Raw genomic sequence first — 115,343 nt, forward strand, 5'->3', positions numbered from 1 at the left:
AGATTGGAACTACACGCCCCCAGCAAAAATAAGCAAGCAACAAGCATTAGTAATGACTTCAATTACTTTCCCCCCTTCTTAAACTCTTCTGCCCGTTAGTTTAAGTACCTTTTTTCACAATATTTATAACTCATTTTACCATATATTCCAAACGCCTTCACAAGGTCCATTAAAGCGTTGTAGAGTCTCATAATTATGATGGGAGTGAAAACATCCTGTTTGGGAAAGTGATTCACTGGCTGTGAAGAGGCCCAGGGGTTCGAGCCCCTAGGCGTCATTCTTAACCAAACAAAAGAACACTCTTGCTAATTCAACTATAGAATAAGCAAGAGTGTTCTTCATAAAGACGACTTCAGTGGGAAGCCTCCATCCTCCACTGATGGTTAGTCGCACTTATCGGTCCTTTACGGGCAGTTAATCTCCCACCTACCTTCCTCGTACTTGAACCGGGAGTCTCACTGCCCGTTTAGGTTGGATAGACTTCTTAATATTGGAGCCCTAATACGTAATTACTTTTATCCCTTTAATAATATTCCAAATAAAGTAGTATACATCAATAAGGAAGCATATGACTACGGCGATGATGGTTGCAATATAAAATGCCCCAGTTGGTTCTGATAACCCTAATCCTAAGGCAGCAAGAACAAGAATAGCAATAAGTGATGCAATCGCTGGAATTATATGTGTCCAAAGTGCTTTTTTCGCATGTAGTTTAGTTGTTTCATTTCCGAGAATCCAAACAATGATTGGAAACAAGATGGGTGCAAAAAAGATACTCCAATAACACAATGCTGATAATAATTTATTTTCTTCTATCATAATCACCTGATTTCTTAATTAATAGATAAGCAATTTGAACTTTGGCAACCAAAAATATGGTCGGAAATATCACCAATAAATCTATTGCGTTTAGACCTAAACTAGGCGATAGCTTTTAAAAATGTACCCAAGACACTAAAAAGACTCTCACTCGGCAAAGTAAGAATCCCAAAATCCTAAGGCGAGAGATTTCCTTCGCCTAACCATATTCTGCCTTTAGAATAACCGATTTATTCTAAGGGGTCAAGGAGTGAGTTTACTGTGTGGGGTTTATGTTCTCTAATAAAAGTTGGGTTTAAAACATCATAAGCGATAAATAAACCAAAAGTAACTACACTTCCATAATCATACTTTTTTCGGTGGATGTGAACTAGGGAATTATATTGTGGAATGGTGGGGTTCCCTATTTCGTTAATAAATTTCATATACACATTAAGGAAATGAATTTTTAATCCACGGGATAATAGGAATAACCAAGAAAATAAACCCCTTTATTAAGGGTCTATTATTTCAAATATCTTCTCTATTTTCTTTAAAACTTGATTTTACCCTATCATTGTTATATAATAATATTGCTTTGCAAATTTCATCTATTTAAAGTTTTAAAATGGGGCTGTAGTTCAGCGGGAGAATACTTGTCTGGCAGACAAGGGGTCACGGGTTCAAATCCCGTCAGCTCCACTACCTAAAAACACTCTTACTTATTCTATTACAGAATGGAAGAGTGTTTTTTAACTTTAAAAAGCGTTGTAGAGCCTCATTTTATTAATTGTTTTTGTTTTTTAAAGGTAGTTAGAGATAGGAACTCCGTTATCTGTATTTCTTCTGTCTTTAAGAATCCGTTTTTCAAATAGAAGGCTACTGCCGGTGCATTTTGGGTTCCAGTTGATACTACTATTGCTTCAAATTTTTCCAATTCGACCTCGATAAAATTTAATAACTTCTCAGCAATTCCCTTCCTGAAATGTTTAGGATGCACCATTAATCGGTGTATATCGATTATCCTACCGTCTGTTTTTATAGAAATAACTCCGCATAACTCTTTATTTAAGTAATAACCAAAGAAAGTCTCCCCACATTGTTGTAACGACTGCACGGTGTCCTTTAAAGGCGGTATATCATAAAAGTCAATTATTTTTGCCTCCACGTTGTATGAAGGTATTTGAATGTTTAATACTTCTTTTGAAACCTCAGGATTGGTTATATCTATCTTTTTAATCAAGGCTATTCCCCATTTACTGAAATTTTTTTAGCAATTTTTATTATCAGCAGTTTATACTACAATCCGACCCTTTTCTCGAAAAGGTTTGTTCTGCAATCACTCCCAATTCTTGAAAATCATTCTTAGGGAATAGACATTACAATGGATATTTATATTCTTCAACATTTAATTTGAAACCACCCTGTTTCATTTAGAAAGTCTCTTCTGGATAAACTTTGGCCAGAAATCAATTGGCGGTAAGCAGTAATAGTACCATCGTGTGAAACTATATAAATCTTATCCTTTTTTAACAACTTCAAATTTGCAATAAATTTTACCGCAATTTTATTGAATTCACAATCGGGCATAGTATTTATACCATCAGACCACAAATCAGGTGGAACATTCATATCAATTTCAAAATTCGGATAACCTTTTTTGATTGTTTCTAAATCAATTATTGTATCACAAGGCAAGGTTTTTCCGTTGGGCGGATAGGAAATATTCGTGGGGATACTAATGGACTTACAATCTTACGACAATCAATATTCCAAGCCCAAATTAGTGCAGTTTCCAGCGTTCTTCTAATAGGACTAATAAATATAATATCCTCATCCGTTAAGGGGAACTTTTTCCTTAACACCTTCGCTTGATTTATTCCTTTTGCTGTTAATGCAGGATTTTTTATGTGTAAACTGTTTGGTATATCTAGTGTATGTTCTCCTTGACCATGACGAATAAATATCAACTCCACTTAATCACCACTTATATAACATTTTTTAAACACCCTACTTCTATTAATTCCCTCTTAGTGATCAATATCCTTCTCATTACCTTATGTGTTGAAAAGCTTCCTCTATTAGATGAACCGATTGTTGAACAAAAAGCTTTTTGAATTAATCTTTAGTCTATTTTAACATATTTAAATGAAGTTAAAATCCACAAGGGACAGGAATATCCAGAAATTAAGATCCTTTAATTAAGTCCATTATTATCAAAATCTAATCTTTCATGTTTTTGAGAAGGGGCGAGAATTTCGTAGTTAGAACAATCAATATCTAAAAGTATTGTGAGATCTCCATTCATCATTCCCCCTTCTCATTTTTATAAATAAACCGATTTATTCTTAATTTCTTAGTTGTGTTCTTGGATCTACATCATGACCGACTTTAGGAAATCAGCTTTTTAAAATCTTCTTTTACTAGACACAAGTTACTATTTACTCTAAATTGCCAACTAACCCCTTTTCATTTTAAAGTCTGATGTCTTTTCTTTACAAAAATATAACAATCTCAATCCTATGTTTAGTATAGACTTGAACGGGAATGCATCCTGTAAGCAAGAAAATATTGCTGATGGGAAATGAATTTCCCTACTTTACGGCAGTTACTGCACGTAAAAATACTACCAAGGAGGTATTTAAAGTGGCACGTAAAGAAAATCAGAACAATAAGAAGATGACGGTTGAGGAAGCTGGTCGTAAAGGCGGAGAAGCTACTTCAAGAAATCATGACAAAGAGTTTTATCAAGAGATCGGTCAAAAAGGTGGAGAAACCACTGCCGAGACTCATGATAAAGAGTTTTACCAAGAGATTGGCCAAAAAGGTGGAGAAGCCACTGCAAGAAATCATGACGAGGATTTCTATGAAGAAATTGGTCACAAGGGTGGAGAGGCAAGAGCAAATCAGTCCACTAACAATTCCAATAAAATGAGTCAAGAAGAAGCTGGACGTAAAGGCGGAAGAGCTAGGGCAAATAAACGAAACGATAATTAAATAATTGCTTTGTTGATATACAAAGGCGGCCACTATTGGCCGTCTTTTTCTTGAGTAATTTTAGTAAGAAATCAAATTTCTATGGATATAGGGGAACTTCTTTAAACAGATGAATATACATGTAATGTAGAAAACAGGGATTAGATATTGCCTTCTTTATCCTCAGGGTTCAGGGCTTTCCACCTTACTAAGCCAGACAAGAGGGCAATTCTTTTTCCCGTTCCCCTCATCAAAACGTACGTGAAATTTTCTCTCATACGGCCTTTCCGACGTTCTTTTTACTTTGGCTTTACGGACTTCCATTGGCACAAAGATATAATGTTTTCCTAAGTTCTCGAGCTTTTGCTTTACTGGCTTCGTTATCCATTTTCTTGGCATTCACTGACTCCTACCTCCTCCCAAACTTATGAACGAAGCGGTGTATTGGCTTTTGCCGTCCTTCCCTAAACAACCTTGTGTTACGTTTTTAAACAAAGTATGGCTTAATACAAATGTAAGCATATTTTTTCATTTTTCAACATTTCCCGGGAAATATTTCTCTCCCTATGACTCTCTTCGCGGAATATTAATTGTTTCTTTATCTATATCTTGTGAATGAGTTCTTTTTCTATGTTTATGTTCGACACTGAACAGCCGATTGCTCGAGATGGTGTATTATTAAACACAAAAGATTCAACCGTCTCTTCACCGGTTTCCATATCCTTTATCGTAATTTGATTCTTAGCAACCTCTTTTTCGCCAACAATAATCACTTTTTTCACATTTTCCTTGTTCGTTTTATCAAGTGCTTTCCCCAATTTTTTGTCCACCAATTCAAGTTCCACTTTATGCCCTTTCTCCCTTAAAGATTTTGCAACAAGCAGCGATTCTTTCGGTGTTTTCAAAGGAATAATATAATAGTTTACATCCCAAGGCGGGATTTATTTGAACTAGGCGAAAATGTCGGATCCGAACAAAACTCAAATATTGAAGCGGATAGACCTGTAATAGTTATCTCGAACAACTTAATTAACTCCACTGCAAGCAATATAATAGTCGCTCCTTGTCAAAAACACTAAAATACAAGGTTTATTCATTGAATAATAATCGTGATTCATTTCATTCAAAAAGGAGCCCTCATATTGGCTCCTTTTATTTTTTTGCATATATTTCTCTTATATGAATAGACTAACAATACTTCGCCCGTCATGTCGCGGGCAAACCACCCCGCAGGGAATCTCCTCGGGGGTTCTTTATATATGAAAGTTTATTGCTGGTGAACCATATGAAAAAACCAGCTTAACTGTCTACAACAGCCAATCTGGTTTCTTCATTTCACTATTTAATTTTCCTTCTAATCAACCCGTATTAACTAACCCCGCCGCAACACCATTAATCGTCAATAACACATCCGTCTTCAATTCTTCAGAAGGATTTTCCGTCGCTCTTAATCTCCGGATGGAATCGACCTGCAAAATGTTTAACGGGTCAACATATGGATTACGGAGATGGACGGATTCTCGAATATTTGGTGAGTGGCATAGGAGCACTTCATTGCCAGTAATTTGCAATAATGCCGCTCTTGTTCGTTTATACTCATCCTTAATATTGTTAAATATCCGTTTGGCTACTTCTGGATCTTCCACTAATTCCAAGTACTCTCTCGCACTTCCCATATCTGCCGTCAATAAAGCCATTTGCAAGTTGTTGACCGTTGCATGGAAGAAAGCCCAATCGTTATACATCGTCTGCAGGATCTCCAAGTTACTTTCATCCTGGTCTATGAATGTTTGTAAGCCTGTACCTGCTGCATACCAAGCCGGGAGTAAGTGTCTCGACTGTGTCCAGGCGAAGACCCATGGGATTGCACGCAAGTCCTCGAAATGCTGACTGTTCTTTCTGCTCATTGGGCGGGAGCCGATATTTAATGCATCAAGTTCCGCTAGTGGTGTCGCTTCGTTGAAATAGGTTAGGAAATCGGGATCACCGAAAACAAGGGATTGATATTTTTCCAATGATTTTTCTGAAATGACTTCCATTGCTGTTTCCCATTCTTCTTTACGAAGTTCCATCTGGTCAGGTGCGCTCGCAACTTTGGCGCTCGCTTCAAATAAAGCGGAAGCTGCTTGCTCCAAGTTTCGGTAGGCGATATCTTCCAGTAAATATCTCGAGGATAGTACTTCACCTTGCTCCGTAATTTTCACACCATCTCCAAGTGTTTCCACTGGCTGTGAGAGAATACTCGTATGGAGTGAACCACCCCCGCGACCTAATGAGCCGCCACGTCCATGGAAATACTTCAAATGAATATTATAATTTCTTGCCATCCGGTGAATATCTTTCTGTGCTTTAAACAGTTCCCAATTCGCGCTTAGCGTTCCACCGTCTTTGCTTCCATCGGAATAGCCCAGCATAATTTCTTGATGATTGTGACGTGCTTCCAGTTGTTTTTTGTAAACGTCTGCCTCAAATAAGGTCTGCATGATCTCCGGACCTGCTTTCAAATCATCAATTGTTTCAAGTAGTGGTGCGACGTCCAAATCACTTTCTACTGTTCCGTCCTGATTGATCCGGTACAGTCCAACTTCTTTAGCAAGTACAAGGACTTCCAGTAAGTCACTTGGAGATTCTGTCATACTAATTAAATAAACTTCAATCGCACGTTTGCCAAATTCTTCATGTGCCTGCTTAATCATTTTGAATACGCGTAACATATCCTGTGTCGCTTTGGAATATCTATCGTCTGTAAGCAGTAATGGTCTTGGGTCTTCCAATATTTTATACAAGAATGCTTGTTTCTCGGTTTCCGTAAGATTGGAATAATCGTCAGCGAGTTTGACTACTTTTAAAATCTCTGCAATTGCTGATTCATGTTCCCCGCTGTGATTCCGGATATCCAGTGTCGCCAAATGGAAACCAAACATCTCTACTTGGCGGATAAGCTTGCGAATCGCTTTTAGTTTTCTATTTTCTGGTAAATGTTTTTCTACACTTCTTTTGATTTCCTTCAGGTCACTAGCTAATTCCTCTGCACGGGTATAGCCTAAGACTGATTTCCCTTTTTCTCTGATACGTTTTAAAATAACAGCAAATTTACGTCGATAGACTTCGGATTTCACTCGCCATTTTTCATCTTTTTCTAAGTATTCTTTCTCCTCAGCTTCTACCTTTTCGATGAATTCTTGTTCGATAACTAAGCGTTCGGTAGATTGACTGAACCTTCTCATTAAATTCGTAATGGAAGCTTCATATTTCTTTAAAATAAGCTGCTGTTGCATTTCAAGTGTCGTCCAAGTGATTTCTGGCGTTACATTCGGATTCCCGTCCCTATCACCACCGATCCAGGAACCGAAACGGATAAAGTTTGGCACTTGCCACTCCTTCTCTGCTACCTGATCCCGGAGCTGTAATTCCAATTCCCAGAAAACGTCAGGTAGTGTATCGAAGAGGACCTGATTAAAGTAATAGAGACCATTCTTCACTTCATCCAACACTTCCGGCTTCCTATGTCTTAATTCATCGGTATGCCATAATGCCATTACTTCGTTGAACAGACTGTCCTCAATTGCTTTCCTCTCCCACTCGGTGATAAGCGGGTTATCTATTTTACGAAGGTTTTCTGATATCCGTTTTTGACTTTCAAGGACCGTTCGCTTTGTCGCCTCGGTTGGGTGAGCCGTCATAATTAGTTCAATCGATAAGTCATTGAGAACGCCCTGTATCTCTTCTTCATTCAAATTATATTCCTTTACTTTAGTGACCGCTTTCTCGAGTGAGAAGGCTTGACTTGTCCCTTCCTCAAGTAGATATTGGCGTCTGCGCCTAATCCGGTGATTCTGCTCCGCTACGTTCACGAGATGGAAATAAACAGAAAATGCCCGAATTACTTGTTGCCTCATTGGTGGTTGTAAGTTGCTGATTTCTTGTTTCAATTCCGCATACAAATCTTTATCGAATTTTTTTCGAATACTTTTCGTCATTTTTCGAATCGTTTCGACTTTATCAAATAACGCTTTACCACCATGGAGGACTAATATTTCGCCTAGTATATTTCCAAGCATATTCACATCATTTTGCAATGGAGTGTTATGAGCTGTTGTTTCTATCATTTTTGTCCCCTCCTTAGTTGTATTCTTTCTATCATACCACTTATCTTAAAAATTAATAAAGTCTAACATCGATTTTCAGTGTAAATAATAGATTCACTTTTGATAGCAAAAAGCCGAATGATACGGTGCATTCGGCTTTTTTGCTTTTAATATATCCATATTTTTCTTACTTGGCGAATGATTTATCAAGCATATAGCCAACCAATGCTTCTCATATCGCTGGCTTGTTCGAGAATTGGCTGTTATATAGGTCTGCATAAAACCCCTTTTTCTCCAATAATTCAACATGTGTGCCTTGCTCCATAATATTTCCTTTATCCATTACCAATATAAGGTCAGCATTTTTGAGCGCTTTCATTACCATAAGCTATATTTTCCTTAATCGTTCCATTAAATAGCCACGTATTCTGAAGAACGATACCTAATATTTTTTCAGTTCAGAACGTGACATAGCTTGTATATTGATTCCATCAACCTTAATCGAACCACTATTTAATTCATAAAATCTCATTAATAAATTGATCAAGGCTGTTTTTCCAGCACCGGTTTATTTCCCTTCAGTATACACAGCCATCGCATCCCGCATAAACATTGCCAAGCCTTCCCCAAACTGGTCAATGTTTTTCGTGAATCGCTCATCTGCGACATACATCTCACCAAGTCCTTTAAAATTATTTTTATTTCATTCGCCCATTCTTGGGTAATTCAATCTCCTTCTAGACGTTTTCACCATATAGTGAATGGAAGAGTATGTTTAGGAGGTTGAACGAATGAATCATAATCCGTATGATCCGTATCAATACCCACATGATGAGTACGAAGAGTATGATGAGGAAAGACTATTCCCGAGTAATTTACCAATTGTCGGTGGCGGACAGCAATCTCCTCCACCGTTTGGACCAGGGTTTCCAAGTGGACAGTTGGGACCTGGCTCTGGTGGCAGCTGGTCACCAGGGGGACCTGGTGGGCCTAACTTCGGAGGAGGCTGGCCGGGTGGATCTGGAGGACCCGGTGGGCCTAGTTTCGGAGGAGGCTGGTCGCCGGGTGGACCTGGAGGACCCGGTGGGCCTGGTTTCGGAGGAGGCTGGCCGCCGGGTGGACCTGGAGGACCCGGAGGACCGGGCGGATTTCCAGGGCAAGGGCAGCAGCAAGTAGGACCACCTTCCGCTCCACCACCGAATTTCACCCCACAGCAAAGTCAGGTGCAAACCTTTGCTGTTGATCCGGGCGCTATTCGCGGCTGTTTATTCCGCTTCACTTATATTTGGTTAAGAAGAGATCAATTCTGGTTCTACCCGACCTTTGTCGGAAGAAATTCAATCGCAGGTTTCCGCTGGCGAGGGAACCGTTGGGTGTATTTCGGAATCGACCTTAATCAAATTCAATCCTTCCAATGCTTTTAATAGGAGCGGGACATTCAAGCACTATTCTTGGATGTCCTGTTTTTTTAATGATATAAGTTGGACAGACCATTAAGTCCGATGTTGTTTCCGTAATGGTGAGTTGTTAGATTGGGCTATCGGACAAATAGGAAGGGAAATCTATGAGACTCGTCCAATAGAACTCTAGACCTGAACTCAAATGTAAATTTATATTAACAATTCATCAACAAATTCTTACCAATTTCTCATCTTCCTCACAGCGCGCTTTTACCTCTGGCGGATAATATTACATTGCAAGGAGGAGAAAGGACATGGCAATTGAAATTTTTAGGAGAAGAGAACAGAAATATTTAATTACAACGAAACAATATGAAGAACTTGTTGACAGGATTTCTCCCTACATGCGGCCGGATAAGTTCGGTAACAATGGCAAGTACACGGTGACGAGCCTCTATTTCGAAAGTAACGACTGGAAAATTTATTATGAAACGAAGAACAAATTAAAGTATCGGCAAAAGCTGAGACTACGTGTGTATGATGATGCGGCTTTGGATAGTACGGCTTTTTTCGAAGTGAAACAGAAACATAAGAAGGTTGTGAATAAACGACGGATGCGTCTTCCTTTATCTGAAGCCTACCGTTACATTTATTTCCCGAATCGGAGTTTGGAAGAATTCGAGACTTCCAATCTGCAAGTATTACGAGAAATCGACTACTTTAGAAACTTATATCATTTAGAACCGGAAATGGTCGTCAGTTATGACCGGCATGCATTGCATCATAAAGAAGATGCAGACTTAAGAATGACATTCGACTTTAATTTACGCTGCAGGGATGATGATCTACAGTTGGCAAACGGTTCTTATGGGGACTTATTCATTGATGAAGATCTCGTTGTTCTTGAAGTGAAAGTGAATGATAGTGTCCCATTATGGCTTGCACGTATTTTGCAGGAGCTCGATTGCGAACAGCGAAGTGCTTCGAAGTTTTGCACAAGTATGGAATTATTGCATGGTATCGCATCACCCGCAGGAACGGCGCGTGAAACGGTTCATATAGGAGGAATGTAAGATGGATATGATCAATCAATTTTTTACAGTAGATGGTGGGGAAACGACATTGGTGCTCAGTTTAGCCGCAATGGCACTTACAACGATTTTAAGTATTATTATTACGCTTGTTTATCAAATTACCTTTTCAGGTGAGCGTTATTCTCAGAATTTCGTGCACACAATCATTATCATGAGTGTTGTCGTATCTGTTATTATGAACGTGGTGAGCGGGAATGCCGGAGTTGCCTTTGGTTTATTCGCAGTCTTCTCCCTAATCCGCTTCCGTAGTGCTGTAACAGATGCAAAAGATATTGCTTATATATTTTTCGGGCTTTCGGTTGGGATGACTAGTGGATTATATCAATTCCAGTTAGCCATCATCTTGACATTTTTCGCAAGTATTTTATTTTATATCCTCCATAAAGTCAATTATGGGAAAGGCAAGGACACCCAGATTCTTAAAGTGACCGTACCGGAGAATTTGAACCATGAGAACCTGCTTGATGACGTATTCGAAGAGTTCACACTCTCAAGTCACCTGCGCCAGGTGGAAACGACAAACCTTGGAACGATGATTATGTACACATACGCAATCCGGACGAAGAATGATACGAACGATAAAGTACTGCTCGACCGGATTCGGGAAAAGAACGCGAACCTGAAAGTATCTTTATCGTACTTGCAATCTGGAAATTAATTAAAGAGACCAAAGGCGGAAGCGCCCGTTCAGCAACGTACAAACTGGAGCACTCCGGAATGAGATAAAGGAAACACAACGAACGCAGTGAGTTGATGTTGACTTATCGACTGGAGGAGTGTGAAGTTTGATAGTTGCTGGGCGCTGAAGCCGGACGTGGCTAGCCTAGGATACCTATATTATTACAGCATTTTTATATTATAGTTTCCTATGCCACAAAAAAGCTGCCCAGCTCAAAATGGCAGCTTTTTTCTTATGCTTCTTCTTTTAAAATCTCGTCCACGGTATTTTCTACTTCGGTCCGGGTCATCTTCTCGTGTCCGTCATCCATTGCTTTTAGCGTCTTCTTCGCAAGGGCAAGCGGAATTCGGCAGAAGAGGACAATATTCTTCGTCTCAAGGTCTTCCATATATTCATCCGCCTTGGCCAAGTTATCTCGAGCATAATCGAACATATCAGCACGCGTCCAACCATCCGGGATGAAACGGACACCACGTTCCGCATCTTCGTCCTGATTTCTTAACATGTTCACCGCTTGCAGACCGCGGCCATATCCGATTGCGAGGTCATAATCGGTTTCCGTACCGTCATACCACTTCCAAATATCGGATAGCATAACACCAACGATCCCAGCTACAAAGTACGTATATTCATCAAGTTCTTCCTTTGTCGTTACAATGAAGTCTTTTTCGACCCATTTCGCCATTCCGTCCGCCATAATGCTTGTTGCTTCCATCACTTTCCTAGTAATTTCCGCTGGGCAGACGTCGATCCAATCAGCGAGGCGCTGAGTTACTTCCGGTAATTCTTCGTAAGGCTTGATTAGCGTTTCATATGCTTCACGGTCAAAACCTTTTTCGGACCGCAACAGTTCAGCTGTCTTCCGCAGTAAATGTGTTTTCGTTTCTTTCTGCATTGTTTCATGATCTTCAATCTCATCAATCGCACGCATGCATAAATAAGCTGCGCCAACTGTTTTTCGTAGCTTCGATTTTAATAATTTAATTGGTATATAAAAAGTTCTACTTGTCAGCTTTAACATGTGCATTGCTTCTTTTTGTAATTTCACTTCTGTGCTCAACACGTTGTCCTCCCTTTAAAACTTGAGGTAATTCAATTATAACAAACTTCACGCGCTTTTTCCTCCTTATGCTCGACTCTTGTGAAATTAACGGTTAACCCGTAGAATAATAAAGTGAAACTTCATTCAGTGGGGCTTCCCTCCCCACTGAATGTTAGTTGAACAGAATCAGGAATTTACGGACTGTTTATCCCCACCTTAACATTTTGGTTTTCCCTCTTGTTTAGAGGTGGGGGGTATAACAGACTGTTAATACATGTACTAATAATAGAAAGGTCGTTACATCATGAATAAACGTGTCTATTTTTTAATGACGGTATCCTTTGTCGTCGGAATGGTGGAGCTCATTATCGGGGGAATTCTCGATCTGATTGCGGAAGATTTGAATGTGAGTCTCGGATCTGCGGGAATGCTGATTACAATCTTCTCTCTTACATTCGCTATTGCTGCTCCGATTCTGCTCGTTCTCACTGCGAAAGTCGAGCGAAAACGACTCGCATTGATTTCCTTAACCGTCTTCTTATTCGGGAATATACTTGCACTAATTAGTCCGTCTTATAGTATTCTCTTTATCGGAAGAATTATTTCTGCCGTGAGCAGTTCAATCTTAATCATCCTCTGTGTTGTGCTCGCAGCGAACATTGTCGAACCTAAATACCGCGGACGTGCGATTGGGATTGTAAGTATGGGTGTTAGTGCTTCGCTTGTGTTAGGTGTACCAATTGGGCTAAGTCTTGGCAACCTATTCGGGTGGCGTGCTCCTTTTCTCATGATTGTTATTCTCACTGTCATTAGTATGGTTGGAGTCTATTTCTTCATGGAGCGCGTTGCTCCACGTCCAGTCAGTACAATTAAAGAACAATTCCTTTCACTGAAAGACCAGAAAGTTTTCTTCGCCCATTTAACCATCTTTCTCATGCTCACGGGACATGCAGTGTTATATGCCTATTTGACACCATTTGTACAAGTAACGATGGGGCTTGAGGAAAATAGCATTAGCATCGTGTATCTCCTGTTCGGGCTTGCTGCGGTAAGTGGAGGAGCTTTCGGTGGAACATTGGGAGATAAATTTGGTAATACGCGAGTAATCTTGCTCTTCATTACGATTTATGCTGCCATGCTATTCGCCATCTCCCATACAACATCAATCATGCCATTATTTATTGTCGTGCTTGCCTTGTGGGGATTAATGAGTTGGTCAGTCACACCCCCGATGCAAAGTTATTTAATCGATTCTGCTCCGGAAACAGCGGATATGCAAATCAGCATCAGCAACTCCGCTCTCCACTTCGGTATTGCCTTTGGTTCCTTCATCGGCGGAATTTCAATTGACCGAGTAGGAGTAGAAATCAATCCATACATCGGTGGCCTATTTGTTGTCGTTGCTTTTCTCACGATGCTTCTTTCTAACAGACAAAAGGAGAAAAATAAAGAATTGGTAACGAATTGATGCTGTTTTTTAATCTCTATTTATCTTATACTGAAGGTAAGTTATTTCATTAAACTAAAACGAACAACTGTCTACGGGGAAAAGAGGTAAAAGATGAAGCAAACAAGCAGATTTATTACATTTCTCGGCGGTAAAAATTTATTCTTTCTCTTTGCTTTATTATCGCTGATTGGGCTCACCATTTTTATTTTTGAGCGGATTTCTTTTGTGTTCTATCCAGTGCTCGTTATCGTTTCGACCATAACGCCGCCACTGATATTGGCATTCATTGCCTTTTATCTATTAAATCCGATTGTGAATTTACTCGAGCGGTTCCGAATTAAACGGATTTGGGGAATCATTATTCTGATACTTGCGATTGCCGGTATTTTAACAGGTGTTGTGCTGCTTACAGCTCCACTGATCGAAACGCAAATTAACGATTTAATCCGGAACTTCCCTAATTATCTATCCCAACTCGGGGAAACCATTACGAATTGGGTGCAAAGCTCTTTTCTCGCACCTTATTATGAGGAAGGATATAACTGGGTGGCTAATAATTTAAGTGATCTGCCGGGTATCGTTGGCGGATACCTGATTAACGCCTTTGAAAGTGTGCAGACGTTCGCTTCTGCGGTAACAAATATTGTCGTCACGATTGTGACATTTCCTATTATTCTTTTCTTCTTGTTAAAGGATGGAGGACGATTTAAAAATTATTTCTTGACCTTGCTGCCACCAGCTTTCAGAAAAGATGTGAGCCGGATTCTTCATAATATGGATACACAGGTCGGTTCTTATATCCAAGGTCAGATTATCGTTGCGACTTGCATCGGAATTCTTTTATATATCGGTTACTTAATTATTGGTATGCCTTACGCGTTGACACTCGCAATCATTGCTGCAGTGACGTCTGTTGTACCATATCTCGGGCCGACTATCGCGATTCTTCCGGCAATCATTATTTCGATTGTCGACTCCCCGTTTATGCTGCTGAAGCTTGCGATTGTTTGGGCGGCTGTGCAGTTCTTAGAAGGGAACTTTATTTCCCCGAATGTGATGGGGCGCACGATGCAGATCCACCCGCTTACGATTATCATCGTCTTGCTTGTATCCGGAAATCTCTTCGGCATTGTTGGTGTTATCCTAGGGATCCCAGGATATGCAATTTTGAAAGTTCTTGTCCAATATCTATTTGATAAATTTAAACAACGATATAATAAGTTCTTTGGTGAAGTGCACGGAACGTATCCGATTAACGAGGATGAAATAAAAAACAGTTAGGAGTTGTTCCAGATGGATAGGAATGCGGACGTCATTTATTTCAGCTCGCTAAAATCGAACGGAGAGCGTATGATTTTAGCTGCTACGGAGAAAGGGTTGTGCTGGGCCGGTGGATTCAATGAAACAGAAGAAGATATGAAGACTTGGCTACTAAAGCAGAACCCAAATCAATCATTTGAGCGGAATGAAAAGAAGCTACAATATTATAAGCGCGCATTCGAAAACTACTTTTCAGGGGAGAAAAAAATGCTTGATGTTCCTCTTGATCTTAAGGGCACCGCGTTCCAGCTTGCCGTTTGGGAAGCTTTACAGCACATTCCTTATGGGGAGACGAGAACCTATTCTGAGATTGCAGAGGCAATTGGAAATCCGAAAAGCATTCGAGCTGTCGGAACAGCAATTGGAAGAAATCCTGTCCTCATTGCTGTACCCTGCCACCGTGTCATCCAGAAGAACGGCACCCTTGGAGGCTTCCGCGCCGGCCTCACCCTGAAGAAATCCCTCCTCCAACTCGAAGGAGCGTAAGCCTAGCGGGACAGGGGGTCAGAGCAATTGTCCCGGGGACAATCGCTCTGACCCCCTGTCCCGCTCATTTTTTCCTTTTCCGAAATAAGAAAACTACTCCTAGTCCAAGCAGTAGACCTAAGAAGCCGAATAGTTCGACTTTGTTAAAGATGATTCCAACGAACACTCCAAGAAACAGTAGGATAAAAAATAAACTTCCAATTATTTCATAACGCAATTGCACTTCCTCCCTCTTGTAACGGGCTACTATAAGATATTAAGATAAAACATAATTGTTATTCATCCCCTCCAAAAAGTAAGCGCTTTAAATAAAAAACTCTTTGCTTCCGTATTGATATCCTGCACTTTTCATGGTTAAATTGATTAAATATAGAAAATTATACTGCATTCTACTGCAGTGATGAGGTGATGAAATGGAGAACAAAGTATCAGTTGGTTTATTAGGTCTCGGTGTCGTTGGATCAGGGGTTGTTCAAATTATTAACGAACACCAGGAAAAGTTAAAGCATCAGCTTGGTGTAACTGTTGAAGTAAAGCGTATCCTCGTCCGCAACCTGGAAAAGGCGAGAGAAGTAGATGTCGACCCCTCCCTCCTTACCGTTAATCCGGATGATGTATTAAATGATTCAGAGATAGATGTTGTCATTGAAGTCATGGGTGGAATCGATACGGCGAAAGATTATATCCTCCAAGCATTTGCTGCGAAAAAGCACGTCATTTCAGCGAACAAAGACTTAGTCGCCCTACATGGCCCAGAACTGCATGCCGAAGCAGAGAAAAATAAATGTGACTTTTTCTATGAAGCGAGCGTTGCTGGCGGTATTCCGATTCTTCGAGGAATTACAGATGGATTATCATCTGACCGGATTGAACGTGTCATGGGAATTGTCAATGGAACGACAAATTACATATTAACAAAAATGGCGGAAGAAGGAGCCACATATGAAGCTGCTTTAAAACAAGCGCAAGAGCTTGGGTTTGCAGAAGCCGATCCGACTGCGGATGTGGAAGGACTTGACGCCGCTCGTAAAATGGCTATCCTTGCCCGTCTTGCATTTTCAGTACCGGTTGACCTGGGTGATGTAAAAGTATCAGGTATTTCCAACATTACAGCAGAAGATATCCAGAACGGAAATGAACTTGGATATACGATGAAGCTGATTGGTTATGCGGATTTTAAAAACGGCGAACTTGAAACCCATGTACTGCCGACGTTCTTATCTAATGAACACCCACTTGCATCGGTGAAGAATGAATACAATGCCGTTTATGTACACGGAAAAGCGGTTGGAGAAACAATGTTTTACGGACCTGGTGCCGGAAGCCTCCCTACTGCAACAGCTATCGTGAGTGACCTTGTAGCTGTCGTAAAAAATATCCGTCTTGGTGTTACAGGAGAACAGGTTGTGAACAGTTATTACAAGAAAGCTCTGAAAGACGAGAGTGAGCGCTTCTCCCAATATTACTTACGTGTAAATGTAGAAGATGAGACAGGCGTATTCTCCAAACTGTCTAATCTCTTCCATGAACATGAAATTAGCTTGAAGCGCATTATTCAACGTCCAAATGATGAGAAGAAAACTGCTGAAATCATTGTCATTTCACACCAGACATCTGAAGAAAACTTTACGAACTTACTAGAGAAAATCCAGAAATTAGACGTATTAAAAGAAATCTCAAGTTACTACCGCGTTGAAGGAGATGGAAACGAATGACTTGGCAAGGACTGATTCAACATTATGAGAATTACTTACCGGTAACAGAAAACACACCTAAACTTACACTAAATGAAGGAAACACACCACTCCTCCATTTCCCTTCCTTATCGGAAGAACTTGGTATCGAGCTTTACGGGAAAATCGAAGGCGCAAACCCAACCGGTTCGTTTAAAGACCGGGGAATGGTTATGGCAATTGCGAAAGCGAAAGAAGAAGGAAGCAAATCAGTTATCTGTGCATCTACCGGGAATACTTCTGCGGCAGCTGCAGCCTATGCAGCTCGGGCTGGGATGCGCGCGATCATTGTCATTCCTAAAGGCAAAGTCGCCCTAGGGAAATTGGCCCAAGCGGTCATTTACGGTGCGGAAATTATTGAAATCGATGGCAACTTTGACGAGGCATTGCAGATGGTACGTGAGATTAGTGAAACATCTCCAGTAACCCTTGTAAACTCGGTAAACCCTTACCGGATCGAAGGACAGAAAACAGCTGCTTTTGAAATTTGCGATTGGCTCGGATCCGCACCAGATATTTTAGCTATCCCAGTAGGTAATGCCGGTAACATCAGTGCATACTGGAAAGGCTTCAAAGAATATCATGAAGAAAAACAAACTGGATTACCGCAAATTTACGGATTTGAAGCGGAGGGAGCGGCAGCGATTACGAAAAATGAACCAATCGCTCATCCAGAAACTGTTGCGACTGCAATTCGCATCGGGAACCCGGCAAGCTGGGACCTCGCAACAGCTGCCCGCGATGAATCAAAAGGAATCATCACTTCTGTCCGAGACGAGGAAATTTTATACGCATTCAAGCATCTTCCTAAAACGGAAGGCGTATTTGCCGAGCCAGGATCCAATGCATCGATTGCCGGCGTCATCCAGCAGTGTAAAGCGGGTAATATCCCACAAGGAAGTAAAGTCGTTGCCGTTCTAACTGGAAATGGATTGAAGGATCCGCAGACCGTTCAGGACAATCAGGAAATCGAACCGGTCTCCCTTCCGAATGACACTGCAGCAATCAAACAATATATTGAAGAGTTGACGAGCCATGAGTAGTTTCATGATACGGGTTCCAGCAAGCTCCGCGAACATCGGACCCGGTTTCGACTCCATCGGTTTAGCAGTTGATTTATACTTAACATTGGAAGTGACAGAACAGGCAGATTGGGAATTCATTTCTCCGTCTGCTGGTGACGTCCCTTTTGAAGAGAATTTCATTTATCTAATTGCAAAACAAACCGCCGAAAAACATGGGAAAAGCTTACGCCCCGCTCGTGTAGAAGAAACGACGAGCATCCCGCTTGCCCGTGGCTTAGGAAGCAGCGCGGCAGCGATTGTAGCAGGAATTGAGCTTGCCAACCAGCTCGGCGGGCTCGACTTAACCGCTGAGGAAAAATTAACGGATGCAACAGAAATGGAAGGGCATCCGGATAATGTTGCGCCTGCCCTCCTCGGCGGGCTCATTATTTCCACGTATATCGACGGAGTAGTGGACTGGTTGAAAATCGACCAACTTCACGTTGAATTTATTGCGCTTATCCCGGAAGTCGAATTGAAAACGAAAGCGGCAAGAGACGTGCTACCGGAACAGTTTTCAATTGCCGATGCTGCCCTTGGGAGCGGCATCGGCAATGTGACCGTTGCAGCGCTCGTAAGTGGAGATTATGAACTTGCTGGGAAAATGATGGAAAAAGACATTTTCCATGAACCCCACCGCAAGCCGCTCATCCCAAATTATGATTTGATCCAACGTACAGCGAAGGAGCACGGGGCATTCGGAACGGTCATCAGTGGTGCCGGACCGACGATGATGTCCTTTGTACCAAGTGACCGCAGGGATAAGATCATCACTGCATTAGAAGAGGTATTGCCTGATTATCGCTTGGAAAGTTTAAAAATGGATATTGGTGGATTAAAAGTAGACCAAAAATAAGGGTGTAAGCGAATAACTATATTCGCTCGCACCCTTATTTCTATAACTACTAATAGCTCATCAAGGCAGTCAACAATGCCTTTTGCGCGTGAAGACGGTTCTCAGCCTGCTGGAATACAGCAGATTGCTTCCCTTCCAGCACACTTGCTGTCACTTCTTCCTCGCGATGCGCGGGCAGACAATGAAGAAACGTAACATCTGATTTAGCCTTTGCCAACAATTCGTCATTCACTTGGTAGTTTGCAAAAATTGCTTTTCTTTCCTCTTGCTCCGCTTCCTGGCCCATACTTGCCCAAACATCTGTATAAATAAAATCTGCATCTTTTACGGCTTTAATCGGATCTGTCATGATTGAAATTTTTCCACCAGTATCCGAAGCGATTTCTTCTGCTTGTTTTACGACTTCTGCATCTGGGAAATAACCTTCAGGTGCTGCGACAACCATATTTATTCCCATCTTCGCAGCTCCAATCAGAAGTGAATTCGCCATATTATTTCCGTCTCCAATATATACAAGCTTCTGACCTTTCAGCGTCCCTTTGATTTCTAACATCGTTTGCAAATCTGCCAGCACTTGGCATGGATGATGCAAATCCGTTAATCCATTGATAACCGGAATAGATGCATATTCAGCAAGCTCCTCCACATCTTCATGGGAGTAAGTTCGAATCATGATTCCGTCCAAATAGCCGGATAACACGCGCGCCGTATCTGCAATTGTCTCTCCACGGCCAAGCTGGATGTCTTTTGAATTTAGAAAGATCGCCTGCCCGCCAAGCTGAATCATACCCGCTTCAAAAGAGACACGCGTTCTCGTCGATGATTTTTCAAAGATCATGCCGAGTACTTTCCCTTTTAACGGTTCAAAGGCAAACCCCTTCTTACGCTGATCTTTTATATAAGAAGCAAGCTCCAATAAATGATGAATTTGCTCTGGTGTATAATCCTCAAGGCTAAGTAAGTCTCTTCCAAAAAATTCTTCGTTATCAATCTGCAAATCTTTCGCTAACGAAATCATGATGATACTCCTCCCAGAAATTTAAGTTATGTATTATTATGCACAATTATTCATAAATATGCAATAGTTTTTTATAAAAAAATTTAAACCTTATGGTAAAATAGGCAACTTTTAGACATAAACATCAATAAAATGCTTTACATCACAAAACAAAGGGGGAAATAACACAATTGAGCACCCTCAGAAAATAAGCGGGCAGCTGATTTGTTTAATTCAGCGTATTCCTAATGATATCGAAAGTTCACTGCCCAATCTTACAGGAATCCCGCTTGAACGGACGGTGCGAGCGCCTCTATTCAGACAAACAAAACAGAAAATGAATCTTTCAAGCGATTAGAGCACCCCTATTAAGACGAACAATACAGATTACGAATCTTTCAAGCGATTAGAGTGCCTCTATTCAGGCGAACAATACAGATTACGAATCTTTCAGGAGATAAGAACACCTCTATGCATCCGAAACGAAATTGGTTTTAAACGTAAACAAGATAACAACCATTTCCTCCTAACTAATTTACGCACTTTTCGTCATTCTCCCCCTGTTTAATGAACCCTAAAAAAGGCAATAGTCTTTATGAAGGGAAGCGATTGAATGAAACATTATGATTATATTATTATCGGATTTGGAAAAGGCGGGAAAACGCTCGCAGCAGATCTTGCCGCTCGAGGTAAAACCGTTGCGATGATAGAGAAGTCCAATGAAATGTATGGCGGGACATGCATTAACATCGCCTGTATCCCAACAAAATTACTCATCCACCACGCAGAGAAGGATAGCCAATTAAAAAATGATAAAAATGAATATTACCGGAGCGCGATTGAGGATAAAAATAAAACAATCGCCGCCTTACGGGAAAAGAACTACAAAACCCTAGCAGATCAAGATACGGTCATGGTTTATACGGCGGAAGCAAGCTTTGTCGGAACGAACCAGGTCCATCTCGAAGCTAAAGAAGAAACACTGGACCTTACTGCGGATTATTTCATTATCAATACCGGTTCGGAGCCAGTCATTCCTCCAATCGATGGATTAAAAGAAGCAGATCATGTTTATACATCAACAGAACTGCAACAAGTAGCCGAGCTTCCGGAAAAATTAATCATTGTCGGTGGCGTGTATATCGGGCTTGAATTTGCTGTTATGTATGCGAATTTCGGGTCGGAAATCATTGTAATTGATAGCGCGACAGACTTCATGGAAAACGACGACAGAGATATTGCAGAAGAAGTACTAAAAGTCATGCAGGATAAAGGTATTTCCGTTGTCCATGGAAGTAAAGCGACGTCGGTTTCCAATCGTAAATCTGGTGGAACAGAAGTAACCTATGAAAATGATAAGGGGAAAGAATTCACAGAGACAGCCTCCGCTCTCCTGCTTGCGACTGGTAGGAAGCCTTATACAGAAGGACTTGAGCTTGCTAAAGCAGGTGTAGAAGTTGATGATAACGGTGCAATCATTGTCGATGACTATTTACGGACTTCTAACAGACAAATTTGGGCACTCGGTGATGTGAATGGCGGTCCGCAATTCACGTATATCTCACTTGATGATTACCGGATTGTCCGGGATCAAGTTTTAACTGGTGGCTCTTACTCTTTAGCGAAACGTAAAAATGTGCCGTATAGTGTGTTTATCGAACCCGTTCTTTCCCATGTCGGACTGAATGAAAAAATGGCGCAGGAACAAAATATAAATTATGTCGTCGCAACCATGCCGGCAGCGAATATTCCACGTACGAAAATCAATAAACAGCCGAACGGTTTGCTAAATGCATTAGTTGATCCTGAAACAAATAGGATTCTCGGATGTACATTATTCTCGGCGGAATCGAGCGAGATGATCAATACCGTTCGGGTAGCAATGGAAGCGGATCTGCCGTATACCTTTTTACGAGATAATATTTTCACCCACCCGACGATGAGTGAAGGGTTGAATGATTTGTTTAAGAAGTTTGATGGGAAATTGGCTTAAAATAATGTTTGTCTAAATTTTGGACACATCAAAATGGAATTGTGTAATCCGAAAGAGAAAGAACCCACCCTTTGCATTAATACAGAGGGTTCTTTCTCTTTAGAGTATTATTTTGAATGTCAACGCTTCATCAATATTTAAGTCATTTATTTTTAACAAAAGAACACTCCTTTACAAAAAAGAAAAACTTTATAGACAATAGGACTAATAAAGTGAAACTTCATTCAGTGGGGGTATTACAGACCATTAATACATGATAAAAATAGAAATTTTCTGATATTTTTAAAGAGTCTCGTGTAAGGAAGGAGTATGAGGAGCTTAATGAGTATAATGAAAGTAATTTTAAAGGTTCTAGCTGCTTTTTTAGCACCTTTTATATTATGTTTCCTTTTTTACTATATAATATAATTGCTGATATTATAGTTAGTAATTCTTTAAATACATATTTTACGCTTACCGGACAAATTCTCGGTGTTTTTCTTATTTGCATTTACGCCTTGCCTATCTATCTTCTCATTGGGGTTCCTATATCTTTAATCATTGAACGAGTTAATAAAGGTGTACGGTGGATAAATTATTCCTTAGGTGGAATGGCTGGAGGACTATTCTTATACTTTATGAATAGCAATCTACAAGACTTGGATGGTACGTTTTTTCTGATGGCGGCTGCAGGTTTATCTTACTATTTTTCATTAGTATTTTTAGAAAAATTAGTCCAAATACTTCGGAATAAGGAAGATTGATTACCTATATCTTTACTGACAAGCCCCATAATAGAAACATCATCCACACATACAAGAAACGGAGAAAGTCAGATGAATGAAATCATAGTTTATATCGTAGTTCTCTTCTTTATTATCGGGGCTATTGATAAAATAATCGGCAACCGCTTTGGATTCGGTGAGCGCTTTATGGAGGGCTTGATGGCGATGGGTTCCCTTGCCGTTGTAATGATTGGGATTATTTCCTTGGCACCAGTCATAGCAAAGGTTTTGTTGCCCATCGTCTCACCCGTCTACGGCTTAATTGGGGCAGACCCGGCAACCTTCGCGAATACGATTCTTGCCATCGATATGGGAGGCTATGCTTTAGCTGAAACGATGGCACGAACTCCTGAAGCTGGATTCTTCGCTTGGGTTTTCCTCGAAACAACAATTGGAGTAACCGTTGTATTCAGCCTACCGGTTGCGCTCGGGATAATCCAAAAAGAAGACCGTGAATTTCTAGCACAAGGAATACTTATTGGTTTGGTGACAATCCCTTTCAGCACATTTATTGGCGGAATCACAGCTGGCTTCAGTTTAGAGATGCTCATTAGAAATTTGATTCCAACCTTCATCATATCGCTCTTCATCGTGATCGGTCTCTGGAAAATTCCTATTCTTATAGTAAGAGGTTTCTCCATTTTCGGGAAGTTCATTGAGTTTCTTGCTATGGGTGGACTCGTTGCAATTGTGATCGAAACATTAACTGGCTTCGTAATGATTCCAGGACTTGCGCCGCTTGAAGAAGGGATTCAAATTGTCGGGACGATTGCTATTTTCCTTGCTGGAGCTTTTCCAATGGTGCTCTTCATTTCGAAAGCATGTAAAAAGCCGCTTGAAAAACTTGGATCAGCACTTGACATCAATACCACGGCAACAGCAGGACTAATCGCCACGATTGCCCATATTATTCCGATGCTTGTTCTAGTAAAGGATATGGATCCACGTGGGAAAGTTATTAATATTGCCTTTAGCGTAAGTGCATCCTTTGTGCTTGGGAGCCATCTCGGCTTTGTCGCAGGGATTGAACCGGAACTTGTTCTTCCGATGATTATTAGTAAACTATTAGGTGGGACTAGCGCAGTTATACTCGCTATATTCATATTGAATAAGCAGAAAAAAGCCGGCTAATAGTAGCCGACTTTTTCTTAATTTAACCAGTGGACATCCGTATCCGGATGAACGTTTAATTCGATATCTGCTGGAATTGTAATATAAAACATTCTCTCATCATCGAATACATCATAATAAATCCAAGAATGATCCTCTTCTTCAAATTGGTTAAATGGAAATCCTTTCTCCATACTATTGAAACGATAAAGTTTATACCCAAGTACTTCAAGCGTTAGCTCCCCATTATGATTGTAGACCGTGACTTCACCTTCATCATAGACTGGTTCCACATCAATCTCAGGCGTTACCTCATAATAATCAACATGAATGGCCTCCTGATCCTCCACCCTTTTTATGATGACCGGAAATTGGTAATCTGGACTGGCATATAATGAAAAACTTTCCAATGAAAAACTTTCCTCTGTAGCCGTGGGAAATTCCCATTCCTCTTTCTTATATTGCTCAAATTCCTCCAGTTGCACTCCTTGATCCAATATTTCATGGACAAGGTAAATCCGATTTGTCATCTCCGCTGGCAGCTCTTCCTCATCCACAAATTCCTCTGTTGGGATAAATGTATATGCAATAACGGAAGCAATTAATAGAATGAAATACCCGCCAAGTAGCCAGTAACCGAATCTACTTATCTGCAACCTTCTCAACAAGAACGGAAATCCGATTATAACAAGGAGAAGCAGTATCGTGAAAAGTATACTCATTTTCTAACCTCCGTTCTGCTTGATATAGCAATGGAACAAGCAAATAGTATCCCAGCTGTAACAACTATTTTCATAAGGAATACAGCCATACTTGTTTCCCCGTAATAGAAATCTATCGTATTCATCATCCATTCATGGTTGATATAATTTATCGTAATCAATAGCCCAATAACCACAATTGGCAACAGGACGGGAAGCAAACGATGCAGCCTTGTCACCGTACCTAGTAAATAGCCGACCGCACAGAGTAATAGAAAATGGAGAATTACCGTTACTGTCCCAGCGAGCAATTCTCCACCGTTTAAGACGAATCCCGGTGACATAACGAACCGTTCATCTGTAAAATAATAGAGATACACTCGAACCGTAAATGATGCAAGTATTGTTACAATTCCGGCAACGATGCTTGCTCCAACGAGGAAGATCATGTTCGCCAGATGATTACTAAGCGTATTCCCTACAAAAGGAAAGGCGTTCTCCCATTCATTCTTTGTCGTCATGATAATCGCATGAATAAGTGCCCAGAGTGAAGTCAATGTAATAATATTGAGCGTATTATAATTCATGTACTCAATCTCCACGTAGTCCATTGTAGAATATCCCTGTAACGGACTAACGACGGAGAAAAAGATTCCAATAACTTGAACAAGGACAAGTGAGCTAAACATGCCAACATATACTTTCATCTTATAGTTTAATTGTTTTTTCACAGCAGCAGAAAGATCCATCTTATTTAAAGACATCATCTATCCCTCCCTTTTGCTTTGCAGTCAGATAAATACATAAATCATTTGGCGGCACAGGTCCTGTAGTCATCCCATGTTGTTTCGCCTTCCGTATAACGGGACTGTCTGATTTTACAGCGGCATAAGTGGAATAATCGCCTACTCGCGTTTCATAGATTACTGCTTCATCCGCAAGCAATGGCTCCAATATTTCCGCTCTTCCAGTTATTCCTTGCGCGTATTCCTTCAATTCATCCATCGACTCATGCAAGACAACTTGCCCCTCATCGATTAAAATGATTTCCTCCAGCAAGTCCTCCATTTCTTCCAAATGATGGCTCGATAAAAGAATTGTTCTTGGATGTGCCAGATAATCTTTCAACAGGGCCCGATAAAAGTCTTTTCTTACAGATTCGTCCATCCCCGTTGTCGGCTCATCAAACATCGTCAGCTTGCTTCTTGACGCAAGCCCAATAATCATATTGAACGTGCTCTTCTTCCCTTTCGATAAATAACCATGCTTCTCTTTTGGGTGAAAGGAAAAATAGTCAAAGAGACGCTCCGCAAGAACAGCATCCCAGTTCGGATAAAAACGTGCTGCTTCTTTTAAAATATCTTCCAGTGTCAATGTATGGCTGAACTTCATTTGATCATCCACATAAATCGCATTCACGGATACGTTTAAATTTTGAAATGGCCGCTCGGAAAATACTTCGACCTTACCCGAAGTCTCATGCCAATACCCGGCAAGGATCTTCATGAGCGTTGTTTTCCCCGCCCCGTTACGGCCGATTAATCCGGTAATTTTATCGCCTTCCAATGTGAGACTTAGCTGGTTTAACGCGTTTCTTCCAATCATTCTTTTCGTTAGATCCCTGCATTCAATCACCTTCATGTTAATCTCCCTTCACATCTGTAATCGCTTGTTGCAACATTTCGATCAGCTCTCCCTCGCCTACTTGCAATCGCTTTGCTTCAAGAGCACCTTCCGTTAATAATCCCTTCAGCTTTTCATTTTTCCTTTTATCGGTAATAATTGCTTTTGCTTCTGTTGTCACAAACTTTCCAAGTCCCCGCTTCCCGTACAAAATATGTTCATCCGTCAAGACGTTCAAACCCTTGGCCGCTGTTGCCGGATTGATCGTAAACATTTCCGCCAGCTGATATTGGGAGTAGACCTTATCATCGGCCTTGAAATTATCATTCAATATTTCTGTTTCTATCCATTCAGCTATTTGGATATAAATTGGTCTTCCGCCATTTGGATCAATCATCAGGCCTGCACCTCCTCTGATATAGTGCATTACTCATGTAATGTACTATATAATATTTTTGTATAGAATGCAACTAAATTTTGGTATGCTAGGAGGAGATGACTCAAGGAGTGTGAAGGATGAATATTTATGTTGACGCGGATGCGTGCCCAGTGAAGGAAATTATTATCGATGAAGCGGTGCGGAGGGATTTGAATGTTTTTCTCGTAACGAGCATTTCTCATTTTTCCTTGCAAGAAAACCCGCCAGGTGTCGAGACAATTTATGTTGATAACGCCAGAGACGCGGCAGATTACCGGATTATGAAGCTTGCCAAAAAGGGGGATCTTGTCATTACGCAAGATTACGGCCTCGCCTCCCTCGCTCTTCCGAAGGGCTGTCTTGTCATGCATCATAAAGGTTTTATGTATACGAATAAGAATATCGATGAGCTGCTGCAAACGCGTTACCTGAGTGCTCAAGCGAGGAAGGCCGGACAGCGTACGAAAGGCCCGAAAGCCTTCTCAAACGAAGACAGAGAGAATTTCCGAGAGCGATTTATCCGTGTTTTGGAAAAATAAAGAGGCTGGGACATAACTATTCTAATATGAATTAAATCCGAACAAAACTGCTAACTAGCTCCGGGAATATACGGAGACTCCAGCAGGAGGAAAGGCATCGGTGAGACCCCGCAGGGCGGCAGTCCGAGGAGGCTCACCAGCCGCCTGCGGAAAGCGTAGTATATTCCCGGAGCGGTTGTTGATGCTCTTTCTTATCATTTGTTCGGATTTATAACCATACTAAGAAGTTATGTCCCAGCCTCTTTAGTCTAATTATTTAGTAAAAGAATATCACCTTAGTTTTAATTGTTCCAGACCTCACCATCGATATCATTATCCCAAAAATCTAAGCTGCTTTCACTAGCCTTTGTTAAATCATCAGATACTCTCTTTTCTTGCTTAGCTGCTAAATATTCAGCGAAGTCTAAAATTTCATCCACTTCCTGATCAGGTATTTTCTCTATGATTTTAAGTAAACGTTCTCTGGCTGTATTCATGCTAAAGGTCACCTCTTCCATGAATCATTTATTATTGCGTTGAAGCCAATTCCTCAAGGAACCACACACTACAACTATCCTACTTTTAGTTTTGTTCAACTTTTAAGCTATTCATTTTGCCTTACGATACATTTCCGCAAAATCATAAACTGCTCTGCGCTCCTGATATTCATAAATTGCTGCTTGCATGTCCGCCTCATCAAAATCCGGGAAATAAATATCCGTAAAATAAAGCTCGGCATGGGCAGCTTGCCATAAAAGGAAATTACTTAGCCGTTGCTCGCCACCCGTCCGGATAACTAAATCAAGCGCCGGCAATCCACCAGTATAAAGATAGTTTTCAATTGTTTCTTCATCCAGCTCTATATTTTTTTCCTGCATGTCACGAATCACGTGCTGCACAGCCTGCACAATCTCGCCCCTTCCACCGTAATTAAAGGCGAAGTTAACGATCAGCCCTGTATTATTCTTTGTCCGATCAATCGACTGTTGCAATGTTTTCCGCGTTGCTTTTGGCAGCTCATCCATATTTCCTGATATGGTGATTTTCACATTACGTCGCATAAATTCAGGAAGTTTCGATTTAAAAAAACGAATCGGCAGCCGCATCAGATAATTGACTTCTTCCTTGGCCCGCGCCCAGTTCTCTGAAGAAAAGGCGTATAAAGTCAACGCTTCGACACCAAGAGCAATACTTGCATCAATCGCTTTTTCCATCGCTTGAACTCCAGCATAGTGCCCCTCACTTCTCGTGAGTCCCCGGGATTTTCCCCATCTTCCATTACCATCCATTATGATCCCGACATGTTTCGGTATATCGACCACGACGATCCACCTCCATTAAGTTTAGAGCTCAAGCTCTTCCAGTAATTCTTTCGCTTCATTCCTCGCAAAGTTAAATGCTTGCCAGGATTCATATTCTCCATTTTCAAACTGTATCTTTTTATTTATTAATAAACTCTTTAGTTCTGGGATTTCCGGTTCCTGTTCATACAACTGAACAAGTCCTTTCACTCCCTCAGCACCTAGGGTATAGAAATAATGAATATCAATTTTCCCTGTTGCCTTATAGCGTTCCATATTGTTTTCCACGATCGTTTCTTCCAAGTTGACCGCATTTAACATGGCATAAAAAAGAAATGCACAAATCAGATAAAAATGTAAAATGGGCAGATTCTCTAACCAAACACGAATGAGTGTATAAGCAAAAATCACGAGTAAAAATGCCATAAAATAATGGGCGAGCAACCGGTCAATTGTAAAACCGTACGCCGTTTCATAAAGCGTTAGCCGCTGCCAGGCAGATATAAGCAAGATGCCACTAGCGACAATCAGAGCAGAATATAAGGTTTGCAAGATTCGTTTTTGCTTGCCGCCCTCCTCTTTCACCCGTTTCATGAATACGAGTAAAATCGTCCAGTTAATCAGTGTTACGAGAATTAACTCAAAGAAACCTCTTCTTGCATAATCGGCATACGTAAACCCATCAAGCAGCCCTTCATGAAAGAAATATTGAAACTGTACAGCGATAAACAGCATATATACCACATTTAATATAAGTAGAATCGTTGCCGCAACAATCCCCGGCCAATTTCTCTTATTTGGTGTCTCACAAATTTCTATCTCGCGCTTCGTCTTCTTCCCAATGACTTGAAAAATACAGAAGAAGAAAAGCGCTGCAATGACCGTAAAGGCGAGACGGAACCCAATTTCAACAAAATTCACGTCGATTCGGAAAACGAATAGATTTTCGATTTGCTCTTGGAAGACCGCATCCGCAGCCATTAAGAGTGGCACAACAATGACTAGGATTGGGACAGCGAGCAAGATTCCTATAAGAATCTGTCTTAATGTCCTGTTTTTCACCCGCCTTCTACTACGGGCAACGATTCTTCCGATATAACGTAAATAGTTCGTCAAATAAAGGAGGGCATCTGCAAGCTTTCCAGTTACGAGTCTGATAAAGGATAACTTACCCCAGTTCAATTTCGCCGGGCTAGTAATTAAGACGATATGGAAGAATACAACAGCTGGGATAACGAATAGGTTCAATACGTAAAATATCGTACTGTCAAAGAACAGGAAACTTCCTGCAAGCAACCAGATTCCCGCTATAAGTAACAAGCCGATTCGCCGGTGTTCAAAGGTAAAACCAAACCGCACAAATAACACGGTATAAAAGACCGCGATGAAGATAAGATAGGATATTCCAATCTTCCCGTATAAAAAGCTGACATTAGCCAGGAATCCGAGCAACAGACAAGCTGCTACAAATAGCCATTCTCTTTGTTTTGTCCGCATGGTAAACGCTCCTGTATACATAGAATTCCTATGTATATAGATAAACTATGTACATAGGTAAAAATCATTCATACTCTTTCGGACTGAACGAATGTATCCAGTCCGACTAAACAGACGCTTTTCTTCCCCAGTGGTAACCGATTAAACTAATCGGATATAATGCCACGGTACAAAGGATACTGAGCACGATAAAAGATTGATCGAGTAGTGGATCGAACCATTCATAAGGAATCAGTCGAAAAACAATCAAATACATAAGCAACAGATTCGGAATAATCCCGATGAGAAACGTCCGGGTAAGCACCTTTTTTCCACGTGCTCCTAAGGCTTTGCCGATTTCATAGCCAAGTAAACCCCAGAAAAATAAATAGACTAAAATAATAATTGTCGTCGATTCGGTTAAACTTTCCCAAAGGACCCCAAGCCACTTCCAGCCGAGGACATTGTAACCAATCGTAAAAAGCACACCACCAACAAATATTGCGATATTAAGGAAAACGAATAGCCGCTGCATTTTCTTCGGCGTAACGGACTTTTCTTCTTTCCAAAGTTCTGCCAGTTCTTCCGGAGAACCCAGCCGGGTAACAAGCAGGTTATAAATGTCCGCATTATTTTCTGTTATTTCCGCCAGCATCTCTTCTACATGCATGCGATATTCTGCAATAATTTCTGCACGGTTCGGATCTTCTTCCAATGCTTTTTCAAGCTCATGGAGAAACCGTTGTGCCTCCACGTTCATATCTCATTTCTTCCAATAAGATTATTCATAACCTGAACATACTGCTTCCATTCGGAAGTCCGTTCAGCTAGAATTTCTTTTCCTTCTTCGGTAATCCGGTAATATTTGCGGGCCGGCCCTTTTTCTTGTTGCTTCCAGTAATGTTCAACATAATCTTGTTTTTCCATTTTATGAAGCGCAGGGTAAAGCGTCCCTTCCTTCATTTGCAGTTGATCATCACTTCTTTTTGCCATTTCCTTCACGAGTTCATAGCCATACATATCCCGTTCATTCAGCAATTGCAGCACAAGAATGGACGTACTCCCTTTTACGAGTTCACGATTAAACATATTTTTCACCTACCTAGAATAATTAGGTATCTTTACTATAAGGGAAATGGTTTGGGTTGTAAAGATGTTTTTTAAATTCTTTCTTCAAAACTTGACTTATGCTGCATGAGCGCAGTTTTTGTCTGGATTGCTATGTGTGGGCGGGTAAGTGCAATGATGAGAGGATAAAAGTCATTTGTTTTCCTATTCGAGCGGGATCGGTGCAACGATGAGAGAATAAATCTTAGTTGTTTTCCCATTCCAGCAAGATAAGCGCTACGTGCGGAGAATAAAACTCCTTTGTTCTCCCATTCCAGCAAGACGAACACAAGAATCGGAAATAAAGCAACAGGATGGCTCAACCTTTCATTGATTACTATACGAAAAAAGAAAATAAAAACCACGAATTCTTTTAATCACCAGCGCTGCTTTCCAATTTTATAAAAAAATTTTAAAAAAGATGTTATTTTATGTTTTAAGAACTGCAGAACGGGTATAGTAAAGTACAAGGCGAACTACTATTGGAATTCGAGCCGAATGATAACTTGTGTTTCATAGCAAACAACTTATCAAGAAGCGGATTCTAATAGAGAAATGCACAGCCTTGGCGGAAAATTTGCTTTACGACGGAATCATCCCGTCAGCAACAACATGAGATTCCAATTCTCTTGCATGTTTGAAGAAAGTGATTTTTTGTGAAAGTGCAACTGCAACAAATAGCTGTTTGAAGTAAAAACAGCACGAAGTAAATATTAAGAATCGAGACGGGTAAATCAATTCCGTCATCACAGAACAAGGAAACAGAATTTTCCGCGCAACCGGTCACCACGACGGGGAAAGAGCCAGCTTCAAGGGTAGAAGCTGGCTTTTTCTGTGTTTAAAAATTTCCCCTTTCAATCTTCATTAAATATAGTATAATAAAAGTAACATGAATCGAAAGGGTGAGCCAAGAGACAATGAAAAACTAATCCTATTTTTAAAAAGCGAAACGGATGAGATATGTAGTGTTCAAGCAGAAGACCTGCTTCTTTCTCATGCACTTTTGTTTCGAAATAGGATTAGATTGGCTGACCATACTATATTCGGGGACCTTTCATTTTCCCATGCTTTCTAACTCCTATTTCAAACACGATTATAGGGGCTTTTTTATGCCCGAAAATAGGAGTTGTTTTTATGATTATAAAGGAATTAACGGATGTAACTTATGAAATCGGAGGCCGGAAACTCTTTGACATTGAGCATCTACAAATACGTGACAAGGAACGGATTGGACTTGTCGGCAGAAATGGTTCTGGCAAAACGACCTTGCTTGAAATCATTGCAGGAAAAAGGAGCATCCAATCCGGAACTATTTCCGGAAATGGTACTGCCACCCTTCTCCCCCAATTAAAACGAACCAGTACGGTGAAAAGCGGCGGAGAAGTAACCCAGCAGTATATCGACAAAGCCTTAGCCCGCAAAACTGAATTGCTTTTAGCGGACGAACCTACAACCAATCTCGATACAGTTAGAATTGAAAAACTGGAAAAAACGTTCGCACGTCTCCAAGGCGCAATCATTATTGTCTCCCACGACCGTGCATTTCTTGATGCGACATGTGAAACAATCTGGGAGATTGCGGATGGGAAAGTTGAAGTGTACAAAGGGAACTATTCCGACTTTACCGAGCAGAAAGAGCAAAAAATCCAAGAGCAAGAGAAAGCTTATGAAAATTATGTTCAGAAGAGACAGCAACTGGAAGATGCCCTTATGCTCAAGGAGAAAAAAGCAGACCGGGCAACAAAAAAGCCAAAAAATTTAAGTAGTTCAGAAGCGAGATTAAAAGGTGCAAAACCTTATTTCGCCAAAAAGCAGAAAAAGCTGCAACAAGTAGCGAAATCGATTGAAACACGGATTGAAAAATTGGAAAAGGTGGAGAAAGTAAAAGAGCTTCCGCCAATTAAAATGTCAATCCCAAATCAGGAATCGCTGCAAGGTAGAATCATCATTCGGGCTGAACATATCGCACAATCTTTCGGGGAGCGCGTCCTTTGGAATGAGGCGAGTTTTCAGATTAAAGGTGGAGATAAAATAGCGATTATTGGAGAAAATGGAACAGGGAAAACGACTTTAATCAAAAAGTTAATAAACGAAGAATCCGGCATTTCGATTTCCCCGGCGGTAAAACTCGGCTATTTTAGTCAGAATCTGGATGTTTTAGATCCACAAAAATCAATTCTAGAGAACGTCATGGAAACAGCTATCCAAGAAGAATCAACCGTCCGAACCGTGCTCGCGCGACTGCATTTTTTCCGCGATGCTGTCTATAAACGAATGGATGTGCTAAGCGGCGGTGAACGGGTTAAGGTCACACTTGCGAAACTGATGGTGAGTGATTGTAACACCCTTATTTTAGATGAGCCGACGAATTTCCTGGATATTTATGCGATGGAGGAGCTCGAGGCACTGTTGGAAGAATACGAGGGCACGATCGTTTTCGTTTCCCATGACCGAATGTTTACCAGCCGAATTGCCGAACGGATTCTGGCGATCGAGAAAAATGAGATCATCGACTTTCACGGGAGCTATGAACAATTTAAACATCGCAACATGGAAGTTGAAGTTGATACAAAGGAACAAAAGTTACTCGTCATCGAGACAAGAATCTCGGAAGTTTTGAGCAGACTGAGTTTGGAACCGACTGACGAATTAGAAGAGGAATTTCAATCGCTGTTAAAAGAGAAAAGAAAAATACTTGATGAATAGGAACAAGCGCATGTGCATATGAAGAAAACTTAGCACAGCTCACCTATACCGAAGCATCCCCCCTTTTCATATACTGCAAAGGAGAAATGGGGGATGCCGATTGAGAAGGGATGAATGGTTGCTGATCATTGGGCTTGTCGTATTCATTGTGGCAATACCTTTTGTATTGCATTTTTTCCTTGATCAAAAGATTCCCATTCCAGGGATACCGAGTGACCCGTCCGAGGATGAGGAAGAAACGAATGGAAATGGGGATAATAAGGACGAGGAAAAACAGTATTATTGGGGAGTAGATTCGGCGAGTTATACGGACGAGGAGTTATTTCAATGTGTCGCAGATCAAGTTGGAAAGCCGGAAGTCTGGGGACGATACCTCGGCGACCGGGATGGTGTGTCTGTTGGACTTGACGCTGCAGAAATTGACTTTTTGCATGAAAATAATATTCAGATCCTCGTTATTTATAATCATGTAAATGATGCCCGCGGGTATGGGCAAGGAGTAACGCATGCAAATCAGGCGATACAGTTTGCAGTGAATGTCGGGGTGCCTGAAGGAGTAGCCATCTTTGGTGATATTGAACCGGACTATCCGGTCGATCACGCCTTTATCGAAGGATGGTACGATACGTTGACTGCATCGGATTATGCACCTGGAATTTACGGGGTATTTAATGAGGACAGTGACTTAATGCTTGCATTTGAAGCGCTGGATGCGGATATCCAGAAAGGTACAATTGTTTGGACTGCCTACCCGCAACAGGAAATTACGACACCAGAAAATGCTCCCGAGTTTAATCCAGAAGGGCCAGAAGCTGCACCGGTACTCGGATGGCAATACGCGATTGAAGCAGAAGCGTGCGCAATTGATACGAATTTATTTTCTGAAGAGATATTGGAGTATTTGTGGTGAGGCGGTGGGTGATGTGGTGTATGGCATGCAGATGACTGATGGATCTGGAACGCTTTGTCCGTGCACTTTCGTGTGTCATATCGGCGGACTAGGGCTTTGATAAGATGTATCAGCTCTCTTCTTATCAAGTATGGATCTCGTCAAGGTACTGAAGCGCCCGCCCCGTTCCCTATTCAGCCAACTGGATGGCACTGATAATGCTTATCCGTGCCATCTCCAACGAATTTCCAGCATTCCAAGTCACCGACAAACAAATTCCCGCTCCCAACTGGGACAGTTGCTCTGACCCCCTGTCCCAATTCTTTCAGCAAAATAGGGTAAACTGATACATAGTTACTCCGGTTTTATTACCGGATTAGAAAAGAGGTACGTAGATATGAATACAGAATACGCCATTGAATTGGAGAATGTCTCTTACTCTGACGGTCCGCTAAAAATTATTAAAAATGTCAGCGGATCGTTCCGGAAAGGTAAAATCACTTCCCTTGTCGGCCCGTCCGGCGCTGGGAAAACAACCCTTTTCCGACTTTGCAATGGACTAATCTCGCCAACTCACGGCACGATTTCCATTTACTCAAAAAATATCCAAGAATATGAGCCGACAAAGCTAAGGAGAAATGTTGGACTAGCCTTGCAAAATGCGACCATGCTTCAAGGCACCGTTTATAAAAATTTACAACTCCCTCGGACGCTTGCCGGGGAAACGTTGACCGAAGATGAAGCTGCCGATTTACTTACTAAGGTAAGCTTGGATAAAGATTTGCTGAAGCGAAATGTCGGTGATCTTTCCGGTGGACAAAGGCAAAAAGTGTCCATCGCAAGAACCCTTGTGAACCAGCCGGAAATTTTATTATTGGATGAAATCACGTCATCGCTTGACCGGGTCTCCACCAATGATATTGAAAACTTGATTGAAAAAATCAACAAAGAAAACGGTGTGACGATTATCTGGATTACCCATAATTTAAACCAAGCCACTCAAATCGGGGATTATACGTGGGTTATGATGAATGGTGAATTAATCGAATCCGGACCGAGCAGCCTGCTCAAAAATCCGGAGAACGAGAAAGTAAAACAATTTGCAAAGGGGGATTTCATATGAGTTTTCTAACATTATCGCTAGCGCTTGTCTTTGTACTCATCCCTCTTATTCTGACAAAGACATTAAACCTTGGCCTAGGGAAAGACACAATCATTGCAACAATCCGATCGATCATCCAATTACTTGCAGTCGGTTATATTTTAACCTTCGTCTTTGAATCTGAAAATCTAATTTATATTTTCTTGATGGTTGTTCTTATGATCACCGCCGCAACCCATAACGCAAGGAAGAAAGGTGCGTCAATCCAAGGAATCACGTGGAAACTCGTGCTCACCTTCATCATCATCGAAGTGGTCACACAGGGAATCCTGATCGGCTTTAAAATTACACCGGCAGAAGCCCAATACATTATCCCAATCAGTGGCATGCTAATCGGGAATTCGATGGTTCTCTCGATTCTTTTCCTAAATCGTTTCACAGCTGAGATTGAAGCGAGGAAAGAGGAAACGGAACTTATTCTTTCTCTTGGAGGAACACCGAAACAGGCAATCCACCACTCGTTGATTACCTCTATTAAAGCAAGTATGATTCCGACGATTGAAAGCCAGAAGACAATCGGACTCGTCCAGCTCCCCGGCATGATGAGCGGACAAATTATCGCAGGCGCCGATCCCGTGCAAGCTGTCCAATTTCAACTTCTCATCCTCTTCCTATTGCTGACGACAGCGGCCGTTACGAGTATTATTCTCGGCTTCCTGTCCTATCCAACCCTTTTCAATAGTCGAATGCAGCTTGTGAAATGGCCCGATAAAAACAATGACCCTGCCTAATAAGTTGACCAGGCAGGGTTACTTTTTTCTTTATTATTCATTTTCAGCTAAGGCGAATGCTTGACAGAAGATATTTTTCCCTTTATACTTTTAATTAATTAAATATATCTTAATTCAGTATATATGAAAAGGAGTTAATCACGATGAGTGAGAATTTATCTTTGAAATCGTTTGTTGTTTTAATGAAAGCATCGAAGACATTAGAAGAAATGGTGAAAAAGGACATCGCTGCCCATGGTATGAAATTATCCGATTTTTCTATTCTGGAAGCACTATACCATAAAGGCAGACAAACAATCAAGCAAATATCTGAAGCGGTGCTGATTAATACAGGTTCCATCACGTATGTCATCGATAAACTGGAGAAAAATGAATTACTGCGCCGCACGAATTGTAAAGACGACCGTCGCGTTATTTATATTGAGATTACGGATAAAGGTAAAGAAGTAATGAATGAAGTTTTCCCTAAGCATCAGGCGCGGATTGAAGAAATCTTCGAAGGTATCTCGGAAGAACATAAAGAAATCCTGATCGAGACGATTAAAACAGTAGGTAAACGAGCTGGCGACCTTGTTTAATGCCGGTGGAAAATAATGCAGACAGGAGGTGCCGCAACATGCTTTCGATTGATCCAGAAGAGCAAACGGAAAGAGAAAATTATAAGCTGCTAATCGGCTCCATCATTCCACGACCAATCGCATTTATTACAACTAAATCTTCAGACGGTATCATAAACGCAGCACCATTCAGCTATTTCAACATCGCTGCAACCGATCCACCGATGCTCGCTGTTTCGATTCAACGGAAGGACGGCACCCGGAAGGATTCAGCAAGAAATATAATCAATACGAAAGAATTTGTCATTCATATTGTCGATGAGGATAATGTAGCGGAAATCAATAAAACAGCTGCGTCCCTTCCCCCGAATAAAAGTGAAATCGATGTGACCAAACTGAATCTGGCAGGTAGTACCGATGTAGCTGTTCCCGCCGTCGAACAAGCAAAAGTCCGGTTTGAATGTACACTGGAAAAAGCAATCGAACTTGGACGGGATGACATAACTACTGCCGATTTGATCATCGGTAAGGTGGATAGATTCCATATCGCTGAAGATGTGTATGAAGCAGGCAAGATCAATTACGGCAAATTAAAAGCTGTTAGCAGGCTTGCCGGTCACGACTACGCCACGATCGGCAATATATTCAGTATCGAAAGACCGGTATAGAAAGGAAGATTATATAAATGAAACACGTATTCCAAAAAGGCAATGACCCTTCCAGACCAACATTACTTTTACTGCATGGTACCGGAGGAAACGAACAGGACTTGCTTCCCCTTGCAGAAATTATCGATAAAGACGCGAACGTACTGAGTGTTCGTGGCAATGTCCTTGAAAATGGGATGCCAAGATTCTTCAAGCGGCTTGCAGAAGGAGTATTCGATGAGGAGGACTTGATTTTCCGTACGCAAGAGTTAAATGAATTCCTTGATGAAGCGGCAGAGAAATATAAACTCGACCGGAACAATATAACTGCTGTCGGATATTCCAACGGTGCAAATATTGCAGCGAGTCTGATGTTCCATTATCAAGATGCACTGAAAGCAGCCCTTCTCCATCACCCAATGGTGCCAAGAAGAGAGATTGATTTGCCTGACTTGACTGGGAAGCGCGTGTTTATCGCAGCAGGGACGAATGATCTAATTTGCCCAGCGCAGGAATCAGAGGAATTGCACACTCTACTTGCCGATGCTGGAGCAGAAGTTGAACTCCACTGGGAAAACCGTGGTCACCAATTAACGATGACGGAAGTACAAGCAGCTGCCGCCTGGTATAAATAAAAATAAAGTCGCGGGTCTTACGTATTTTCAGCGTAAGACCTGCGACTTTTTGAAATATTTTACTCCAAGATTAAACATGATAAGATTGGGGGAGAAAGGAGTTGTTTTTTTGGACGGACTTATTTTTCTCATCGTAAGCTTTGTAGGTCCATTCATCGCTCTTATCATAATTGCAGTTGCAATCCTACGATCCATTAAAAAGTAAATTATATCTTCATTTAGTGGGTGTTTTTTCCTCCACTGAATGAAGTTTCACTTTATCGTCTTTTTCATTGTTCTTACCAAAAAACGAAAGACCTTATGATAAACATTCTTCCCCGTTTTTCATAAGGTCTTTGCACTCTCTTATTTTTCCTTCAATTGTCTTTGCAAGTTATGCATTTCATCATTCAGCTTTTCCATCATCGTATCCATTGCTTCTCTTCGCGGCTGATCTTCCGGCAAATAAATTGGATCACCGAAAATGAGCTTCGGCTTCTGGAATTTGAGTAAGTCTTTAAAGTTGTTCGGGCCAACGTAAGCTGCTGGTATAATCGGTGCTTTACCATAAGCTGCAATCGTCACGGCACCCCGTTTTAGAGGAACTTCCTCCGTTGTTCTCGTTCCACTCGGGAAAATTCCAATGATTTTCTCTTCCTTTAATAGTTTACGAGGTATCTTAATCGTGCTCGGTCCCGGATTATCCCGGTCGACTGGGAATGCATTCAAAACATTCATCAGCCAGTTTGTGAATTTCGTCTGGAATAATTCCTTTTTTGCCATATAATGAATTTGATTTGGCAATAAAGATACACCAAGCCATAAAATATCAACCCAGCCTGTATGCGTACAAGCGATAATGTATCCGCCTTTATCAGGTAATTTTTCTTTCTGATAGACTTTGATTCTTCCAAAAATATTCAAGATAATTTTTACTACATGTGCTGCAAAATTATACATGGTCTTTCCTCCTACACTCGTGCATCTCTCTTATTTTATCATAAAGCAGGAGGAACGGGTATCCTTTACTTGGAGGAGTTGGCTCTTTGTTTAGACCTTCTCTTTCTTTATTCTAATACTTGATATAACCAATAAAATCACTGTTAATAATAATGTAATCGGAATCCCTTGGCAAAACAACTGTTCCATTATTTTACTGCTCATCAATCATATGTAACCTGCGTTTGAATATCTGCTCTACTTTATTGGATCTGCATTTGCTATGATAGTTTTGTTCCTGATCGGTTCCCTATTATTTTTAAGATCCAAAATAAAAAAGGAGTCCATCTATTCGATGATTAGAGAGGAAGAATGAGAGTGTGATTGAAGTAGAAAGCCGCATGTTACACGTTTTTCCGCAATTGCGGGAACATGCGTCTTTTTCTCTTTTGCTTCATCTTGTTCAAATTGACATCTGAGATTTTCTGAAAATAAACAGGCGTAAACCTGTTTTTGACTCAATTGCTTGTTAAAAAGACCTTCCCTTGAACCTTTTTAGCCTCAACAGCATGTATAGCCGATTTAATATCTAATAAATCATATGTAGAATCTGCAACCATCAGCTGCAATTTCTGCTCACCTAATAATCTGATCACATGATCAAAGGCTCCCCGCCATTCATTTATGGAAACATTTTTATTCCAATTTCGCAAGTGAAATAGATTAGCTTTCACTTTTGCTTTATTTACAATTTCCATCCAGTTCACTTGCATCCCTGATAAAAGGCCGATTGTTAAGAATTTACCATTCGGACGTACACAAAAGGCCAACTCGTTACCAGAAGGGCCTCCAACCGAATCGATAGCTGCAACCGCACCCCTTCCATTTGTTAACTCCATAACGGTTTCAGTTAGAGAAGCGCTTGAAGTGTTTATAACATAAGAGGCACCTAAATCAAGTAAATCTTCCGTATATTTATCATTTCGTGTGACTGCAACTAATTTAAATCCTAGCACCTTCGCTAATTGAGCAAATATCCGACCAATGGAAGACCCGCACGCATTAACCAATAAAGTATCATTGGGCTGTAATTTCAACACCTCTGTACAAATCACCCATGCTGTAATCGGATTGATGTACATCTGCCCTGCTGTGAAATCATCAATGAACTCTGGTATCGGAACTGCAAATTCCGCTGATGTCCTCACATACGCTTGCCACGTCCCTTCCCCGCGCAAGGCTAAGACACGTCTTCCGATAAGTTGGTTGGACACGTTTGAACCTACTTCTTCCACCACACCTACACCTTCATAACCGGGAATAGTTGGTAAGGATATGCGATGGGCGTAAGAACCTCTAATTGGTATAAGATCAGAAGGATTAATAGGGCGTGCTAACATTCGAACAAGAACTTCATTCTCTTTTGGTGGCTTAACTTTCTTATCCTCAACACTTAACACATCCTCGGGACTGCCAAATTCATAGAATCTAACACATGTTGCATTCATTGCATGCCTCCTTGCTGGCAATTAAATTTTTTAATATACGTTGAATTTAAGTTTTGTACATTATTCCTTTTATCCGATTAATCTTTAGCCCAAATAAACAGGCAAGGTCATGAACGATTGACCTTGCCCAATATTTTATCGCTCCATCCCATTTCTAACAAATAATTTCCTACTCCGATAAACCACCATACTTACAATCAATAGCAATATTCCAGAAAATACAAATACCATTCTAATCCCAAATAAATCTGCTAATACCCCCATCATAAGGGAAGCGACGCCAAAAATACCCGTCGAAATCGCACCTAACGAAGTATATACCGTTGCCAATTGTTCTTTAGGTACACTAGTTTGGATAACTGTTTGCTGCGGGATTTCTTTGATCTGTCCAAACAGCCCGATACATAGTGATAGAAACAAGGCAAAGATTGGGATGCTGTTTAAGCTAAACAAAATGGTGACTAGAAAGCTTGCAAAGAAACCGGTGAAGATAAAAGCACCTATTCTCCTTTCAACAAAAGAGGAATATTTGATGCAATATACACTGCCTAAGATTAAGCCTAAAAAGAAACTACCATTAATGAATCCCCACCATTGTTCACCTACTTGTAAGGCATCACTGACAAATATAAAAAGTATAGCAGCAATCCAGACCGTTCCAGCAATGGTAGCGAAAAAGTCAATCCAAGCAATCTTCCTCAAAACAGGTGTGTAAAATAGAGTTTTCCATCCTGCTTTTATTTGCGCGACTTTTCCTTTGTGCTCTGGTTTACGATGGCTAACGTTTTCTAGCAAACATAATAAAAAACTTGATAAAATAAATAATCCACCAACGACCCAAATAAGCTGATATGCACTTAGAAACACTAAAAATAAACTTCCTGCAAACCACATTACCGTTTGAATAAATTGATAAACCGTTTCAGCAAGCCCATTCGCCTGAATTAAACGATCCGGTTTGACATAATGCGGGATCAACGTCTGCATTATTGGATTAGCACATCCGTCCAGGAAAGCAATCATCGCGATAATCAAAAAAATAATATAGTAGTTAGATGCTGTTAGACCAATCAACATAAATCCTAATACGACGAGAAATATTGTTTTACCAATTTGTGAGCCTGCCAATAACCATTTTAAATTTACCTTTCCAATCAAAATAGGAGTCAGTATACTGGAAACAAACATGGACGAAGTAATTGTAAACGGAACAAAAGAAGCAGCCGTTGCCGAATCTGTTAAAACAAAAATTGTACTAATAATACTCACCATATATAACACATCGCCTATATTAGCGAGTGATTGTCCCGACAGTAGTAATGCAAAGTTTCTATTCAATTTTTATCTTTTCCCCCAGTCGTTCAACTAAAATTTGCGTTAGCGTTATTAAGGGGAAATCAAATCGGATGGTCCATCTAACATTTTCTCCTTTTGACTAAGATAAAATGAAACTTCATTCAGGGGGAGTTTCTTCCCGCTCCCGACTGAATGTTAGTTGAACAGAATCAGGAATTTACGGACTGTTAATACGTGATAAATCCGGGGGAAAGAGGACTTATCTTATATTTTAACCTTTACAAATATTTCTGTTAATTAATCTTACGTTAAAAGCGTATGATCAGCTACTCGCTTTCCTTTTGTTTAATAACACAATAGCCGGGAGAGCAATAATCGATGCGACAAATAACGAAACACTTACTGCTCCTAGTCCCATCCCTTCCCATCTCCCAATAAGGAAACTGGTGAAAAATAAAATAATGCTAACGAATACGAACGCGATCGGGAAAAGTATTTTTTCCCTAATCCCTTTGGAATGTATGAAAGAAGGATTGCTGCGCTAATAAATAATAGTGTTAAAGCAACTAGACTCCACATTTGTCAGACTCCTTTCAAAGGATATCAAACTATTGACCTTTTAATCATAGCAATTCTGTCATTTTCAAATAAAAAATAACCACCCTAGCAGCCTGATATGCTAATTTTAGGAGGTCATTTTTTAACCCTAATTAGTGAGTCGGCCCTTGAAGGGCTATTGCACTAAACCGTTTGGTGTTCGAGCACCAGACGGTTTGATTATTTTATTACTCTCTATATTTATTATACCCGGTTTTTGGATAAAAAGAAACAATCTTAATTATTAGTTTGTGTCACTATTTAATCTGGAGCGCTTAGGAAACTAACGAAAAAACTTTCTGGTCTTTTTCAAGATTCTCCAATTCAATTCTTTAGCACTTTTCCTGTTATCGTTGATCCGGTCTTCTACGATGCAACGGTATAAAGAACGATCAATTAACTGCATGTGTGATTTCCCCTTTCGTTTTCTTGTTAACTCCATCATAAAGGAGAAATCATTCGTTGAAATCGGCTCGGAGGGTGATTTTTAAACTGGAAAAAACCCTACAATCGTTGTAGGGTTTCTCCGTCTTTGGGTGGAGATTATTCGGTTGCCCGGTCCCTTCCTTGAGACTTTTCTTCCTCCGACTCAACCATCAGCCGTCTGGTCGGCACAGCAATTTCAATACCTTCTTCTTCAAGAATGTCTAGTATTTTAAAGTTAATATCTTCACGAACCGCTAAGTGCTCCGCCCAAACTGTCGTCTTCGTAAAGAAGTAAAGAAAAATTTCTATACCGTCTTCCTGATACTGTTCAAAATAGACCATAATCGTTTCCGGATGGACTTCATCATGCTCCCTGATCAGTGTATTAATTTTTTCCAAGACGCTTTTGATTTTTTCCTTCGGTGTATCGTAAACAAGGCGAATGGAAAAATTAATCCGACGTTTACCCATTTTACTCCAGTTCGTAATGTTCTCGTTCGCAAGTGTATTATTTGGGACGATAACAAGAGCGTCCTCAAACGTACGGATCTTCGTGCTTCTAAAGCTAATATCTTCTACTGTTCCCTCAACCGATGGCGTTAAAATCCAGTCGCCAAGTGTGAATGGTTTTTCCGAGATGATGACAATCCCGCCAAGAATATTCGCAAGGGCATCCTTCGCCGCAAGTGAAATCGCAAGTCCCCCGAGGCCAAGCCCGGCAATGAACCCCTCGATACTGTACCCGAACTCTTTTAGAATAATCGTTCCACTTACCCCAATAATGATGACTTGTAAAGTTCGCGACAACAATGGGATAAGAATATCATCTATCCTTACATTTGTTCGCTGATTAATTTTATAAAATATATTCGACGAGGAAGACGACAAATTCAACAATCCCCAAGTCATTAGCACGATAAGCGCTACTTTCATGAGACTAATAAACCAATCCTGACCATGGTTAAAATAAGGATATATGCGTAAAGCTACGTAAAGTCCTACAAGTGTAAATAACCATTCGACCGGCTTTTGAAAGGATTGGAAAACATTCGATAGAAAATTAACTTTCGTTTTATTGATCAAGCGCATGATGATGCGGAAAACATATTTCGTAAATAATTTGCGGAACAGCAAGAATAAGAGAAAGACTCCTACTGCGATTCCGAGAGCTTTCAAGTGTGTATAAGATATGAGAAATTCCCAATTTTCCAAAGTGAACATTGTCAAACCTCCAACTTATCTGGCTGCAATTCTTTGATGATGTACGTCATTTTACAGTTGATTTTTCTATTTGTAAACCGTTAACTAGTGGGCATTATGAACGATTTGTAGAACCTTTTTCATCTCATTTGCAGTCACCTGACCAGGTGCGGAAGCGTGTTTTACCGCCGCAAAAGTAAGCACAGATCCGAAAATCTCTCCGCTCATTCGGGTCACGATGCCGAGACTCCCCATTGCAATCATAATCATCTTTCGGTTTGGATACGATTTTTTCAATTGCAGGTTCGCCTGGAGGACAGTGAGGACGTCTTCCTCTTTGACCGGCATGACAGCGATTTTCGGTATATCTCCACCAAGATCAAGCATTTTTTCTACCCGGCTCATAATTTCCGATGTTTCGGGTGTCTGTGAGAAATCGTGATTTGAAATAATCGTTAGAACTTGTTGCTCCTTCGCAATGGCAACAAGTTCTTTAACGGTATCTTCCCCACGGAATAATTCAATATCAATTAGCTGGACAGCTCCCGACTGGGCAACTTGTTTATTCAGTTCAATGTAATGCCTGACAGAAATATTCTTTTCTCCGCCCTCTTCTGCTGTCCGAAAGCTAAAGATAAGTGGCATACACCTGAGTTCTTGTCTTAGTTTAGCTAATGCCTCAAGCACCTTTTCCGTATCTAGCGCATGTTCAAAGAAATCGACCCGCCACTCAGCAAGATCTGCTTCCGAATTCCGCACTAACCCACATTCATCCAGTAATTCTTTTAAAGTTGTTCCCGTTAAAGGCGCACAAACTTTCGGCATCCCTTCACCTAATGTAAGATCACCAAGTTTATATCCCTGACTCATCTGCCACCAGTCCCTTTTTTTGTTTATTACTATCATTCTAATTTATCCTGACTGAAGTGACAAATGTTTGGGACATTGGTGTAATTTGTTTTAAAATAGTTACAAAAAAATAAGTGAGGAGATTCATAAAATTACCAACCAGTGGAAACACCTCTATGAAAAAATCATTCTCTCCTTATATTCCCTAACTCTCAAAAAACATGCCTGATTTTCAAAAGTTGAACCATTCCTCCATGAAATTCGCTCCTTACCTGATGTCCGTAAAATCAATTGAAAGGCCACCTGGTATTTCTATAATTGTTTCATATAATTCACCCGAGTAATTCATCACTCGTCTGTTCACTGACAACGTTTTAAGAATCCTAAATGGGTACTTCCATAAAACCCATTTCCCTCATTTGTTGCGTTTTCTGTTCTAACTGATAGGATCCCTCCCGGAGCGATATATTGTATATTTCTTTTCTTCGTTCATTCCTATATACTAGTACTAGAATGTATACGAGGGGGTAAAAGGATGCCGATACCTGAAAATCATTCCATATCGGTTCGTTTAACTGCGAAAGACCATGCTTACAATCAAATACAACAATGGATTATTGATGGTACCCTCCTGCCCGGGGAGAAAATAAATGATACAGAGCTCGCACAAGCCCTCGGTGTCAGCCGGACGCCAATTAGAGAAGCCTTGCAAATTCTCGAAACGGAAGGGTTTGTCAGGATGTTTCCCGGTAAAGCTACCCAAGTTACTGAAATTCATCGGGAATCCATTCATGAGCTGCTTCCCCCACTTGCATCTTTACAGGTTCTCGCAACAAAGCTTGTAAGTGAAGAGATTGAAGATAATATAATTACGGAACTGGAAGACATTAATCAACGTTTCCAAGCGGCGATCGAAACGGAGAACTATTATTCTGCGCTCAAAATTGATGAATTGTTCCACCAAGTAATTGTCGATGCAGCTGACAATACATATATCAAGCAGCTTGTCCGCTCCTTGCAGGCGCATGTAAGAAGACATTTCTTCCATAATGGGATCGTTCTTACCGAAGCTTCAATTTCTGACCACCGGAACATTATCCATTACCTTAAGAGGAAAAAACCGGAAGAGGCTGCAGATATAATGGAGAAAAATTGGCTGAGGACATTGGATATTCTAATAGATTAATAAAAAAACTGAACCCCCGTATAAATGTTTCATACGGGGGTTTGTTTATTTTTATCACGCATTAACGGTCTGTAATACCCCCCTCTCTAAACATAAGGGAAGCCCAGCATGAGAAGGTGGGGGATATACAGTCCGTAAGTAAATCCCTGATTCTGTTCAACTATCATTCAGTGGGGAGGTAAGGAACCCCCCTGAATGAAGTTTTCACTTTATCAGGTTATTAATTTGTCTCTGTCGCTGCAGGGCTGCCTGTAAACTTTGCGATAATTCCTGTAACGAAGATAACAATTAGTGCGGGAGCTAACCAGCCGAGTCCTTGATTATAAAGCGGTAAAAAGGACTCATAGAAATCGAGTACTGGTACCATAAATGCGAAATCAGCAATTTCAAGTGTATCCGTAAAAGTTTTTAAACCATCGAAAATACTGATTAAGAAAGTTACTCCGATTGTTGCCACGTATACAATACGGGCGTGATTAAATAGTGGTGATAAGAATGTTAAAATGATCAATACAATCGCTAATGGGTATAAGAACATCAACACCGGAACCGAAAAGGATATGATATTCGTTAAGCCAAAGTTCGCAACAATGAAGGTAATCGTTGAGAAAAAGACAACTAAAACTTTATAACTGATTTTCGGGAATAAAGTATTGAAATACTCCGCATTTGCAGTCACTAAGCCAATTGCCGTCGTTAAACAAGCAAGAATAATCATGACTGCGAGTAACAAGGAACCGACATTTCCAAAGTAATGGGACGCCGCACCACTTAATACCGGTCCTCCATTGTCAAATAAGCCTAATGAGCCAACCGAACCCGCACCTAAGATTGCAATTCCGATATAAATGGCTCCAAGTAGCGTGATCGCAATGAATCCAGATTTTGTAGCTGCAGATAATATTTGGCCTTTATCTTTAATGCCCAATGCTTTAATCGCATTAATTACAATAATAGCAAATACTAGTGACGCAAGGGCATCCATTGTATTATAACCTTCCAAAAATCCTGTAACAAATGCTCCCTCAATATATCCTTCCTCAGCCTCGCCAATTGCGCCCATTGGATTAAAGATTGCTACAATTAATAGTATCGCCAGCAATAGAACTAGAGCTGGAGCTAGAATTTTACCAACGTTATCTACTATTTTCGCTGGGTAAAGCGAGAATATTAAAGTAATTGCAAAGAAAATTAATGTAAAAATAAGAAGTCCAGTTTGTTCGGAACCATTCGGAACGAACGGCATAATTCCCACTTCATAAGCAACTGTACCTGTTCTCGGCGCTGCAAAGAATGGCCCAATCGTTAAATAAAGTAGTGCTGTAAAAAATACTCCATAAACTGGGTGTACCCTGCTCGATAGTTCTTGCAAGTTGGCACTTCCTGAAAAGGCAATTGCCACGACCCCTAAGAGCGGTAAACCAACTCCGGTAATCAAAAATCCGATAACGGCCGACCATAAATTCTCTCCTGCATACTGTCCTAGCTGAGCTGGGAAAATTAAGTTCCCTGCTCCAAAGAATAATGCAAATAACATAAAACCTATTGCGACATATGCGGATACTGATATTTTATCTCTCATCTTTCTTCCTCCTAGATGTTCTTTAATTAATTCTTTAGTTAGTCCTTTTGATAGAATTATCAAACAATTTAATAGAGTTCGAGCTATATGCAATATATCGGCTGGAATCTACTATACTATCTTTTAATACAAAAAACAATAGCTCATCTACAAATTTTTCGACTTTTTCCGCTAAAAGGAAAATCTGGACAAGCGAGGATGTCTGGGGGTTATCTTGTCTGCGAACCTAGAAAGGCGATATGGAAGTTATGAGAGGACTAGTTAAAGCCTGAGGGAAGCGGAAGTAGAGACGTTCGTCGAATTAGCGGCCTTATTACCGATCGAAGCATGTGGAATTGTAGTTGTTTGGCCGATTAGAGAATCTCTATTATCAAACGAAGCTCATCAAGTTGAAGAATTTGAGTGATTAAAGGTGCGATAAACGACTGTAGCACACACGAGACCCCGCTAAGAGAAACCAAAAAGAAAGAGAGCAGAACATAACCTGATATTTTACAGTTATGTTCCACTCTTCTAAACTGGGACAGTGCCTCTGACCCCGATGTCCCGATTCTAAACCGGGACAGTGTCTCTGACCCCAATGTCCCGATCCTAACCCGGGACAGCGTCTCTGACCCCGATGTCCCACTCAGGTTGGGTTTATTTTCCAGATGTCGTTTACATATTCTTGGATGGTGCGGTCGCTGGAGAATTTGCCGGAATGGGCGATGTTGATGAGGCTCATACGCTGCCATTTCATTTTATCCCTGTAGACACTTTCCGCGTATTCATGGGCTTCAATATATGGCTCGAAATCTTTCAAGACGAAATAGGGATCATTATGATAAAGAATATTGTAATAGATATCTTTAAATTCAATATCATGGGTACCAAATTCTCCATTATTCAACTGATCAAGAATACGTCTTACTCGATCATCCTTGTTATAAATATCACGGGCATGGTACCCGCCGTGCTGATAATAATCCAGCACTTCCTCTGCCTGCAGCCCGAAGATAAACATATTCTCTTCACCGACCAAATCGTGGATCTCCACATTTGCTCCATCCATCGTTCCCATCGTCAGCGCCCCGTTCATCATGAATTTCATGTTCCCTGTCCCGGAAGCTTCTTTGCTCGCTGTTGAAATCTGTTCACTTATTTCTGCGGCCGGTATGATTTTCTCCGCCAAGCTTACATTATAATTCTCTAGGAAGATCACTTTCAGCTTGCCCTTAGTATCTTTATCATAATTGACAATCGATGCGACTGTATTGATGAGCTTAATGACTTCCTTTGCCAAATGATAGCTAGGCGCAGCTTTGGCCCCGAAAATGAACGTCCGCGGTGTCATATCAAGATTCGGATTTTCCTTCAACTCATTGTAAAGATAAATAATATGGAACACATTGAGCAGCTGCCGTTTATATTCATGTAGTCGTTTAATTTGCACATCAAAGATCGACTGGTCTTCAACAGTTATCCCCATTTGCTGGTAGATAAAGTTGGCAAGTGCAAGCTTGTTTTCATTTTTCACTTTCGCAAATTGTTCAAGTACATCCTTGTCATGTTGGAATCGGAGTAAGCTGATCAATTGTTTCGGCCGTTTGACCCATTGATCGCCAATCATGTCTTGGATGAGGGAGGTGAGTTTCGGGTTCACCTGCATGAGCCAGCGCCTATGGGTAATTCCATTCGTCTTATTATTGAAGCGCTCTGGATAAAGCTCGTGGAATTCTATCATTTCCTTTTTCTTCAAAATTTCTGTATGGAGATTGGCGACCCCGTTCACACTAAAGCTTGCGACGATTGCGAGCCGTGCCATATGTACCTGTTCATCTGCAATAATTGCAAGCTCGGGAATTTTATCCCGCTTATCTTCATGGTCAAACCATATCCCCTGGCAAAAGCGTTCATTCATTTCATCGATGATCATATAAATCCTCGGAAGTAACTTCTGCATCATTGCTATTGGCCATGTTTCTAATGCTTCACTTAATGTTGTATGATTCGTGTAGGCAAATACACGTGTCGTAATTTCCCATGCTTCATTCCAGCCAAGATCCTCCTCATCCATTAAAATACGCATCAACTCTGGGATACTTAAGCTTGGGTGGGTGTCGTTAATCTGAATGACTATCTTTTCCGGAATATGTTTTAAGGAAAGCCGGTAATTTTTCTTAAACTGCTTGATCATATTTTGCACGCTCGCTGAAACTAGAAAGTATTGCTGCTTTAGCCGCAGCTCCTTTCCTTCATAACTGGAATCATCAGGGTAAAGGAAGCCGGAGAGCTGTTCAATCGAATGCTCGAAATCAAGGTGATGATAAAATTCTTCTTGATTCCCGGAATTGTCCGGTGCCCCGGATACAGGTTCAGCACTCCAGAGCCGGAGCGTGTTCACCGTCTCATTCTCATATCCGATAACCGGAACATCATAAGGCACAGCCAAAACTTTATCTGTATGTTCATGATTGATTTCGAGTGAACCGTTACGCCTCTGATGCATTCGGACAATCCCCTGAAACTGGACAACACATGCTTCTTCCTCTCTCCGCACTTCCCATGGATAAGGTTTTTTCAGCCAATAGTCTGGGAGCTCGACCTGGTTTCCGTGGATAATGCGTTGCTCGAACAATCCGTAACGATACCTGATTCCGTAACCATGCCCTGGATAATTTAAAGAAGCGAGGGAATCAAGGAAACAAGCAGCTAGCCGGCCAAGACCGCCATTCCCAAGCGCAGCGTCTTGTTCCACTGCAAAGACGTCTTCTGCTTGGAACCCAAGTTCCTGAAGCGCCTGATTTGCTTCCTTGAGCATACCGAGGTTCAGTAAATTACTTTCGATCAGTCTTCCAATTAAAAATTCCAGAGAAAGGTAATAAACTTGTCTCGCTTGTTCCGATTTATAACGTTCATTTGTTTTATCCCAAAGCGGCTTCACTTGTTCATTGACGACAGCTGCTAAGGCGTAAAACACTTCTTCCTCCGTCGCTTCTTTTACATCAAGACGATATGTCGTGTTTATATACGTTGTAATGCGTGCTTTCAGGTCTTCTGCAGTTAACCGCTTCAAATTAAATCGCTCCCTGTTCATCAAACTCATTTTTCGGTGATACTATTTCCTTATAAAGCTCTTTATACTGTTTCGCTGACTCCTTCCAAGTATAAGCACCTTTATTTACATTTTTAATAAGCTGCTTCCATTTTTCTGTATCGCGATAGATTTCGAGGGAGTAATCGAGCACATGAAGCAGTTCATGGGCATTATAATTGGTAAAACTGAAGCCATTCCCTTCCCCTGTTTCCTTGTTAAAGGCGGTCACTGTATCTTTCAAGCCGCCCGTTTCTCTTACAATTGGAACAGTGCGGTATTGGAGTGCAATCAACTGGGATAACCCGCAAGGCTCAAACTTCGAAGGCATCAGTAAAAAGTCGGCACTCGCATAAATTCTCCGAGCGAGCTGTTCACTGAACGTAAGCAATGTTTTCACCTTATCTGGATATGCCCCTTCAAGATACGTAAAATAATCCTCAAACTCCTGCTCCCCGGTACCAAGAACAAGGAATTGAATATCTTCTTGTAAAAAGTCATCTATGATCCGCTGAACGAGGTGAAGCCCCTTTTGTTCCACAAGCCTTGTCACCATCACATAAAGCGGCCGATCCGGGTGATAAGTGAAGCCAATTTCTTCTTGAAGCAACTCGCGGTTTCCACGTTTTTTACTACGAGCTGTCCGGTAATTGATTGGCAGATGCGGGTCTGTCAGTGGATGATATTCCGTCGTATCAATCCCGTTCAATATGCCGATGACATCTGCGTCCCGTTCGCGGATCATTTGATGCAGCCCTTCACCGTAGTACGGTTCTTTTATTTCTTCCGCATAGGTTGGGCTTACCGTTGTAATTTTATCCGCATGAAACAGAGCTGCCTTCAAGCTATTAATCATCCCGTCCCATTCCATCCCCGCTAAATGTCCGCGGTCCATTTGAAAGAAATCTTCGTAAACATCTGTTGGCATCAGCCCTTGATATTTCAAATTGTGGATGGTGAAAACTGTTTTTAAATTCGGCAACGGCTGCATGACTTTCGCTAACAGGACGGCAAGACCTGCTTGCCAGTCATGGGCGTGCAGAACGTCTGGTGTGAAATCAATCAGGGGAAGCGCTGTAATCACCGCATGACTGAAAAAGACAAATCGCTCTCCGTCATCATAATAACCGTAAATACCTTTTCGACTAAAATAATAGTCGTTCGAAATAAAATAATAGACACAGTTTTCATGGGTTAACGTATAAAGCGCCGCCTGCTGTTTTCTCCAGCCGACATGAACGTCATATGTCGTAAGGTATTCCATTTTCTCCTGCCATTCCTCGCCGATCTCATCATAATAAGGCAACATCACCCGTACTTCCAGCTCCTCATGAGCTTGAAGAGCCTGTGGCAAAGAACCAATTACGTCCGCCAGCCCCCCAGTCTTAACAAACGGCACACCCTCTGAAGCAACAAATAAAACCCTCTCCATTTGCACTTACCTCCTATCATTGGGACATTGGGGTCAGAGCATTTGTCCCACCACCGGGACAAATGCTCTGACCCCAATGTCCCGCTAAACGATTTGTCTTTTTGCTACGACGTATGGTTTGTCGCTTGTGCCAATGATGCGCTGGCCTTTTTTCACATGGACGTCTTTATCTAAGATTACATTTTCGAGGTAGACATCTTCTTCAATTTTACAGCGTTGCATGATGATGGAATTTTTGATTGTAGAATGGTCACTTACTTCCACCCCTCGGAAAAGGATACTGTTTTCCACCTGACCATTCACGATACAGCCATTTGCGATAATCGAATGATTAACGAGTGCCTGAGCTTGGTATTTCACAGGCGGGTTGCTTGATGCTTTCGTCCGGATGAACGGTTTCGCAAATAAATTAATGAAATTCTCTTCCGTCAATAGTTTCATATTTTCCCGGTAAAAGCTTTCAATCGTATTTATAAACGCATGATATCCATCATATTTATACGCCCGGACGTCCAATTCATGGAGCTGGTCTTTGATTCCATCGGCAAAAAGATTCTCCTTATGGTAAGCGATGCAATAATTGACGATCTCCATCAGTAAATCCTTCTTAATGATATAGACACCCGTGAATACATTAGGATTCTGCTCATCATTCGTTATGCCGATTACCCTAGCGTCTTCCCCTTCTTCAATCCGGAAATAAGCTTGATGCTCCGGTCGGATCTCATCAACCGGCGTATAAATTACCGTCACGTCCGCGTCCGTTTCAAGATGCTGGCTGAACGCTTCTTTATAATCCGTATTCGCAATGAACTGACTGCCGCTAACTAGGACATGATTCGCCTTCCCCCGATTAAAATAATCTCGATTATTATGGAAAAAGCTCAAATCACCACGTGAGCGATCACTAGGATCATTCCAGTCCGGCGGTAAAATAAATAACCCGCCATGTCTCCGGTCGAGATCCCAACTTTCCCCCGACCCAAGATGATCGAGCAGGGAGCGATATTTATGCCGAACAAATACTGCCACTTCCTCCATTCCAGAATTGGTCATATTTGATAAAGCAAAATCGATCAGACGGTATCTTCCGGCAAATGGAATTGATGCATTATTGCGGAAGTAGGTGAGTTCATTGAAAACATGATATTCCTGATCAAGATTAATTAGCCCCATCATCCGGTCCATTAGTTCATACCCTCCATTTCACTAAAATGCTCCCTTATATTTTGCTGATTAAGGACTAATGGTTCTGCGTGCTTCGTCGCGTAAACCTGCACCCCGTCCGGAACCTCCGTATTTTCCATGACGATAACCCGTTCCAGGACGACATTTTCTCCGATAGTCACTCCAGGATGCAGGATCGATTGATGGATTGATGCATGCTGTTTTACGAGCACATTTCGGAAAAGGACGGAATTCGATACATCTCCATAGATAAAGCAGCCGGTATTAATGAACGAATTTGTCACCCGACCGGTTCCTCCAATATATTGCGGCGGGAAATTGGCTTCATTTGTATAGATTTGTTTACTCCGGTCTTCTCTTGCTACTGAAAGCGGACTACCGGAATCTTCGTCAAGTAAATCCATCGTTGCTTCCCAGTAACTCTGAATCGTGCCAACGTCTTTCCAGTATTCGGTAAATAAATAAGCGAAAAGCCGTTTATCCTGACCAAGCATTGCCGGGATAATATCTTTGCCAAAATCATGGCTGGAATCCGGATCAGTCGCATCTTCTATTAAAAATTTCCGGAGTGTTTCCCATGTGAATATATAAATTCCCATCGATGCAAGATTACTTTGCGGATTAGCAGGTTTTTCTTCAAATTCATAGATTTCGAGTGTCTCGGTTGTATTTAAAATTCCGAACCGGGAAGCATCCTCCCACGGAACTTCAATGACCGAAATCGTTGCATCGGCATTCGTCGCTTTATGCTGCGCGAGGACAGATTGATAGTTCATTTGATAAATATGATCACCGGAAATAATGAGCACATATTTCGGATCATATTGATCGATGAAATGAATGTTCTGGTAAATTGCATCAGCAGTTCCAGAATACCAATCCCCTCCATGCTTGCCGGTTGCCGGTGAAAGCATCGTCACACCGCCATTCCTCCGGTCCATGTCCCAAGCTTTGCCGTTACCGATATGCTGATTTAAATTGATTGGCGAGTATTGTGTCAATACGCCAAGTGTTTGAATCGAGGAATTTGCACAGTTGCTTAAGGTGAAATCAATAATCCGGTACTTCCCGCCGAATGGAACAGCAGGCTTTGCGTTCTCATTCGTAAGTAAACCGAGGCGTTTCCCCTCTCCTCCTGCTAATAACATTCCAACACATTCTTTCAATTCGCATCCTCCTCGTCTCTTCTCTTAAAAATCATGACAGCAAGTGGTGCAACTTTTATTTTGATATGCTGCTCTAAGCCATGCCATTTCTTGGGAAAACTGAAATGTTCATCATTATATTGACCCGAACCGCCGAAAATCTCTGCGTCCGAATTAAAAATCTCTTCATAAACGCCTGGTTCCGGCACTCCAATTTTATAATCATAATGGACATTCGGTGTGAAATTACAGACGATAACGAGCTCTTCCTTCTTACATTTCGCCCGTCTTCTAAAGGCAATTACGCTTTGATCAATCTGATGCGGGTCAATCCAAGCAAAGCCTTCCGGTTCATGATCAAGCTCATACAATGCCGGCTCACCTTTAAACAGGCAATGTATAGCTTTGATATAATCGAACATTCCTTTATGTAATGGATAATCCAATAGATGCCAATCAAGCTCCTCTTTATCCTTCCATTCTGAATAGAGAGCAAGCTCTGCGCCCATGAACAATAACTTTTTCCCCGGGTGGCTGAACATATAACCAATGAGCAATCGTAATCCGGCGAATTGCTGCCACTGGTCACCAGGCATTTTGGATAATAAAGATTTCTTTCCGTGGACGACTTCATCATGCGATAATGGCAGCAAGAAGTTTTCCGTGAATGTATACATGAAGGAGAATGTAACGAGATTATGATGCCACTTGCGGTAGATTGGATCCATCTCTATATATTCAAGCATGTCGTTCATCCAGCCCATATTCCATTTGAAATTAAAGCCGAGACCACCAAGATAAGTCGGCGCGGTGATGAGCGGATAATCTGTACTGTCTTCCGCCATCATGAGCGCATTCGGCCGGTATTGGAAGACTGTTTTATTCAATTTACGAAGAAAGGCAGTTGCCTCGAGATTCTCTTCTCCCCCGTAAGAATTAAAGATTTTCCCCTCGTGCTCGGGCCGGTCAAAGTTAAGATAAAGCATACTTGCAACCGCATCGACACGGATTCCATCTATATGAAATTCTTCCAACCAATAAATGGCATTCGAAACAAGGAAGCTCTGTACTTCCGGACGTCCGAAATCAAAGGCTAGGGTACCCCAGTTATGTTTCTCCGCTTTTTTCAAATCACGGTATTCATAGAGGGCTTCCCCGTCGAACTGACGTAAACCGAAATCATCTTTACAAAAATGTCCCGGCACCCAGTCCATAATGACACCGATCCCCGCCCTGTGGCAGGTATCAACGAACGCTTTGAATTCTTCCGGGGTGCCGTAACGGGACGTGACCGCATAATAGCCGGTTATCTGATAGCCCCATGATAAATCAAATGGATGCTCTGCCAATGGCAAAAGCTCAATATGGGTAAATCCGAGATTTAATACATATGGAATAAGTGTTTCTGCTAGTTCTGTGTAGGTTAGATGATCACCATTCTCCTTCAATTTCCATGAACCAAGATGCACTTCATAAATGGATATCGGAGAGGTATAAGGATTATAGGTCCGCATCTCTTTCTGCCAGGCAGTATCCTTCCACTCATAGACTTCTAGAGAAGGTGTCAATGAGGCAGTGCGTGGACGGATTTCCGCTTGCCCGGCATAGGGGTCTGCTTTTAGAATCATTTCGTTGTCTGCTGTAGTTATATGGTATTTATAAGCAGTATTAGGAGGTATATCGCTGAAGAAACCTACCCAAATCCCTTCGTCATTCAAGCGCGTCAACTCATGAGTCTGTCCCTTCCATTCATTGAAATCCGCTGCAATAGCGACACGCTTTGCGTGAGGAGCCCAGACAGCAAATCGAAAGCCTTCCGCACCTTCCCATTCAATGAAATGGCAGCCAAGCAATTGATACACTTGATAATTCGTTCCTTGATGAAATAAATAAATTGCATCTTCATTCATGCCATACAACAACATTCACCTCCTTTATTACAACAGAAGATTATCACTAATTCAAGATAAAGGCAAGGAAGATTTTGAATATTTTTTATACATTTTTGTCGAAACCTAGCGAATCGATGAAAAAATATAAAATAATATTCGTTAATTCATAAAACCTCATCCCTTCACCGTTCGCATGATGTCTAATACTATAGTATAAATACGGTTATATGATTGACGAATATCAATATTTTTGGAAAGACAAAATAAATTTAACAAAGCTGTAACAAGTATTTTCACAGTTAACTGTCTATACTAAAAGGCATATATTTGTTTAACTGTTTATCACGTATTAACGGTCTGTAATACCCCATCCTCTAAACATGAGGGAAAACCAATATGTGAAGGGGGTAAACAGTCCGTAAATACCTGATTCTGTTCAACTAACATTCAGTGGAAAGGGAAGGATTCCCCACTGAATGAAGTTTCACTTTATTAAAAGGGTTACGATGCTGCTAAGGCGAGCGATAAAGGAGGCAGGTTCATGAGCAATTATACGGCATGGATGGATGACGTTCATCTCATTACAATTTCAGTTGATGAGCTGGACCCATTAAGAAAGAGGCTTGATACTCCACCGATCATCTATTGGGAGAAAGAACAAACCTATTTTCATACTGAGTTCCATCAAGCACCAAATCCACATACCCTACATTTCTCCCATCAAGAAGCACTTCCAATTGGCGAGGAATTGACCTTATTATGGGGAGAAGCGGAAATCCCTGTCTTTCCTAGAGACATTGTCCGGAAAGAGGCTTTTGATGAAAGATATAGCGCACCCGACACGACATTGGGACCGATTTGTACGGAGGCTGAAGCCACTTTTCAACTATGGACTCCTGTTGCAACTACCGTGGAAGTAAATGTTGACGGTAAGTTGTACCCCATGAACCGGACCGAGAACTTCGTATGGACGCTTACATTAGCCGGCGATTGGCACGGTTCACCTTATCATTTCGAAGCATCCATCCACGGCAAAAGGGTACGTGTAAATGACCCGTATGCAAAAGGCATGACCCCAGACAGTGAAACTTCTGTTTTGATCGACCTTTCCCGTACGATGCAATTGAAAAACACGAAACTTCCTGTTCAGTATCCGACAGACGCAATCATTTATGAACTTCATGTGAGGGATGCAACGATTCACCCGAACAGTGGTGTGAAAAATAAAGGCCGATTTTTAGGACTCACGGAGAAATATACGACAACGGAAAATGGATATTCAACCGGGTTATCCTATCTAAATGAATTGGGTGTGACCCATGTACAGCTTCTCCCTGTTAATGACTATGCCCGCGTTCCTGAAATGGAACCAGAATTAGGATATAACTGGGGATATGACCCGCTTTACTTTCAAGTACCTGAAGGCAGTTATTCCGTTCTTCCCGATCAGACACTTGCCCGAATTAATGAGCTGAAAAAGATGATTCAAGCATTCCATGAAGAAACAATTGGAGTCATTCTTGATGTTGTATTTAATCATGTCTTCGTTAGGGAAGAATCCGATTTCGAAAAATTAGTTCCTGGCTATTACTTCCGTTACGATAACGAAGGAAACCCGAGTAATGGAACCGGTGTCGGGAATGACTTTGCCTCGGAAAGGAAAATGGCAAGGAAATTTATTGTCGATACGATTGATTATTGGCTAACAGAATATAAAGTTGATGGGTTCCGTTTTGATTTAATGGGGAATATCGATATCGAAACAATTCGGCAAATTAAAGAACGCTGTCTGCAAGAAGAGCGAATGATTCTTTTACTCGGAGAAGGCTGGGATTTACCAACCGCACTAGATCGGGAGAAAAAAGCGATTACTGCCCATGCAGCTCAATTAAAAGGGATTGGCTTCTTTAATGATTATTTTCGAGATACTTTGAAAGGAAGGCTATTTGACACCGGGGACAAAGGCTTCATCAATGGATCCGGGCGTTTTCATGAACGACTCGGCGACCTTGTGAAAGCTGTGACGTTAACGGAAGGAATTAGTAACCACGAAATTCAGCAAAGCGTAAATTACGTAGAATGCCATGATAATCATACCCTTTGGGATCGGCTTGCCCTTACAAATAAAGAAGACTTTTCCACACGGAAGAAAATGCATCAACTGGGAACAGCACTCACATTGCTTAGCCAAGGTATTCCCTTCCTTCATGCCGGGCAAGAATTTTTCCGGACGAAATATGGAGTGGAGAATAGTTACCTGTCCGGAGATGCTATCAATGCAATGAATTGGACCCGTCGGGAAACAGAGAATGAAACAGTTGAGTTTGTTAAAAAACTGATTCAGTTGCGGAAAAATCATTCCGTATTTCGTATGCGCAGTCAAGAGGAAATCGCCCAGCGCCTGCACCTGTTAGAGGGACATAATCCATTATTTGGCTTCACCTTACTAGAAGATGGAAAAGATATTACCATCTTCATCAATCCTACTCGTGAAGTAAGGCATATACAGCTTCCAGCACCAGGCAATTGGAAAGTTACGGTTACGAATCACCAAGAGAGACCGGACAAAGTTGTTCAAGGTGACTTGTTCCACGTTTATGAGTATGAAGTTGCTGTACTGGAGAAAGACCGTTTTTAGAGTCAGCTGGTTTTTATTATACTACTGGAAATTGAAAGTATTAGAGAAATGAAAGATTAGAAGGTTTCATATGGTAATCGGCCTCGGAGCAATCGGGGCCGTTAAAAACGTAGAACTAGGGCGAGCGAATACTGAAATGCAGCATCATACCGGTCCGGATACGATTATTCTTTCCCTCCTAACGGTGTTTCCAGTGAAGAAATAATTGAGATAAGACTATTAATAAGATAAATTAATATTTGAGCTATATACTATTTTTCTGTATGATTAAATCTATACTATTTTGACAAAAAGAGGAGGATGTTCATGGATAACCCAATTAGAATAGGCATTTTAGGATACGGTAATTTAGGACGAGGTACAGTAAAAGCTGTTAAACAATCCTCCGACATGGAAATTGTAGCGGTATTCACAAGAAGAGATCCAGCAGATCTAGAGTTGGAGGATGCCTCCATTCCGGCATTACATATTGATGAAATAACCGATTATCAGGATAAGATTGATGTGATGATCCTCTGCGGTGGTTCAGCGACAGACTTGCCAGATCAAGGACCAGCATACGCTCAACTGTTTACGACCGTTGATAGTTATGATACCCATGCTAAGATTCCAGATTACTTTGAAGCTGTTGACGCAGCAGCGAAGGAAGGTGGCAATACTTCCATTATCGCAGTCGGCTGGGATCCGGGTCTATTTTCTATCAACCGGCTTGTAAGCGAATCAATCATACCAAATGGGGAAACGTATACGTTCTGGGGGAAAGGATTAAGTCAGGGACACTCCGACGCTGTCCGCCGCGTAGAAGGAGTTAAGGCTGGTGTCCAGTACACGATTCCGTCGGAAGATGCAATGGACCGCGTTCGCAGTGGAGAGAACCCGACATTGGAAACAGCAGAAAAGCACCGCCGTGTCTGCTATATCGTGCCAGAAACTGGCTATGATGAGGCAAAAATTGAGCATACGATTAAAATGATGCCGAACTATTTCGCGGATTTTGATACAGATGTTCACTTCATTACCGAAGAGCAACTGGCTAAAGAACATGCGAAAGCACCTCATGGCGGCTTCGTGATCCGCTCCGGACAGACTGGAGAAGACAATAACCAGCTAATCGAGTTCTCACTCAGACTGGACAGTAACCCGGAATTCACTTCAAGTGTGCTTGTCGCCTATGCCCGCGCAGCATACCGCTTGAACCAAGCAGGCACGACCGGAGCCAAAACCGTATTCGATATCGCACCAGGACTCCTCTCTCCACGCCCGGCAAGCGATTTAAGAAGAGATTTATTATAATATTGAGAGGCAAAATCCCAAGTCTTTGTTATGACTTGGGATTTTTTGTCACGCATTAACGGTCTGTAATATCCCCACTTCTAAACATAAAAGAAACCCAACATATGAAGATGGGGATAAACAGTCCGTAAATCTCTGATTCTGTTCAACTAACATTTCAGTGGGGGATAAGGAAACCCCCACTGAATGAAGTTTCACTTTATATTCGATAAATTAAGATACGATCGTCGGAATCATTTTTGTAGAAAATATCAATCGTTATTTCCTGAACTAATTCAAAGCTCGTATTCTTTTCCAGATAATAAATATATTCCGCATGCGGATAGTAAATCAGAAGATCGATCGAACGCGGATACTCCTCCACCGACTTTAAAATATTATGGACGACTTTTTGAAAAATCTTGACCGAAAATGGATTGAAAAAATAGAACCGATTATCCTCTGGTGCAATTTGATACTCTTGTGCCGGACAATTTAAAAATTCAATCCTTTTTAAACGATCCGGGTGCTGCATTTGATAGCCTGCTAAATTCTCAATTGCATCTGCCAATAAGTCATCCTCCATTTCCACACCTTTCACCGAAGCACCGGTAAAATGATGAAGATAGAAATTAATCCGCCCTTTCCCGCAACCGAAATCAACAAAACAATCATTCTCCGTTATTGGATAATGCTCAATCAACGTTTCCAATGTTTCATAAGATGTCGCTTCATATGGATTATTATGGTAGGAAACAGGGAGCTTTACAAACCTGTTCTCTCCCGTGCGGATCCCAAGTAATTTATCATACTTATATTGTTTCAACATTATCTTCCCTTTTCTACTTCTGCCGCTGAATCATGATGCTTCTTTTCAAATTCTCGCATTACATCGACCAGTAATTCTACCCCTTCCACCGGCATTGCGTTATAAATGCTCGCCCGCATACCGCCAACGGAACGATGACCTTTCAACGTTTCAAGTCCCGCCGCTTTTGCTTCTTCAATGAATGCAGCATCAAGCTCTTTGGATGGCGTGACAAAAGGAATATTCATCAAGGAGCGGCTTGCCTTGTCTACTGGAGTCGTGAAGAAATCAGACTCGTCCAGAAAATCATAGAGAAGTTGCGCCTTCTTTCGGTTCTTCGCCTCCATCGCTTCAATACCGCCAAGACCTTTTAACCATTCAAATACGAGGGATGCCATGTAAATGCCAAAGGTTGGTGGTGTATTATATAATGAATTGCTTTCGCTATGTGTCTTATAATCAAGCATAATTGGGCAATCCGCCTTCGCTTTACCGATTAGGTCTTCACGGATAATAACAATTGTAAGCCCAGCTGGACCAATATTTTTCTGAGCACCGGCATAGATGATACCGAACTTATTCACGTCAATTGCTTCAGATAAAATATTGGAAGACATATCAGCAACTAACGGAATGTTGCCTGTGTCCGGGATATCCGTAAAAGCGGTCCCTTCAATCGTATTGTTCGTCGTAATATGTATATAATCTAACTCCGGATCAAATTCCACCTCGTCAAGATTAGGGATATAGTTGAACCCGCGGTCTGCACTTGAAGCGATAACTTCCACTTCACCGAATTTCTCCGCTTCTTGGATCGCCTTTTTCGACCAGGAACCAGTATGGACAAAGCCCGCTTTCCCATTTTGCATCAAATTCAGCGGTACCATGGAAAACTGTAGCGTCGCCCCACCTTGGAGGAACAACACTTTGTAATTATCCGGTATATTCATTAATTCACGTAAATCTTGTTCTGCTTTCTCAATCACTTCTGTAAAAAGTTTAGACCGGTGACTAAGTTCCATAACTGACATTCCAGAATCCGCATAGCTTAATAATTCTTTTTGTGCTTTTTCCAAGACTTCTAACGGTAGGATGGAAGGCCCTGCTGAAAAGTTATAAACACGCTTCATTCGTTCTCGCCCCTAACTATTTTCATGTTCAACATTCGGATTTTTCAATATTAACCTTCATTATAATCAATGCCCTTGCATGTTGCAAGCGGGTAAACGAACGTTTTATAGCACAACTGATTTAACGTACGTAAACATTCACCTAATTTCCCAATCCACCGCAGCTCGTCCATTTGCACTCAAAAATTCATTCGTTTCCGAAAATGGTCTACTGCCGAAAAATCCCCGATTTGCTGAAAACGGACTCGGATGCGGCGATTTAATAATATGGTGGCGCTTATTCGTAAGGAATATTTCCTTTTCCTGGGCATGTTTTCCCCATAAAATAAACACGACCGGATCTGTCTTTTCATTGACGAGTTGGATTACTTTGTTCGTAAAATGCTCCCAACCTTTCCCGCGATGGGAAGCTGGCTGTTTTCCCCTTACCGTAAGTACCGTGTTCAACAACAGCACCCCTTCATCAGCCCATTTTTTCAAGTAACCATGGGCTGGGGGTTCGATTTCTAAGTCACTTTGAAGTTCTTTATAGATATTTCGTAAAGAAGGGGGAATCGCTACACCCTTTTGCACAGAGAAACTTAAGCCATGGGCTTGATTCGGTCCATGATACGGATCTTGTCCAATCAGAACAACCCTCGTATTCTCGTAACTTGTGTAATGGAGGGCATTAAAAAAATCGTCCATATCAGGATGAATCTTGTAATTCTTATATTCTTCTTTTAGAAACTCCCGTAATTCCAAGTAGTATTTTTTCTGAAATTCCCCTTCAAGCAAGGGGGCCCAATCATTTTTTAAAATTGTCATCAGCTAACCTCCTGTCAACTCCAATCAAAAAACCTTCGGAGCATCCGCCAGAATACACGCGGGATATATAGAAAAAACTCAACTATGAACATATACCAATCAAGCTGTTCGATACGCTCCTCGGCTTTTCTACTTTTCTTTTTCAATTCTTTCCCACTCATTACATACCCTCCATCTAATTTACCACGTATTAACGGTCTGTAATACCCCCACTTTTGAACGGGGACGGAAAATCCCAGTGAATGAGTTTCACTTTATCGTAACAAATGTCATCAGTACAGCAGTAAGACCGACTAGAATAACCGCTGGGATTATAAATATGCGTCTGAAGCGCAACCAAGCCGCGTCTCGAACAGTTTTCTCGATAGGTACGACACTGAAGAAATGTTCATCGAGCATTTTTTCATACAATCCTCTCAGCCAGGAATTATACGTCAAAAACAATGAGAACGTAATGAAAATCAACCATTTCAACCAGATAATTGGAAGTAACGTAATTGCAAATAAGGTGACGCCGATGATTTGGAAATAGCTTTTAAGATAGACTGTATGTCGCAGGAATCCTTTTAAGAGCATTTCCAGAAGGCCATTTTCCGGATTTGTTTCTTTAAAAATCCTTCTGCTATTTCTAAAGAGTAGAGGCCGTTTCCCGAAACGAATTGGAGGCTTCTCCACCTCTTTCGCCATTCCGAGCATTAACTTCGCATAGCGCATCCGCACCTTGACCTCGTTATTCACCTCTTCAAAAAAGTAGCGTTTTGCCGGAACCATAACGTAATAATTCCAGACGGTGAGAAAAATGACGCTAGCAGCACTTGCTATGAAAAGGATATCGAGCGATAGGTACATGACAAGATTGCTGATGAAAATAAAGAGAACAGCAAGCAAAATCCAACGCTTCACTGGGTGGCGAATGATTTTTTTCACGGTAGATATAAGCAATTGATAAGCTAGGAGAAAAACAAACAGAAAAAAGATTTGACGCACACCAAGCCCAATCAGCTGGATAAGCCACGGTAAGGTAATAACGAGTAATACCACGGCCAGCCCTATCCTCTGCAACACAGAATATGAAAAAGCCGTGGTCCGTAAACCACGATATAACTTGGGCCGGTCAAGTAAAAACAATTGATCTGCTTCTTTCATAAACATACGGAATTGGACAATCGTCAAGAGAAGTAACATCAACCAGATAATCACCGTTCCCGGCAATATTTCCGGCCAATAGGATGCGGTATCCTTCCAGATATCAATATAAAAAAGCACCCCGAATATAAGGAATGGAATAAAAGCATAGAACCAAACTATCCAATCGATGAACATTCCAAGTATCTTCCGCTGATATTTTATATCATCAATTAATCGTAATTTAAATAGTTTCCTACCGGTCATCTGCCTCACGCTCCGTCAATATATGAAAACAATCAAATAAAGACCCTCCCTGCAGTCCGCTCTTACGCTGGATGTATTCCAATGTACCGTCCGCAATCAGCTTTCCGTGTGAGATAAGCAAGAAGCGGTCACAAATCTTCTCCGCTGTATCAAGTACATGCGTCGACATTAAAATGCCGGCACCGCGCTCTTTTTCCTTTGCAATCATATCAAGGAGCTTCCGGACCACTTTCGGATCAAGCCCCATAAACGGTTCATCAATAATATGAATATTCGCTTCCTTTAAAAAAGCGAGCATAATCATTGCCTTCTGCTGCATGCCTTTGGAGTAGCTTTCAGGATAATGATGCACCACATTTTCCAGTTCAAATTCTTTTAGCAATCCTTGCATTTTCCGAGTGAAATCCGCTTCGTCTGCATCAATCGTAGCTAGAAGAAAATGAAAATGTTCCATTAGCGTCAAGCCAGGATAAAAAAAGGGGCGTTCCGGTATGTAAGCATAATTTTCAACTTCGATCTCCCCTTGCACGTAATCAATGACGCCGAGCAAGGATTTAATTGTTGTACTTTTCCCAGCTCCGTTCGGTCCGATTAATCCGACGAGCTCGCCTGGATGAACATTAAATGTAATATTTTTTAAAACTGGTTCATTTTTACTGTAACCCGCTTCTTGGATCTCGCATCGTAACATAAATGAAGCCGCTCCTTTCATTTCTATTAACTAGTACGGCTACTCATCGCTGAAAGTTTCATGCTTTTCACGTATAATTGAGGATATTGCAGTAAAAGAAAGGATGTTGCTCACATGAATGCTTTTGTACTTTTGGCTTTTGCAATTATAAGTGAAGTGTTCGGCAGCTCCTTTTTGAAGCTGACGAATGGCTTTAAAAAGATACTACCAACACTCGGGGTCATAATCGGATACGGAACCGCTTTTTACACTCTTTCTCTCACGCTAACCGAATTACCACTTGGATTGGTTTACGCAATTTGGGCTGGGATGGGAACTGCGCTAACCGCCATAGTTGGAATAGTCGTTTATAAAGAAGTATTTAATATGAAAAAGTTAACAGGAATCCTGCTCATCATTGCCGGAGTTGTCCTATTGAATATTTGAAAGCAGGTATTAGGATTTTGAGCGAGGGATTGGCTTTTCATTGACCGAATGAATGAGGATCGTTGTCGTTCAAGGGATTAGGAAACTTCTAACTGACGGAACGAGGAAGAGTTGCTGTCGTTCGAGCGATTAGAAGGCCTTTAATCGACTGAATAAAGGAGATTCTCTGTGTTCCGGGGAATTAAAGATTACAAGCTACAAAAACAGAGCTGTCTAACTGGGACAAATGCTCTGACCCCCTGTCCCAACTATCTGCGCTTCGGGCAATTAAAGACTACAACCTATAAGAACAGGGCTATCCAACTGGGACAAATGCTCTGACCCCAAAAAGAAAGTTGGTGTTAGATATGAATGTGAAGGGTTATAGTTTCCTTGTTGTTTCGATTGTTGCTGAGATCTTTGGTACGCTGATGCTGAAGCTATCCAATGGTTTTACGTTGTTGTATCCATCGCTTGCAGTCATTTTCGGGTATGGGCTATCTTTTTATTTTCTCGCTCTTTGCCTGCGTTCCGTCCCGCTAAGTCTCGCTTATGCGATTTGGTCTGGAGCTGGAACTGCTTTAACTGCATTGATCGGCTTTCTTTTCTGGAATGAAGCATTCCACCTCGCCAAGCTACTCGGCATTATTCTCATTATTGGAGGTATCCTCGTCCTGAACACAAGTGACACAGCACACAATAAAAATAAAACAAAAGAAAAAACCATTTAAAAAATGGGGCAATCAATGTACTGAACTTGATCGCCCCATTCCAATTTTTAATTAATTCCACGCATATATTTCTTCAATTTAGGTGCCAGGAATAATAAACAAATTCCTAACAGAATGGCAAAACCACCAATGGCTCCGAAATAAATCGCCTCCGTCTCCACTGAATAAAAACGTACTACTTGCGCGTTGATTGCCTGTGCGGAAGCGTTTGATAGATTCCAAAGACTCATCATCTGGGCCGCAAACGCAGCCGGCGCAAGTTTCGTGGATGCAGACAGTCCAACCGGAGATAATAACAATTCACCGATTACGACGAGGAAGAAACTCGCCACAAGCCATAATGGGCTAACGAGAGATTCCGTTCCGTTAAATATAGCTGGGAAAACCATAATAATAAAGGACAAACCAGCAAAAATTAACCCAAGCGAGAACTTCTGTGGTGTACTCGGTTGACGATCACCAAGTTTCACCCAGAGCCAAGCAAATACTGGAGCAAGTGCCACAATAAATAATGGGTTGAGTGATTGGAACCACGAAGATTTCAGTTCAAAACCTAAGAAACTTAACTGTGTCCGTTCGTTTGCATATGTTGCAAGAATATTCGAGCCTTGTTCCTGAATCGCCCAGAACATCATTGCAGCAATAAATAGCGGAATATATGCCAATAACCGGGAACGCTCATCATCGGTTGTCTTCTTACTGCGGTACATTACAAAAATGTAAATAGCTGGAATAATAACACCTGAAATACTAATAAAGAATATGACACGTTCAATTGTTAACCAGCCACCGGAAAACCCTAACCGAAGAAACGCCGCGATGGCAACTCCACCAAATAAAAATCTGCGTGCAATGCTGCCTTTTTCAGTAGCAGATAAAGGGTTCGGTACTTGCATTCCCGCAAGACCCATATTCTTCTTCCGCGTGAATAAATAGACAACTAAGCCCGCGAACATACCTACGGCGGCTAAACTAAATCCAAGGTGGAAACTATATTCCTGTCCAATTGTTCCGACAATTAATGGTGAAATGAATCCACCCATGTTAATTCCCATATAATAGATACTAAAACCGGAATCACGGCGTGAGTCTGTCTTGCTGTAAAGTTCCCCAACCATTCCACCGACGTTCGGTTTCAATAAGCCTGTCCCAATAATGATAAAGAGCATGGATAATAGCAATGCGGTAAATCCACCAGGCAATGATAAAATAATATGACCAATCATAATCAGAACTCCACCGTAAAATACGGTCCGGTTCATTCCTAGCAAGCGGTCGGCAATCCAACCACCAATTATTCCAGACATATATACTAAAGAACCGTAGATAGCCATAATCGAGTTAGCTGTTGTGCGGTCCAGCCCTAGGCCACCCTCGGTTATTTCATAGTACATATAGTAAAGTAGAATAGCGCGCATCCCGTAGTATGAGAACCGCTCCCAAAACTCGGTGAAAAATAATGTTGATAAACCTTTTGGATGCCCGAAGAAACCTTTTTGAGGCACGGTCTTCAATATCGCATCCCGTTCTTTAGAGTCCATTTGCTGTTAATCCTCCTCTAAGTTGTAAATATTTCTAAGACCCCTTCAGTTTTCTATCGGTACGTTATGATTGGTTTCTTTCTGAAATATCATCCGATACACCAATCCTTTATATTTTAAATCCAATAACAATGCAAGCGCAAGCCCAACGAAGGCAATGCCGCGATACATATTTTTCCGTTCTGAATTCATCCTTTTCCCTACCTTTCACTTCAAGGCTGTCTTAGTAAAATAACATTCCTATTTTATCATTTTTTATTTTTACTTACAATTGAGTAATTTTTGTAAATGTACTGGACTTTCCTACCTGCCTAATTTTTCAATTTACTCTAAACTGGCTTATACTACATATAGATTAAAAATAATGGAAGGGAGAAGGAAACATGATTTATGATAATTCAATTACAAAAAAACTTGGCATAACCTATCCCATTATTCAAGCAGGCATGGCGGGAGGGATAACGACACCCGAGCTCGTTGCCAGTGTCGCAGAAACCGGTGCGCTTGGTACGCTTGGAGCAGGTTACTTAACACCGGAAAAAACGAAAGAAGCCATCCAGAAGATCAAGCAGCTCACCCACAAACCGTTTGCGGTGAATTTATTTATTCCAGAACACCCGACTTTTTCCGATAAAAAAATTAAACAGGCCAATCAGTTACTTGCTCCTATTCGTAGGGATTTAAACATGGAAGAGCAAATACAACTACCTGAAATGAACAAGGATCTTTTTGAACAACAAATTGAAGTATTAATCGAAGAAAAGGTCCCAGTTTGTAGCTTTACCTTTGGACTGCCCCCTAAGAAAATTGTCCGTCGCTTAAAAAGCGAAGGAATAACATTAATCGGTACAGCAACAACGGTAAACGAAGCACTTGCCAATGAAGAACAAGGTCTTGATATAGTCGTTATGCAAGGGAGTGAGGCTGGCGGACATCGGGGGACATTTCTTGGTAATTTTCAATCCGCGATGATTGGGACGATGGCACTTGTTCCACAAGCAAAGGACCTGGTGAACATCCCGATAATTGCCGCCGGTGGGATTATGGACGGACGAGGGGTACTGGCCGCTCTCATTCTTGGTGCAGAGGCTGTACAGATGGGAACGGCATTTATCACAACCAAAGAGAGCGGCGCCCACCCCCTCTATAAACTAGCGATCCGTGAAAGCACTGAAGAGGCAACAACCGTGACAAAAGCCTTCAGTGGAAAACCTGCAAGAGGGATACGAAATACATTCATTCAAAGCCTTGAAAATAGGGAACATCATCTGCCGAATTATCCGATTCAGAACATGTTGACACAAGAGATTCGGAAAGAAGCAGCAAAGCGAAACCGTCCGGAATATTTAGCTCTATGGTCGGGTCAACACCCACGTTCCAGCACGGATAAACAAGCAGGGGACCTGATTCAATCCATCCTTTCACAAATTGAAGACCTTATGGGTAACTTAGGTCTCTAAGTAAGGAAAAAGAGGGCAGCTTTACGAAGCTGCCCTCTCTTTAATAACTCAATGCCTGTCCTGCATCAAATTTGTCGATACATTGCTGTGTACGCTTCATCTGCTTATCTAGGGAATAGCAAGATGTCGTAAGTGATAAAGACGTCCCGTCGACAAAATGTACGTTGGATTTATTCAGCACAGACTCCTCACTAATATCCTCAATGCTCTCGATGCGATGATAAAATAGCCATATGCAGTCTGGGTGTGAAGGTGACATGGTAGGAATCGCATAGATACCGAGGGCTGTATTGATCGGGAGAGGTACTTTATATTTAAAACCTAATTTCTCTCGAATTAAATGAGTACTTCCTTCATAAGTTAAGAATGTTTTAGAGGCGCTTTCTTTAATAATGTCAAATGGGGGCTTTTTTACGTAGTGTTTCCCTTCAGAGGTTAAAACAATGGTGTCATAATGTGTGCTTCGCCCCGGAAGAAGTGCATTGTCATTTTGCGTAATGGTGTAGTTTAATAAAATTTTCTCCAATTGAATAACTCCCTTCCCGCCCAAATCATTAAGTACTTTAGGCTAGTTCTTATTGCATATTTGACACCAATTATATGAGTATTGGGAATTGTTTGCAAGCCAATTTATTTATTCCAAAAAAATAACCAGCCAAGATGCTTTTCTTAGCTGGTCTACGCTTATTCATTCAATTGTTGCTCAGCAAATTTCCGATATAAATCATGGGTTGCAATCAACTCTTCATGAGTGCCTAAACCGGTTATTTTTCCTTTTTCAATAAAAACAATTTTATCGGCGTTAACAATGGTAGATAACCTGTGGGCAATCACAAAGGTTGTGCGCCCTTCCATCAGACGGGAAAGAGCTCGCTGAACAGCGTGTTCCGACTGACTATCCAAGCTTGCTGTTGCTTCGTCAAGCATCAATATTTTTGGATCGCGCAGGAAAGCACGCGCAATATTAATCCGCTGCCTTTGCCCCCCAGAGAGCTTTACTCCGCGCTCCCCGACTTCCGTAGCAAGACCATCTGGAAAGCTACGGATGAACGTCGCTGCATAAGCCATCTCTGTGACCCGCCATAGACGATCATCTGGAATTTTCTCCGCATCATCCAAGCCATAGGTGAGATTATCACGGATTGTTCCAGCCATCATTGCACTTTCCTGGGATACATAACCGATCTGGCCCCGCCAAGATGCTAGAGAAAGCTCACGAATCGGGGTATTCCCAATTCGAATCTCACCGCGGACTGGTTCATAGAAACGCTCAAGCAAGCCGAATAACGTCGTTTTCCCACCGCCACTCGGACCAGCAAAAGCGATCATCTCTCCTGGATGTGCTTCAAACGTGACATCCGCTAGCACCACTTCTCCTTCGTCATATCCAAAGGAAACGTCATCAACGTAAATTGATTGCGTACTAATATCCCTCGTGATGCCAACCTGTCCTTCCTCTTCTTCCAAGTCCAGAATTGCAATAATCCGCTCCGTCGCACCTTTTGCCTTTTGAAGTTCTGTGAAAAACATCGCAAACGATGTAATCGGAAAGATGATTTGAAAAAGATAAAGTAGAAAAGCAACGAGCGAACCTGTTGACATCGTACCCTCCGAGACACGGATACCGCCATACCCGATAATCACGACAATGACAAACATCATAATCGTATAAATTAGCGGGCCTATCAAAGCAAATACTTTCGCTTCTCTTAACCCTAAGCTGTACAATTTACGAATCCCTGATTTACCTTGGTTTTCCTCCACTTCTTCCGCGGTGGATGATTTCATTAAGCGGACTTCACCTAACGTCTGCTGGATATTTCCGGTGAATGTCGCCGTTTCATCCTGCATCTTTTTTGAAATCTTCGCCATCCTTGAACCGAGCGGCATCATAATCAAGAATGTTATCGGAACTGCAAGCAGCATAAGTAAGGTCATCTTCCAATCCATAATAAGCAGAATAACAATCGCTCCAATAATCGTAATGGTACCCGTGATAAACTGCGGAAAATGGTTGGAGATTAAATCTTTTACTATTCCCGTATCATTTACGACCCGGCTTACCGATTCGCCGCTCGGTGTTTTATCAAAATAACGGACTGGCAAACGAAGCAGCTTAAACCACATCTTTTCCCGTAATCGAGCGACAATCCGCTGACCGACTGCAGCTAAAATATAAGTCGATAATCCATCTATAACCGCCTGGAGAATAAAAACGACTAAGATTGTAATAATTAGTGTCGTACTAAGTGCCTCCAATGTAAATCCATCAACCAGCTTCCTTGTTAGGAGCGGAATGGCAAGGTTCACAAGCATCGTCAGCATACTTCCGATTAATCCTGCCACAAGTGCCCACTTTGAAATCTTCGTTGATAGGATTAGTTCTATAAATGGTTTGATTCCTGATTGTTTCTCTTTCATCTGCATTCTCCTCAATTGTTAGAAAATCACGGAGGAAATTTTTAATGATCCACGACTACTTTTCCATTTACCGTCTGGATCTTAATAAGATTTTCCCCATCTCCAAACGTACGATACCGGCTACTACTCCCAAAGATAATTGCTTCTCCGTTGACCACTTCAACAATAATCTCTGCATTATCAGGTTCTTCCTCTACTTGAACATTGACCTTACCATTCACTGATTCGAGGTCAACCGGATGATCTAAGCTTTTTGCCTCTACATTGATCGTACCATTTGTGACTTCAGCCTTTAGTTCTCCCGATATATTCACTGCACTTATTTTCCCATTTTCAGACTGAATTGTCGCGGTTTGTGTATTAAGATTCTCTAAAGACATCTTACCATTTGTCGATTCGGCAGAAATGATATCACTGTTAAGATTTTCAATCCTTACTTTCCCGTTCGCAGTTTTTGCTTTCAAGGAATCATAATCCTTTTCCGGCAAGTAAACTCTTGTCACCGCTGATTTCAGCGAAAAGTCGAAACTAAAGAACTGAAGAACTTTCTCCTTTATAGTCACTTGAAGTATCCCGTCTTCCACTTCCGCCTTGTAACGATAACGAGAATTATTTTTCGTATTCTTTATAAATTCAACCTTTGTCACGTTGTCAGTTGTCGGTACGATTTCAATGGTCGAATTATCCGTCTCAATTACGACATCTGAAATGGTATCTGTGAAGGTCCTTTCCTCTTCAACCGTTTCGCCAGCACTAAGAGATGGATACGTGAACAATGCCCCGCCAAAGCCAATTACCAACAGTACTACCGCAATGAATGCGATTCTTCTGCGATTAAGCATACTTCATTCCACCCTTCACCATTCTGACGTTAAATTGAAAATATTTCACAAACCAATGCTTCATCCATCCCGTAACGGCGTACATACAGATTCCAATTAATAATCCTGCCCCTGTTAGTCCGATGGAAATGAATATATTGAATGGCTCGAATATCTCGGGATAAATAAGTGTGTTAATCAGAACACCGACTAGAGTAAGTGAGAAGGATACCGCAACAACCCAGCCCGCAAATAACAGAGACGCAAGTGCGATGAGTGGACCTGCAACAATCAACAGATTAAAGAAACTTAACGAGATGACTGCCCAAAATGCGCGGAAGAAATTTCTTGTCGTACCACTTTCCTGAACAGCGTCCACATAATATACCGCAGAAAGTTCTTTCCCGAGCTGTTCTGGTGAACCGAGTGAAGAACTGATTTCTTCTTCTGTTTTACCATCGGCAAGTCCATTTGAAAAATATTCCTCGTAATCATACAAAATATCATCCCGTTCATTTCGTGGAAGTGTTAGAATTGCTTTCTCCAACTTGCTTAAAAATTGTCTCTTATCCATCATTTATATCCCCTTTCCATCTATTAGGTAATTAACACCTTCCGTAAACATCCACCATTCCTCAAGTAATTCCTGAAGATACTTATTACCTTCTTTCGTTAACTTATAATACTTCCGAGGTGGCCCTTCTGATGACTCTTGTAAATATGTTGTTGTGTAACCTTCCTTTGTAAAGCGCCTTAACAAAGGATATACCGCACCTTCCGATAGTTCTATATGACGAGAAATATGTTGTACAAGTTCATAGCCATATTGCTCTTTCTTATCTAAAAGAACGAGCACACATAGTTCCAGCACACCCTTTTTAAACTGTACATTCAACCCGCTCACTCCCTTGATGTATTTAGGTATTATATATTATATAATACTATATTGTATATGTTACTGTTCAACAAATAATAGCAATTAAAGTATAGCATTTCCCTTTTCACCTGTCACTAGACCTGAAGCATGATTTCCGCATACAACTTGAGACTTAGCAAAACAGAACGAAGAAAAAGCCAAGACAAGACCAGGTAAACTGCTCATATAACTGAACTTGATCATGTCATGGCTCTACTTTAACCAATATGGTGAACAAATAAAAAATGGCACATTCAGTTTTTCTGAACGTGCCACTCTAATTATTGCAAACGTCTTATTCTTTCTTCCAAATCCGGATGGGTCGAGAAGATGTTCGATTTTTTCTTGCCATTAATTTTGAGCGTGGCAATCGAAGTATCTTCTTCTGTTTTAATGCGGTCACTGTAAGCGCGCAATGACTCTAGCGCATGTCTCATTTTATCTTTCCCTGCAAGATCAGCCCCGCCCCGGTCCGCATGAAATTCTCTGTGGCGGGAGTAAGCGAAGACAACAAGACTTCCTAAAATAGAAAACACTAGCTGGAAAACAATAATCGCAATAAAATGGACGATCGGAGCAATTTCTTCTCTTGCAAAGCGCGATGCGATAAAAGCCGCAATCCGAGCAAGAAAAACGACAAATGTGTTAACGACGCCTTGAAGCAGGGTCATTGTCACCATATCTCCGTTTGCTATATGAGCGACCTCATGAGCAAGCACACCCTCGATCGCAACATCATCCATTTCTTCCAATAAACCGGTTGAAACAGCGACAAGTGAACGTTTCTTTGATGGTCCGGTCGCAAAAGCATTCACTTCTGGTGAATCATAAATCCCAACCTCAGGCATATAGGTTAAGCCTGCAGCTCGTGATAAACGATGAACTCTTTCAACAAGTTCCTGTTCATATTGAGTAACCGGTTGATCAGGATTGATAATCCGAACACCCATCATTCTCTTTGCCATCCAGCGCGAGATTAACAGAGAAATAATGGAACCGGTAAACCCGATAATCGCACTTAAGATAAGTAGTGTACCGAAATCAATTCCACCTGTTGTATTTAAATAATTCAATCCACCTGGTATTAAGTTAACGATTATACTAATTGTAAGTAGGACTAAAACGTTCGTAAGTATGAAGTAAAAAATCCGCTTCCCCATCTTCCACACCCTTTATCTTTGATTTTCTTTTCTCAATTATATAAGGTATCACGTGATGCTACAAGCAGGAAGTACAGATTTAAGCAGCTTTTTCCCGCCATACAAGTAATAATAGATTGGCAAAGCTAGAGAAGGGGAAATACAGCATACGTGACGCCTTATCAAATTGAACGGTCCATTCAAGTGCGGTTCCTGAATGGACCAATTTTTAGGTTGCGATAAATTTTCAAAGTATAGTAGATAAAGGGAAAGAATACGAGAATAATCATCACTTCTACACCGAAACCAAGCCCATTTTCTTTCCCTAGCCCATTTTGAATAATATCGTAGTAAACACTCGCAAACGTCAGACTGATTGCCAAGTTAGAAACTGCTAGCATTCTTGCAGTATTTCGTTTAACGGTATGGCTCTCACCTTCCGTTAGCTCTTCCTTTTTCAAAAAGGGAATATTCATGAATTGCAGACTGTCTGCTTTATCCGAACGAATGATTAAATAATAATTCAACACAAAGCAAAGCAGAACGGTATGGAAGTTAAGCAATATCAAGCCGAATAAAGTACCCTTATGTCCCCAGCCATCCGCTTCTCCAGCCATATTAAAATGAATGGGAATCTCCGTCGGCAGCTTGCTATAAGAAATAGAAACATAAGTTATCATGCTGAACATCACGATGAATGTCAGTAGATCAAGTACAGGCGAATAATACTGCCGAATATTTCTCCACATGAAATCAACCTTCCCTCATGTATATATCCAATTATAATACGAAATAGAGCCCGATCGAGATTCATGGATGCAAAGGAACTGTTGATCCCTTTCATTTAGCATAAGTGAAACTTTCATCTGTCTCTCATCCTTTATCCGCGAAAAAATCTTCCATTGAAATACTTTCTTTAGAATCCAGTAAGATTACTTCTACCTGCTCTCCCTTCTTTGATTCTTTCCTTCCCTTTAAGAAAACAATCAAGCAGTCCGCTTCAGCAAGAGAAGAGACAACACCTGATTTATCCAACCCGCTCGGAGTAGCAAAGAGCGTTCCATGCTTCAGCTCGAGCTTGCCACGTACGAAACGGTCAAACGGATTCTTTTTTAGAAAGTCCGCCCCAAGAATAGCCGTTGTTCGCGGTGAGAAAGGGTGCCTAGCACCTAAAACCGCACGGATGAATGGACGCGCGAGGAGTTCAAAGCCGACGTAACAGGCAGATGGATTCCCTGACAAGGCAAAGATAAGCTTCCCGTTCTTTTCCGCCACTGTCGTCACACTTCCCGGACGCATTCCGATCTTATTAAAGAGCACATTGGCACCGAGTCGATTGAAAATCTCCGGCATAAAATCATAATCACCTACAGAAACTCCACCTGTGGTAATCAGGATATCCACCTTCTTCAAGTTTGTTGTGATACTTTCAAAGTTCGTTTCCAAGTCATCGCTTAGTTTCCCAAGATAAATTGGTTCTGCCCCAGCCCGGAGTGCTTGAGAATGAATCATGTAGCCGTTACTATTTCTTATTTTCCCTGGCTCTAGTGGGTCATCCAAATCCAACAATTCACTTCCCGTAACGAGAATACCTGTCGCCGGCCTCTTTCTAACGGGAACTTGCGTGTAACCGAATGTCGCAAGCAACGCAATAACACCCGGATTTATATACTTTCCAGCTTCAGCAACAACCGTCCCTTGCTGCACATCTTCCCCAGTAAAAGATATATTTTTGTTCGCCTTCATTGGTCTCCGAACTTGTATATGAGGATTATCGTCTATTTTGATTTCTCTCACAGCTTCAATCATAATAACTGCGTCACAGCCATCAGGAATTGCCGCACCGGTCATAATGCGGACAGCTTCTTTTTCCCCAACCGTTCCAGAAAATACTTGCCCCGCACCAATTTCTCCCACAACCTTGAGCACACTCGGATTATGGGTTGTTGCTCGAGCAGTATCGCTTGAACGTATAGCAAATCCATCATAGGGCGAGCGGTCGAACGGTGGAACCGGGTGATCGGCAACTAAGTCCTCCGCCAGATAAAAACCGGTCGCGTCAAATGGAGAGAGGTATTCCATTTCACCCGGATTTGCAAACTTCATCAACCTTGTAACCGCTTCCTGTAATTGAATCGACTTTCTTTCAAACATTCCGACACCCTCCGTTTCCTATAATTATAGCATACGCAATGAAACTACCTCCAAGCGTGGGACAGGGGGTCAGAGCATCTGTCCCACTTTTCGTTCACTCTTCTTCCTCTTCCGCCCATACTTTAAAATCAACCTTTGCCTCAAGTTCCCTTTGAATGGTCCCATCAGAGAACGCTGTAGTAGCGGTCACCGTATAATATCCAGGTGGAAAATCACGCCGTTTTTTAAAATCTTCAATAAATCCCGCATACTGCTCACCATCATCTTCAAAAGAAAAGACTCCTTGCTTTACATACTTCTCCCGGTACGGCTCCCCAGCTGCAAGCTTCGTCTCTATATGAATATCCTGCACAGCAAACGGAAGTTCATAGTCCCGTACCTGTTCCTTGATCTCAAATAATACCGCTGAAGAAGCATGGGCAATCACGACTTCACCTTCACCGATATATATAATTTCTCCATATAATTCCACTTCTTCGCCCGCTTCATATTCCTCCTTGCCACTTACAAGCCGGAACACAAAATTGTCTTCTATCGTTTCATCAAACGTTTGTTTAACTTCATAGCCCTCTAACCCTTCATTTGTCACTTCATTAGCTGCCCCGCAGCCTGCGAGTATAAAAAGGAAGCATAGTAACACAACTCTCATTTTCATCAAGCAAGCCCCTCCCCTGTAAAATTAAAATACATTACATAGTAAGACGGTTATAAGCCGAAATAGGTTTCATTCTTAGCTAACATCATAAGTAACCAACCACGCGTATATATGTTAAAGTAGAAAGAGACATCTTTTACGAGAAGAAAGGATTGTACAAATGAGTAAAACAGTAGTACTAGCTGAAAAACCTTCTGTCGGACGCGATATCGCTCATGTTCTGCAATGTAATAAAAAAGGGAATGGGTACCTTGAAGGACCCAATTATATTGTAACTTGGGCCCTCGGTCATTTAATTACGCTCGCCGATCCGGAAGTGTATGATGATAAATATAAAACATGGAAGCTAGATGATCTTCCAATGCTTCCACCCCATTTGAAATTAGTTGTAATTAAGAAAACTGGAAAACAGTTCCAATCCGTTAAAAGCCAGTTGAACCGGAAAGATGTGAAGGACATCGTTATTGCAACGGATGCTGGGCGCGAGGGTGAACTTGTTGCCCGCTGGATCATCGATAAAGCAAGAGTCAATAAACCAATTAAAAGATTATGGATTTCCTCTGTCACAGATAAAGCGATTCGTGACGGATTCAAGAAACTGCAGCCAGGTGATAAATATAAAAATCTTTACGCCTCCGCTGTTGCTCGCTCTGAAGCAGATTGGTATGTTGGCCTGAACGCAACCCGTGCTCTTACAACGAAATTCAATGCTCAGCTATCCACAGGGCGGGTACAGACACCAACACTTGGCATGGTTGCGGCAAGGGAAAAAGAAATCAATGAATTTAAACCGAAAACCTACTACGGTCTGCAGGCGAAAGCTACCGGTGGAGTCACGTATACGTGGCGGGATGACAAAAATAATTCCCGTATTTTCCAAAAAGAAAAAGCAGACAAACTGTTCCAATCCTTAAAAGGTGAAACACTGACGATTGAACGAATCGATAAGGCTGCCAAGAAAAAATATGCTCCGCAACTTTATGATTTAACCGAGTTGCAGCGAGACGCAAACCGACTATTCGGATTTTCTGGTAAACAAACCTTGTCAATTATGCAAAGCCTTTACGAGCGTCATAAAGTGTTAACCTACCCAAGAACCGATTCAAGAGTAATCTCAACGGATATTGTTCCAACATTGAGCGAGCGGCTCGAAGCATGTGGAATTGACCAATATGCCCGAGAGGCTCAGATGATTCTTAGAAAAGGGATTAAAAAGCTCCCGAAGTCTGTCGTGGATAACTCGAAAGTAAGTGACCACCACGCCATAATCCCTACTGAAGAGCCTGTCTATTTGTCTAATCTCGATGCAAAAGAACGCCGCATTTATGATTTAGTCGTCAAACGTTTTTTAGCTGTCTTAATGGACCCTTATGAATATGAACAAACAACAATTCATGCAAGGATTTCCGGAGAAGCTTTTACAGCGAACGGGAGAATCATTAAAAACCAAGGCTGGAGAACACTTTACGATCGGAACTTTGATGAGGAAGATTTTGATAATCAATCCCTTCCAAATGTAAAACAAGGGGACACATTCACAAATTTCACCCTCAATCTAACGAACGGTGAAACAAAGCCACCGGAACGATTTACCGAAGGCGCCTTGTTACAAGCGATGGAAAATCCCGTCCGTTATATGGACGCAAATGAAAAACATCTTGCCGGCACGTTACAGAAATCAGGTGGGATCGGTACTGTCGCAACACGTGCGGATATTATCGATAAACTCTTTAACAGTGAATATATGGAATTAAGAGGTAAGCATATTTTCATTACGCCGAAAGGAAAACAATTGCTTGATCTCGCACCGGAAGATTTACGCTCCCCTGCTCTAACCGCTGAATGGGAACAGAAGCTGAGTCTTATTGCTGACGGAAAGCTGAATAAAAATAAATTCATCGCAGAGATCAAAGATTATACAAAAGAAATTATTCAGGAAATTAAAGCGAAGGATGCAACATTCAAACATGATAATATTACCGGAACGAAATGTCCGGATTGCGGTAAATTAATGCTTGAAGTGAGGAACAAACACGGTCGCATGCTCGTCTGTCAAGACCGTTCCTGCGGACATAAGAAGAACATCGCAAAACGCACCAATGCCCGCTGCCCGAATTGCCATAAACGCTTGGAACTGCGCGGGGAAGGCGAAGGTCAAATCTTCACCTGTTCTTGTGGTCACCGGGAAAAACTTTCCACCTTCAACAAAAGAAAGCAACAAGAGAAAAAACATAATGTATCGAAACGAGATGTCAACAAATATCTTAAAAACCAGGACGACGGCTTTAAAAATAACGCCCTCGCTGAACAACTCGCAAAACTTAAAAATAAAAAATAGCACAACTGGCACAACAGCGCCTTCCCCAGTCACACTACAATCGGGACAAGGGGTCAGTGCATTTGTCCCACTGCACTACAAAAACCCCGTATTGGATTTTTCCAAAACGGGGTTTTATCACGTATTAACGGTCTGTAATACCCCCATCTCTAAACAAAAGGGTAAACCAAAATGTCAAGGTTGGGGGATATACAGTCCGTAAATATACGTTATCTTTTTCCATTCATTAAAATGTAAATAACATAATGATGAAGTAACCAACCATTGCTACCAAGCCTACTGGTACAGCAAATTTGGCATACTCAAGACTTGTAATCTTCAATTTACCCGCAGCAATGATGTTCGGGATATTACCAGGGATGAGCATTCCACCACTAATCATCAGCCCCATTAAAATAGCTCGGATTGTCGATCCATCCATTGCAGGGCTAATTTCTGCAGCCGCTAATGTAGCGTTATCCAAAATCGCTGATAAGATGTTAATCCAGTACAAGATCAACGGACTTAAACCAAGTAAATATTTTTCAATAAACGGCTCAAATCCAGCACCTAAAAATGTTAAAGCCATAACAAATAAGTAAATCTTCGCACTTCGGATAACAATTTCCGAGTAAGATTCAGCCTCTGAGTCATCTGCTGAGCCTGATCCGTCGTACTCACCAGGAACTTTGACGGCAAAGGCTGCTGCAATACCAAAAAGTACAACAAATGGAATAACAGAAGAACCGACCAGTCTTAGAAGATAAAAGAAATCTTCATTAAGTTTGCCAACTGTAATAGTTGATAACGGTTCACCAATTGGTGTCAGTGCAGCACCAAGACCAATCGCAAAACAAGCTAAAATAACAAGTCGAATTTCCGATTTACGATCCAGTCGTAAAATAGCGACAATCGAAGCAAGAATAATTGCGGCAACAATCGCTGTAATAATACTGGAAATAAGACCTAAAATAATAACAAACAATGCAATGAAAACACGATATGGCATCGCTTTACTGATTGAAAGTGTCCCTTTATCAATTGGACCTTTAAACCAGCGGAACAAAAGACCTGCAATTAAAACAGCTATCGTAATGTTAATCGGGTGCACCAATGCTTCTTTAATGAGTGGCCAATCCAAGACTTGACTAACGAGTACAGAAGCTACCCCCATAATAAACAGGAATATTTCCAGATTTTTTTCCACCAATTTTGTAAATGGCAGAAATAGAACTAAAAGCAAAATAATGATTAATCCTACAATCATGAAGAACTCCCCTTTTCACATAATTCCAATAGTTTTCTATCTACTTCTTGCATATCTTATATGTAAACTGCTAAATGACGAACTCACGTCATACAAACCTAGCCCAGCTCCCCCCTCATCACTTATTTTAATAACACAAATAGGAGTCTGAAATGGGCATACTACGCCCTTGGTGACAGACTCCTCCTTGGTGGTGCTCTTATCAACTTTTTGGCTACTAATAGTTTAACTTACTTCGTCCAAAAAATAAAGGGCAAACTATAAATTTATTCGAAAAACGTATCTTTATGACACGAAGGGCCCTAATTCTTGCCCTATAACTATCCGTTTTCCAACGGGGCTACCGCGGTCCAGTTCAGTCGCTCCTATACGCGTGCTTGCGCTTTTGGTTCGTCTAGCTTAAGCACGCAGGAGCCGACTGTACTTCCCACGCTTCCGGTCGATAAAGTAGACTTGCCGATTGGCTTGGCCAGAGGCTTAGTCGCACTTATACCCTTGTGGTGAAAGTCAACATCGCCTCTCTGCGTTCGGCGTGTTTCCTTTATCTTCCTGCACCGCGGTCCAGTTCAGTCGCTCCTAAACGCGTGCTTGCGCTTTTGGTATTATATGTGTTCCTATTTTTCCTTGCATAGCTTGGTCGGCTTGATCAAGGGAGCAGATGATGGCGCGTTTTCCGGTTTGGGCGAATTTGATTGCTGCTTCCATTTTAGGCCCCATGCTGCCTGCTGAGAAGTGTCCTTCACTTACATATTTATTCGCTTCTTCCAACGTAACTTCGGTAAGTATTTCTTGATTGGGTTTCCCGTAATTGATATATACATTCTCTACATCCGTTAAAATCATGAACAAATCTGCATTGATTTCTTCTGCTAACTTAAAGGCGCTGCCATCTTTATCGATAACAGCATCGATCCCTTCATACGTTCCATCGTCTTTTTTTACAACAGGAACACCACCGCCACCACTCGCAACGACGATTGTTCCCATTTCCGATAATTGCTGGATCGTATTAGATCCGATAATCGACTTCGGTTCTGGTGAGGCTACCACTCTTCTCCAACCTCTTCCCGCATCTTCTTTTACCGTCCAGCCTTTGTCCGCGCTTAACTGTTTCGCTTCCTCTTCCGAATAGAAGACACCAATTGGTTTAGATGGTTCGTCGAAGTCTGGATCATCAATTGAAACTTCCGTCTGGGTTAACATGACTGTAACCGGAGTTTCATTATTTAATTTTAGCAGTTCGTTTCTTAATGCCTGTTCAAGCATATAACCTATAAATCCTTGGGATTCCGCACTGCAGATAACGAGTGGCATGGATGGAACAACATGCTTTGCTTCCTCATTCTGCCTCAAAATGTTACCTACCTGGGGACCATTCCCGTGCGTAACGACGACCGTATGTCCTTTATTAATAATCCGTGCAATGACCTCTGCACTTTTACGGACATTTTCAAATTGTGTTTCAAAGGTTGCTTCTTGCCCTGGTTGTAAAATTGCATTTCCACCTAACGCAATAACGATTCTTTCTCCCATTGTGTTTCCTCCCTAACGCCAAGAGACCAAGCAGGATAAAAAACTTATGTATCAAAATCCGAACTGTGACCCATTGACCATGCTAATTGATTTTAGTTTATACCTCGAATTTTGTCAGAGGATTTTTCCTTTAAGATATAGAATATCATAAATTCCCTTCATGCTTAATATTTTTTTGGATTTTTTATGGGAAAAGGAATAGTTGGTTAGAAAGGAAGTGCGAAGGAAGGTGGAAATGTTTCGAATAAAAAATCCACAAGCTCTTGAATCAATACAATCAAAGTCATAAAGGTGTGGAAAATGATATCCGATAAGTGGACAAAGAAAGAGAGGTCAATCTGTAGAACCTCTCTTTTTAATTTTTTATTTACTTGTCATAATAATTTCCGTCTGGATTGCTGTTGCATCTGTAAACTGCTCAAGTAACGTTCGATATTCCGCTAACCACTTTTCCAATTCTTCTTGTTCCAGGTGGAAAGCATAGATTACACTCATAACCTCCCGCTTTCCTTCCTGAATCATTGCCCGTTTACTATCGCTCGTAGGATTACCAAAGGCTCCCTCTTCATCAAATAACACGGGCAGGTTTTCAATATTAAGATCAGATTTTCCAATCCCTTCATAGCGTTCACCAGCTGGAGCCGGACGCAATTCAATCTCTCCTTTAAGAGCATGTTTATCATAAGAACCAACAGAATATCCAGAGCGAATGGAAATTAAATTATTGATTTCCACTACATTATTGATTTTATATAAGCCATTACCTTTCACAATCCGGCGCAGCATCGCTTCAGCCGCATTACGGTACTGAGAAGGAGATTTTCCTAAAGCTTTGTAAGCTTCCCGCGTCTCCCGAATATGAGGAATCTCTGCAATCTCGCTCATCTCATAGCGTGAGCCAATCTCCTTTACTGTCTTATCAAAATAACCAAGTAACCTCTCATCACTCTTCTTCACATCAACAACATAACGAACAACCCCAAGCATCGCCCCAGGAATCAAAACCCTCACCATCTCACCTCCCTATTGGGACAAAGGGTCAGAGCCTTTGTCCCATTTTTACCTCTAGTTCTTATATTGCCATAAGTTCCTGGAGCAAGACAAGGGGTCAGAGCAACTGTCCCACCAAAAGTGGGACAAGTGTTCTGACCCCAATGTCCCGATGTGTATTCTTAAAATCGTTCTTCTTCCCAGAAGTCTAGGCTTTCATCATGACTAACTTCCTGTTTCATCTGATGAATCATCCATTGGTACCCGTATGGATCAATAAATATGGCATTGGCGATACCGTAATCCGGGAGTTCAGTCACTGGCTGTATTTCCGTACAGCCCGCTTCCAATGCTTTCTTATATGTTGCTTGAATATCTTCAACTAATACGTTAAACCAGATTGTCCGCGGATCATCCGGTGTCGGGGCTTTCAACTCGAAGGTCGGATTTTCATCCAACATATGAAAGTGGACATCATAGAGACTGAAGACAACCTCATTCTCTCCTTTTGGAAAATCAGATACTTCAATCGGTTCCACATCAAAAACCTTTTCATACAACTCCAATGCCTTCAGACTATCTGTCACGACCATATCAATTTCTACGCCGCCAATCATACTACAACCACTCCTTCTTATCTGTTCTTACCAATTAAAATAGATAAATCAATCGTTATTTCAAATTGTTCCCGTTTTCGTAAATTATTAATCGATTCTTGGTCTGCATTCCAAGAAAGAGGTGACATTTTAATTAAATCATTGAGTTCCGCTTGGTTTAGCGCCTTCGTATATGTCAGTTCCTCCGTCTTCACATCAGAAAAATGCTGCTTGAAAAGGGAAATCGTCTCTTCATTCGTAAAGGAATGCTTTCGCTCATCTAAAATCGCCTCACGCAGTTCAATTAAATAGTTCTTACCCGGTACCACTTTGATCATTAATCCATTCTCTGCTAATACCCGTTTAAATTCCTGATAATTCGCTGGAGACAATATATTTATAATGGCATGAAGCACATCATTCTTAATCGGTATGTTTGCCAAATCACCAACAAGCCACATCACCGTATCACATTTACTCGCAGCGAGCCGGATCCCTTCTTTGGAAATATCGATGCCAATTCCAGTCACTGATCCTTCCTTTTGATCTAAAATTTTCGTTAAATGGGACCCCTCTCCAGCTCCCGCGTCAAGCAGAAGGGAACGTGAATGACTTTCAGTTTCTGCTTGGATTACTTCTAACAACCGTCTATGTAAGGGATCATATAAATTATGCTTCATGATGATGCGCTGCCTAGCTGCAAATAATTCCTTGTCATAATTAACCTTCATTGAACGGGTCAGCATATTGATATACCCTTGCTTGGCAAAGTCAAACGTATGCCGATTCGAACAAATCATACTTTTATGATCTACAACTTCTACCTTTCCACCACATACTGGGCAAATAAATATATTCTCATACTCATTTAATAATAACGCAGCATTTTCTTTACGGGACAATCATACTCCTCCTATAGAACGGCAATCATTCTCTAAATTTAGTTCACGTTTAACCTGTCCTAAATACATATTTTTTAAACTTGAAAACCCGCGGGTTTAAACGCGGGGGTTTCAAGGTTATTATAATGATAAAAACTTTTTACTGTCAAACAACTTCTAATGTTCACCATCCACATATCTTCCGTAATCAGGTATCGCAATTTTATCAAAGTCACTTACTAAACGTGCCAGTCCATCTGTTAGTTCCTGTCCCTCAACAGGGACTCCATGACCTGTCACTGCGACAGAAGGATTTAATTCTTGAAGCTTTTTCACAGATTCCCACGCCGCATTCCAATCCGTCGTTAAATATCTTGGAGGGCCGCTGATTTCCAATTCTTGTGTCATTACCTTATACAAGGATTCTTGTTTCACCGTGACAAAGGTATCCGCCGCAATAAGTGCGCGATCTTTTTCCCGGAACAGTGCAATTTGTCCCGGCGCGTGACCTGGAGTATGCACCCATCTCCATTCCGGCATATGCGGAACTGTACCGTCTGAAGGTAAGGCTTCTACATGACTGCCTAAATCTACAGGGTCCGTTGGGAACATAGGTGACATTTTTGCAACAAGCCCACCTTCCACCGTCCCGTCCGGATCCGGATAGCTTTGTTTACCTGTTAAAAATGGCAACTCCTTCTCGTGAGCATATACTTTCACGCCCCATTTCTCAACTAAATCAACAACAGCCCCAACATGGTCAAAATGCCCATGTGTCAAAATAATTGCTTTCGGCTTACTGTCCGCACCGAAACGCTCTTCTATTGCCTCGATTATACGGCCTGATGATTCAGGCATCCCGGTATCAATCAATACAAAATCATCCGCACCGTCACCGACCAAACAAATATTTACGATCTGGTTTGTATAACAATATAGATCAGGTAGAACTTTAACTCCCACTCCGCTTGCTATGGAATACATGGGAAGAAATTTATTCTCCATCGCATCGTGCATATCATTTTCACGATATCCGCTCATCAAACCACCACTCTCTTGAAATGTTCCGGTTTCTTGCTACTCGAAACCGCCATAATTATTATTTGTGCAGACAAAAAAATTATGTATAGTGATGATATCTTTATAAGCTAAAAGAAACGAAAAACTCGTAGCTTTTCGTTTCTTTTCTCCTTATTTATTGTTCGTTCTCTTCCTGCCAGACTTGTTCCAGCACTTGTTTAAACTGAGCAACAGGCTGTGCACCCGACACCCCATATTTATTGTTGAACACATAAAATGGAACACCTTGAACACCAACTTGACCGGCTTCTTGGATATCCTGATTTATTTTTTGCGTATAGCTTTGATCCTGAATGCTCTCGCGTGCCGCTTTTCTGTCAACACCGACTTCAGCAGCTAAGCGCCCAATCGTATCTTCATCACTAAGCAGTTCCGCTTCAGCAAAATGTGCTTTATAGAAGCGTTTGAAAAATTCATTCCCTTTCCCTTGTTCTTTCGCATATTGGAAAGCATGGTGAGCTGGAATAGTACTTGAAAATTTCGCAGTATCATAATCAATGGTAATCCCAGCATCATTCGCCATGTTTACAACGTTTTCAAACATTCCTTTCGCCTGCTCAACAGACGTCCCCTTTAAATCAGCAAAAGTCTCATGATAATTCTTATCAGGATTGTGAGCTGCATCTGGTGAGAGAAGGAAGCTCTTATATTCGATTTCAACTTCATCCTTGTGTTCAAATTCTTCCAATGCTTTTTCTAAATGTGCCTCACCGATATAACAAAACGGACACATGAAATCAGACCAAATCGTAATCTTCATTATTTCTTCTCCTTCTCTTTATTCACCGGACCGCATATTCCAGTTTCCATATCACAGACGAATCCACCCGAGGCACCAAGCTCAAACCCTTCTAATTCTTCAAGCGGCTTCAACTCAATTGGCTTTAATTTTGGCGTTTCCGTTACTTTTTTATCCAATGCTTCCCCTCCATTGATTTATTAGACATTTAATAATTGTTCAAGCATGAGTTTTAATGTTCTACTTTTAGTATAGATTATGTTCGCCAGGGAAATACAGTAATGCGCTCAAAAAGCTTGCCATGGGTTAACTGCAAGCTTTTATTAAATGTGATTTTTTCTAATTTCCATACCATCTTGGTTATAAAGTGGTGCTTTGTTTAAAATCATTAACTTTGATTCTACATTTTCAGTCTAACGATACTTCCAATCGGTAAAATATCTATTTATAAATTACTCCTTTTTTATCTTCCATTTATACATATGTCAAGACTTATGGCGATTTTATTTTATACTTATTTCATTGCTTATTTCATTTTCTATAAACCCTTTTAGCATCTTTAATCTCCTGAAAGGCTTCATAAAAAATATTATAAATAGAGCAGAAATACTGAAACAACCAATTAGTAACGGTTGTATCCTGTTAATTGAAAAAAACAAAGCAAAACATAGAATAGCCACGATTACTCCAAATAGACAAGCATAGATTTCAATACGAAATTGTTTTTTTGCTTTCATAGCAAATTCCCGCAAAGTAGGAGCATCGAATATAACTTTCCGTTTTGTATCCTGAATATAATAGTTATCGTAAATCACTTTTGCAATGATGTAGCCTATTATTAAAGCTGCTATGAATAATATAATATTTATGAATGGTCCTTTATAAACTTGGTAAATACGATCAAGATACTGTGATCCAAATAACACTGCCAGAATTACGAGATAAAACATTGCAAATGACTTTTTTCCATGTTGTAATTTATACATATGGCTATTCTCATGATCATAAAAAAGAGTATACAGCTCTTTCTCTCTATAAAAAGGAATTAATTTATAATTCACCATTTCACTCCTCAAGACTCTCTTATCAACTAAATACAGAACCTAGATTACCAAAGAATCCAGAAACGGCTTCTCCTATTTCTTTACCCGTCTCACCAAATAAAGATTGGCTTGAACTCGTGTTTCTTTCACCGTACAGCCCCGGACTTAATCTAATTGAAGGCTTATGGAAATGGCTGAAAAAACCCTTAATTAATAATGTCTTTTTTTCCCAAACGTACAGAAAATAGCACTGAAAGCAGAAAATTCATCAATGATTTTAATTAGTATCCGGAGACAATCATCAATTGGCTCCGTTTACAGCAATGATGTTAAATTCAACTTATATAACTACATTTTTGGTATTTGCTATATCTGAAATGATTGTATTTTTTCGATGATACAATTGGTTAAACGAAGACACCCATTCCCTTACCCTACTCAGGTATTTTCAAGTAAGCTGTATGTCCCGCTGAAACCTTTAAAGTCATGGCAAAATCAAATCAGATCGAGTTTTGCAGGTTCTTCATTCCGGCCGCAAGAACAATATGTACCCCAGCAATGATATAAAACACGCCGGCCCCCATAATCGGTAAAGCAGGGAACCCCAAGAGTATCAACGTGATTCCATAACCCTTTGTCGGCATGACAGAAACTTTCTTGCTGATGAAGAGCCCTGCCAGACCTAAAACAACCAGATAAAATAAAATCCCCATCCAGAATAGAAAAGCTGACGGGTAGCTGGCCATCTCCCATAGACTCACGAAGTATTGTTCTCCATTCAGTTTAAGGGCTACTGGTGTCACCATGCTAATGAAAAGCATGACACCAGCGATAGCTAAACAAATGATACCGCCGATTCTTGATAATAATTTTCCCGTGCGTACATTCTTATCCTTCATAAGAACTCCACCTTTATTTCTGAGATTACTTTTTATTTCCGACTTTTACTACATCCTCTTCACTCATCTTCTAGATGATCCGCAATTACTTTCCACATACTTGGAACCCTCATGTTTCTTGAACATACCTGCTTCACGGAAAATTTTCCGGAAATGAATCGTCATCATCACCAGGCTTGCGGCAAAGAGAACATATCCCGTCCCAATCAAGTATGGGGCAGCGGTATAAAAAACAGACCAGTGAATATTGCCCGTGACAAGGGCATCGATATAATCATATTGATAGATTTGGAAAAAAATTAACGCACCGCCACCGATATACATCATCACCATCAACAAAATATAAGGGATTTTCGAGTGAGTATTTTTCTCAAAATCAACCGCAGCTTTCACCAGTATATGATTAGCCCCCTGCGCTTTCCTGTTCTTTCCGAATGAAATGATCTTCAAAAATAGATTGGGGATGAATACGAGCAACATGACGAAGATGGAAATGTATCCAATCGGAAGGTTGTAGAGGCTGATTCCATTGATTATTAGGCTTAAAAAGGCTGTAGATAATACATATCTTGCTTTCATCCCGCACCTCCATTTCTGTCTACACGGCATACCTTGTTTCGATGTACGCCATATCGCTTTGTTGAAAAGAGCCTCACTTGCTGTGAGGCTCTATCAATGTCTACTGATCTACCGTTTCAAAGTTGAAGTTGTTAAACTCCATCACAAGGTTTTCCTGACTGATGGTGTTCATCACATCGATTTGCTCTTGTGAAGTGACTGGCAGGAAAATTGGTAATGCTGCATTAGTTTCTAACACTCCTGCATTTTCCTCATCCAATGTGACTGGGAAGTCCTCCCAGACCATATCACCTTCTGTGCTGCCTAACGTGATATCAAACGTTATATTTTTCACTGGTGAACCGAGCCGATTCACTCCCAGGAACAGCATTTGCTGATTCCCCTCCGCATCCTCCACCATGGAGACCGATAGCAAGGAAAAGTCATTCGGCGTACCAAACTTCGAATTTTCTTTAACGAATTCATTCAGCTCCTGATAGATCTCACTATTTTCAATCGTGACTCCTGCCTCTTCATCCACTTTCGTCACTTGTAATGTCAAATCTTCTACTTCTCCCTGATTCCCTTCTGATTGTCCGTTACTTTCTTCTACCTGCTCCGTGGTCTTTTCCGTCTGTCCGCTGTCGGATTCAACTTCTTCCGTATCTCCATCGGTACAAGCGGATAAGAATAATACTCCGACTACTAGGATACCAATTATCTTCTTCATACTTCCTATCTCTCCTAAGCTTCATTATTTATCAATGAAATAATGATATAAAATTTGGTCTAACGTTCCCTTTTGCACCTTTCCTTCAGCGAATGTCTTCACTTTAAAGAATCCAAACAGGCCGACGAAAAAGATGATGGGAATCATAAATATAATACAGCTGACACGATTCATTACAATCAGTCTCCGCAGTTTTTCATCTGCAATATCTTGCTGCTTCGTTTCCTTTAAAAAATCCAGACAGGAGAACCAAGTGATCAGGTAGAATACTAGAATAATCGAAAAGCCGATACTTAAGCCAATCTTCAACACCTGGATGGAACCCTCATATGTATCCGGCAGGAAAACTCCTGTTAAAGCAGTAATAACCACCGTTAGTGCAAATATAATCGGAATAATGATGCCTAGACGGGCAGCCTTCCTGGACGATGTGATTAATAGAGTCCATAGTTTGCTTTCATCTGTCATCTTACCGGCTCCTTCTTACGCTTGTTTCTCGTGTCCCCCATTACTGAATGACCTGAATATCATCAATCCTGCCGGCGAGTTCTGTTGCCTGATACAACCGTTTCTCTTCTGGCATTCTTTCTGCCGGTACTTTTACGTGGATGATGAATCCTTCTTTATGTTTGATTTCCCCTAAAAACTCCGGCGGGAATTGAAAGTCCATTTTTGGAAATGAAGCTTCATTATTTTCTTTAAGTTCGATGTGCAAACTTCCTTTCAACGCTTTGATAGGCGTGCCGGAATGATTGACGAACACTCCGGCTACAGTCATCGATTTATCGATAGGTTCATAGTTTCCACGTAAAATCACAAAATGAACCGCCCCTTCTTTAAAGCGGAAGTCGTTCTCATCAAAGAATTTTTGTACATCCACTACTTCTTGTTGGATGTCGGGATTTTCCATTTGCTCTTTATGCGCTTTTGCAAGTACGATTTTTATTTTCTCCAACCTTCACACCACCTTGATCAGATAAGGTCAATTCAATAGATTTGAAATTTTTGTAGATAGCCAATTGATTGCAGACTTGATATTGCCAATCAATCCTTCGGTACTATAAACTTCATTTTGTAATCTCATTCTTTCATTATTTAAATTGTCTAAGTTATCATCAACCTTTCTGATATATTCTTTTAAACTGGAGGAATATAAATCAGCCTTCATGTCATCTTGATACTGTTCGTATAATTCTCCTTGCCATAAATCATAGGATTCATCAGCGAGTTGCTTGAATTCGGAACGATGCTCCCGAAGGTCACTTTTGAATTGGATAAAATCCTCGATAATCTGGTCAATTTCCGCAATTTTACCTTGCAATACTCCCAATTCATTCGTGCAAGCTTGCAGTTCTTGCTCTTTTCTACTGTAATCTGTTCGCAGTGACTCTATTTCAGACATTCCATTCACCTCAACTTTTTATCCATTTACCAAGGCCATTTCCAATTCAACGTTGGATACTGTAGATCTAGCTTCACACCTAAACCAAATGACAGGTCGATTTTCAGTCTATCCGCATGCACATCCACTACCTTCGTTTCAAACACTTTTGTGCTTGATGCTTCCAGTTCGGCACTAACTTGTTTTCCAACACTTCCTGCTATATCGACACCGAATAAGGACATTTGCGCGGAGTTGTCCGTTTTATAATCCTTCGCTGAACTACTGATATCTTTAACGCCAAAAAGTTCAATTCCAGCATTAGCTTCAGCCTTCCACAACGCTCCACCCCCGCCAATGTGGAACTTATACTCCCCATTGTCATCTTTCGGTTGAATGACAAAGTGGGCGTCCCCTGAAAGAGCCTCCGCGCTGGCACTGACATGTCCATTGAAGTTTTCCGTTCCTAGCATTGCTGTTCCTTCTAATTTTGCAGCATGCCCCTCCGCATTTAATGCGATGCCATTCCCATAGGAGACATCCCCTTTGACTTGACCTACACTCACCGTGCCATCTGCTGTCAAATAGTCCGTCACCTGTGCATGACCATTTCCCTGATAGACACCAGCCCCTCCTTGAAAAGTTGTCACACCATTTTCCACTTTATGGGAACCATCGGCGTAAAATAGTGCATGATCATAGGAAGCAAAGACATCTCCATTTACCCCAGCTACCCATTGGTCTTCATAAAAAGCATGTCTAGTCGTTTCTGAAACAAAGGGATCATCCTCAACCATATCAGCAAATGCTGCAGTATTCTCATTGGAATACCACGCTTCACTTGTTATATCCCCTATCTTATCATAATTGATGCCGTTTTGATTACGATAAACGGTGGATAAATCAGCAATCTGCTGCTTCAATGTTTCCACCCGTTCGACCAGACGGCTTAGATCATTAGCTGCTCTACTGTCTGTCTGACTCAATTCCTGTTTAAACGTATTCAATTGCTGAATCGAATCACGGTAGCCGGCTTGAACCGTCTGACTAGGCAAATTAGTCGTTGCGATAAATTTAGACGCTCTACTCAAGAGATTTCCTGATTTCCCGTCAAGCGCATCAAAAACGTTGTTCGAGTTCTGTACCTTTTCCGTTACCCTTTCCAGCGTATCGGTTTCTACTTTTCCAGAAGCATGGCTTTCAAAGTCTAAGAAGATTGTCTCCATTTGATCGACGGCTTGCCGGATCTCCTCGGCAATGTTGATGATCTTCTGGGTCAAATTCAAGTGCACCAAATTCATATAGGTTCTAAAGGAATCACCTGTGGTTCCTCTCAAACTGAGTGTATTCGCTAAAACAGTTGCTGTTTTAAATTGTTCATAGGCCACTTGGGAAATCGTATCCTGGTAGTCGGCCATTTTCTCCTTCATTTCACTGATTTCCTCATTAATTAATCTTGACACTGGTTGTCACCTCCCTATCCGATATCGTTTGCAATCATCTCATCTGCTTGTACCCACATTTCTTTCAATCGCTTCAGCTCTGCCACATCTTTTGTAGACAGTTCCACATAATCATCGACACAGCTTTTATATGTCTCAATAACTTCCTCCAGGGTATCCATCGCATCCAATAAAGTTTGCCGTTTAACCGCTGCGACATCAAATTCATTGCTTGATGCTATTTTCTCTGTTGTGCCTTTAAAGGCGTCTACTTCTGAATCATAACTCGTCGGATCAATGAATATTTCGTTAGCCGACATACCTATTCTCCCCCTTATAATAATTCAGATAACCTTCTCTGATTTTATAATCTCTTTCCTGCAAGAAGAATTTGATTTGTTCAGGATGCATCTGTTGGATAGCTGCCATCCATTGATAGATATCCACTCGGTCAAAGTACATCTTTCCTGCCATCAAGACGAATTGTTTTGGTTGGGAACTCACCATTCGATTGATCTTCTCCGCAATAGCGAACTTACCTGCATCTATACTTTCGTCTGTCAAACAGGCATAGGCATCTTGCTTATATTCTTTTAACGATGTTTCGAAATAAGTTATTGCCGCGTCCACTCGGTCAACATGCACTTCATATCTTCCGTTGAAAAGGACTTCCCCAATAATCGAAAGTACCGCATGCTCTATGCTTAAATCGATATTGGTCGGATGTCTTTCGAATTTAATAGCGCCGCATTGATAGCTGCCTTTCGATGCTTTTTTCAAGGTGACGTCCTGCTCGTATTGCCAATTCGATAGGGAGTAAATTCCCTGTACATCCTTTTTCTCGTGATTTGGTACTGTCAGCTGTTCCAACTCGGCGGCCGTTCCATCACCATGGACAAACAGGAACATATTATCCGCAAAACAGAGGTGGCTTCGCAGCAATTCAATCTGCTCTTTATTCAGGCCCATTAAATCGCTGGAAAGTTGATTCATCTCAAAGTTCTTGTTCGCATTTGTAAATTCCAGCATTTTCATTCGCCCGCGGAATTCCAAATTCTTGTAATTCTCCTGATAACGCTCCATCGTATCCTTCTTCTCCTGCATCAGCCTTTCCCAGTCGATTGGGATGAGAAACAGTTCGTTGAGGAGTTGCTGGATTTCTTTCTTATAGTGCTCAGGGTCTGACTCCCAGTAGAGGCTCATAGAATTCATCGTTGTACTGCTTGCGACAGGGATGTCGTATAACTCATTCATCCGTGCCTTCACATAGTTGACGTACACTTTTGCCGCGGCAGAGCCGAGCAGGATTTCCTCCCCGTCGACCTCTGCCCTTCTTAATGCAAAGCCTGCTCCGATGTTCAGTGATATCGCCACTTTTCCATTTAAATCAGCTTGATGGTAACCGATCGATAAATCATCAACTTTCAACATGTTCATATATCCTGCCTCCTTTTTTGGCTGTTTTGACTTTCATTTGTAAATTATTCTCAATGTAATACGCTTCGTAAGGTTCCAGATTCTTCTCATACAATATCCGATTCGACACGGAAAAGAGATTTTGATTCTTCAATTCGGTGAACAAGATGGACGAACCTGACTCACGCAGGAACTTCGATATATCATCATACCCTTCAAATGACGTGATTTGTCCCGCAAATACAAAGGAGATGTTGAATTCCTTCGCTTGACGTAAAATCGTAAGGAAACTGTCCTCTAGCATGCGGTCCAATGTATTCTTGATGATGGCATAGTCCGTGATAAAGATAACAACGGGATTCATTTCCTTAAGTAGCGCACTCTGTTCATCTAAAGAAGCATTATTTTTCCTTAATTCACTCATCACCTTTTTACGTTGATGGAAGCCGGATTCGATATGCTGGAAAGTCTGTTCGAAGTATTCCTTCCCGACCCCATAACTGCATCCAGTCTGGTTATAGGAAACATAATTGTACTGTTCATTATCTATTACGATGACTTCTGTCTCCTCCTGCCCGATATAAGCGTCGATGAGATTGCCTACCGTATCCGTCACTTTCGCATGACTGTCTGCTATCACCTTCAGTGGGGATTCTTTTTGCAGACGGATTCGCACAGGCTGGACATCTATCGTATCAACTGCAATGGATACATCCATTTCGTCAAATATCTCTTTCGTTTCTTTCCATTGTCTAAACTGTTCAAAATCGAGAACTTCTGGGACCATCGGGATGGCCTTCGGTCTTTCTCCTTGCCAGCTTCCCCCCATTTCCTTCGCCAACCCTTGGATATTAGCAATGATCTCCATTGGCTCATATCCCCGTGCAGGCAAAGCGGCCTGAAACAGCACTGGATCCTCCAGTTTAATTAGCCCACGACCCGGTATCTCCTCATGCTCGATATCTGTTCTACCAACAATCGAGCGCACTTCTGACGTTTCAATCAAGTATAACGGCACTTGGATTTTGATATTCGATAAGAGTGGCATTCTCATCGCACTCTGTCTGCCGGCACTGATGGCCAAATTCAATCCGAGACTTGCACCTTCACGGGCGATTTGTGTAATGAGCTTTTCAAATCCTTCCGCATCAGCCACATCTCGGACCGAATCATAGTTATCGATGACGATAAAGATATTCGGCAGCACATCTCCGCTTGCCCGTTCATACATCTCCAGATTAGCGACTCCGATGTGGCTTAATTTTTGTTTCCGCTCCTTGATAACTTTCGTCAGCAAGCGGACGAATTTGCCGATTTTTTCCTCGTCATCCGTCTGAATCGTATCCGCCACATGCGGCAAATTCTTCAACGGCAACAGCCCATTTGTGCCAAAGTCCAGTAAATACACATGTAAATGTGCTGGGTTATGCTGGAGCACCAAGTCGATAACAACCGTTTGCAGGAACGTTGATTTCCCGTACCCTGGGCTGGAGAAAACAGCAATATGCCCATCTTTTGACAAATTCAGTTCGAGAGGCGATTGGGACTGTAATTCCGGCTGATCCAACATTCCAATGGTTATGTTCAATGGCTTCTTAGCTTTCTTCCATTCCTCTTCGTAATCCAATGGATGCAGATCCTCAACGAATATTTGCTCAGGAAGTGGCGGCAGCCATGGTCGCGACAGCTGTTCGATGTCCTCTTTTTTGGCATAATCCGCGATATAATCAATGACAGCTTCAAGCTCTGTTGGTACTTTTTCAATGTTTTCCTTATGATCAAGCCCACTTAAATCCTCCGTTAAAATATCGTACTGACCAAGCTCGTTGATGGCATAGATTGTCGTATCAATGTACGCATGATTATCTTTATCTGGTACATAATCGGCACCACTAAATGCACTTTGGAAAAGCTCATAGATCTCATTATTACCAACTTGCAAATATGCACGTCCAGGTAATGTAATCTCCGCGGCATCTGGTGTTTTTAGAATTTCATTGGAATCTCCTTCATTTTGCACTTTCAAGGCTAGCTTAAATTTAGAGTTCGACCAGATTTGGTCATCCACCACACCGCTTGGCTTTTGCGTTGCTAGGATTAAATGGATTCCTAACGAACGGCCAATACGCGCCGTTGATACAAGTTCTTTCATAAAGTCTGGTTGTTCGGATTTCAATTCAGCAAACTCATCGGAAATCAAGAATAAATGTGGCATCGCTTCACTAGCTTCACCTTGTTTATAAAGCTTTTGATACTGATTAATATGGTTCACATCGTGTTCTCCGAAGAGCCTCTGTCTCTTCTGTAATTCCGCTTTAATAGAAGCAAGTGCCCGCATCGACTGGGCGGCATCCAGGTTCGTAATCGTTCCAACAAGGTGGGGCATGTTTTTAAATAAATTCGCCATTCCCCCGCCTTTATAGTCAATTAACAAAAAGGCTACTTCATGCGGGTGGAAGTTTACCCCTAGCGAAAGGATATAGGACTGAATAATTTCCGACTTACCAGAACCTGTCGTACCTGCTACGAGCCCATGCGGACCGTGTGCCTTTTCATGCAGGTTCAGCTGAACAACATCCTCTTTTCCTCTTAATCCAAGTGGAACCGCTAGACTTTTATATGTTTCATTCGCCTTCCAGCGCTGTTCGATAGCTAGTTCCTCCACGTTCTCAACCCCGTACATTTCCAGGAATGTAACACTTTCAGGGATGGAGTTTTTTAAGCTTTGTAAATGATTAATCGGTGCCAATGCCCGGGAAACATCTTCCTTATTAAAATCTCTTCTAAAGTGATCGAGTGTGAAACGTTTGTTAACAAGTTCTGCCTCTTCCAGGATGATATTCCCGTGTTTGGCATCCCGAATATCAATGACTGTTTTCACATGCTCCGGTAAGGAATGCATCACATCTTGGACAAAAACAAGAGAGACACCATACTCACTTGGATCTTCGTTAAAGAATTCCATAATCGTGTGGTCCAGAATCATTTTTTCATCCGTTATTAATACAACGAAATGTGGGGTAAAATACGTCTTTTCATTGCTATTTTCTTTATCATCCAGAATAAGTTTTCGCTCTTTCAGAATCTGATACATTGTGTTTAGCACTTGATCCCTTGAACGCTCATGGTATACAAAACCTCGGACATTTACATCCCTCATGCTTGCATGAGGTAGCCAGCGCATCCAATCCCATTCATGCTTCTCTTCTTCCGGAAAAATAGTAATAAACTGCAAATCATGGTAACTATGAAAGATGGAAAGCTGCATGACCAATAATTGGAGCTGCTCTAAAACCAATTGCCTGTGGCCGATATACCCTACTGGACCTTTCATTAACGAGGTCACAATCGGAACATTTTCGATTCGTTGATATTGGGAAAGCAATTCACGTGCTTGATCGACCAATTCATCTTTTTCTTGAGTAAACTCCTCTTCATTAAAATTAATTTCAAAACTCGATTCCACCTCTCCAAGGCCAGTGCGGAAATATAAAAAGTCATGATGGAACATGGTTTTTTCATACAACCTTGATTCCATATTAACTGCCATATTACGGATTTCCTCTATGTCTGGATAATGGTAATTTAATGCATGTCTTTGTTCTTCACTCGTTTGATAAAGTTCCTTCGTTTTCCGTTGCAGGTAGTTTTTATAGGTATCTTCTCTTTCTATCATATCTCGTTTATATTTACGTACATTCTTCACGTAGGATGTAATAGAGAATATAATCGTTGTTACCGTGACAGCAAGCATCACGATGATATAAATTCCTCTAGGATTTACAAATGAAATAAGTACAAGAGCCACAATCAATACAAGGGATGGTACAATTGTACGTGCTAGCTGTTCACTCGGCTTGGATGGCTTGTTAGACGGTTTCGCTAACTCCTTCTTTTCTTCCGGTTCTCTATAAATGATCCTGGGTGAACGATGATAATTCGGGTAATCTCCTTTGTAGGGATGTTCAACTTCCGGAAGGGTGACGAGTTTAGTTGTAACCTCTCTACCGGAGTCTATTAACTGGATTTCTTTCTGTCCAATTATCAAATAAATACCATTTGCAAATAAATGATCTCCGAAATGCACGTGGACATGTTCACTTACGATAGAGAAGTTATGATAGACGTTTCCCTTTTGAACATTCAATGTGAATTCCTTATCATCCGCTTGTTTAATCAATACGAACTCAGTTTGAAGTCCTTCTATCCTAATATCAGCGTATGCATCGCCACCAATGGTAATCGTGTTTTTTCCAGTAATATCATAAATTTTTCTTTTTTCATTATCGAGTAAATAAAACTCCATCGGTTCACCTGAAACAGACTGTTGCCAGTGGTCATGCCATTTATTTCCCTCTATTTCACAAACAGACCCGTTCCAATTCACCTTGATTGTCTCGTTTATATTTGTATATGTAATGTCGTCGGTCCAAGCATTTCCAATTGTAATATCTCTTGAATTGTTGTCTGTTAAATGGCATTTATGCAGTTGGTTGCTATAGGTTAACAGGAGTAATTTCTGTGCCATCCTTTTCTTCCTTTCCTCACGCGCCCGCCCTTTATCTTTCATTTGAAATCTCTAACCATACTGTCCCGGCGAGCTATTCATCTTCTTCTATCTCTTCTTCTGCTTCGCCACTACTGGATTCATCAGTGTCTTCTTCATTCAAATTATATTCTTCCTGGTAACGGTCCAGCTCATCCTGAAGCTCATTCAGCCGTTCTTCTCGTTCGGAGCCGGTTAATTCCGGATCGTTTCTTGCTTCTTCAATTTGTTTAATTAATCCGTACATAATGAGCTGCACATCATCTATGTACTTTGCCTTTTCTAGGGACTCTTCAAATTCTCCGCGTCCATTATAAATCCAGTATAGTAAATAGTCCGTATCACTCTTTAAGCTAACATTTCTTAAAATAACTTCTTTTTCCCTATCTAATAAGTTTTCTACATGGATATAGGAATCGGCAAGGATATACTGCGTTTGGAATGGAAGTTTTTCCGGGTCCTCCGCGCGTAATATCGAAATGATTTCTCCGTAATTTGATGACAAGTACTTACCATGCGCTTCCAGCAACTTATCCTGATAAGGACTTTTAACTAATCCATAATAGGCAAGCGGGGTGGCGAGTAACACGGATACAAGAATCATTATGATTGCTAGTTGTCTAAAAAGGCGAAACTTTTTTGATGAGACTAAGACTTGCGTTCGTTCCGTTTTATTTTGTTCTTCTCGATACGTTTCAAGAAGGAATGTCTCTAGCTGTGCAAGACTTTCCATATCACGCACCTGGCGCTGGAACTCTGTATCATCGGCATTTCTTAATGAACCGTGATAAAGTTGATCAAAATCATATTTTTCTGAGGTAAGTGCAATAATGTAGCATTTAAATTGCTTTAAAAAAACTGCTTCATCTTGCTCAAAGGGCGGTATTAAATTTCTAAGTCCCCGGTAAGTAACAACCGGCATTAGATTATCATCAAACAAAATCATTTCCGGGTGAAGTAATAAAGTAATTCGCGTGGATAGAAACCGCTCCAATTTCGCCATATTACATAATAAACGCAGCTTTTCGTTGAGCTTTAATTTACGGATAGTCTCCCAGTTTTTTTGATTTGGCTCTATTGTAATATGAAATAGGAACGCATCTTCTTTTTCATCTATTTCCATAGGAGCTAAATAATCAGAGGGCACCTTTAATAAATCCATTTGTCGAATGTCCTCGATTCTCGTTTGCGATTTTGGCACCTGTACATACCAGCCATTTTTATCCTGTGAAAGATGAAGGGTTACATCTTCCATTTCTATTGTTTTTTCCTGCATTGCTATTAACTCCTTCTTTATACGGTGAGACGTTCTTTTTCTTGTAAAAAGACTCATTTATACAGTCAAGCTAAATGCGGTTAACCTTAACTACATAAATGAATCTCCATCAACAGAGTCGTCATCCGCTGATGGATCTCCATTTAGTTTTGGAAACGAATATCATTATAAGATAAGAAATACATCACCATCTGTTACGGGATAATCGCTAAGATTGTCTTCATCCGTGATTAATAGGCCTTTCGTTAATACCTTAATCATACTTTTTGCATTGGTACTGTAATCTATATTTAGTGCTTCCATAATATATTGCATTAACTGCTTTACATTTAATTGAACAGGAATACGTAAATCGTATTGTTTTCCATTCTTTATTCGTTTACTGAAATCAACGGTAACATTGATATGTGTAACTTGAGCCATTTTTTCATTCTCCTAATCAAACAAGGACCGCATTGCGGCATAAAGGCCAACAAATAATAATATCCCTATTCCGATAAATACAGCCATTAGCGTGTTGCTTAGACTGCTGCTTGAGGAGGACTCCTCCGTCACCCGATCTTTACTGGCGGCTACGGCAGTATATTCTTCCGAGAACAGGCTGTCTCTTACATCTTGGGTGGTTGTGGCTGTCTCTTTATCGATGAAAAATATGGATTGCTCTAACCCCTTCATCTTTCTTTCTCTCTCAAGCTCTATTTCTGCAATTTCTTCTTTCGTTTCTTCCATAAATAGTGTTGGAAATACTTTTTCCAACTCTGTTTCCCGGAGGTTTGTATTTTCATTTTGGCCTTTCATGATTCGGTCCGTTTTAATTTGCAAATTTCCGCGTGTATCTTCATCAGCAACTACTGACATCGGTATGAATACTAGTACTCCTAAACATAGACAATGTAAAATGAAATACTTAGCTAGCTTCATTTTCTGAACCTTCATCCTCGAGGTCCCCTTTTCCATCTCTGTTTATGACAAGTAAATTTGCTAGTGCACCTATCAGGATTAACCCGCCGATAACAATCATCGCTAGTAAGTAATTTGCATGACCCTGTCCTACTTGCATCAGGAGTCTTTCTACATATTGTAGCGGTGAATAATTCCTTAGAAAATCTAAACCGGTTATTCCTGTTCCAAATGCGTTTGTTGTAAACAGATACATACTCAGGACAATTAATAGAACGAACATACCAAGCATTTTTAACTGCCTTAGTAAATACGTTGCCACTAGCAACATGCCAGTAATTAATACTGTGACGAGCACTATCCAGAGCACCATACCACCATCACTTATGCCAAGGAAATGACTAGAAATAAGACCTACTGTTAATCCTTCCAGTACACCAATGCCTGCTGTAATAATCGTGATTGGTATATTTGTGTCCATCAAGGATTTTTCCTCAGCAAATTGATTTGCTTCAGTTCGCCTTTGCTGCAGCGTTGATAAAACATAAGCAGTGAAAAACACCACAATGAATATCGAAAGGACTAGAAAATATGGTGGTGCGTTATCACCGGATGTAATCGTCCCTTCATTACTTGTTAGGACGGGATTGGACAGGAAGTTATATAAGTTTTCATTCTCCCTTTCTCCTAACCGACTATTTGCAAGTACATCGGCAAAGTTAGTTGCAAATACTTGGTCATCCAACAGCTTATCCGTCATATTTCTGGATAGCTGGTCAGCCTGTGTTACGAGAGTTACGCCGCTTTGTTCAATGTCTTCAGCCTGATTATCAATCGTATCCAGTGTTTCATAAACCGTTTCCGCATTGCTCAAATTCCCCTTTGCCTCTTCAACAATAGATTGGCTGTTAGAGAGAAGCGGCTCGAAGCCATTGTAGAGCGACATCACGGCCATCTGTTCCTCCCCGTCATTCGCTTCGATTACACGATGTGCTTCCATTAGGTTTGTGCTCTGCTCACGCCAATTGATTACTTGTTCGAGTATGTCACCAAGGTTATCATTTAAAGTTTGCGCAGCCCGTCCTGTATTCTCTATTTCTTCCATGATGTCTTGAAGTTGTTCATTCGTAACTTTATTGACATTTTGTTTAAAGTTAGCAATGTTTTCCTGGAAGCGGGCTAGCGGTGTTTCAATTTCTCTATAGATGCTCGCAATTACTGCATCCACCATTTCTCCCGTAATAATTTCTTCAATATCCGTATGGTTAAAGAATTTGTAAAGCGAATTTCTGCCGTTCTCTAGTGCTAAGTTCTTTAGACCGATTTTCTCTATTTTATTTTTTATATCTGCTGTATCCATTTCCATTACTCCGGTACCGAAATAATTGTCAAATGTAGCATACAGCTGTTGATACGGGCTTATCGTATCCGTAACAACACGAATTAAAGCTGCTGTTGCATCATCCATCTTGTTTATTGGTTCCGTAATTTGATGACTGATACGGTTATTAAAAACTTTCACTTTCTCTATTTTCTTATCTGAGTCGTCTTCTGTTTCCTCACCATTATCTGTATCGGGATCATCTTCCTCCATGTCTTGTTCATCATCAATGTGATCCTCTTCACCGTTTATAGGCTCGTTACCTGATTCGTGAACCTCTTCCTTTGCCGATTTATCTGAGTTATCTACACCTTCATTACCTGCATTCGTTTCTTCATTATTCGTCTCGTCAGCAACGGAGTCGTCTTCTTCCGGGTCGGTGTCTGTTTCCACCTCACTGCTGCTAGCTGGTGTGGTTTTAGCTTCTTCGCTCTCCTCATTTTCGGCTGAAGTACTTGCCGCAAGTAAACGACTTGGTATCATTGTATAGTACGCACTTGCTTCATCTATTTCTTCTTTTTTAATATATTTATGTTTAAGTTCCCAGCCAATTTTTACTGGTTCAAATACGTCAATATCACTGTCTTTATCTTTTAGCCTTAATGAAATTTCTAATTGGAAGTTTCCTTCTTCATTTGGATCGAGTATTAGTTTATTGTTCTTTTTATAGGCGTTCGTGTAATCTCCCTTAGGTTGACCGGGAAATGTCAGTCCCAATTTCACTAATTCGTATTCTTCTGGTAAATGAAGAGTAAATTCTTGTCCTTTTTCCTCATTCTCAGGAATCCAAACCGTATCTGTTATCGTTATTCCATTATCACTTAAGTGATTTTTTAATCTTGCTATATAATGAGGTAATATTTCATCCTGATCTATACGGGAAGCCGCATAGTCAAATTCAGGGTCCTTATTATATCCTTTTGCGATAGCAATTACATTTTTGATTTCACGTACCGTTCGCTCTGGTAATCCGATCCCTTCAAAATCAGCTTCATTTAATGATGGTAATTTGGAAATTTGTTCATTAATATTTCCTCTGACATTTTTGTCTTGCGTGATAAATAGATTTTTAATAAATTCTTCCTGATCTTCAGATGCCTGCATTATTTCGCGAAACGTAGCAGATACTTTTTCATCCACTTCTTCATATAGCCCATCCAGTCTCGCAACCAGGATGTTGTCAGCTGTGTCCACCTTATTTATTGCATCATTTATCGTTGCTTTTAAATTGCCTATACCAGTTACAATATTTTCTCCATCATTAACAGGTTGTAACTGATAATTAATCCACCGATTCGCCTGCTGTAATTGTTCTAGGTTTTCTTCTGCACCTTTATTATTTAACAATAGATTAAACTGTAGTAATGCATCGCTAAAACTTAGTAACTCAGCGTTATTTCCATCCTTCAAGGAGGTAAAACTATCCAGTTCAGATAAATAGTCTGAAGTTTGACTCGTTCCCTCTCCTAAACGATTTTCAAAGTGTTCTAACTGATCATTCAATCCATTGAAATTAGTTCTAGATAATTCTGTATTATTTTTAATCATGCCAAATTGATTAGTATAGTTGGAAAGTGGCTGGTTAATGTTATGGTTATAAGTGGATGTTAGCTCTGTTTGTTTGTCAACGATTTCTCCAATCGCGTCCTGTGCCTCATGTAAATTTCCTATGATACTTGTAAAATATACATCGATAATTCGACGATTGAATTCATTTAATATGGTACTAGCTGTTCTCTCCGCCTCGGCTTTCACATGTACATCATCCGATGCGTTAATCCGATAATTAAGCACGACTTGTTCCGGTACTTCAGATTCAATGGATAACGCTTTTGTTGAAAAGTCATTTGGTATGACGATCATCATATCGTAAATATTTCGATTCAGACCACTTTCAGCTACCCCACGGCTAACGACGAACCAGTTATGATTTTCATCATTATCCAAGCTTTTAACAAAAGCCTCTCCAAATGTTATTGTTTCACCGTTAAATATAGCACCCTCATCTTCGTTCACAAGGGCAATCGACATAGCTTGTACATCGGCATCTTCTACCGATGCCGAATCGCGCTCTTGATACAATGATGAATACGGTAAGCCTGTAGCCAATAATAGAATTAATATAAGAAACAATAGCCATTGTTTATTTAGTTTTTTCATGTTCTTCAACTCCTGCCGAGCATTGTAAAGCAATTTCTTTTTCAAGTGGAGCGCGGGGAGCCCCATAAAATTCCTGGATTATGTATGTAAAAATGTATGTATAGAAAGATCTATACTTCTTTAACTGCCTTAAAGAATTTTTGAGCTACACAACATTCGTCGTGCAGCTCACGTCAATAGAGAACTATCTAAGTCCAAAGTTTTGAGACAATGCTTGATCTTGTTGTGCGACTGCCTCAGCAGTTTTCGTTAATTGCATTTCAATTTCCATCATTAATTGAGAAAACTCTTGTACTTTTGGCTTCAATTCTCTGAACTGATCATCGAAACGCTCAAATGCACGACCTTCCCATTCACCACGTAGCTCTTCCTGAAGATTAGATAAATCTCTTAAAATCTGATCAATTTGTTCTGAACTTTGACCATAACGTTTCGCCTTTGCTTGTAACTGATCTGGCGACATACGAATTTGTCCTGACATAATTCCCCATCTCCCTTGTTTCTTAATTTAAGGCAAGTAAAAAAGTATCGACAGTTTTGTTACAATTTTACCTACCTAGTAATTAGACTAGTATCCGACAATTACCGTGTCAATGGACGATTGGTCTTTTAATAAAAATGATTAATAAGACCCGAATCATTTAGAATATATATTTTTAAAAGTGGCGGAAAAACATACCATTTTACTCATGTGATTACCCTTTTTCTTGGTTCATTTGGGGGCGGCCGGAGAGGGGTGTGCTAATTTAATGGCGGCGTTCGAATTTGTATGTATACCCGGAAGTTCGTTCACTGCTGAACATCAAAACTCCCTGCTGAAAGAATAGCATTTTTAAAGATGTATAAAACTTTAATTCAATATCTATAAAAACAAAAAAAGCATAAATGATAAGCTCTCCATATAGTAGACGGAGAAATAATAAAAACTATCTGTCTGCTATATGGGTGGCATTTCTTATGCCTAAAAGAATGAGTGAGCATACGTTGAAAGAAGGAATCAAAAGCAGTGTAAGGGCTACGAGGAATGAGAAAAAAGACATTGATAGCTATATTAAATTTTATAATGAAAAATGATTTCACAAGAAATTAAATAGCCTAGCACCGTTAGAATTCTGGTACTAGGCTGCAGCATAGATTTTTTGTTTTCCCCCGTCTACTTAACAGGGCGAAGTTCACAACTCATGCAAGCTTCGATTTATTGTAATGTTACTTCTAATATCCATATTGCCAGTCAACATTATCTTCTAACCAGACAATCTTTGTAATGGGTCCGAATTCTACTTTTTTCTTATTGATTTCACAATGGACATGCTCCTTGGGCTTCTGATGCTTTATCTCCTCATATACCTCATGGCCAATATTCTCCAATACCGTTACGATCTGATCGTCATTGATTAGTAATGCTGTACCTTTCATTTATTTGCACCTTCCTGGAAGATTTATTTGTTTTCACATCTTATTATATATGATGTAACTTCCTAAAACGCATCTACATTACATCCTTCACAAAAGAGTCATTTCTCCATCCAAAAAGTCGTAACAATTGCGGTACAGGGGGTCAGAGCATTTGTCCCACTTTTCATGTACTTTTCACGTCTCCGCTTTATTATTCAGCCCTTTTTAAAAGCTCTTGATAAAGTGAAACTTCATTCAGTAGGGGCTTCCTTCCCTCCCCACTGAATGTTAGTTGAACAGAATCAGGGATTTACGGACTGTATATCCCCCACCTTCACATGTTAGGCGGGCTTCCCCCATGTTTAGATGTGGGGGGATTACAGACCCATTAATGCGTGATAAATCGGATAATATTTTTCCCAATATTCTTTTCGGTTCTCAATCGATTTACCGTCGAGTAGAGCTTCAATCACGTCCAAACAAACATGCCAGCCGGTTAAATCTTTAGCTGTATGGTCGTCGATTTCGTACAAAAATTCCCTAAACGTAAGCTCACAGCCACCTGCTGTTTCCTTTAATTCAAAACGAACCGTATTCTTAGGTGGCCATGTAAAGGAGAATCGTTTATTCGTTTCTACATCAAGTATCTCAATTTGTTCATAGTTTCCATCGCCAAAATTAAAGTGAATGGCTCCTCCAGGTTCTAATGACTGTATTTCTAATTCAGCAAAACCATTGCTTTAGTTTTTCATTTTCTGTTAAGTATGCCCAAACTTCCGCTGCTGAATGGTTTAACCTTCGTACATATACAGCTGTCTTGACTTGGTCTAACTTTTCAATTCTTGCGATCACTGGATTAGCTCCTTTGTATTAATTAGTTCCTGTATTCTTATGTTTTTATTTTAACCGTAGATAATCATTTCATCCCAAATCAATATAGCTTATTGCTCACTCACTTTTAACGCGCTTCCTCCGCTTTAGCCATTGAACGAGCTCATGGATAATAAAGAGAACGATACCAATTTCCAGTGCATGATCTGCTACATTAAGAATTCCGCCAGAACGAACAATGAAATCTGTCACTTGCCCATGTAATAACCGGTCCATTCCATTCCCCACCGCTCCCCCAACAAGGAAACCTAGACTGATATCGATGAGTGGCCCTCTCCACGCTTCACTCCTTCTCAAATAAAAGATGAAAATCACAAATAATACGGAGATAATCCCGAAAGCTCTTGCATATCCAGGGAAAAAGCCACCTGCCATGCCACTATTTTCATTGTAAGTGAACTCGATTCCCGCCCAAGTCACTTTTTCATACAAAGCCAAGTTCATTCTGACAAAGACCTTCGTTGCTTGATCAATTAAAACGACAATAATAGTAATAAGGTAAAATAACATAAGAACCTACTTTCTCGGTACTCAATCAAAGAATTCCATATAAGGTTTGTCTGCTCGATAATAATCTAATCGCTCTTCCAGTGTACCTGTATGGAATTCAAATTTATGCCCGTCTGGATCTGTGAAATAAATGGATTTCTTGTCTTTCTTATCACGGGGACGCCCTTCCAAAATATGCACATTTAACTGCTCTAGTTTGTTATACATTTTTTCAAAATCCGCTTCAGCTATAGAGAATGCAAGATGTGTATAGGATTGGTGAATTTCGTTACGCGGGATGTCCTTTTCTTCATTCAGCGCTAGCCACATTCCGTTCAAATCAAAATAAGCAGTCGTTCGGCCTTTAACAAGTAATCTCGCGTCAAATACTTTCTCGTAAAAAACGATTGAGGTCTCCAAATTGGAAACGGAAAAAAGTAAATGATTAAGTCCTTTAATGGACATTGTAGCACTCCCCTTCTCATATCTTCTATGTATATATAAAGCTTAAAACGAAGGTCTGCCCTTGTATCAGAGTATGACACAATAACAGACCTTAACGTTTAATATCTATTTAATCTCATCAACCTATTCGTATTATAACTAAAACAAGCAGTTAGTAGAATCATTTTGTATCACTTCTTGTAAAATGAAAACACAACTGGGACAAGTGCTCTGACCCCTTGTCCCAATTCACTAAATCATTTTTCTTTGAAAGTAAATATATCCGCCTAGGAAAAATATGATGAAGCTTCCTCCAACTACTGTTAGCACTTGTTCCCAGGGAACGAAGAATACGTCATCTGCGCTTCCCCCGATGTACATCATGGAAAAAGGTTGTGCCCAAGGGTAGAAGGGACCGAACCGTTCCGAGTTCACTGCTAATATCGTTGGTAAAGTGAAAATGACATTTACAGCAAATGGAGCGGCAAAGCTTTTAAAGACAATTGACATCCATAATTGCAGGGCGACAAGTGGAAATGTAGCAAGCCAACCGCCAATAATACTCTTCCAAATGATTTCCAATGGAAATGGGTCTGTAAATCCGTTTATTATTCCAACGATATAAATAGCTCCAAGGTAAAGTAATTGGATTAGAAAAACAAGCAATAACAGGAGCACATATTTGGAAATAAATACATTCTCCCGTGTTACCGGTAATGCTAATAATTGTTTCCATCCACCTGCCTGATGTTCATACCTGCAAATGCTGCTTGCTAATACACCTGTAATTAATGGTAAAAATAATAGAGCATAAGTTAGATTCATTGATAGAACAGCCAAGTACCATTTATTAAATCCACCTTCCATAGAATCATAGTTAAACAGGGCACCGATGATAATCGCAATGAGTGGACCAGCAAATATAATCGGTAAAATTTTTGACTTTCGCAATTTGTACCATTCAGACCGTAGAACAGCTCCCATCTATTTCACATCCCTTCTTGTGAAGTCGAGCATACCCATGACATACAATAGGCATCCAACACCAAGACCTAACAATACATTTATCAACGGCTCATCCCATTGATTCATTAAGGACGGCCATTTCCAAATCATCCAATCAGGCAACATATAAGCGGAATAAGCAAAAATCACACCAAATATACCAGTTGTGATCGGCACCCCCTGGTTCTTACTGACCGTCGCAATCCATAGCTGTAATGCTAATACAGGCAACGCAGCAAAATATGGATAGAAACTATACTTCACCAATTCCCACCACGGAATTGCCTCATCAAATGAAAGGAAAATGCCAAATCCAAGTGTAAATAGCATTAATAAAATGGATGAGATGAACAACAGACAGGCAAGAATTGTAAACTTTGATAAATAAACCATCATCTTGGAAACCGGGAGAGAAATGAGCTGTTTCCAAGCATTGGTCTCATTTTCTATACTTGCTATGAAGGAGGTAAATATCGCAATACCTAATACAAGGGCAAGCGGGGTAAACACACTTATATTTTGTAAGTAATACAACCAATCATTCTCACTTTGCTGCAATAAATATTCTTTTCTTACACCATAATTTACCATCTGCAACGCAACGACCCCAATAGGTCCGAGAAACGTTAAAAACCAGAATCCTTTCCGCTTTATTTTCAAAAAGTCAGTTTGCATCATGCTGATCATACCGCTGAATCCTCCCTCGTCATGGAAAGAAAAATATCTTCCAGCGATCTTTTCTCTTCTTCCACCCGATAGATGGATAGATTCGCCTGCACGAGTAGTCTGACTGCCTCTGCAACCATTTCATTGGAACTTTCATGCAACATAATTAAACCACTTTCATGCTCCACCTTCATTCCATTTGCCAGCAACAAACGCCATGCTTGTTCCGCTTGACTAACTTTTAATGAAATGGCATGGCCTGCTAACGTTCGCATTGTCTCAATAGAATCTTGGAAAATCATCTTTCCCTTTGTAACAATACCTACTGTTGTTGCCATTTGGTCGATTTCAGTCAATAAATGGCTGGAAATAAGCACCGTCATTCCAAACTCTTCTGGCAGCCGTTTAATTAACTCGCGTATTTCAATAATGCCTGAAGGATCCAACCCATTCGTTGGCTCATCTAAAATAAGCAACTGTGGTTGATTTAATAAGGACATAGCAATGCCAAGCCGTTGCTTCATCCCGAGAGAGAAACCTTTCACCTTTTTGTCAGCTACTTCTGTTAGCCGAACAATCTCCAACACTTCATAAATTCTTTGCTTCGGAACCCCTATTATTTTTCGTAATGCTTCTAAGTTTTCATAGGCTGTTAAATGCGGGTAATAGGATGGGTTCTCAACTAACGAACCAACTTTTGCTAATATATTTTTTCGTTGTTGTTTTATATCTTGTCCGAAGATACGAATCCTTCCTGAAGTTGGTTTCATTAAGCCCAAGAGCATCCGGATCGTTGTCGTCTTTCCCGCTCCATTCGGTCCTAAAAATCCATAAATCTCTCCTTTTGAGATTTTCATATTCAATCCTTCTACCGCTAAGTCTTTTCCAAAACGCTTTGATAAGTTTGATGTTTCTACAATGTATTCCATTTTCTCACCTCACTTTTATCTTAAAGAATGAGGTTTAAAAACAAGGTTGGAACTTGTTTAAATTTTGTTTAAAAAAAGTGTACGCGGACAGAAGGTTATCAGCACATACACTCTTTGATATATTTATTTCTTATGATATTTGATTATTTTAACGGTTGTTCCATTGTTACTGGAATGAATCTCCCAATCTAAATTTAATCCCTGCACCATCATATCTATAATAGATAGTCCGATGCCTGCACCACTATAATCCGAACCCTTATCGATTCCATCTCCTTTATCTTTAAACAAAAGTGCATCATAGGTCTCAGTCGTTTTCGTTTTTACTTCTACATACTTTCCTTCCTTTGTATGCCTTAAAATATTTTGCAGCACGTTATCTATGATTCGACTTATCCAAACAGGATCAACCTCCCAATAACTACTATCTAATGGTTGCAAATCGATGTTAATTTCGAAGCCTTCCTTTTCAAACACGGGATACCAAGTGGCTAAATGCTCCCGAACGTAACGTACAATGTCAATCTCTTTTCGCTTGATTTGGTACTTACTCGCCGTAAGCAGGGTGTACGACATCAGATTCTCAATTAACCGGTCCATATCTTTAATCGAGACTTCTAATTGTTGAATAGCCTTATTCCACTCCGCACCTTGATCCATTTTCGAGATGGAATAGGATTGTGCCCGTAACTTAGTCAGTGGTGTTCTTAAGTCATGAGAAAGATTCGCAATTAATTCTTTTCGCAGTCGCTCTTCTTCCTGCTCCCGCTGTTTGCTTTTTCTTAGTTCGTCAACCATTTGATTAAACGTTTGTTCTAATTGGCCAATTTCATCTTTTTTCTTAACTGGAATGGCTAGTGGCAAACCGTCGACATCCCTTATTTCCATTGCTTCTTGAAGGTGTAAAAGCCGTTTTCTAATCCGGTGGAAAAATTGAAAGGATACGATAATGAACAATAAAACAATCGACAATAGTCCGATTATCAAAATATCCCCATAATGATCGTAAACAGACTGCATTGGGAGTTGCAGGGCCTCGCGAGGTATTTCAAAAACAATAAAACCATCCGATTCTTCCATTAATGCAATGACAGTAAAAGGATCACCATCATACCGGCTTTTAATAAAGGATGCAGTTTCTCTTGCACTCCACTCCGTTGGAATATCATGATTGCTACCAATTTTTTCTCGTAATATCCCGGACCCATCTACCCAAAACATTGTAGCCTCAGGAAAGTCTTCTTTCCATTTAGCAAAGTGTTGCTGGATAACCTCTTCTGAAATCTGTTCTAGATGGCTCGCATCTTCATGCCATCTTTCTTCAATCGTTTCCGTGTCTATTCCCTCTTTAAGATAACGGTTTTCAACATTTTCGGCGAATCCGTATACAAATAGTGCAATCGTTATGGAAGCAATTTGTACTAAAGAAATTGCGATCACGATTAGGAGCATGTATTTTGCCAACAGAGACCTGAAGAAATTCCTCATTGTTTCACCCGATATCCAATACCGCGAATCGTTTCAATGACTGTTGGTACAGATGGATTTTCTTCAATTTTTTCTCGTAAATATCGGATATGCACCATTAATGTTTTATCACCTTCGATATAGCTCTCTCCCCAGATACCTTCATATAATTGCTCTTTTGTTAATATTTGATTTAAGTGTCGGATAAAGTACTGGAATAAATGATATTGTTTACCTGTTAATAATATTTCCTCCTCATTATTTTTGTTGATAATCCGCATGTCTTTCGGGTAAATCTGCAAATGCTTAATTTCTAATACTTCGTCATGTCGCTGGAACCTTCGCAGCAATACTTCAATCCGGGCAGCGAGTTCATCGGGATGAAAGGGTTTTGTCACATAATCGTCTGCAAAACGGAGACCTTCCAGTCTATCCTCCACGGCAGTTCGAGCCGAAAGCATAATAATTGGTATATCTGGTGCACTTTTTTTCAGACGCTTGCCAAGAGAAAATCCATCTAATCCAGGCAGCATTACATCTAAAATCGCTAAATCTATCGAAGTCAAATAGCTCTCCATATTTTCCCCAGACTGCAACCATGTTATTTTATAACCTCTTTCCGTTAAATCTGTTGAGACCCAATGACCTATTTCTTTATCATCTTCAATATATAATATATGAACCATATGCCCCTCCATTTATTATTCATGTTTTTTTATTATCATTTACTCTATTCTTTTATCTTAGCATAGTTAAAACCTATCATTACGATAGAAAATTTCTAATTGTTATAGCTACCTACTTGTTCTAAGCTAAATATAAGAGAAAAAGGAGGTATTCACATGCAGAAAGCAATATTTTATCATGCGGGTTGTCCAGTATGCGTCAATGCGGAAAAAATGGTATTAGATTATCTAGATGATTCGAAAGTAGATTTAGAAATTGTCCATTTCGAGGAAAATCCTTCTAGAATCAATGAAGCAGAAGAGGCTGGAGTAAAATCTGTTCCAGCATTAGTGCTGAACGGACAGACCTATCATATTAATTACGGCGCAAGTATGGAAGATGTTAAAAAAGACTAAAAACCAAAACAACACCCGAACCAATCTCCCTAGGGCGACGGTTCGGGCGTTCTGTACAGTGGGACAGGGGGGTCAGAGCACTTGTCCCACTGTATTTTCATAATTAGTATAGAAATGTAATTGATAAAACAGTTCAGACAACTTAGCACCTGAACTGCTTTTTTCATGGATTGATGTTAATAGCCTGATCCTCTACCCCACCTGCTACTGCTTTCGTCACTTCTCCGATAAAGGTTCTGGTTGCTGTACACATGAATTTATCTTTTCGATAGATAATACCAATTTCCCTTTGTGGGGTTGGATTTAGTATTTTCACAACTTTTATATCTTGATTATTTAAATGTTCCAAGTACGGCAGTGGTAAAATGGGGGCTCCCATACCTTTTTCCGTCAGTTGGATAATTGATTCCAATGTTGTCAGCTCAAGTGCCGGATTAATCGTGATCCCGACAGTTCGAGCGTAGCCCTTAATTAACTGCCGAAGTTGATAATTTTCCGGCATAAGTATTAATGGGATATTGGTAATTTGATCAAAGTTTACTGCCGACTTTATCGCAAGTGGATGACCTTTGGGAACAGCAAGTGCCAGTTCCTCTGTATATAATGAAATTTCCTCCAACTCATCATTTCCATTCGGCAGGAACGTAAGACCAAGATCCAGTTTATTTTCCAGTATGCTTCTTTCAATCTCTTCTGTCCGCAATCCATGGACAGACAGTTTGATATTCGGATAAAGAGCTTTGAAGCGAACTAGTGCAGGAGGAAGTAGGTAATTCATACAAGTAAGCAAGGATCCGATTGTAAGCCTTCCTCTTTCCAACCCATTCAGTTCTCCAATTGCCGCTTGTGCTTGTTCCAATTCATAGAAAATCTGCTTACAATGCTTATATAAAATCTCTCCGGCCTCCGTTAATGCAGTCTTTTTCCCTATCCGGTCAAAGAGCGGAATTCCTACCTCGCCTTCTAAAACTTTGATTTGCTGGCTTAATGTCGGCTGGGCAATGTTCAATTTCTCAGCAGCCCTCGTAAAATGCAGTTCTTCACATACAGTCATGAAATATTCCAGCTGTCTTAATTCCATTAAATCCCTCCTCCATCTTTATTATGGTCTAAACATCCATATACCGAACAACCTCAATAACTTTTCCATTATTTCCATTAAATCATAACCAACACACCCTGTATAGAAATCGGGACAAGTGCTCTGACCCCACGCGTCCCACTGGGACATGGGGTCAGAGCACTTGTCCCACTCCAGCACTTTTAACCTAAGTTCTCATAAACTATTGTGGGCTAATTTTATAAAAAGGAGTGGTTCCAGTGAGTAGAATCAATTTCAAATCATTTACCGGCCGCGTCACAAGTGTAGATGACTTTCCGATGTATCCGCCTAATGATAATTTCGGTTGTTACAAGTTTATATCTGTTCAGAATGATGCCGGTACTGTCGTTAACTTCGTTGCAGGACCAGATACGTTCTTTCTATATCAGGAAAAAATCAAAGTCGGGGATCAGATCACCGGTTATTATGATGGGGATGCAGCCACAATTTTAATTTATCCACCGCAATACCGGGCATTAGTTATCGTGAAGGAAAATCCATATAGCCAAGTAAAGGTAAGTTATTTTAATGAGCAATTAATCAGCAGTGACGGCTCTTTGCAGCTAAATATCGGTCCTGATACACAGATGCAATTAACAAACGGGCAAGACTTCAAACAAAACCCTGCAAGGAGAAATTTAATTGTTGTTTATGGTGCAGCAACAAAGAGTATTCCAGCCCAAACAACCCCTTATGAAATAATTATTTTTTGCCGGTAAACTGGGACAGGGGGTCAGAGCATTTGTCCCAGTTGGGACAGATGCTCTGACCCCCTGTCCCCGAATTAAGTGTTGACTTTTTTCTTGTTTCGGTATATTCTATTATTTAACTAATTTCTTAATATTTTTTTCTTATCAAGAGAGGTGGAGGGACTGGCCCTTTGAGACCTCGGCAACAGGCTTTTGGAGTACTGTGCCAATTCCAGGAGCATGCATTTGCTCGAAGATAAGAAGAGCCGGCAGATATGCTACCTAACCCTCTTCTTATTTCAAGAAGAGGGTTTTTTATAATTTTAGGGGGGATGAAATTGACGACAATACAAGCAGCAATAGAATTACAAAAAGCAATCTCACTACTGAAAGAAAAAGAATGGGTTGATTTGACTCACACTTTCGGCCCTGATTCACCGCATTTTGCAGCATTT

At 40.8% G+C, this 115,343-nt stretch carries 115 protein-coding genes, 1 tRNA gene, 3 pseudogenes and 1 riboswitch (1 of these 120 running past the window's edge); of the genes and pseudogenes, 34 read left to right on the plus strand and 85 right to left on the minus strand.

Annotated elements, in window-relative coordinates; all coding sequences use genetic code 11:
• Positions 1–498: 498 nt before the first annotated feature.
• Positions 499–819 (minus strand): DUF4870 domain-containing protein, encoded by a 321-nt coding sequence (locus WKU33_RS02425; RefSeq protein ID WP_370459744.1) that lies wholly within the window; start codon positions 817–819, stop codon positions 499–501.
• 609 nt (positions 820–1,428) lie between these two features.
• Here WKU33_RS02425 and WKU33_RS02430 point away from each other — a divergent pair.
• Positions 1,429–1,500, plus strand: a tRNA-Ala gene (locus WKU33_RS02430).
• Positions 1,501–1,576: 76 nt separating this feature from the next.
• Here WKU33_RS02430 and WKU33_RS02435 read toward each other — a convergent pair.
• From WKU33_RS02435 to WKU33_RS02445, 3 genes are all read right to left on the minus strand, one after another.
• On the minus strand, positions 1,577–2,041 hold the full coding sequence (locus WKU33_RS02435; protein ID WP_340453026.1) for a GNAT family N-acetyltransferase: 465 nt from the start codon (positions 2,039–2,041) through the stop codon (positions 1,577–1,579).
• Positions 2,042–2,199: 158 nt separating this feature from the next.
• On the minus strand, positions 2,200–2,496 hold the full coding sequence (locus WKU33_RS02440) for a hypothetical protein (RefSeq protein ID WP_340453235.1): 297 nt from the start codon (positions 2,494–2,496) through the stop codon (positions 2,200–2,202).
• Positions 2,478–2,774 (minus strand): histidine phosphatase family protein, encoded by a 297-nt coding sequence (locus WKU33_RS02445; RefSeq protein ID WP_340453028.1) that lies wholly within the window; start codon positions 2,772–2,774, stop codon positions 2,478–2,480. Before WKU33_RS02445 ends, WKU33_RS02440 begins: the two co-directional genes overlap by 19 nt.
• A 703-nt stretch (positions 2,775–3,477) precedes the next feature.
• On the opposite strand from WKU33_RS02445, the gene WKU33_RS02450 reads away from it, so the two are divergent.
• A complete protein-coding gene (locus tag WKU33_RS02450) occupies positions 3,478–3,795 on the plus strand; it encodes a KGG domain-containing protein (RefSeq protein WP_232334469.1) in 318 nt (105 codons plus the stop codon).
• Positions 3,796–3,957: 162 nt separating this feature from the next.
• Here WKU33_RS02450 and WKU33_RS02455 read toward each other — a convergent pair whose 3' ends face one another.
• The 5 genes and pseudogenes from WKU33_RS02455 to WKU33_RS02475 form a co-directional block, all read right to left on the minus strand.
• A complete protein-coding gene (locus WKU33_RS02455; RefSeq protein ID WP_340453029.1) occupies positions 3,958–4,173 on the minus strand; it encodes a hypothetical protein in 216 nt (71 codons plus the stop codon).
• Positions 4,174–4,376: 203 nt separating this feature from the next.
• A complete protein-coding gene (locus WKU33_RS02460) occupies positions 4,377–4,679 on the minus strand; it encodes a His/Gly/Thr/Pro-type tRNA ligase C-terminal domain-containing protein (protein WP_232334466.1) in 303 nt (100 codons plus the stop codon).
• A gap of 453 nt (positions 4,680–5,132) precedes the next feature.
• Positions 5,133–7,883: a phosphoenolpyruvate carboxylase gene (gene ppc / locus WKU33_RS02465; protein ID WP_340453030.1), complete on the minus strand. Its 2,751-nt coding sequence runs from the start codon at positions 7,881–7,883 to the stop codon at positions 5,133–5,135.
• Positions 7,884–8,094: 211 nt separating this feature from the next.
• Positions 8,095–8,430, minus strand: a pseudogene (locus WKU33_RS02470) (ATP-binding cassette domain-containing protein); the annotation flags it as partial.
• Positions 8,431–8,553: pseudogene (locus WKU33_RS02475) on the minus strand (TipAS antibiotic-recognition domain-containing protein); the annotation flags it as partial.
• A 100-nt stretch (positions 8,554–8,653) separates the two neighbouring features.
• On the opposite strand from WKU33_RS02475, the gene WKU33_RS02480 reads away from it, so the two are divergent.
• The 3 genes from WKU33_RS02480 (at position 8,654) to WKU33_RS02490 (ending at position 11,014) form a co-directional block, all read left to right on the plus strand.
• Entirely contained in the window at positions 8,654–9,286 is a 633-nt protein-coding gene (locus tag WKU33_RS02480; protein WP_340453031.1) for a hypothetical protein, read from the plus strand.
• Positions 9,287–9,576: 290 nt separating this feature from the next.
• Positions 9,577–10,335 (plus strand): polyphosphate polymerase domain-containing protein, encoded by a 759-nt coding sequence (locus tag WKU33_RS02485; RefSeq protein ID WP_156857626.1) that lies wholly within the window; start codon positions 9,577–9,579, stop codon positions 10,333–10,335.
• 1 nt (position 10,336) lies between these two features.
• A complete protein-coding gene (locus WKU33_RS02490; protein WP_336251967.1) occupies positions 10,337–11,014 on the plus strand; it encodes a DUF4956 domain-containing protein in 678 nt (225 codons plus the stop codon).
• Positions 11,015–11,267: 253 nt separating this feature from the next.
• Here the strand turns inward: WKU33_RS02490 and WKU33_RS02495 are convergent, their stop codons facing one another.
• Complete coding sequence (locus tag WKU33_RS02495; protein ID WP_336251966.1) at positions 11,268–12,095, minus strand: phytoene/squalene synthase family protein; 828 nt, start codon at positions 12,093–12,095, stop codon at positions 11,268–11,270.
• Between the two features lie 286 nt (positions 12,096–12,381).
• Between WKU33_RS02495 and WKU33_RS02500 the strand changes: the two genes are divergently transcribed.
• The 3 genes from WKU33_RS02500 (at position 12,382) to WKU33_RS02510 (ending at position 15,333) form a co-directional block, all read left to right on the plus strand.
• A complete protein-coding gene (locus WKU33_RS02500; RefSeq protein WP_336251965.1) occupies positions 12,382–13,545 on the plus strand; it encodes an MFS transporter in 1,164 nt (387 codons plus the stop codon).
• A gap of 93 nt (positions 13,546–13,638) precedes the next feature.
• Entirely contained in the window at positions 13,639–14,808 is a 1,170-nt protein-coding gene (locus tag WKU33_RS02505) for an AI-2E family transporter (RefSeq protein ID WP_336251964.1), read from the plus strand.
• 12 nt (positions 14,809–14,820) lie between these two features.
• On the plus strand, positions 14,821–15,333 hold the full coding sequence (locus WKU33_RS02510; RefSeq protein WP_336251963.1) for a methylated-DNA--[protein]-cysteine S-methyltransferase: 513 nt from the start codon (positions 14,821–14,823) through the stop codon (positions 15,331–15,333).
• A 64-nt stretch (positions 15,334–15,397) separates the two neighbouring features.
• On the opposite strand, the gene WKU33_RS02515 is transcribed toward WKU33_RS02510, so the two are convergent.
• Positions 15,398–15,550: a hypothetical protein gene (locus tag WKU33_RS02515; RefSeq protein ID WP_156857631.1), complete on the minus strand. Its 153-nt coding sequence runs from the start codon at positions 15,548–15,550 to the stop codon at positions 15,398–15,400.
• Between the two features lie 196 nt (positions 15,551–15,746).
• On the opposite strand from WKU33_RS02515, the gene WKU33_RS02520 reads away from it, so the two are divergent.
• Genes WKU33_RS02520 through thrB form a run of 3 tightly spaced genes read left to right on the plus strand, consistent with a single transcriptional unit; the run spans position 15,747 to position 18,986 of the window.
• Entirely contained in the window at positions 15,747–17,048 is a 1,302-nt protein-coding gene (locus WKU33_RS02520; protein WP_340453036.1) for a homoserine dehydrogenase, read from the plus strand.
• Positions 17,045–18,109, plus strand: coding sequence for a threonine synthase (gene thrC / locus WKU33_RS02525; RefSeq protein WP_336251961.1), 1,065 nt, complete (start codon positions 17,045–17,047; stop codon positions 18,107–18,109). Before WKU33_RS02520 ends, thrC begins: the two co-directional genes overlap by 4 nt.
• Positions 18,110–18,113: 4 nt before the next feature.
• Positions 18,114–18,986 carry a homoserine kinase gene (thrB, locus tag WKU33_RS02530; protein WP_340453037.1) on the plus strand — a complete coding sequence of 291 codons (873 nt, stop codon included), beginning with the start codon at positions 18,114–18,116 and terminating at the stop codon, positions 18,984–18,986.
• Positions 18,987–19,035: 49 nt separating this feature from the next.
• Here the strand turns inward: thrB and argF are convergent, their stop codons facing one another.
• Entirely contained in the window at positions 19,036–20,004 is a 969-nt protein-coding gene (gene argF / locus WKU33_RS02535; protein ID WP_336251959.1) for an ornithine carbamoyltransferase, read from the minus strand.
• Between the two features lie 592 nt (positions 20,005–20,596).
• Here argF and WKU33_RS02540 point away from each other — a divergent pair.
• The 3 genes from WKU33_RS02540 (at position 20,597) to eutH (ending at position 23,871) form a co-directional block, all read left to right on the plus strand.
• Entirely contained in the window at positions 20,597–21,976 is a 1,380-nt protein-coding gene (locus WKU33_RS02540) for an FAD-dependent oxidoreductase (protein ID WP_340453038.1), read from the plus strand.
• Between the two features lie 617 nt (positions 21,977–22,593).
• Positions 22,594–22,719, plus strand: a complete 126-nt coding sequence (locus WKU33_RS02545; RefSeq protein ID WP_340453039.1) for a hypothetical protein — start codon at positions 22,594–22,596, stop codon at positions 22,717–22,719.
• A gap of 72 nt (positions 22,720–22,791) precedes the next feature.
• Positions 22,792–23,871: an ethanolamine utilization protein EutH gene (eutH, locus tag WKU33_RS02550; protein ID WP_340453040.1), complete on the plus strand. Its 1,080-nt coding sequence runs from the start codon at positions 22,792–22,794 to the stop codon at positions 23,869–23,871.
• 17 nt (positions 23,872–23,888) lie between these two features.
• On the opposite strand, the gene WKU33_RS02555 is transcribed toward eutH, so the two are convergent.
• From WKU33_RS02555 to WKU33_RS02570, 4 genes are read right to left on the minus strand one after another with little or no spacing between them, the layout of a single operon-like run.
• A complete protein-coding gene (locus WKU33_RS02555) occupies positions 23,889–24,572 on the minus strand; it encodes a hypothetical protein (protein WP_340453042.1) in 684 nt (227 codons plus the stop codon).
• Positions 24,569–25,315: a hypothetical protein gene (locus tag WKU33_RS02560; protein ID WP_340453044.1), complete on the minus strand. Its 747-nt coding sequence runs from the start codon at positions 25,313–25,315 to the stop codon at positions 24,569–24,571. The genes WKU33_RS02555 and WKU33_RS02560 overlap by 4 nt, the downstream gene beginning before the upstream one ends.
• Positions 25,302–26,192, minus strand: coding sequence for an ABC transporter ATP-binding protein (locus tag WKU33_RS02565; RefSeq protein WP_340453046.1), 891 nt, complete (start codon positions 26,190–26,192; stop codon positions 25,302–25,304). The genes WKU33_RS02560 and WKU33_RS02565 overlap by 14 nt, the downstream gene beginning before the upstream one ends.
• A 1-nt stretch (position 26,193) precedes the next feature.
• Positions 26,194–26,574, minus strand: a complete 381-nt coding sequence (locus tag WKU33_RS02570; RefSeq protein WP_336251987.1) for a GntR family transcriptional regulator — start codon at positions 26,572–26,574, stop codon at positions 26,194–26,196.
• Positions 26,575–26,690: 116 nt separating this feature from the next.
• Here WKU33_RS02570 and WKU33_RS02575 point away from each other — a divergent pair, with 116 nt between their 5' ends.
• A complete protein-coding gene (locus tag WKU33_RS02575) occupies positions 26,691–27,131 on the plus strand; it encodes a YaiI/YqxD family protein (RefSeq protein WP_336251952.1) in 441 nt (146 codons plus the stop codon).
• A 281-nt stretch (positions 27,132–27,412) separates the two neighbouring features.
• Here the strand turns inward: WKU33_RS02575 and WKU33_RS02580 are convergent, their stop codons facing one another.
• The 5 genes from WKU33_RS02580 to WKU33_RS02600 form a co-directional block, all read right to left on the minus strand.
• Positions 27,413–27,628: a DUF2281 domain-containing protein gene (locus tag WKU33_RS02580; RefSeq protein ID WP_340453049.1), complete on the minus strand. Its 216-nt coding sequence runs from the start codon at positions 27,626–27,628 to the stop codon at positions 27,413–27,415.
• Between the two features lie 90 nt (positions 27,629–27,718).
• A complete protein-coding gene (locus tag WKU33_RS02585) occupies positions 27,719–28,432 on the minus strand; it encodes an isoprenyl transferase (protein WP_232334468.1) in 714 nt (237 codons plus the stop codon).
• A gap of 21 nt (positions 28,433–28,453) precedes the next feature.
• Positions 28,454–29,908 carry a DUF4153 domain-containing protein gene (locus tag WKU33_RS02590; RefSeq protein ID WP_340453052.1) on the minus strand — a complete coding sequence of 485 codons (1,455 nt, stop codon included), beginning with the start codon at positions 29,906–29,908 and terminating at the stop codon, positions 28,454–28,456.
• 106 nt (positions 29,909–30,014) lie between these two features.
• Positions 30,015–30,647 (minus strand): HAAS signaling domain-containing protein, encoded by a 633-nt coding sequence (locus WKU33_RS02595; protein ID WP_156857648.1) that lies wholly within the window; start codon positions 30,645–30,647, stop codon positions 30,015–30,017.
• Complete coding sequence (locus WKU33_RS02600; protein ID WP_156857649.1) at positions 30,644–30,976, minus strand: PadR family transcriptional regulator; 333 nt, start codon at positions 30,974–30,976, stop codon at positions 30,644–30,646. Before WKU33_RS02600 ends, WKU33_RS02595 begins: the two co-directional genes overlap by 4 nt.
• Positions 30,977–32,128: 1,152 nt before the next feature.
• On the opposite strand from WKU33_RS02600, the gene WKU33_RS02605 reads away from it, so the two are divergent.
• From WKU33_RS02605 to WKU33_RS02635, 7 genes are all read left to right on the plus strand, one after another.
• A complete protein-coding gene (locus tag WKU33_RS02605) occupies positions 32,129–33,700 on the plus strand; it encodes a Vga family ABC-F type ribosomal protection protein (RefSeq protein ID WP_336251948.1) in 1,572 nt (523 codons plus the stop codon).
• A 100-nt stretch (positions 33,701–33,800) separates the two neighbouring features.
• Positions 33,801–34,610, plus strand: a complete 810-nt coding sequence (locus WKU33_RS02610) for a glycoside hydrolase domain-containing protein (RefSeq protein ID WP_156857651.1) — start codon at positions 33,801–33,803, stop codon at positions 34,608–34,610.
• 376 nt (positions 34,611–34,986) lie between these two features.
• Positions 34,987–35,712 carry an ABC transporter ATP-binding protein gene (locus tag WKU33_RS02615; RefSeq protein ID WP_340453055.1) on the plus strand — a complete coding sequence of 242 codons (726 nt, stop codon included), beginning with the start codon at positions 34,987–34,989 and terminating at the stop codon, positions 35,710–35,712.
• Positions 35,709–36,482: an ABC transporter permease gene (locus WKU33_RS02620; RefSeq protein ID WP_340453057.1), complete on the plus strand. Its 774-nt coding sequence runs from the start codon at positions 35,709–35,711 to the stop codon at positions 36,480–36,482. The genes WKU33_RS02615 and WKU33_RS02620 overlap by 4 nt, the downstream gene beginning before the upstream one ends.
• 143 nt (positions 36,483–36,625) lie before the next feature.
• Entirely contained in the window at positions 36,626–37,060 is a 435-nt protein-coding gene (locus WKU33_RS02625; protein WP_156857654.1) for a MarR family winged helix-turn-helix transcriptional regulator, read from the plus strand.
• Positions 37,061–37,098: 38 nt separating this feature from the next.
• Positions 37,099–37,707, plus strand: coding sequence for a flavin reductase family protein (locus tag WKU33_RS02630; RefSeq protein ID WP_156857655.1), 609 nt, complete (start codon positions 37,099–37,101; stop codon positions 37,705–37,707).
• Between the two features lie 17 nt (positions 37,708–37,724).
• Positions 37,725–38,321, plus strand: a complete 597-nt coding sequence (locus WKU33_RS02635; RefSeq protein ID WP_336251945.1) for an alpha/beta hydrolase — start codon at positions 37,725–37,727, stop codon at positions 38,319–38,321.
• Between the two features lie 345 nt (positions 38,322–38,666).
• Here WKU33_RS02635 and WKU33_RS02640 read toward each other — a convergent pair whose 3' ends face one another.
• The 6 genes from WKU33_RS02640 to aroD form a co-directional block, all read right to left on the minus strand.
• The gene (locus tag WKU33_RS02640) at positions 38,667–39,260 is read right to left on the minus strand and encodes a lysophospholipid acyltransferase family protein (protein WP_156857657.1); all 594 of its coding nucleotides are present in this window, start codon (positions 39,258–39,260) and stop codon (positions 38,667–38,669) included.
• Between the two features lie 497 nt (positions 39,261–39,757).
• Positions 39,758–40,747 carry a zinc-dependent alcohol dehydrogenase family protein gene (locus tag WKU33_RS02645; protein WP_340453060.1) on the minus strand — a complete coding sequence of 330 codons (990 nt, stop codon included), beginning with the start codon at positions 40,745–40,747 and terminating at the stop codon, positions 39,758–39,760.
• A 135-nt stretch (positions 40,748–40,882) separates the two neighbouring features.
• A complete protein-coding gene (locus WKU33_RS02650; protein WP_340453062.1) occupies positions 40,883–42,085 on the minus strand; it encodes an MFS transporter in 1,203 nt (400 codons plus the stop codon).
• A 280-nt stretch (positions 42,086–42,365) separates the two neighbouring features.
• Positions 42,366–42,566, minus strand: a complete 201-nt coding sequence (locus tag WKU33_RS02655) for a YesK family protein (protein WP_340453220.1) — start codon at positions 42,564–42,566, stop codon at positions 42,366–42,368.
• Positions 42,567–43,183: 617 nt separating this feature from the next.
• On the minus strand, positions 43,184–44,287 hold the full coding sequence (locus WKU33_RS02660) for a mechanosensitive ion channel family protein (protein WP_340453064.1): 1,104 nt from the start codon (positions 44,285–44,287) through the stop codon (positions 43,184–43,186).
• An 84-nt stretch (positions 44,288–44,371) separates the two neighbouring features.
• A complete protein-coding gene (gene aroD, locus WKU33_RS02665) occupies positions 44,372–45,172 on the minus strand; it encodes a type I 3-dehydroquinate dehydratase (RefSeq protein WP_340453066.1) in 801 nt (266 codons plus the stop codon).
• 478 nt (positions 45,173–45,650) lie between these two features.
• On the opposite strand from aroD, the gene WKU33_RS02670 reads away from it, so the two are divergent.
• Positions 45,651–46,301, plus strand: a complete 651-nt coding sequence (locus tag WKU33_RS02670) for a GntR family transcriptional regulator (RefSeq protein WP_340453067.1) — start codon at positions 45,651–45,653, stop codon at positions 46,299–46,301.
• A gap of 220 nt (positions 46,302–46,521) precedes the next feature.
• Here the strand turns inward: WKU33_RS02670 and brnQ are convergent, their stop codons facing one another.
• The 6 genes from brnQ to glgB all read right to left on the minus strand — a co-directional run bounded on the left by brnQ (position 46,522) and on the right by glgB (position 56,646).
• A complete protein-coding gene (gene brnQ, locus WKU33_RS02675) occupies positions 46,522–47,883 on the minus strand; it encodes a branched-chain amino acid transport system II carrier protein (protein WP_340453069.1) in 1,362 nt (453 codons plus the stop codon).
• Between the two features lie 628 nt (positions 47,884–48,511).
• Entirely contained in the window at positions 48,512–50,938 is a 2,427-nt protein-coding gene (locus WKU33_RS02680; protein ID WP_445321673.1) for a glycogen/starch/alpha-glucan phosphorylase, read from the minus strand.
• A gap of 1 nt (position 50,939) precedes the next feature.
• Positions 50,940–52,388 carry a glycogen synthase gene (locus tag WKU33_RS02685; RefSeq protein WP_340453071.1) on the minus strand — a complete coding sequence of 483 codons (1,449 nt, stop codon included), beginning with the start codon at positions 52,386–52,388 and terminating at the stop codon, positions 50,940–50,942.
• 84 nt (positions 52,389–52,472) lie between these two features.
• The gene (gene glgD / locus WKU33_RS02690; protein ID WP_156857102.1) at positions 52,473–53,576 is read right to left on the minus strand and encodes a glucose-1-phosphate adenylyltransferase subunit GlgD; all 1,104 of its coding nucleotides are present in this window, start codon (positions 53,574–53,576) and stop codon (positions 52,473–52,475) included.
• The gene (locus tag WKU33_RS02695; RefSeq protein ID WP_232334438.1) at positions 53,576–54,742 is read right to left on the minus strand and encodes a glucose-1-phosphate adenylyltransferase; all 1,167 of its coding nucleotides are present in this window, start codon (positions 54,740–54,742) and stop codon (positions 53,576–53,578) included. Before WKU33_RS02695 ends, glgD begins: the two co-directional genes overlap by 1 nt.
• Positions 54,739–56,646 carry a 1,4-alpha-glucan branching protein GlgB gene (glgB, locus tag WKU33_RS02700; protein ID WP_156857101.1) on the minus strand — a complete coding sequence of 636 codons (1,908 nt, stop codon included), beginning with the start codon at positions 56,644–56,646 and terminating at the stop codon, positions 54,739–54,741. Before glgB ends, WKU33_RS02695 begins: the two co-directional genes overlap by 4 nt.
• A 508-nt stretch (positions 56,647–57,154) precedes the next feature.
• Between glgB and pulA the strand changes: the two genes are divergently transcribed.
• The 3 genes from pulA to WKU33_RS02715 all read left to right on the plus strand — a co-directional run bounded on the left by pulA (position 57,155) and on the right by WKU33_RS02715 (position 60,544).
• Complete coding sequence (gene pulA, locus WKU33_RS02705; protein WP_340453076.1) at positions 57,155–59,251, plus strand: type I pullulanase; 2,097 nt, start codon at positions 57,155–57,157, stop codon at positions 59,249–59,251.
• A gap of 70 nt (positions 59,252–59,321) precedes the next feature.
• Positions 59,322–59,456, plus strand: a complete 135-nt coding sequence (locus tag WKU33_RS02710) for a hypothetical protein (protein ID WP_255454397.1) — start codon at positions 59,322–59,324, stop codon at positions 59,454–59,456.
• Positions 59,457–59,557: 101 nt separating this feature from the next.
• Positions 59,558–60,544, plus strand: coding sequence for a diaminopimelate dehydrogenase (locus WKU33_RS02715; RefSeq protein ID WP_336251925.1), 987 nt, complete (start codon positions 59,558–59,560; stop codon positions 60,542–60,544).
• A gap of 199 nt (positions 60,545–60,743) precedes the next feature.
• On the opposite strand, the gene WKU33_RS02720 is transcribed toward WKU33_RS02715, so the two are convergent.
• From WKU33_RS02720 to WKU33_RS02745, 6 genes are all read right to left on the minus strand, one after another.
• Positions 60,744–61,352 carry an SAM-dependent methyltransferase gene (locus WKU33_RS02720; RefSeq protein WP_336253603.1) on the minus strand — a complete coding sequence of 203 codons (609 nt, stop codon included), beginning with the start codon at positions 61,350–61,352 and terminating at the stop codon, positions 60,744–60,746.
• Positions 61,352–62,461, minus strand: coding sequence for a 3-phosphoserine/phosphohydroxythreonine transaminase (gene serC, locus WKU33_RS02725; protein ID WP_336251923.1), 1,110 nt, complete (start codon positions 62,459–62,461; stop codon positions 61,352–61,354). The genes WKU33_RS02720 and serC overlap by 1 nt, the downstream gene beginning before the upstream one ends.
• Positions 62,462–62,599: 138 nt before the next feature.
• Positions 62,600–63,268 carry a uracil-DNA glycosylase gene (locus WKU33_RS02730; RefSeq protein WP_340453079.1) on the minus strand — a complete coding sequence of 223 codons (669 nt, stop codon included), beginning with the start codon at positions 63,266–63,268 and terminating at the stop codon, positions 62,600–62,602.
• 14 nt (positions 63,269–63,282) lie between these two features.
• Complete coding sequence (locus tag WKU33_RS02735; RefSeq protein ID WP_156857096.1) at positions 63,283–63,429, minus strand: hypothetical protein; 147 nt, start codon at positions 63,427–63,429, stop codon at positions 63,283–63,285.
• A gap of 88 nt (positions 63,430–63,517) precedes the next feature.
• Positions 63,518–64,660 carry an ABC transporter permease gene (locus tag WKU33_RS02740; protein ID WP_156857095.1) on the minus strand — a complete coding sequence of 381 codons (1,143 nt, stop codon included), beginning with the start codon at positions 64,658–64,660 and terminating at the stop codon, positions 63,518–63,520.
• The gene (locus tag WKU33_RS02745) at positions 64,650–65,351 is read right to left on the minus strand and encodes an ABC transporter ATP-binding protein (protein WP_340453082.1); all 702 of its coding nucleotides are present in this window, start codon (positions 65,349–65,351) and stop codon (positions 64,650–64,652) included. The genes WKU33_RS02740 and WKU33_RS02745 overlap by 11 nt, the downstream gene beginning before the upstream one ends.
• A 114-nt stretch (positions 65,352–65,465) precedes the next feature.
• On the opposite strand from WKU33_RS02745, the gene WKU33_RS02750 reads away from it, so the two are divergent.
• Together WKU33_RS02750 and WKU33_RS02755 are read left to right on the plus strand one after the other, a co-directional pair.
• Complete coding sequence (locus WKU33_RS02750; protein ID WP_340453084.1) at positions 65,466–65,777, plus strand: DMT family transporter; 312 nt, start codon at positions 65,466–65,468, stop codon at positions 65,775–65,777.
• A 353-nt stretch (positions 65,778–66,130) separates the two neighbouring features.
• Positions 66,131–66,487: a DMT family transporter gene (locus WKU33_RS02755; protein ID WP_156857115.1), complete on the plus strand. Its 357-nt coding sequence runs from the start codon at positions 66,131–66,133 to the stop codon at positions 66,485–66,487.
• Positions 66,488–66,534: 47 nt separating this feature from the next.
• On the opposite strand, the gene WKU33_RS02760 is transcribed toward WKU33_RS02755, so the two are convergent.
• Positions 66,535–68,028, minus strand: a complete 1,494-nt coding sequence (locus tag WKU33_RS02760; RefSeq protein ID WP_336251918.1) for a peptide MFS transporter — start codon at positions 68,026–68,028, stop codon at positions 66,535–66,537.
• A gap of 45 nt (positions 68,029–68,073) precedes the next feature.
• Positions 68,074–68,220 (minus strand): hypothetical protein, encoded by a 147-nt coding sequence (locus tag WKU33_RS02765; protein ID WP_340453086.1) that lies wholly within the window; start codon positions 68,218–68,220, stop codon positions 68,074–68,076.
• A 191-nt stretch (positions 68,221–68,411) separates the two neighbouring features.
• Between WKU33_RS02765 and WKU33_RS02770 the strand changes: the two genes are divergently transcribed.
• On the plus strand, positions 68,412–69,488 hold the full coding sequence (locus WKU33_RS02770) for an NAD(P)H-dependent flavin oxidoreductase (protein WP_340453088.1): 1,077 nt from the start codon (positions 68,412–68,414) through the stop codon (positions 69,486–69,488).
• Positions 69,489–69,528: 40 nt separating this feature from the next.
• Here WKU33_RS02770 and WKU33_RS02775 read toward each other — a convergent pair whose 3' ends face one another.
• From WKU33_RS02775 to WKU33_RS02815, 9 genes are all read right to left on the minus strand, one after another.
• Complete coding sequence (locus tag WKU33_RS02775) at positions 69,529–70,014, minus strand: competence protein ComK (protein WP_188856696.1); 486 nt, start codon at positions 70,012–70,014, stop codon at positions 69,529–69,531.
• A 158-nt stretch (positions 70,015–70,172) separates the two neighbouring features.
• Positions 70,173–71,909: an ABC transporter ATP-binding protein gene (locus WKU33_RS02780; protein ID WP_340453091.1), complete on the minus strand. Its 1,737-nt coding sequence runs from the start codon at positions 71,907–71,909 to the stop codon at positions 70,173–70,175.
• Between the two features lie 41 nt (positions 71,910–71,950).
• Entirely contained in the window at positions 71,951–72,751 is an 801-nt protein-coding gene (locus WKU33_RS02785) for a DUF4097 family beta strand repeat-containing protein (RefSeq protein WP_336251914.1), read from the minus strand.
• Positions 72,744–73,307: an HAAS signaling domain-containing protein gene (locus WKU33_RS02790; protein WP_229782620.1), complete on the minus strand. Its 564-nt coding sequence runs from the start codon at positions 73,305–73,307 to the stop codon at positions 72,744–72,746. Before WKU33_RS02790 ends, WKU33_RS02785 begins: the two co-directional genes overlap by 8 nt.
• On the minus strand, positions 73,308–73,625 hold the full coding sequence (locus WKU33_RS02795; protein WP_336251913.1) for a PadR family transcriptional regulator: 318 nt from the start codon (positions 73,623–73,625) through the stop codon (positions 73,308–73,310).
• Positions 73,626–73,927: 302 nt separating this feature from the next.
• Entirely contained in the window at positions 73,928–74,806 is an 879-nt protein-coding gene (gene htpX / locus WKU33_RS02800) for a protease HtpX (protein ID WP_340453094.1), read from the minus strand.
• A 179-nt stretch (positions 74,807–74,985) separates the two neighbouring features.
• Complete coding sequence (locus tag WKU33_RS02805) at positions 74,986–75,534, minus strand: DUF1648 domain-containing protein (RefSeq protein WP_336251911.1); 549 nt, start codon at positions 75,532–75,534, stop codon at positions 74,986–74,988.
• 124 nt (positions 75,535–75,658) lie between these two features.
• Positions 75,659–76,939, minus strand: coding sequence for a molybdopterin molybdotransferase MoeA (locus tag WKU33_RS02810; protein ID WP_340453096.1), 1,281 nt, complete (start codon positions 76,937–76,939; stop codon positions 75,659–75,661).
• A gap of 94 nt (positions 76,940–77,033) precedes the next feature.
• Entirely contained in the window at positions 77,034–77,597 is a 564-nt protein-coding gene (locus WKU33_RS02815; protein WP_340453098.1) for a hypothetical protein, read from the minus strand.
• A 157-nt stretch (positions 77,598–77,754) separates the two neighbouring features.
• Here WKU33_RS02815 and WKU33_RS02820 point away from each other — a divergent pair, with 157 nt between their 5' ends.
• Entirely contained in the window at positions 77,755–79,932 is a 2,178-nt protein-coding gene (locus tag WKU33_RS02820; RefSeq protein WP_340453100.1) for a DNA topoisomerase III, read from the plus strand.
• Between the two features lie 226 nt (positions 79,933–80,158).
• On the opposite strand, the gene WKU33_RS02825 is transcribed toward WKU33_RS02820, so the two are convergent.
• From WKU33_RS02825 to WKU33_RS02865, 9 genes are all read right to left on the minus strand, one after another.
• Positions 80,159–81,178 (minus strand): DUF1646 family protein, encoded by a 1,020-nt coding sequence (locus tag WKU33_RS02825; protein ID WP_340453102.1) that lies wholly within the window; start codon positions 81,176–81,178, stop codon positions 80,159–80,161.
• 576 nt (positions 81,179–81,754) lie between these two features.
• The gene (arcC, locus tag WKU33_RS02830) at positions 81,755–82,711 is read right to left on the minus strand and encodes a carbamate kinase (protein WP_340453104.1); all 957 of its coding nucleotides are present in this window, start codon (positions 82,709–82,711) and stop codon (positions 81,755–81,757) included.
• 363 nt (positions 82,712–83,074) lie between these two features.
• Positions 83,075–83,722: a B3/B4 domain-containing protein gene (locus tag WKU33_RS02835; RefSeq protein WP_340453106.1), complete on the minus strand. Its 648-nt coding sequence runs from the start codon at positions 83,720–83,722 to the stop codon at positions 83,075–83,077.
• Between the two features lie 161 nt (positions 83,723–83,883).
• Positions 83,884–84,315 carry a VOC family protein gene (locus tag WKU33_RS02840; protein ID WP_340453224.1) on the minus strand — a complete coding sequence of 144 codons (432 nt, stop codon included), beginning with the start codon at positions 84,313–84,315 and terminating at the stop codon, positions 83,884–83,886.
• Positions 84,316–84,335: 20 nt separating this feature from the next.
• Entirely contained in the window at positions 84,336–85,199 is an 864-nt protein-coding gene (locus WKU33_RS02845) for a putative RNA methyltransferase (RefSeq protein WP_340453108.1), read from the minus strand.
• Positions 85,200–85,355: 156 nt separating this feature from the next.
• Positions 85,356–86,219 carry an MBL fold metallo-hydrolase gene (locus WKU33_RS02850; protein ID WP_340453110.1) on the minus strand — a complete coding sequence of 288 codons (864 nt, stop codon included), beginning with the start codon at positions 86,217–86,219 and terminating at the stop codon, positions 85,356–85,358.
• Between the two features lie 154 nt (positions 86,220–86,373).
• Positions 86,374–87,018, minus strand: coding sequence for a DsbA family oxidoreductase (locus WKU33_RS02855; protein ID WP_340453111.1), 645 nt, complete (start codon positions 87,016–87,018; stop codon positions 86,374–86,376).
• The gene (locus tag WKU33_RS02860) at positions 87,018–87,176 is read right to left on the minus strand and encodes a hypothetical protein (RefSeq protein WP_156857075.1); all 159 of its coding nucleotides are present in this window, start codon (positions 87,174–87,176) and stop codon (positions 87,018–87,020) included. Before WKU33_RS02860 ends, WKU33_RS02855 begins: the two co-directional genes overlap by 1 nt.
• A 324-nt stretch (positions 87,177–87,500) precedes the next feature.
• A complete protein-coding gene (locus tag WKU33_RS02865; protein WP_340453236.1) occupies positions 87,501–88,058 on the minus strand; it encodes a hypothetical protein in 558 nt (185 codons plus the stop codon).
• Positions 88,059–88,156: 98 nt separating this feature from the next.
• Here WKU33_RS02865 and WKU33_RS02870 point away from each other — a divergent pair.
• A pseudogene (locus WKU33_RS02870) lies at positions 88,157–88,270 on the plus strand (transposase); the annotation flags it as partial.
• A gap of 270 nt (positions 88,271–88,540) precedes the next feature.
• Here the strand turns inward: WKU33_RS02870 and WKU33_RS02875 are convergent.
• From WKU33_RS02875 to WKU33_RS02995, 25 genes are all read right to left on the minus strand, one after another.
• The gene (locus WKU33_RS02875) at positions 88,541–88,939 is read right to left on the minus strand and encodes a hypothetical protein (RefSeq protein ID WP_340453113.1); all 399 of its coding nucleotides are present in this window, start codon (positions 88,937–88,939) and stop codon (positions 88,541–88,543) included.
• Between the two features lie 63 nt (positions 88,940–89,002).
• Positions 89,003–89,518 carry a hypothetical protein gene (locus WKU33_RS02880; RefSeq protein ID WP_340453116.1) on the minus strand — a complete coding sequence of 172 codons (516 nt, stop codon included), beginning with the start codon at positions 89,516–89,518 and terminating at the stop codon, positions 89,003–89,005.
• Between the two features lie 100 nt (positions 89,519–89,618).
• Positions 89,619–90,227 carry a hypothetical protein gene (locus WKU33_RS02885; RefSeq protein ID WP_156857071.1) on the minus strand — a complete coding sequence of 203 codons (609 nt, stop codon included), beginning with the start codon at positions 90,225–90,227 and terminating at the stop codon, positions 89,619–89,621.
• Positions 90,228–90,251: 24 nt separating this feature from the next.
• On the minus strand, positions 90,252–90,695 hold the full coding sequence (locus WKU33_RS02890) for a hypothetical protein (RefSeq protein WP_340453118.1): 444 nt from the start codon (positions 90,693–90,695) through the stop codon (positions 90,252–90,254).
• 40 nt (positions 90,696–90,735) lie between these two features.
• A complete protein-coding gene (locus WKU33_RS02895; protein ID WP_340453120.1) occupies positions 90,736–91,182 on the minus strand; it encodes a hypothetical protein in 447 nt (148 codons plus the stop codon).
• Positions 91,183–91,209: 27 nt separating this feature from the next.
• Positions 91,210–91,629, minus strand: coding sequence for a DUF5082 family protein (locus WKU33_RS02900; RefSeq protein WP_340453121.1), 420 nt, complete (start codon positions 91,627–91,629; stop codon positions 91,210–91,212).
• 26 nt (positions 91,630–91,655) lie between these two features.
• A complete protein-coding gene (locus tag WKU33_RS02905) occupies positions 91,656–93,071 on the minus strand; it encodes a T7SS effector LXG polymorphic toxin (RefSeq protein WP_340453123.1) in 1,416 nt (471 codons plus the stop codon).
• Positions 93,072–93,085: 14 nt separating this feature from the next.
• On the minus strand, positions 93,086–93,370 hold the full coding sequence (locus tag WKU33_RS02910; protein ID WP_340453125.1) for a hypothetical protein: 285 nt from the start codon (positions 93,368–93,370) through the stop codon (positions 93,086–93,088).
• The gene (locus tag WKU33_RS02915) at positions 93,360–94,487 is read right to left on the minus strand and encodes a hypothetical protein (protein WP_340453126.1); all 1,128 of its coding nucleotides are present in this window, start codon (positions 94,485–94,487) and stop codon (positions 93,360–93,362) included. The genes WKU33_RS02910 and WKU33_RS02915 overlap by 11 nt, the downstream gene beginning before the upstream one ends.
• Positions 94,468–98,994 carry a type VII secretion protein EssC gene (gene essC / locus WKU33_RS02920; protein ID WP_340453128.1) on the minus strand — a complete coding sequence of 1,509 codons (4,527 nt, stop codon included), beginning with the start codon at positions 98,992–98,994 and terminating at the stop codon, positions 94,468–94,470. Before essC ends, WKU33_RS02915 begins: the two co-directional genes overlap by 20 nt.
• 73 nt (positions 98,995–99,067) lie before the next feature.
• On the minus strand, positions 99,068–100,288 hold the full coding sequence (gene essB / locus WKU33_RS02925) for a type VII secretion protein EssB (RefSeq protein ID WP_340453131.1): 1,221 nt from the start codon (positions 100,286–100,288) through the stop codon (positions 99,068–99,070).
• A 165-nt stretch (positions 100,289–100,453) separates the two neighbouring features.
• Positions 100,454–100,711, minus strand: coding sequence for an EsaB/YukD family protein (locus WKU33_RS02930; protein ID WP_340453133.1), 258 nt, complete (start codon positions 100,709–100,711; stop codon positions 100,454–100,456).
• A 12-nt stretch (positions 100,712–100,723) separates the two neighbouring features.
• Positions 100,724–101,224, minus strand: coding sequence for a type VII secretion protein EssA (essA, locus tag WKU33_RS02935; protein WP_340453135.1), 501 nt, complete (start codon positions 101,222–101,224; stop codon positions 100,724–100,726).
• On the minus strand, positions 101,196–104,729 hold the full coding sequence (gene esaA / locus WKU33_RS02940) for a type VII secretion protein EsaA (RefSeq protein ID WP_340453137.1): 3,534 nt from the start codon (positions 104,727–104,729) through the stop codon (positions 101,196–101,198). Before esaA ends, essA begins: the two co-directional genes overlap by 29 nt.
• A 184-nt stretch (positions 104,730–104,913) precedes the next feature.
• The gene (locus WKU33_RS02945) at positions 104,914–105,210 is read right to left on the minus strand and encodes a WXG100 family type VII secretion target (RefSeq protein WP_336251879.1); all 297 of its coding nucleotides are present in this window, start codon (positions 105,208–105,210) and stop codon (positions 104,914–104,916) included.
• 731 nt (positions 105,211–105,941) lie between these two features.
• Entirely contained in the window at positions 105,942–106,145 is a 204-nt protein-coding gene (locus tag WKU33_RS02950) for a hypothetical protein (protein ID WP_156857068.1), read from the minus strand.
• A 356-nt stretch (positions 106,146–106,501) separates the two neighbouring features.
• A complete protein-coding gene (locus WKU33_RS02955; protein WP_156857067.1) occupies positions 106,502–106,840 on the minus strand; it encodes an SRPBCC domain-containing protein in 339 nt (112 codons plus the stop codon).
• 7 nt (positions 106,841–106,847) lie between these two features.
• The gene (locus WKU33_RS02960; RefSeq protein WP_255454396.1) at positions 106,848–106,976 is read right to left on the minus strand and encodes a hypothetical protein; all 129 of its coding nucleotides are present in this window, start codon (positions 106,974–106,976) and stop codon (positions 106,848–106,850) included.
• A gap of 96 nt (positions 106,977–107,072) precedes the next feature.
• The gene (gene lspA / locus WKU33_RS02965; RefSeq protein ID WP_340453140.1) at positions 107,073–107,525 is read right to left on the minus strand and encodes a signal peptidase II; all 453 of its coding nucleotides are present in this window, start codon (positions 107,523–107,525) and stop codon (positions 107,073–107,075) included.
• 21 nt (positions 107,526–107,546) lie between these two features.
• Positions 107,547–107,969 (minus strand): FosM family fosfomycin resistance protein, encoded by a 423-nt coding sequence (fosM, locus tag WKU33_RS02970; protein WP_156857065.1) that lies wholly within the window; start codon positions 107,967–107,969, stop codon positions 107,547–107,549.
• Between the two features lie 231 nt (positions 107,970–108,200).
• Positions 108,201–108,932, minus strand: coding sequence for an ABC transporter permease (locus tag WKU33_RS02975; RefSeq protein ID WP_340453143.1), 732 nt, complete (start codon positions 108,930–108,932; stop codon positions 108,201–108,203).
• Positions 108,933–109,640: an ABC transporter permease gene (locus WKU33_RS02980; protein WP_156857063.1), complete on the minus strand. Its 708-nt coding sequence runs from the start codon at positions 109,638–109,640 to the stop codon at positions 108,933–108,935. It abuts the gene before it with no gap.
• Positions 109,637–110,548, minus strand: coding sequence for an ABC transporter ATP-binding protein (locus WKU33_RS02985; RefSeq protein WP_188859314.1), 912 nt, complete (start codon positions 110,546–110,548; stop codon positions 109,637–109,639). The genes WKU33_RS02980 and WKU33_RS02985 overlap by 4 nt, the downstream gene beginning before the upstream one ends.
• A 123-nt stretch (positions 110,549–110,671) precedes the next feature.
• A complete protein-coding gene (locus WKU33_RS02990; protein WP_340453147.1) occupies positions 110,672–112,012 on the minus strand; it encodes a sensor histidine kinase in 1,341 nt (446 codons plus the stop codon).
• Between the two features lie 20 nt (positions 112,013–112,032).
• Positions 112,033–112,701 carry a response regulator transcription factor gene (locus WKU33_RS02995; protein ID WP_188859317.1) on the minus strand — a complete coding sequence of 223 codons (669 nt, stop codon included), beginning with the start codon at positions 112,699–112,701 and terminating at the stop codon, positions 112,033–112,035.
• A gap of 156 nt (positions 112,702–112,857) precedes the next feature.
• On the opposite strand from WKU33_RS02995, the gene WKU33_RS03000 reads away from it, so the two are divergent.
• Positions 112,858–113,097 carry a thioredoxin family protein gene (locus WKU33_RS03000; RefSeq protein ID WP_156857059.1) on the plus strand — a complete coding sequence of 80 codons (240 nt, stop codon included), beginning with the start codon at positions 112,858–112,860 and terminating at the stop codon, positions 113,095–113,097.
• Between the two features lie 163 nt (positions 113,098–113,260).
• Here the strand turns inward: WKU33_RS03000 and WKU33_RS03005 are convergent, their stop codons facing one another.
• Positions 113,261–114,178 carry a LysR family transcriptional regulator gene (locus WKU33_RS03005; protein WP_340453150.1) on the minus strand — a complete coding sequence of 306 codons (918 nt, stop codon included), beginning with the start codon at positions 114,176–114,178 and terminating at the stop codon, positions 113,261–113,263.
• A 299-nt stretch (positions 114,179–114,477) separates the two neighbouring features.
• Here WKU33_RS03005 and WKU33_RS03010 point away from each other — a divergent pair, with 299 nt between their 5' ends.
• Positions 114,478–114,918, plus strand: coding sequence for a hypothetical protein (locus WKU33_RS03010; protein WP_188859326.1), 441 nt, complete (start codon positions 114,478–114,480; stop codon positions 114,916–114,918).
• Positions 114,919–115,047: 129 nt separating this feature from the next.
• A riboswitch (SAM riboswitch) is annotated at positions 115,048–115,151 on the plus strand.
• A gap of 75 nt (positions 115,152–115,226) precedes the next feature.
• Positions 115,227–115,343 carry the beginning of a cyclase family protein gene (locus WKU33_RS03015; RefSeq protein WP_445321674.1) on the plus strand. Its footprint extends 636 nt past the window's final position, so the window shows 117 of its 753 coding nt (coding positions 1–117); the start codon lies at positions 115,227–115,229; its stop codon lies beyond the right edge, outside the window.

The sequence above is a fragment of the Oceanobacillus sp. HCA-5259 genome (assembly GCF_037892815.1).
Classification (GTDB): Bacteria; Bacillota; Bacilli; order Bacillales; family Amphibacillaceae; genus Oceanobacillus; species Oceanobacillus indicireducens.

Coding starts and splice junctions, on each gene's coding strand:
- ppc (WP_340453030.1), bottom strand. CDS start 7,883: ATGATAGAAACAACAGCTCATAACACTCCATTGCAAAATGATGTGAAT.
- WKU33_RS02595 (WP_156857648.1), bottom strand. CDS start 30,647: ATGAACGTGGAGGCACAACGGTTTCTCCATGAGCTTGAAAAAGCATTG.
- WKU33_RS02520 (WP_340453036.1), top strand. CDS start 15,747: ATGGAGAACAAAGTATCAGTTGGTTTATTAGGTCTCGGTGTCGTTGGA.
- WKU33_RS02510 (WP_336251963.1), top strand. CDS start 14,821: ATGGATAGGAATGCGGACGTCATTTATTTCAGCTCGCTAAAATCGAAC.
- glgD (WP_156857102.1), bottom strand. CDS start 53,576: ATGGACCGGATGATGGGGCTAATTAATCTTGATCAGGAATATCATGTT.
- WKU33_RS02455 (WP_340453029.1), bottom strand. CDS start 4,173: ATGCCAAGAAAATGGATAACGAAGCCAGTAAAGCAAAAGCTCGAGAAC.
- WKU33_RS02625 (WP_156857654.1), top strand. CDS start 36,626: ATGAGTGAGAATTTATCTTTGAAATCGTTTGTTGTTTTAATGAAAGCA.
- WKU33_RS02740 (WP_156857095.1), bottom strand. CDS start 64,660: ATGACCGGTAGGAAACTATTTAAATTACGATTAATTGATGATATAAAA.
- WKU33_RS02790 (WP_229782620.1), bottom strand. CDS start 73,307: ATGATGGATAAGAGACAATTTTTAAGCAAGTTGGAGAAAGCAATTCTA.
- fosM (WP_156857065.1), bottom strand. CDS start 107,969: ATGTCCATTAAAGGACTTAATCATTTACTTTTTTCCGTTTCCAATTTG.
- thrB (WP_340453037.1), top strand. CDS start 18,114: ATGATACGGGTTCCAGCAAGCTCCGCGAACATCGGACCCGGTTTCGAC.
- WKU33_RS02735 (WP_156857096.1), bottom strand. CDS start 63,429: ATGAGTGGGAAAGAATTGAAAAAGAAAAGTAGAAAAGCCGAGGAGCGT.
- argF (WP_336251959.1), bottom strand. CDS start 20,004: ATGATTTCGTTAGCGAAAGATTTGCAGATTGATAACGAAGAATTTTTT.
- WKU33_RS02885 (WP_156857071.1), bottom strand. CDS start 90,227: ATGAAGAAGATAATTGGTATCCTAGTAGTCGGAGTATTATTCTTATCC.
- essB (WP_340453131.1), bottom strand. CDS start 100,288: ATGCAGGAAAAAACAATAGAAATGGAAGATGTAACCCTTCATCTTTCA.
- WKU33_RS02880 (WP_340453116.1), bottom strand. CDS start 89,518: ATGAAAGCAAGATATGTATTATCTACAGCCTTTTTAAGCCTAATAATC.
- WKU33_RS02930 (WP_340453133.1), bottom strand. CDS start 100,711: ATGGCTCAAGTTACACATATCAATGTTACCGTTGATTTCAGTAAACGA.
- WKU33_RS02900 (WP_340453121.1), bottom strand. CDS start 91,629: ATGTCTGAAATAGAGTCACTGCGAACAGATTACAGTAGAAAAGAGCAA.
- serC (WP_336251923.1), bottom strand. CDS start 62,461: ATGAAGCGTGTTTATAACTTTTCAGCAGGGCCTTCCATCCTACCGTTA.
- WKU33_RS02630 (WP_156857655.1), top strand. CDS start 37,099: ATGCTTTCGATTGATCCAGAAGAGCAAACGGAAAGAGAAAATTATAAG.
- WKU33_RS02855 (WP_340453111.1), bottom strand. CDS start 87,018: ATGAAGATTACGATTTGGTCTGATTTCATGTGTCCGTTTTGTTATATC.
- WKU33_RS02425 (WP_370459744.1), bottom strand. CDS start 819: ATGATAGAAGAAAATAAATTATTATCAGCATTGTGTTATTGGAGTATC.
- WKU33_RS02590 (WP_340453052.1), bottom strand. CDS start 29,908: ATGCGGACAAAACAAAGAGAATGGCTATTTGTAGCAGCTTGTCTGTTG.
- WKU33_RS02660 (WP_340453064.1), bottom strand. CDS start 44,287: ATGTTCACTTTGGAAAATTGGGAATTTCTCATATCTTATACACACTTG.
- WKU33_RS02480 (WP_340453031.1), top strand. CDS start 8,654: ATGAATCATAATCCGTATGATCCGTATCAATACCCACATGATGAGTAC.
- WKU33_RS02490 (WP_336251967.1), top strand. CDS start 10,337: ATGGATATGATCAATCAATTTTTTACAGTAGATGGTGGGGAAACGACA.
- WKU33_RS02720 (WP_336253603.1), bottom strand. CDS start 61,352: ATGTTGAAACAATATAAGTATGATAAATTACTTGGGATCCGCACGGGA.
- WKU33_RS02450 (WP_232334469.1), top strand. CDS start 3,478: ATGACGGTTGAGGAAGCTGGTCGTAAAGGCGGAGAAGCTACTTCAAGA.
- WKU33_RS02620 (WP_340453057.1), top strand. CDS start 35,709: ATGAGTTTTCTAACATTATCGCTAGCGCTTGTCTTTGTACTCATCCCT.
- WKU33_RS02640 (WP_156857657.1), bottom strand. CDS start 39,260: ATGTATAATTTTGCAGCACATGTAGTAAAAATTATCTTGAATATTTTT.
- WKU33_RS02975 (WP_340453143.1), bottom strand. CDS start 108,932: ATGGGAGCTGTTCTACGGTCTGAATGGTACAAATTGCGAAAGTCAAAA.
- WKU33_RS02950 (WP_156857068.1), bottom strand. CDS start 106,145: ATGAAAGGTACAGCATTACTAATCAATGACGATCAGATCGTAACGGTA.
- htpX (WP_340453094.1), bottom strand. CDS start 74,806: ATGGGGAAGCGGATTTTTTACTTCATACTTACGAACGTTTTAGTCCTA.
- WKU33_RS02760 (WP_336251918.1), bottom strand. CDS start 68,028: ATGGACTCTAAAGAACGGGATGCGATATTGAAGACCGTGCCTCAAAAA.
- WKU33_RS02810 (WP_340453096.1), bottom strand. CDS start 76,939: ATGTTTGAAAGAAAGTCGATTCAATTACAGGAAGCGGTTACAAGGTTG.
- WKU33_RS02545 (WP_340453039.1), top strand. CDS start 22,594: ATGAATAGCAATCTACAAGACTTGGATGGTACGTTTTTTCTGATGGCG.
- thrC (WP_336251961.1), top strand. CDS start 17,045: ATGACTTGGCAAGGACTGATTCAACATTATGAGAATTACTTACCGGTA.
- WKU33_RS03010 (WP_188859326.1), top strand. CDS start 114,478: ATGTATCCGCCTAATGATAATTTCGGTTGTTACAAGTTTATATCTGTT.
- WKU33_RS02635 (WP_336251945.1), top strand. CDS start 37,725: ATGAAACACGTATTCCAAAAAGGCAATGACCCTTCCAGACCAACATTA.
- WKU33_RS02540 (WP_340453038.1), top strand. CDS start 20,597: ATGAAACATTATGATTATATTATTATCGGATTTGGAAAAGGCGGGAAA.
- WKU33_RS02730 (WP_340453079.1), bottom strand. CDS start 63,268: ATGACAATTTTAAAAAATGATTGGGCCCCCTTGCTTGAAGGGGAATTT.
- pulA (WP_340453076.1), top strand. CDS start 57,155: ATGAGCAATTATACGGCATGGATGGATGACGTTCATCTCATTACAATT.
- WKU33_RS02645 (WP_340453060.1), bottom strand. CDS start 40,747: ATGAATGCAACATGTGTTAGATTCTATGAATTTGGCAGTCCCGAGGAT.
- WKU33_RS02750 (WP_340453084.1), top strand. CDS start 65,466: ATGAATGCTTTTGTACTTTTGGCTTTTGCAATTATAAGTGAAGTGTTC.
- WKU33_RS02770 (WP_340453088.1), top strand. CDS start 68,412: ATGATTTATGATAATTCAATTACAAAAAAACTTGGCATAACCTATCCC.
- WKU33_RS02485 (WP_156857626.1), top strand. CDS start 9,577: ATGGCAATTGAAATTTTTAGGAGAAGAGAACAGAAATATTTAATTACA.
- essC (WP_340453128.1), bottom strand. CDS start 98,994: ATGGCACAGAAATTACTCCTGTTAACCTATAGCAACCAACTGCATAAA.
- WKU33_RS02575 (WP_336251952.1), top strand. CDS start 26,691: ATGAATATTTATGTTGACGCGGATGCGTGCCCAGTGAAGGAAATTATT.
- WKU33_RS02710 (WP_255454397.1), top strand. CDS start 59,322: ATGGTAATCGGCCTCGGAGCAATCGGGGCCGTTAAAAACGTAGAACTA.
- WKU33_RS02915 (WP_340453126.1), bottom strand. CDS start 94,487: ATGAACATGTTGAAAGTTGATGATTTATCGATCGGTTACCATCAAGCT.
- WKU33_RS02910 (WP_340453125.1), bottom strand. CDS start 93,370: ATGTCGGCTAACGAAATATTCATTGATCCGACGAGTTATGATTCAGAA.
- aroD (WP_340453066.1), bottom strand. CDS start 45,172: ATGATAGTAATAAACAAAAAAAGGGACTGGTGGCAGATGAGTCAGGGA.
- WKU33_RS02685 (WP_340453071.1), bottom strand. CDS start 52,388: ATGGAGAGGGTTTTATTTGTTGCTTCAGAGGGTGTGCCGTTTGTTAAG.
- WKU33_RS02945 (WP_336251879.1), bottom strand. CDS start 105,210: ATGTCAGGACAAATTCGTATGTCGCCAGATCAGTTACAAGCAAAGGCG.
- brnQ (WP_340453069.1), bottom strand. CDS start 47,883: ATGAGAGATAAAATATCAGTATCCGCATATGTCGCAATAGGTTTTATG.
- WKU33_RS02805 (WP_336251911.1), bottom strand. CDS start 75,534: ATGTGGAGAAATATTCGGCAGTATTATTCGCCTGTACTTGATCTACTG.
- WKU33_RS02825 (WP_340453102.1), bottom strand. CDS start 81,178: ATGATTGTAGGATTAATCATTATTTTGCTTTTAGTTCTATTTCTGCCA.
- arcC (WP_340453104.1), bottom strand. CDS start 82,711: ATGGGAGAAAGAATCGTTATTGCGTTAGGTGGAAATGCAATTTTACAA.
- WKU33_RS02580 (WP_340453049.1), bottom strand. CDS start 27,628: ATGGAAGAGGTGACCTTTAGCATGAATACAGCCAGAGAACGTTTACTT.
- WKU33_RS02780 (WP_340453091.1), bottom strand. CDS start 71,909: ATGAAAGAGAAACAATCAGGAATCAAACCATTTATAGAACTAATCCTA.
- WKU33_RS02605 (WP_336251948.1), top strand. CDS start 32,129: ATGATTATAAAGGAATTAACGGATGTAACTTATGAAATCGGAGGCCGG.
- WKU33_RS02670 (WP_340453067.1), top strand. CDS start 45,651: ATGCCGATACCTGAAAATCATTCCATATCGGTTCGTTTAACTGCGAAA.
- glgB (WP_156857101.1), bottom strand. CDS start 56,646: ATGTTGTTGTATGGCATGAATGAAGATGCAATTTATTTATTTCATCAA.
- eutH (WP_340453040.1), top strand. CDS start 22,792: ATGAATGAAATCATAGTTTATATCGTAGTTCTCTTCTTTATTATCGGG.
- WKU33_RS02505 (WP_336251964.1), top strand. CDS start 13,639: ATGAAGCAAACAAGCAGATTTATTACATTTCTCGGCGGTAAAAATTTA.
- WKU33_RS02820 (WP_340453100.1), top strand. CDS start 77,755: ATGAGTAAAACAGTAGTACTAGCTGAAAAACCTTCTGTCGGACGCGAT.
- WKU33_RS02980 (WP_156857063.1), bottom strand. CDS start 109,640: ATGATCAGCATGATGCAAACTGACTTTTTGAAAATAAAGCGGAAAGGA.
- WKU33_RS02890 (WP_340453118.1), bottom strand. CDS start 90,695: ATGACAGATGAAAGCAAACTATGGACTCTATTAATCACATCGTCCAGG.
- WKU33_RS02985 (WP_188859314.1), bottom strand. CDS start 110,548: ATGGAATACATTGTAGAAACATCAAACTTATCAAAGCGTTTTGGAAAA.
- WKU33_RS02875 (WP_340453113.1), bottom strand. CDS start 88,939: ATGAAGGATAAGAATGTACGCACGGGAAAATTATTATCAAGAATCGGC.
- WKU33_RS03000 (WP_156857059.1), top strand. CDS start 112,858: ATGCAGAAAGCAATATTTTATCATGCGGGTTGTCCAGTATGCGTCAAT.
- WKU33_RS02500 (WP_336251965.1), top strand. CDS start 12,382: ATGAATAAACGTGTCTATTTTTTAATGACGGTATCCTTTGTCGTCGGA.
- WKU33_RS02615 (WP_340453055.1), top strand. CDS start 34,987: ATGAATACAGAATACGCCATTGAATTGGAGAATGTCTCTTACTCTGAC.
- WKU33_RS02600 (WP_156857649.1), bottom strand. CDS start 30,976: ATGTTTAATCGTGAACTCGTAAAAGGGAGTACGTCCATTCTTGTGCTG.
- WKU33_RS03005 (WP_340453150.1), bottom strand. CDS start 114,178: ATGGAATTAAGACAGCTGGAATATTTCATGACTGTATGTGAAGAACTG.
- esaA (WP_340453137.1), bottom strand. CDS start 104,729: ATGAAAAAACTAAATAAACAATGGCTATTGTTTCTTATATTAATTCTA.
- WKU33_RS02715 (WP_336251925.1), top strand. CDS start 59,558: ATGGATAACCCAATTAGAATAGGCATTTTAGGATACGGTAATTTAGGA.
- WKU33_RS02560 (WP_340453044.1), bottom strand. CDS start 25,315: ATGTCTTTAAATAAGATGGATCTTTCTGCTGCTGTGAAAAAACAATTA.
- WKU33_RS02565 (WP_340453046.1), bottom strand. CDS start 26,192: ATGAAGGTGATTGAATGCAGGGATCTAACGAAAAGAATGATTGGAAGA.
- WKU33_RS02785 (WP_336251914.1), bottom strand. CDS start 72,751: ATGCTTAATCGCAGAAGAATCGCATTCATTGCGGTAGTACTGTTGGTA.
- WKU33_RS02995 (WP_188859317.1), bottom strand. CDS start 112,701: ATGGTTCATATATTATATATTGAAGATGATAAAGAAATAGGTCATTGG.
- WKU33_RS02765 (WP_340453086.1), bottom strand. CDS start 68,220: ATGAATTCAGAACGGAAAAATATGTATCGCGGCATTGCCTTCGTTGGG.
- lspA (WP_340453140.1), bottom strand. CDS start 107,525: ATGTTATTTTACCTTATTACTATTATTGTCGTTTTAATTGATCAAGCA.
- WKU33_RS02745 (WP_340453082.1), bottom strand. CDS start 65,351: ATGTTACGATGCGAGATCCAAGAAGCGGGTTACAGTAAAAATGAACCA.
- WKU33_RS02555 (WP_340453042.1), bottom strand. CDS start 24,572: ATGAGTATACTTTTCACGATACTGCTTCTCCTTGTTATAATCGGATTT.
- WKU33_RS02850 (WP_340453110.1), bottom strand. CDS start 86,219: ATGAGCGGATATCGTGAAAATGATATGCACGATGCGATGGAGAATAAA.
- essA (WP_340453135.1), bottom strand. CDS start 101,224: ATGAAGGTTCAGAAAATGAAGCTAGCTAAGTATTTCATTTTACATTGT.